The following is a 115343-nucleotide window of genomic DNA, read 5'->3' on the forward strand; positions in this document are numbered from 1 at the left end:
AGTGGACAGCCGTGATTATCGATCGCGATACCACCTACATCATGCTCGTCACGCTCAAAGGCAATGCCGTGTTTCATTTCGATTGCATCCAACACTTTATGTGCTTGCGCCATCACTTCTGGGCCGATGCCGTCGCCTGGTAAAACGGCAATTTTGTATGATTTGTCTGTCATGTTAATCCTTTAATTTTTATTAGCTTACTTGGCTTTTTGAAAGCGAAATAGGTGGGCATTGAGCTGCGGGGCCCAAGCGTCGATTAAACGGTGGCAAATTTCTTTTGTTTCATTTCTTCAATCTTGTCTGCACGGTGAATGCTATTGATGACGTGCAGCAATGCTTGGCCCGATGCTTCTACGATGTCAGTGGACACGCCGGTTCCGTGGTATTTACGCCCTTTGTAGTTGGCGATGATGTCTGCTTGACCAAGACCATCTTCACCTTCACCTTTTGCGGTTAGGTCAAATTTGTCTAGCACGATGTCATAACCTGTCACGCGGTAAATACATTGGTATAACGCATCAACTGGACCATTACCGACGGCGGCTTCACACATTTCTTCATCGCCGCATTGTATCTTGATGCTGGTGGTTGCCATTACGCTGCCAGATTGCACGCTCAGGTAACTCAATTTGTAGAAATCGTCCTCCTCGCGCAAATTGGAGAAGTGCATCAGTGCTTCTAGGTCGTAATCGAATACTTGGCCTTTGCGGTCTGCTAGTTTCAAAAAGTCTTCGTACAATGCGTCTAGGTTGTACTCTTCCTCTTTGTAGCCCATCGTATCCATATGGCTCTTCACGGCGGCACGGCCACTGCGGCTGGTTAGGTTAAGTGCTTGGTTTTTAAGGCCTATCGACTCTGGCGTCATGATTTCGTAGGTGTTCTTGTTCTTTAGCATGCCATCTTGGTGGATGCCCGAAGAGTGGCTGAATGCGTTCGCACCCACGATCGCTTTGTTGCTTTGGATTGGCATGTTACATAGTTGGCTCACTAGCTTACTGGTACGGTGAATTTCATCGTGCTTGATTCCAGTATGAACGCCTAAGAACTCTTGACGCGTTTTGATGATCATCGCGATCTCTTCCAGAGAGCAGTTGCCTGCACGCTCACCAATGCCGTTGATGGTGCCTTCTACCTGACGTGCACCTGCTTGTACAGCGGCGATAGAATTGGCAACAGACATACCTAAATCATCGTGACAGTGAACCGAGATGATGGCTTTGTCGATATTTGGGACGCGATTAAATAGCGTTTGAATGATGCCGCCAAACTCACTCGGTACGGTGTAGCCAACGGTATCAGGAATGTTGATGGTGCTTGCGCCTGCGTCGATAGCCGCTTCGACCATGCGACATAGGTTGTCGATTGGGGTGCGACCTGCGTCTTCACAAGAAAACTCCACGTCATCGGTATAGTTACGTGCGTGTTTTACGGCTTTCACGCCCATTTCTACCACATCGTCGTAGCTGCGGCGTAGCTTGTCTTGAACGTGAACGGTTGAAGTCGAGATGAAAGTGTGAATCCGGAACGCGTCAGCCACTTTTAGTGCTTGCGCAGCGGCATCGATGTCTTTTGCAACGGCACGAGAAAGTGCGCAGACTCGACTGTTCTTGATGTGCCTTGCAATGGTTTGTACTGATTCGAAATCTCCTGGAGAAGAGACTGGGAAGCCCGCTTCGATAACATCAACGCCGAGCCTTTCAAGCGCATAGGCAATCTGCAGTTTTTCTTTAACCGTTAAGCTTGCTGACAACGCTTGTTCGCCATCACGCAGTGTGGTGTCGAATATAATGACCTGATCGTTCATGTTTGCTTCCTTCATGATTTCTGCATTTTTGTGCAGGTTAATCGTTTACTTCCGGTATTTAGATATAAAAAAACCCGCATTTGCATGCGGGTTTCTAAGAACTTGGTGTGGTTATTTCTCTTCCACAACCTACCCGCGCGAATTGGTCACGATCAGGAGGAGGTTAAGCAGGATAGAAAAATGTGCTGACATAGTTGTTAAGCATTCCACAATATTAAGTTAACAAATTAGTACCGCACTCAATGGGGTACGTCAACCCTAAAGTCGATTTTTTGTTCATATCCGATGAGTCGATGCGTTTTTGGGCAGTGCTTTGTATTTGGGGGCTGTTGGTTATGGTTTCATATTGTGGGTAATGATTGTGTCAAAAGTGGGACTGTTTGCATAGCGTTGCTGTAGTAATGCGAGGCAAATATCGCTAATTTTAAGTGTTATCATAAATTTACTATTTGTAACTTTTTCAATTGGTTAACTTTTGCTTTTCTTTTCGATGGAGATCGAGTTATTCGCTTATTGAATGTCTATTAATGGCCATCCACTTCCAGAGATGGATGAGTGGCGAAGGCAGCTAGATAGCTACGACAATAAAGGATTGATTTGGCGTCAACGTTTGGATCAACGCTGGGACTTTGAAGATTGGCAAAGGGATGACTTATCTCTGTCATATCCGGAGGAGTATGCTTGCACTTTGACCCACTTAAAGCGGCGACCAAATTTAGGTTGCCGCTTTTTTGAGGAGAGGTCTTATCAGGATTTGCTCTTTATCGCAAAAGTGGTGAAAAGTTGCTCACTTCTGTGGCATTGGTAGATATAGTGTGGTGACTGATCTGTGAAACCGTGAAAGGAGTCATGTGTTGAAAAGAGGATATATTCATTCAGCCGTGTTTTTGGCGTGTTTGATGTTGTCGGGGTGCCAACTTTTAGTTCCTCATTCTCAAGTGGATGCAGTCACTCCGATGGCTGCGAAGAATCACGTACAAAGTGTGCAGTTGATCGATCAGCAAATGGATCGCTACTTGAACCAAGATGGCAGGGAGTTATTCTTGAGCCAAGTTATGGTCGCGTTGGAATCAGACAGTCGCACTAAGTTTAAAGGTAAAGATCCTGAGACCTTTTCTTGGTGGAAGATTCGTGTCAAACCCAAACAATGGAAAAGTGCGGAAATCACTAGCCTTGTGGACGTTGGTGTCGATATCTCTCATTCATTTGAGTTTATGGATGTCACTTACCGCTCAAAAACTACGCTTAATTTTCTTGCCAAGCCAAGTTTAACAGCACAAGTGCTTGGAACCCTGAGCAAAGATGAAGCGTTTAATGTTATTGCGAAGGTTGAAGGTGAACCTTGGTTATTGGCAGAGCAAAATGGGGCGATTAAAGGTTATGTTCATGAAGAATACGTACGTAGCCATGTCGTCAACCGAGATATTCTTTCGATTAAGCCTAACCCATTATTGGCCAGTAGTGCGAAAAGCATGGACGCCCAAACGGTGAATGAAATTTTCGGTCGCTATACATGTCGTGATTTAAGTTATGAATTAACCAAAGATGATGATATTGCCACGGCTTCGTTTAGAGCCTGCCGCAAGCAGAGAAAAATCTGGTATATCGATGTGCCGATGATAGGTACGAATCAACCTTAGCATTATGGCTTCCCTCCTTTGCCCCTGATGCATCATGTCAACGGGGCTATTTCTACCTTTGCTTAACTCATATCCTCCATATTCTTTCACTCATTATTCTTGATGGTATCCCGTTATCCATTCACCACGTTACCGTTATGCCGTTGCTTTGGCTCGCATACTTCGTGAACGATTTTTAATTCAGCACCACGGGTTCTTCAAATCGTTGCTTCGCTAGCAAACCAAGTCAATCTGGTTAAATCAAGCATCTCGAGGTGACTTGAGTAAATGTGAGCGATAAAGGCAATGACACTGCTAATATCCGCAAAATAGTAGTGATGCTCGCTGATATATTTTGGCTTAAGAAGAGTAAGGCTGAGCGTGTCAGATATTCTAATATGGCCAAATTGAGTCTGAGTTATTCATCGTGACCCTTGGTTTTAGTTTGGAATGATAGCTCTAATGAATGGGTTGGCGGAGGGTTAATGCAACTCATTGGTATGCTAAATGTATTATCAGAAATGCCTAAAATGACGTTTTATAGTTTTTTATGTTTTTGCTAAGGGTTTGATTTTAGTTAATTAAATACCTAACTTGCTAAAATTTAGTGATTAAATCTCAATCTAGTTGCGAAACCTTGACTGATTCGTTGATAGTACGGTTCAAGTCGGAAGTATCCGAAATATAAATATAATGAAAATTGGGTTTTCTATTTCTCACTAATGAGTGAATTCTCGCGGCCGTAATTGGCGTGAGAAAACGTTCTATTCGTTATGAACTCATTGAACCAAATTGATGATTACAAAAGAGGCGCACTCCATGTTAGAAAAAAAAGACGCGATGAGCGCAATTGCTAGCTACCGTATGGAAAGCACATTGCGTGGTGTTGATTTAAACTTACTGACCGTATTTGATGCTGTGATGCAAGAACAAAATATCACTCGTGCAGCACACAACCTAGGCATGTCACAACCTGCAGTAAGTAACGCGGTTGCGCGTCTAAAGGTCATGTTCAATGATGAGCTATTCATGCGTCAGGGGCGTGGCATCCAACCCACTCAACGAGCGCGCCAATTGTTTGGTCCGGTTCGTCAAGCGCTGCAATTGATCCGCAATGAGCTGCCAAGTTCAGTATTCCAAGCAGAATCATCAACTCGTCTATTTAAACTGGCGATTTGTAGCCCATGTGATATGCGCTTCGCACCAAAGATCATGGAGAACGTCCATGAGCAAGCACCAAACGTTCAACTTCACTTAGACGCGGAATTTGACCGTCTTTTGTCTGAGCGTATGCGCTATCAAGAAATCGACTTCGTTATCGATTATGCCCGCTTTGATGATCAAGGTTTCTCCAGTACAGAAATCTTTAAAGATGAATTGGTTGTGATTGCTTCTAAAACCCATCCTCGCATTCAAGCAGGGGTATCTGCAGAGCAGTTAATTAATGAGAAGCACGCGAAACTATCACGCGTACACGGCCAGCGTAGCTTTTCAGAGCAAGCGTACCGTGAGTTGGATTGCCAAGCTGCGTATGAAGGTTCAAGCCTAAGTAATCTACTTTACGTCGTAAGCCAGTCTGAGCTGGTGACCATTGCACCTCGTTGGATGGCAGAAAATACAATTAACAGCGACCAACTCCAAATCTTAGACTTCCCATTTGAAAACAAAGAAATCAGTGGCTACCTAAGCTGGCATGAATCGAGTGAGAAAGACAAAGGTCATATCTGGCTTCGTGATCTACTCATGATCACGTGTGGTGAAGTCGTCGCATTGAAATAAGTTTTATCATCGTCTGAACAACTGGTCAGATTGGATTTGTAATCATCAATTTTTACAATTCCTTGGCCCCGAGAGATGCCAGTCTTTAGGGGTCTTTTTATTTTGTCTAATTAGTATGCGAAACAGCAGCTTAAGTTGTTCAAATTTTCGGCCGTTTAGGGCGTGCTAAACTCTTATTAGTGATAGTCGTCTCTTAATAATAATAAGTTTGATAATGGTCAGTTGCGTTTTTAAGCTCCGAGGTTACACTTGTGCGCTCAATTAGCTTACAACTGTAAGCCAAAAGGTAATGTAAAGAAATGGCCAAGTTAGATTTTCATATTGTTAAACGTATTCGTGAACAAATTGCGAAAGGTAGTACTCGTGTTGCACTCAAACATAAAGTGGGTGACACATGGGAAGGTATTACTTGGGAGCAATTTGGTCAGCAAGTGGATGCTTTATCGCTTGCACTTTTGGCTCAGGGATTGGGAGTCCAAGATAAGGTCGGCATTTTCTCAAACAACATGCCACAATGGACCATCGCTGATTTCGCTGCGCTGCAATTGCGCGGTGTAACAGTACCTATTTACCCAACTAATACGGCGGCACAGTCTGCATACATTATCGATAACGCTGATGTAAAAGTGCTGTTCGTTGGTGAGCAGCCACAATTTGATGCCGCCGTCAGCATCTTCGAAGAGTGTAAGCAGCTTGAGTTAATTGTCGCGATGTCTGACGACATTGAACTTGGTGAGCATAGTTTTGCTATGACTTGGAATGACTTCATCACTCAAGGCGATGAAAGCCAGCAAGCGGAGCTAGAAACTCGCTTAGACCAAGCTCGAGAAGAAGACTTACTGACGCTTATCTACACCTCTGGCACAACAGGCCAACCGAAAGGTGTGATGCTAGATTACGCTAACATCTCAGCGCAACTGGAAGGGCATGACCAACGTTTGAGCCTGACTGAAGATGATGTGTCGCTGTGTTTCTTACCGCTATCACACGTATTTGAGCGTGCGTGGACTTTCTACGTACTCTACAAGGGCGGCACAAATTGCTACCTACAAGATACCATGCAAGTGCGTGATGCATTGAGCGAAGTGCGTCCAACTGTCATGAGTGCGGTGCCTCGTTTCTACGAGAAGATCTTCTCAGCGATTCATGAAAAAGTATCACGAGCACCATTCCATCGTAAGATTATGTTCACTTGGGCGGTGAACATGGGCGCGAAGATGGCTGCGTGTCATCAAGAAAATCGTAAGCCATCGCTAGCATTGCGCAAGTCGTACGCATTGGCAGATAAACTGGTTCTGAGCAAGTTACGTGCGCTACTAGGCGGCCGTATTAACTTTATGCCATGTGGCGGTGCGAAACTGGACGAGACGATTGGTCGCTTCTTCCATGCGATTGGTATCAACGTGAAGCTTGGCTATGGTATGACAGAAACCACAGCAACGGTGTCATGTTGGGATGACCAATGTTTTGATCCTAGCTCTATCGGTATGGCAATGCCGGGGGCTCAAGTTAAGATCGGTGAGAACAACGAGATCTTAGTGCGTGGCCCAATGGTGATGCGCGGTTACTATAAGATGCCAGAAGAAACGGAGAAGACATTTGATGAACATGGCTTCTTGAAAACGGGTGATGCGGGTTATATCGACGAGAATGGTAACCTCTTCATTACTGACCGTATTAAAGAGCTGATGAAAACGTCTAACGGCAAATATATTGCGCCACAAGTGGTTGAAGGCGCGATTGGTAAAGATCACTTTATTGAGCAAATTGCGGTGATTGCAGATACTCGTAAGTTCGTATCTGCGCTGATCGTACCGTGTTTTGACTCTCTAGAAGAGTACGCTAAAGAGCTCAATATTGCTTACCATGACCGTGTAGAATTGATTAAGAACCATCAAGTGGTCGAAATGCTTGAAAAGCGCGTCAATGACCTACAAAAAGAGCTCGCTAAATTTGAACAAGTTAAGAAGTTCAAACTATTACCGAAAGCTTTCTCGATGGATGATGGTGAATTGACTCCAACACAAAAATTGCGTCGTAAGGTCATTAATGACAAATACCAAGACGAAATCGAAGAAATGTACAATGATAAGTCAGATAAAAAGTAACTTACGCTGACTTAGATTTCTGATTGATGAAATTATCCCCAGTTGCCTGATATTGTGCGGCTGGGGGTTTTTTATAATGGCCTTTTCCTTTTCTTCCCATACCTTCCTGATGTAAACGCACTCAAAATAAATATTTTAGTAAAATTATCTGCTTTATTTATTTTGTTTATATCTGTATTGCTCTAAATCCATCTCTCTTTATAGCGTGCATCCCTGTCTTTATTCTGCTTTGCAGCATCTTGTTCAAAATTCGATCTCTATCGTGTTAGACCCAATGATAATAAAACGTTACATTTGTTGTGTTAACCTGTGATTTGTTATGACAAGCACAGAGCATAGCTGAAAACGTGGAAGTATTTCGATTAGGCTACGAATAAGACCTAGACTATGTAAAACCAGACCGATCCGTTGGCCTTACGGTGGGGAGACTGGTAAGGAGAGCAATTATGACAGTAATGTTGTCAGGGGCAGAGATGGTGGTGCAATCTCTGATAGAAGAGAATGTAGAACAGATCTTTGGGTATCCTGGTGGTTCTGTACTGGATATTTACGATGCATTGCATGCCAAGACTGATCAAATCAAACACGTATTAGTAAGACATGAACAAGCCGCGACTCACATGGCGGATGGTTATGCTCGAGCAACGGGTAAGCCGGGTGTGGTACTGGTATGTTCGGGACCAGGTGCGACCAATACCATCACGGGTATTGCAACTGCGTATATGGACTCGATCCCAATGATCGTCATATCAGGTAACGTGCCAAACAACCTAATTGGTAATGATGCTTTCCAAGAGTGCGACATCGTGGGTGTCTCTCGTCCGGTAGTAAAGCACAGTTTTTTAGTTAAGAAAGCTGAAGACATTCCTGAGACAATCAAAAAAGCCTTTTATATTTCGACCACTGGCCGACCAGGTCCGGTTGTGATTGATTTGCCAAAAGACATATTGAATCCTCAAATCAAGCTTCCTTACGAGTATCCTGAAAGCATCTCAATGCGCTCGTACAAACCAACCACGTCCGGTCACAAAGGACAAATCAAAAAGGCACTGAAAGCACTGCTTGAAGCCAAAAAACCAGTACTTTACGTAGGTGGCGGTGCGGTTATTTCTGGTGCGCATGAGCATATTCAAGAGTTGTCTGAACAATTGAATCTCCCCGTCGTCAGTACCTTAATGGGGTTAGGTGCCTTCCCAGGTACACACAATAACGCGTTGGGTATGCTTGGCATGCACGGTACCTACGAAGCGAATATGGCAATGCATGAAGCGGATCTGATCTTTGGCATTGGCGTACGCTTTGATGATCGTACGACCAACAACTTAGAAAAGTACTGTCCGAACGCTAAAGTGATGCACATCGATATTGATCCTTCATCTATTTCCAAGAACGTGAAAGTGGACTTACCGATCGTTGGTTCGGCCGAAAAAGTGTTGGAGACCATGGTTGGCCTGTTGAGTGAACAGGGCGATGGTAACGATGAACAAGCGCTAGCTGCGTGGTGGGAGGACATTCAAGGTTGGCAAAAACGAAATTGCCTAGCTTACGAAACCTCACCTGAGCGCATCAAACCACAACAAGTGATCGAAACATTGCACAAGCTCACTAATGGTGATGCTTATGTGGCGTCTGATGTTGGTCAGCACCAAATGTTTGCCGCGTTGTACTATCCATTCAATAAGCCACGCCGTTGGATCAACTCTGGTGGTCTAGGTACGATGGGCTTTGGCCTGCCTGCTGGTATGGGCGTTAAATTTGCCATGCCCGAAGAAGAAGTGGTGGTGGTGACTGGTGATGGCAGTATCCAGATGAACATTCAAGAACTGTCGACGGCAATGCAATACGACATTCCAGTGAAGATCATCAACTTGAACAACCGATTTTTAGGCATGGTAAAACAGTGGCAAGACATCATTTACCAAGGTCGTCACTCTAACTCATATATGAGTTCTGTTCCTGATTTTGCTGCAATTGCAGAAGCTTATGGTCACGTCGGTATTCGTATTGAGACGCCAGATCAGCTCGAAGCTGGTCTACAAAAAGCGTTAGATATGAAAGATCGCTTGGTGTTTGTTGATATCAACGTAGACGAAACCGAGCACGTATACCCAATGCAAATCAAAGGCGAGGGTATGGATAAGATGTGGCTAAGCAAAACGGAGAGAACGTAATATGAGACACATTATTTCTTTGTTAATGGAAAACCAACCAGGTGCTTTGTCTCGCGTGGTTGGCCTATTCTCCCAGCGCGGCTATAACATCGAGTCTCTAACGGTCTCTCCAACGGACGATGAAACGTTATCGCGGCTGAATATCACCACGACCTCAGATGAAATGCAGCTAGAGCAGATCCAGAAGCAATTGAATAAGCTGATAGATGTGTTGAAAGTGCAAGAGGTGACGGAATTTGATCATATTGAGCGTGAGCTTATGATGGTAAAGGTCAAAGCGAGTGGCTTTGCTCGTGCTGAAGTCAAACGCACTGCCGATATTTTCCGAGGCCAGATTGTCGATGTGACCGCTTCTCAGTATACCGTCCAACTAGCAGGGACGAGTGAGAAGCTTGATGCTTTTATTCAAGCAATCTCCGAAGTTACCGATGTGGTTGAAGTGGCGAGAAGTGGTGTGGTTGGCATTGCCCGTGGAGAGCGCTTTCTAAAGCCTTAGTGAAGTAAAATGTTATTGTAGAGAAGCCACCCTGAGAGGTGGCTTCTTTATGATCTTTGACTTTGTTTAGCAATATCGATCGCAGTCTCAATGCGCTGCATTGAATTGAGTAAGTGATTATCAAGCAGGCTTATTGCTTCTTCGCTGTTCTTTGCGAGTACCTGTTTCATGATCATCTCATGTTCCCCAATGTTGAACAGAACGTCACTTTCTGATTTCAACGTTGCCATGGCGAAGTAGTGGTAGCGCTTGATCTGATTAATTAAATCACGGAAGAACTCGAACATGTTCTTTGAATCTGTGCCTTCAAGTAGAGATATATGGAACTGAAGGTGACGCTCTTCCCACTCTTTCCAGCAGAACGTTTCATTAAAGCTCAAATGCGATAGTTTGTGATATGACGTCAGTGCATCTAATTCCCAGTCTTCATTTCCAGCTAAAATGGCCTTTTTAAGTAATACCGAAGAGACAACACGAAGGCTTTCATAAAGGTCGTTTAGTTCTTCTTTACATACTGGAGCAACCCAGCAGTCTTTTTGCGGTTCAAGTTTTACGTACTTACTCCAAGAAAGTTGCACCAATGCTTCGCGAATTGGTGACGCACCGACATTGTATTTCTCTTTCAGTTCAGCAACCACAAGCTTTTGACCAGGTTTGAATTCCCCAGCTAGGATGTCCTGACAGATCAGTTTTGATACTTTGTTGGTAAGGGTGGGACGAGACACAAGCAACCTCATTGAATTTTTTATCGTGTCGATAATTAAACAGTACGTAGTTCTGTCTCGTTTTATAATGCATCGTACTGATTATGAGGGCAAGGTAATATAAAAAAAGAGGGCCGAAGCCCTCTCTTTATTTAACTAATGATCAAATCATTCAGTCTTATAGAACGTGTACAGACGCCGTGTTCGTTGTGCCTGAAGCTACTAGAGCACCAGAAACCATAACGACGATATCGCCTTTGTTGCCTAGACCAGATTCTAGTGCTAGCTCTTTACCCGCTACGTAGAATGCGTCAGTGCTATCGATAGAATCAACAACTACTGGTGTAACACCTTTAGTAAGAACTAGCTGTGCAGCCGTTTTAGTGTTAGTTGTTAGTGCTAGGATATTTGCAGTTGGGAAGTACTTACGTACTGAACGTGCAGATTTACCACCTTCCGTTGCAACAACGATTAGTGGAGCAGCCAGTTTCTCAGCTGTGTCTACCGCACCTTTACATACTGCTTCAGTGATACGTAGACGTGGGCTATCTAGACGAGAGCCAAGCTCAGCTTTTAGTACAGAGTCTGTACGTTTAGCGATTTGAGCCATGATTGTTACTGCTTCTACAGGGTACTTACCTTTCGCCGTTTCACCAGAAAGCATTACCGCGTCAGTACCGTCCATTACTGCGTTCGCTACGTCGCCAGCTTCCGCACGTGTTGGGCGTGGGTTGTTGATCATAGAATCAAGCATTTGAGTTGCAGTGATAACCATCTTACGAGCACGGTTACACTTCTCGATCATCATTTTCTGAGCGAAGATTACTTCTTCAGCTGGGATTTCAACACCTAGGTCGCCACGAGCAACCATGATGCCGTCAGAAAGCTCTAGGATCTCGTCGAAGTTATCAACACCTTCTTGGTTTTCGATCTTAGAGATGATGTGGATGTTCTCACCGCCGTTTGCAGCAAGTACTTCGCGGATTTCTTGAACGTCAGATGCTTTACGGATGAAAGAAGCAGCTACGAAATCAACGCCTTGCTCACAACCGAATTTAAGGTCGTTCTTATCTTTTTCAGATAGAGCAGGTAGGTTTACAGAAACGCCTGGTAGGTTAACACCTTTGTTTTCGCCTAGAGCACCGTTGTTAAGTACTTTACATTTAACTTCAGTTTCAGTTGTAGAGATAACTTCCATCTCGATTAGACCATCGTCTACTAGGATAGTGTTACCTGTGTTTAGGTCGTTAGCAAAACCAGCGTAAGTTACTGCAACTTTGTCTTTGTTACCTACAACTGAAATATCAGTTGTGAAAGTGAATTCTTGACCAGCTACTAGATCAACGTCGTTGCCGTCTTCTAGTTTGATAGTACGGATTTCTGGACCTTTAGTATCTAGAAGGATAGCTAGCTGTTTGCCTGTGTTCTTCATTACTTCACGGAAGTTCGCGATACGAGTGCCGTGCTCTGCGTAGTCACCGTGAGAGAAGTTAAGGCGCATAACATTCATGCCTGAGTTTACTAGTTCAGTTAGTTTCTCTACAGATTCGGTTTTAGGGCCAATCGTACATACGATTTTGGTCTTTTTCATGGAAGATACTCTCCGGTAAGTATAGTTACAATTTGAAAGTCGGTTATTTACTCTGAAGTTAGGGCGCACTTGATGACATTTAGTGCCTGCCATCTACCGATTTTCCGCCACATTATTGGAACTTCAGGTTCTGAAAGTCTTTCACCAAGTTTAGTCATTTTATGACTAAAAGTTCGGCGTTTTTGGTTACCTTTTTGTGACTAATACCGCTTTATATGCAGAAAGTTGCAAAAAAATAACCGTCATTTCTGTAATTTTTTTTCTTTTCGGTGGCGAATTCTACCACTGAATGAATCCAATATCACTGTTTAAGAATTGTCTTAGAACAAGGTTTCATCGAGAAATATTAATTTTTTGGATCGAAATAAATAGACTGAAAAATTTCGATTTGACTATAATAAGTTTCAAGTCGAAACTTTTAAGTAAAGCGTAAATGTCGAAACGAAACACTCAATTAAGAAGGCATGCCATTTCTAACTTGGTAAATGAGCTTGGGGAAGTCAGTGTTGATGAACTAGCACAAAAGTTTGAAACCTCAGAAGTCACGATTAGAAAGGACTTAGCGTCTTTAGAGAAAAATGGACAACTTTTGCGCCGTTATGGTGGCGCTATCGCCATTCCAACAGAAGTGATTCATGAAGAAATGAGCCCTAATGTTTCGATTCGAAAGTTAAGTCTAGCAAAAGCAGCCGCAGCACTGATTCGCGACCATAACCGAATTGTCATCGACAGTGGTAGCACGACGGCCGCGCTGATCCAGCAATTGAATGACAAACGTGGTCTAGTGGTGATGACGAATTCTCTGCATGTGGCGAACGCGCTCAATGAATTAGAGAGTGAACCCACTCTGTTGATGACTGGCGGTACCTGGGATACGCACTCGGAGTCCTTCCAAGGAAAAGTGGCAGAGTCAGTATTACGCGCTTACGACTTTGATCAGTTGTTTATCGGTGCGGATGGCATCGACTTGGATCGAGGCACAACCACTTTTAATGAATTGCTTGGCTTAAGCAAAGTGATGGCCGAAGTGTCACGTGAAGTTATCGTCATGATTGAGTCTGAGAAAGTGGGGCGTAAGATCCCAAATCTCGAACTTGCTTGGCACCAAATCGATGTTCTGGTGACCGATACTGAGTTACAACCAGAGCATAAGACACAGATAGAACAACATGGCGTGAAGGTTATTTGCGCCTAAAAACAGAGTCCTATTTCACTTCCCTTTGAGTACAGGCCTTTGCTTGCTGCCTCTATTTAAACCATGGTCAGGGAAGAACAAAACTACAAACGGAGAGAAACACATGTGTGGAATCGTAGGTGCAGTGGCACAACGAGATGTCGCTGAAATTTTGGTTGAGGGTCTACGCCGTCTGGAATACCGCGGTTATGACTCTGCGGGTGTGGCGATTGTCGATAGCGAAACCAACCTAACTCGTATCCGTCGTTTAGGTAAAGTTCAAGAGTTAACCGATGCCGTAGACGCTGCGGAAGTGATGGGTGGCACAGGCATCGCACATACACGTTGGGCAACCCACGGAGAGCCTTCCGAAGTTAATGCTCACCCACACATGTCTGGTGATATCACAGTGGTTCACAATGGCATCATTGAAAATCATGAAGCGTTGCGAGAACTGCTTCGTTCACGTGGTTACGTGTTTGAATCTCAAACCGATACAGAAGTGATTGCCCATATGGTGGAATGGGAGCTTCGTACATCGGAAACCTTACTTGAAGCAGTGCAAAAAACGGTGAAGCAACTGGAAGGTGCTTACGGTACGGTCGCATTGGATCGTAAAGATCCTACCCGTATCGTCGTGGCTCGCTCTGGCAGCCCAATCGTAATCGGCTTCGGTGTTGGCGAAAACTTCCTCGCTTCCGATCAGCTTGCGCTACTGAACGTAACTCGCCGCTTTATGTACCTAGAAGAAGGTGACGTAGCCGAAATTACTCGTCGCGAAGTATCGGTTTACGATGCGACGGGCGAGCGTGTAGAGCGTGAGGTCACGGAATCCAATGCAGAGCATGATGCGGGTGACAAAGGCCAATACCGTCACTTCATGCAAAAAGAGATCTACGAACAACCAACGGCATTAATCAACACGATGGAAGGGCGTATCACAGCAGATTCAGTCGTGACAGAAGCGATTGGCGTGAATGCGGCAGAAATCCTGAGTAAAGTAGAGCACGTACAGATCGTTGCATGTGGTACATCTTACAACGCTGGTATGACAGCACGTTACTGGTTTGAAGATATTGCAGGTGTTAGCTGTGACGTAGAAATTGCCTCTGAATTCCGTTACCGAAAGTTTGTGACGCGCCCAAATAGCCTATTGATCACGCTTTCTCAATCGGGTGAAACAGCCGATACACTGGCAGCACTTCGCCTAGCGAAAGAGAAAGGCTACCTGGCGGCAATGACTATCTGTAACGTGGCAGGGTCTTCTTTGGTGCGTGAATCGGACTTCGCCTTCATGACCCGTGCCGGGGTAGAAATCGGTGTGGCTTCAACCAAAGCCTTTACAACTCAGCTTACTGCATTGCTGATGCTAGTAACGGCACTTGGTAAGCAACATAACCGCATCAGTAAGGAGAAAGAAAAAGAGATCGTCGAAGCATTACATGCACTACCGAAGCAAATCAATGCGGCGCTATCTTTCGAGAAAGAAATTGAAGAACTAGCGACGGATTTTGCGGACAAGCACCATACATTGTTTCTCGGTCGTGGTGAGTTCTACCCAATCGCGATGGAAGCGTCTCTAAAACTGAAAGAGATTTCTTACATCCACGCAGAAGCCTACGCCGCAGGAGAGCTAAAACACGGCCCTCTCGCACTGATTGATGCAGATATGCCAGTTATTGTGGTTGCACCAAGCAATGACCTGTTGGAGAAGCTAAAATCGAACGTGGAAGAAGTTCGCGCTCGTGGTGGTTTACTGTACGTATTTGCTGATGCTGACGCAGGTTTTGAAGGTGATGAAACCATGAAGATCATTACCATGCCTCACGTTAGCGAAATCACAGCTGCGATTTACTACACCATTCCAATGCAGTTACTGTCTTACTATGTCGCGCTGATCAAAGGTACCGACGTAGACCAACCTCGTAACCTAGCGAAAGCGGTAACGGTGGAATAAATCTGCCTGACAAGCCAAATCCGAACTGGTACGGCAGCATATCGGTTGACTCAATCCCCCCACTTGAGTCAAGCAATAAAGGCAGACGTTGGCGCTGCCTTTTTCTTTTAGACGCTATGATGGCCGGACATTATTCTCTGCCACCTTTCCATGCTACCGACAAGAGTCTCTTCACTTAATTACATGTATTGGTTGAACGTGTTTGTTATCTGTATTTAACCTTCTATCCTTAATAATTGAAATTGAAATTGAAATTGAAATTGTCAGCTGCTAGCTGCTAATGGACTTTGTCATAGACAATTAGGTGAATTTACGGTGAAAGAAGGTCAGTCGAAAGTTCTTCGAAATATCTTGTTGGTTTGCACGCTTGTCGCTGTGCTTGCTGGGGGCGGTTACTGGTATATCTTGCATCAAGATCAATACCCATCAACCAATGATGCCTATGTTCATGCCAATATCGTTTATATCTCGCCACAAATATCAGGAAAAGTGCTCCGAACGAACGTAGAGGACTATCAGTATGTCACCAAAGGTATGCTGCTTGTGCAAGTCGACCCGATGCTCTTTCAAGCAAGGTTGGATGAAGCCCAGGCCGCTTATCAAATGGCGATTCAAAGTAATGAAGCAAAAAACGATGCCATATTGGCAGCGAGTGCAAATGTACGTAGCGCTGTGGCTCAGCTCGCTGATGCTCAATCAAGCTACCATCGGGTGAAAGATTTGGTCGGAAAACAACTGCTGCCAGCACAGCAGCTAGATGATGAAAGAGCGAAACTATCCTCGGCAGAGCAAAATGTGGCGGCGGCTCGAGCGAATATGGCTGAGCTAGTAAAATCTCAAGGAGCAAAAGGAACCGCCGCTCCTGAGGTGAAAAAGGCGGCGGCGGCGTTAAGCCAGGCAACACTCTCTCTTTCCTATACCAATATCTTTGCCCCTTTCGATGGTCACCTCGGAAAGGTCAGTATCCATCCTGGAAGTATTATTGCAGCAGGGCAAGCCTTGATGCCGTTGGTCGTGAATAATACATTTTGGGTAGAAGCAAACTATAAGGAAACGCACTTAAATCGCATACAGGTTGGTATGCCAGCACAGATTGTTTTGGATCTTTACCCTGATGTTGAGTTTTCTGGGACAGTAAAAGCGATATCTCCAGCGAGTGGATCTTCTTTCTCTCTTCTTCCTCCGGAAAACGCAACGGGTAATTGGGTAAAAGTGCCACAGAGATTCCCGCTTTTGATTCACTTGGAAAAGCAAAATCCACATCCTGATAAGCCTTTGCGAGTTGGCGCGAGTGCCGAAGTAACGATTAATACCGTATCCAAGCCCCCTAAACCGTAGCGCTAAGGATGCGTAATGGAAGCGACGAAAAACACCACGCCTTCGATTGAACTCTCTGAACAACAGCGAACGATTGTTACGATAGCTGTCATGTTATCCGCGATCATGGTTCTGCTTGATATGACGATTGCGAATGTTGCATTACCCAATATGATGGGGGCATTGAGTGCGACATCAGATGAAGTCACATGGGTACTCACCTCTTACTCAATGGCTGAAGCCATCTTTATCCCGTTAGCGAGTTTTCTGTCATTAAAATTTGGCGTTCGTAAGCTCCTTCTAATTTCTGTGATTGGTTTCATCGTGGCATCGGCGCTTTGTGGTCAATCGGATTCTATGGCCGAGATGGTGACATTCAGAATTATGCAAGGCGCATTTGGTGCTTCTGTTATCCCACTGTCCCAGTCGACAATGATTCAAATTTATCCAGAAAGCCAACGCGGTAAAGCCATGGCGTTGTTTAGTGTGGGCATTTTACTCGGACCAATTTTAGGTCCTGCACTGGGCGGCGTGATAACACAACACATGGATTGGCGTTGGATATTTTATGTCAATGTCCCCATCGGAATGATTTGCGTCGCTTTGCTATTCTTTTTTGTTAAATTGGACGGGCGTGGGCAGACTAGTATCGATTGGCCAATGGTGTTTTCAATGGCACTTGGCATTGGGCTGCTGCAAATGGTGTTAGACCGGGGGAATCAAGAGAATTGGTTTGCCTCAAATATGATTCTTTTTGCTTCGATAATCAGCGCTATCGCCATCATTTATTTCGTTGCACGATCTTTTATCACCAAGGGGGAAATTGCCCCAATGTGGTTGCTAAAAGATCGTAACTTAGCGCTGTCTTGCCTGATTATGGCGGCGTTTTCGATGGGGATGTTTGGTATTACGCAGTTAAAGCCGATGATGTTGCAAGAGTTACTCAACTATCCAACAGAGATGACTGGATTTGTGATGGCTCCGAGTGGCATCACATCAGCGATTGTTTTGATCGCCATTGCTCGATTTATGGATACATTGGACGCGCGTTTACTGATATTCATTGGGCTAGTTTTAAACATTATTAGTGTCTATTTGCTCACTCAGTATTCTATGGGGATTGATCTTTACTGGGTATTATTGCCGAGTATCATTCAAGGTGCAGGGATGGGCTTGGTATTCGCGCCACTAAGCCAACTTGCTTATGCGACTCTGTCGCCTAAGGATAGTGTGGGCGGGGCTGTGGTGTTCAACCTCTGCCGAACGATAGGGAGCTCGTTTGGTATCTCCATCGTCAATACTTACTTTAGCCAAACACAGCAACGAGAGTGGCACGCTCTTGGTGAAGGGATCACAAGGACAAATCCTGTCGTTCAGCAATTGGCAGAAGCGCAAGGGGAGGCGGTAACTGATCCCAACTTCTTAATCAATATACAATCTCTATTGCACCAACAATCGACATTACTGGCGTTTATTTATACATTTGGTTTCATTTTGGTCGTGTATATTGTGATCATCCCACTTTTAACCTTGTTCAAGACCAGAAAAGTGACATCTTGAGCAGGTAAGTTAGCACTTATGCACTGAGGATGAATTCGTATTTTTCGTATTGGCTATCTTTCTTTTTGGCGTAAGTTGAGCTCATTTACTAATTTACGGATGAGTAGAGTGACTTACAAACATGACATCAGAGAATTTTTAAGATTAGCAATTCTCGTTTCTAATTAATGTGTTACACGCCCGGTCAGCACAGGTGATAGGCGTGATGCTCGTGTTGAAAAATGTAAGTTTTTAAACATCTTCTAAGATTAACTTTTCAAAGAAAACGCCAGTAGTCCATACTGTCGCTCTCTTTTCCCAACCTTGCATCACACTTACCGTTGTTCACGTCCCAAGAGAGGCTGGTTCATCAGGGGGAGCGGGCGGAAACCTCAGCCCATTTCTATCCCTGAATGGACTTCACCTCTGTCGGCGTATTATTTCTTTCACGGTACATTTTTTTCCACAAATAAAACCCATAGACTGCGCCAATTCCATACTGAAGCCAATTGATCGCTCCAGAGAGATCGCCAACCAGTGAGGCAGGTGTCAAGTCGGAATTAAATAACTCCTCAATAAATAGCACAACGCCAATGTTGCACAATATCCAAAACCACCATTGCTCAACATACCGTTTGGATGTCAAAAACATCGCCGTAACCGTCAACACAGTTGTCAATGAATCCATACCAATACTTGGATCGGGCGCTATCAATTTGCCACCAAAAATAGCCTGAATGATTTGCGGTAAGTAATTGAGAAATACATAGTACCCCCCCCAAAATACCAAGATGCTGATAAGAGTGAACAGCCAATCTTTGGCAGAAAATACCTTAATCTCTATCTGGTTATTTTTGCTCTTCGCCATGCTTTTTTTCCACGCGAATAATCCATATATTTGTATCGGTAGCAGTAAGAAAAGGTTTTGGATAACTTGCCCGTACAGATCACTGGTGTACGCTATCCACGCATAAGTAATGGTATTTATAAGTATAAACGTATAGACGATCACCTCACCTCGCGCTTGATATATCGAGGTAAGTACCCCCGATAAGGCACAAACTAAACCAATGATGGCTGTGAATGAAAATAGTTCCTTGACCGTGCCGCCGATGAAAAGTGGACTGAAAAACGAAAAGAGACTACCAAGAGCAAAAATGATCACAAACCATTTTTGAAATAAGGTTAAATCGGTCCAAAACCGTACACGACTAGCAACCATAAACGCTCCTTCTTATTACTGATGCCGCCAGTATTCCCCAAAACGACATATCACACGCAATCGTGGCCAATCATCGCTTCTCGATGATTATCTCAGTGTTAATTGTGGCAAAAATTGATGATGTGGGTGTCAAAAAATTAGGCCTTGTGATGAATGAACAAATGATGCTTAGGAGAGATTCCTTATCTGACTCGCGCTATTTTTTGAGTCGGTGGAGAAAGTGGTACATCATAACCCCCTCTAATTTTTCTCGAACTCATCTTACTTTATTCTAAATAAGGTAACAAAATCATAAGCCTATGTTCTCAACAGCTAAGTTCACTTAAAGACTTAGACCAATGACCAAGTCTGGTTATAAAACTGACCACCCATGATCCCAAAGCTAATGAAGCTGACCGTTCAGGGGAAAACAGCATTCTAATGACCAATTACCCTGATATGGTAATTGTCATCATCCTTGAGCATTCCGTTCTGTCCCTGTGTTACTCGCTGAATCTCATGGCTCTATGGTCAGTTAGCATCATTTAGGAATCTAAATTATCTATATATTAATAACTTGAACCTAAGGGAACGGATGTTTGTTATATTTTTGTTGGTTCAGGCGGTGAGTTTTTCTGTGGTCCGGCTTTCTGTCGCTCTATTACTTGCAGTGGCTTAATGAGACTAGACCGCCAATTAGGGAGCTAGCAGGTACTTAGGGCTTGAGCTTTTATTTCGGGCTACCGGGTATCGATTTGATCCAATAATCCCCATTAGCAATGAGTTCCTTGCTATCAGTTTAGACCTGATTTACTTCCACAATTCTGAGAATGGCTCGTGACAATTTTGGCTGCTCGTAGAGGAATACGAGCTGTTCCTGGCGCCTTACCTCAATGGCACGACGTTGGGGGCGTATGACTTCCCGCTCTTTCACACGATGTACAATGTCTTTGAGAAGGGGCAACCGATGAGCGAGTTAGACCATCCGTACTCGGTCGGGCAGACATTGGCATACGATCGGGCGATTACCTTTGCCATTACCCATGATATCCCCAACAACGATGTCTTCCTTGATCAGGTTATGGATGAGGCTCATGAGATTTACGCCCATTGCTACATCTTGGAACACAATCTGCACTGGGTTCTTGATACCTCGTTCCACGAAGACGACTGTCAGATCTACCGTGAGAACGCAGCTGAGGGCTTAGCCACCATTCGGCACATGGCTTTGAATATGCTGCGGCAGGAAAAGGACAAGAAAGCCACCATCCGGCGTAAGCAGAATATCGCGGCAATGAATACCACTTACCTTGAAAAGGTATTGGTTGCGGGGCTGCAAGCACATCAGATTGAAAATTGAGCATTCACGCCCTCACCCTGTCTCGTAAGTAGGCTTCGAACTGGTATCTTTGTCCTTCGATCAACTGCTTGTAACTCATGGTAATTACTTCTATTTGTTTGACGACGATAGAGTACCACCGACAGGCAGTTGATCTCTTCTCACCGTTTAACCATGAATGGTGCACTTATTATCTGAATTCGGGCTCTCGTTTTAAATGGTTGCACATCAATAAAAGCTTATCTACCTTTAATATAAATGAACGAGTATGGTTCTTTATCAAGGGGGTTAGCATGGTAAAAGTTAGGTTATCTCAAGCGATAGTCGCCGGCTTTTGGGCAACAGTTGCCCTATCAGCTATGATGCTCGTTAAGCAGATGATGGGGATCATGCTCGACGTCAACCCTGTTATGGACTTGGCATTACTTTATGCCAATGCTACTAATTCTACTCCTAATGTATTAATTGGCTGGTTGATGCACTTTGTATTAGGAACCTTGATATGGGGCATAGCTTACGCCTTGTTATCACCACATTTTCCAGGCGGCCATCTAATCCGTGGTTTAATATTCGGTGTGCTCGCATGGTTGGCTATGATGCTAATATTTATGCCTTATGTAGGACACGGATTTTTTGCAATGGGATACCACGAGGGCTTTATGCCGGCCATGGCCACGCTGATGCTTCACCTGGTTTACGGGGCAGTCCTCGGGAAGGTCTATGGGCACCTGACAGCTGAATCGGCTAAATAAACAAACTGTGGGCAAAATGGACGCTGCGATCCAACTGAACTTCATCATCGGTGGTGGCATGGCAGGACGTCATTTGGCAACTGATCTCGGGCTCGTCTGCTACACTTTAAAAGCATATGCTAGAACAATGAGTTAAAGCGCTAAGGTAGTTCCACGGTAGTCCAGAGGGCTAAAAACGAAAAAAGCCTGACAGCGAAAACGCTCTCAGGCCTTATGGAATATGGTGGCCCTCCCAGATTTGAATTTGGGGCTTAAGGCTTTGTTTTTATTCTTTGCGGTTTTTGTTGTTTGTTACTATCGGTGTTACATAAATAAAAAGTCACTCAATCAATCAGCATTAACATAGCAAGTGATCCCATCGTCGCTATCAATTTCTATATTGCCTCCGCATCGAGGACAAGGTTCACCGTACGTCCATTTGAGGATGTTTGTGGTTCGACACTCTGGACATTCATCAAGTGTTTCTAATTCGTCGCGCAAGGGAAGATGCGAGACTACTTGATCAAATAATGTCTCACAGGTTGAGCAATAGAATGTCTGGGTAGGGCCACTCATCATGGCACTTTCTCCACCAGCAACGGTTGCTTTAAGGTCGCAAGTGGAGCATTTATATGGTCGTAGAGTCGCCATGCTGTTTTCCATCAATGCTTTGTACTTGGAGTTTAGCTACTAAGACAAATATTGCTCAAACTTAACTTTCTATGGGTTAACCACAGTGGCTTAAGTTTAGGTTGTTTGTCTACATCGAATCATTTTTGGACATTATGATTGAGGCAAACTGCCAGACTTAATGAAGCCTTGGATGTAAAGTGGCAGCTCGGAACACTCAAAATCTGAAAAAAGTAGCACATGCGTAGCACAGTGGTTGAAAAGCAAAAGGCCTGAGAACAAATTAATGCTCTCAGGCCTTTCTGTATATGGTGGCCCTCCCAGACTTGAATTTGTGTCTTAAGGTTTTGTTTTTATTGTCTTTAATCTTTTCGGTTTTTGTTGTTTGTTACTATCGGTGTTACATAAACAAAAAGTCACCCAATCAATCAGCGTTAACATAGCAAGTGATCCCATCGTCGTTATCAATTTCTATATTGCCTCCGCATCTAGGACAAGGCTCACCGTACGTCCATTTGAGGATGTTTGTGGATCGACACTCTGGACATTCATCAAGTGTTTCTAATTCGTAGGGCAAGGGAAGATGCGAGACTACTTGATTAAATAATGTCTCACAGGTTGAGCAATAGAATGTTTGGGTAGGGCCACTCATCATGGCACTTTCTCCACCAGCAACGGTTGCTTCAAGGTCGCAAGTGGAGCATTTATATGGTCGTAGAGTCGCCATGTTTTTTTCCGTCAATGCTTTGTACTTGGAGTTTAGCTACTAAGACAAATATTGCTCAAACTTAACTTTCTATGGATTAACCCAATTGGTTTAAGTTTAGGTTGTTTATCTACATCGAATCATTTTTGGACATTATGATTTAGGCAAACTGTCAGACTTAATAAAACCTTGGATGTAAAGTGACGGATCGTGTTCTAGCTAATCCAACTTTAGTTGCGTTACATAACGAAAAACTACGCGCATATCTCCAGAACAAAAAACTAATACAAAACCAACCATAATAATTTGGTTAAAGCGATGATAGCTCCGTGTCATGAATTAAGGCGACGGACAACTTTCCAGCTAATTGAATTGCTGACTTTGTAAATGGCGCATTGCTAACCACTATTGCTTCATTAGCTTCATAAAATGACATGCCTGTGTATGCTTCTTGTACCGCTTTGTTACCAACAGGATGACTGAACCTTTTACATTGAACTGCTACGCATCGAGCATTTTTCTTAGCTAGCAAATCTATCCCCTGATCTCCCGTTGTAGGGGTACGAGATACTTTCCATCCAGCCGCTTCAAGAATATCAGAGCAATGTACCTCATACTCTACTCCGGACAGTTGATTAACATCTACCAAATCTACGTCAACAGGTAATTCATTAATTGCCGCAACAATCAAATTATCCACTAGCTCGACCAAGAGTTCTTTAACCTTTTCCTCTTCCAGCTCCGTCCCATCATAGGCATCTGAAGGTACGGTGATTTCCAGAAATTTATTGATTTCCCTGATCCAATCATGAGCAATTATCTCACCATAGTCTCCCGTTCGTACTAAGGTGCGTCTCTTGCGAATTAGCACTTCTTGATGAGCTAATACGGCCTCTCCCACATGATTTATAAGTGCTTCACGATTTTGTTCAGCTTCATCAATATCTGTATACTCATTACCATATTTTAATTCAAATGCAGTGATGCAAAATATTATAAAACCCGTTTCTATACCGAGTATCACCCAAAAAGATACATCCGTTATAATCCAAAGCAAGAGGCTTATCACGATAGAAGATAACGCAAGCCCGATAGCTAGGTAATGGGCTACTTCAGCCCTTTTTGTCTGATAGATAACTTTATTCATTTAGTCCCCTTACCTCTATACTCATTATTCAGAATATCGATTCACCTTGACTTCTTAGGGTGTAAACGTAACCGAATGGTGTGCGTGTGTATGCATATTTAATTATAAAGTCTAGGCATATTAATGGGATGTAACAACGTTTTGTGCCAAATAATAGATATCTTTAAGCTAGAAATATACCCACAGTAATGTTCACTGTTATAAGAGGGATATTGAAAGCTAGAGTTAGTGATTCTTGGGTGCATATTTGTCCAACCATTCTTCAACGCTGTCACAAACTGCTGGCACAATAATGACACCATTTTGCTCATCTGGGTTTTCTATTTTTTCTGATCCGTTTAGTGGCGTGTTTTCTGACAGGCCGAGCAACCGTTGGCGCTGAAGATTATTCCGGTGAAGACGGTCAATCGCTTTTAAATCCCCTTCGAGAACTAAAGGCCATAACACTTGGTGAATCGCTTCTAGCCTCATTAGTTCAGTCATTGCCAGTTCTTCACTATTGGCTTTGATCCTCTCTAGCCCATGACTCATTGCTGTCTTTACCGTTTTGAAAGCAGCGGCTTCGGTTATATCTAGTTCTTCAGCAATAGATTTATAGGTATGTCCAGCTAATCGTAACTGAACTGCTTTTTCACGACGTTGTTGTGCAATCAACGTTCTAGCGTTTGTTTTGCCCATTGTCAGTTCCCTTTCTTATCTTGTATGTATGGCTATATATAAAGGTGTTTTTTTTCGATACACGGACAATTTGAAATAAGGTAAGAGGGGTTTGCTTTTAACTTACTGTAAATAAAGGTATTGTCTCGAACTGTGCCTTTTTGGCTTTGTATTGAATCAATACTTAAAGCTAAATGCTGTGTATTGATTTGATACCGTTAAATTCGGTTCCGTGTATTAAATCAGATCTTAAATAATGTTAGATTTGGTTCGCTCCAACAGCTTTTCTGTCCCGGATTGCTTTGCCAGTTGAATCAATTGATAGGCATCAATTGGTAAGTGTTGCAATGGTTTGTCAGTTCGCTCATCCACACGTTGCCAGTTGATGGCGTATAAACTGCAAACTCCTTTTCCTCGACAAATACCTCCTTCAAAGGTACGGGTGATAATATTGGCATCCAACAATTGTTGTATTGCTCTCTGATTGCTATTTGGCGAGTTGTACCCTCGACGTTTCAGGTCGTCTCTCGTTAGGCTGAGATAGCCGTTGTTGCGGCCGTTATATTGTCCCGCTAGCTCGATTAAAAGGGATTTTGCCAGAGTGGAAAGATCGACGAATGATTGACTCTCTACTAGCCAAATGGGGATTCCAGCAAACCAACCTTTGTTCTTACGATTCCTGCTCATGTTTCTCTCGTCATTAGCTCCGAGCTCAAAACCATCAATTAGGTGATAAGCGATTGACTTCAAATATGTGATGAAAGGAAAAGCTCTATTAGGAGGCGCCGAACTTTTACTTATTTAGAAGGGTTAGTTAAATTTGCTTAGAAATCTCTCAGTATCAAAAGCTGAGAGAGATGATTTCCCACGTTTTTTCCTTAACTGATTGAGTAAAGTGATAACCTTTTCGGCTTCGTGTAGGTTGGAGATCCAGTACCTTTTGAAGTTGGCTTTGTAGCCAAGTAAGCTAACAAAGGGGTCAACTTTATCCGAGAGGTGGATATTGTATGTGTTACGTAGCTTGCTCACATCATCTCTTAGACAAGATGACCAAAACCTATTGGCTCTGTCCATATCGTTCGCGTGAGCTTTGCTATTGATCAATACATCAATTGTACGTAAGCCAAAGGTTCCCGCCTCGAGGAATGCGATCAAGCATTTTTCTAACTTAGTTATGGACTTGGAATATTGAAGATTAGTTTCCATTACCAACCTCCAGATCTCTTTCCGCCACTCGTTGAACTTGCCATTCCTCAAGTTCTGACTTGAGCCAAGCTACAGAACGTCCGCCAAGTTGAATGGGTTTTGGGAATGTGCCAGCTTTAATTTGGGCATATATCCAAGTTTTGCTTTTACCTGTGAAGCTTTCCACTTCGGGTCTGAGTACGAATCGGTTCTCTAATTTCATGTGTATTTCATCCTTGTGTTAGGTTGTCCTGTATAGGATGAAATCAGATTAAATGGTTCGAGGGAGACTTTCATGGAAGTTAGCTATCTTCTTAAGAAGTTAGCTAACTTCTTAAATTTTAACTTATTAAGTGCTTATTTTTTCCTTCCACCTACTTAGCGTTTCTAGACCAATAAATGGGGGAGTGATGCCATTCTCCCAAAAAGCTTCGTATATTTTTTTTTGTAAATGTTCTTCGCTGCTGTGTATGTCTTCGGATGTAATGTCAGGTAAAAGCTCTAATAAGCTGAAAAATGATCGAGCACGCTTACCATCCGTTCTTTGTTTTTTTAATTCTTCTGTGGGGTTATCTAAGAGTCGATAGTCAGTAGAGAAATATAAGAACTGAGCCTTCTTTTGATCTAAGGGGACTTGTCTTTGGTGATCTGAGTCTTTGTGAATAAATTTAATGAACAGATCGAAATGTTCGCTTTCTTTCCATTTGTTTAGGTTATCTGGTTCAAATGGAACATGCTTACTTTCTTGAAGGGGGTATTCACTTTCTAACTTTTTGTAAAGGTGGGTACTACTTTTACAAAAGTTTTCATCTTTAAGTGAAGGTAATAGGGACATTATGGCGAAAATCATGGAAGTTATTGAAATTTCAGACTGTACATTTTGTTTCTCGGTTGCATGGTATGCAGTAACTTTTGTTGTTACCGTTTTATAAGGAGCGTTTAGTCGTAAAGTATGTACCTCCAACATATTAAGTATTTTTTCTACTTCGGCATGCTCTAAAACATACTCTAGCTGGGAGAATTGATCTGTCAGACAACTAAATCTCAGTTCACTTTCTAGAGGTTGAATAAAAGCACTATCCTCATAAAGCAGAGAGCTAACTTTCCATAGACCGTAAACTTTTGCCATTCGTCCGTTAAAAGCTTTTAGTTTCCTCTGCATTTCAAAGGATAGATCTGTATTATCTTCAAATATGATGTCAGTCTTATCAGGTAGTATGCTTACTAAGAAGTCTCTTTCTCCATCTAGGTATTCGAAGTAAGAACAATCCTTTGTAACTAAGATCACGGGTGTAGCGTGACAAGCAACAGATGGCCAAAGAGCTCCCTCACTAATCCAATGTTCAATATCAGATTTTGTAATATTGAAGTCTGAAAAAATTTTAACTAGATCATCAATATAGTAGTAGTCTCGTTTGGGGATATTGATCTGTGGTTTAAGCTGAGGAGTGTTAATTTTCATTTATTGCACTACCTGTAGGTTCTTCATTCCTGTTACTGATAGATTTCCATAACTCGATTGCTCTATATGATTGCTCCACCAATCCATTAGCTTTCGTCTACGCTCCAAATATTCAGCTCGGTTATATGCCCGTCTCACTTCGTTACGATCTACGTGAGCGAGAGCGGCTTCAATGACATCTGGATCGAATCCTTGTTCGTTAAGCGTTGTGGAGGCCAGTGCCCTCAAACCGTGTGAAACGAGTTCTCCTGCAAAACCCATCCGCTTCAGTGCCATATTTGCAGTTTGACTATTTGCGTGCTTGGTGGGGCTTCTATGGCTGGGGAAAACGTATTCTCGGTGACCGCTAATTGGTTTCATCACTTCGAGTAGTTCGAGCATTTGCTTGGTGAGCGGGATTGTGTGGGGGCGCAGCATTTTCATTCTTTCTGCTGGAATGATCCAAACTTTGTTATTTAAATCAATGTGCTTCCATTCAGTTGTCGCAGCCTCAATCGGGCGTGTCATAGTATGCAGCTGCCATTCAATTAAACATCGAGTAGTGCGGGATATATTGGCTTGGTTAAGCTTGATCATAAGTTCACTTAACCTATCGGGCGGTAACGTAGCCATATTCTTCCGCTTAGCTGGTGGAAACATCTTCGTGACATCGGTGAGGTAATTTACTTCGATCACTCCACTTGCCACACCCAGCCTCATTACTTCATTGATACTTCTGCAAAGTCGTTTGACTGTTTCTAAGTTGCCATTGGCTTTTACAGGTTCGAGCAACTTGATCACTGTTTTGGGTTTGATCGCTTCTAGGGGAACATTTTTGAGATAGGGAAGAACGTGCTTTTCTAGTGAGCGAAATGCTTTCTCTGCGGTCTCTAACTTTACTTGTTGTCGTTTGAGTTGATGCCACTTATCAGCCATTGCACCAAACGTGCTCTCTAAAGCGTCTTTCTTAAGTTGCTCCTGCTCGTCCTTATGGGCTTTAGGGTCGATGCTTTGGGCAAGTAGCTCTTGGGCACTCAGTCTTTTGCAGCGAGCTTCTGCAAGTGAAACCATGGGGTAGGAGCCGAATCCCATGTTGGCTCTTTTCTTAGTAAACGGGCGAGAGTAATTAAAAATCCACCGTTTAGAGCCTGAAGGTTTAATACGCAGAAATAATCCATCACCATCAGCCAAGTTGTATTCTTTTTCTTTTGGTTTAGCGGATTTGATTTGGGTTGCAGTTAGCGGAGGTACCTTTCTGCTCATAGCTCTCACCTTATTTTTGTGAAAGATTGATAGGGAGCATCCGGTATTACATGAAGTTTTAGTAACACCACTTGCTCAATTTTGGCTTAGTGTTACTAACAGTGTTACTAAAAAGTGCGGATTTTACAAACCTAATGAGAACCAATGAGGATAAATGAGATCTCATAACATTTTGATTGCAAATGCGTTCAGGCAATAAAAAAGACCGCAGAGGAACTCTACGGTCTTGAATATGGTGGCCCCTCCCAGACTTGAACTGGGGACCAATCGATTATGAGTCGACTGCTCTAACCACTGAGCTAAGGGGCCTTGTTAGGTCAACGATTATAGGGGAAGCGTTGCAAGGTGTCTAGCCACAAGGTAGGGCAATTGCGCTTAGTTTTTATTCACTTAGCACTGCAAATAATAAAAAAGGTGACCTAAGGTCACCTTTTTGATGCAAATTACTGCGATTACTCGTCTAGGAAGCTGCGCAGAGTCTCTGAACGGCTTGGGTGACGCAGTTTACGTAGTGCTTTCGCTTCGATCTGACGGATACGTTCGCGAGTAACGTCGAACTGCTTACCCACTTCTTCTAGAGTGTGGTCAGTGTTCATGTCGATACCAAAGCGCATACGAAGAACTTTTGCTTCACGTGGCGTTAGGCCTGCAAGTACGTCTTTTGTTGCCATTTTCAGGCTTGTCGCCGTTGCGGAGTCTAGCGGCAGTTCTAGTGTCGTATCTTCGATGAAATCACCTAGATGCGAATCTTCGTCGTCACCGATTGGTGTCTCCATTGAGATTGGCTCTTTAGCGATTTTCAGTACTTTACGAATTTTGTCTTCTGGCATTTGCATACGCTCTGCCAGTTCTTCCGGTAGCGGTTCACGGCCCATCTCTTGTAGCATTTGACGAGAGATACGGTTTAGTTTGTTGATCGTTTCGATCATGTGTACCGGAATACGAATCGTACGTGCTTGGTCCGCGATTGAACGAGTGATTGCCTGACGGATCCACCACGTTGCGTAAGTCGAGAACTTGTAGCCACGACGGTATTCGAACTTATCTACCGCTTTCATCAGACCGATGTTACCTTCCTGGATCAGATCCAAGAACTGTAGACCACGGTTGGTGTATTTCTTAGCGATAGAAATTACCAGACGTAAGTTCGCTTCAACCATCTCTTTCTTCGCACGGCGAGCTTTCGCTTCACCGATAGACATACGACGGCTGATGTCTTTGATACTTTGTACTGTTAGAGACGTTTCCTCTTCAATCATCCTTAGTTTGGTGATTGAACGGCGGAGATCTTCTTCACTACGCTTGATCTTCTCAGCGTATGGCTTATCTGATGCTAACACTTCATCTAACCAAGCTTGGTTTGATTCGTTGCCAGTAAATAGCGCGATGAACGATTTCTTCGGCATTTTGCCGTATTCAACCGCCGCTTTCATGATCAAACGTTCTTGAGTACGAACGCGATCCATAGCGGTACGCAGTTCATTCACAAGGTGATCGAACTGTTTTGGTGTTAGACGGAATTCTTTGAATACGTCTAGCATCAATTCGTTAGCAACGGTCGCTTTCGGGCTGTCATAGCCGTGTTCGTTAATTGCTAGCTGAAGGCTTTGGTACGTGCTGCGTAGCTGGTTGAATTTCTCAAGCGCTAACTCTGGGTCAATACCAACATCTTCTTCAGATTCGCCTTCTGAATCGTCGTCGCCATCCTCATCTTCATCGACATCTCCGTCGTCTTCATCTTCTAGTTGAGATTCAGACAGTTCAGAGCCGATGTGCGTTGCCGTTGGCGCAGTTGTATCTTCTGCGTCAGGATCAACAAATCCAGAGATTAGGTCAGTAAGACGCAGTTCTTCTGCTTGAACTTTATCAAACTGTTCAAGAATGTATGGGATAGTGCCAGGGTATTCCGCAACAGACGATTGAACTTGGTTAATACCTTCTTCAATACGTTTTGCGATATCGATTTCGCCTTCGCGTGTTAGTAGTTCTACAGTACCCATTTCACGCATGTACATGCGAACTGGGTCTGTTGTACGACCAATTTCACTTTCTACGCTAGAAAGTGCAGCAGCAGCAGCTTCAGCTGCATCTTCATCGGTAATATTTGTGTCATCGTTCAGTGCGAGATCATCAGCATCAGGAGCAGTTTCTACTACCTTGATACCCATATCGTTGATCATCTGAATGATATCTTCTACCTGTTCTGAATCTACGATTTCAGCAGGTAGGTGGTCATTTACTTCGGCGTAGGTCAGATAGCCTTGTTCCTTGCCTTTAATAACAAGTGACTTTAGCTGTGACTGCGGATTTTGATCCATAGACGGTATCCAACTTCGTAATCTGGTGAAGGAATCAGTATGCGAAATGCAAACCACTTACTATAACAAATTAAATTGTTGCTGACTAATTAATCAGGGTTACGCTTTCAAGTCTCTCATGATTAAATCTTGAAGCTCCCTTTTTTCTTCGGTTGATAAACCGACACTTCTTGCTTTGGCCTGCAGGTTTTCAATTTGTTTTTCTACACACTGGGCAATAATTTTGTCCAGTGAGTCAAAAAATATTTCTTCTTGATTGTCTTCATCGAGGGGAATATCCCAGCTCGCAAGACGAGACAGAAGGGTCTCATTCTGGTTGTTACGCCAATGCTCTAATAATTGGCCTGTATTGATATGGGGATGCGCCTGACATTTATCAAGTACATCAACAAATAAACTTAGACCTGGTATGGATAACTCTCTAACGGTAGAGAGATCCGGTACCATTTGAGCATAGCTCGGATTTTGAATAAGTAGAGCGATAACCTCGCGCATTGGAGTACGTTTAATCTCCTTGTGCGGTTGAGGTCGAGATTCACTGCTCTTTCTACGTGATTGACGCAGGTTGTTGTCAAAGCCCGTACGCTCATCAAGCAGTTTTTCAAGTAACTCCTGAAAGTATGGGTCAGGAATTTTGTCTATCAAGGCACTGGCGTAAGCTCGCAGTGCTGATTTCCCCTCATGGTTACCCAGATTGATTTGGTGCAGTTCAATCAGGTTATCAAATAGGTAGCTTGATAGCGGGGTTGCTTGCTCAATCTGTTGTTCAAATGCCGCTTTGCCATATTTACGAACATAGCTGTCCGGGTCTTCACCGTCAGGCAAGAATAAGAACTTCAGAGTGTTGCCTGTTTTTAGGTACTGAAGTGCGTTCTCCAATGCGCGCCAAGCGGCTTCTTTACCGGCGCGGTCACCATCGTAACAACAGACAACGGTGTTGGTTTGACGAAACAGCAGTTGAACGTGGTCGCCAGTAGTGGAGGTACCCAGCGAGGCGACAGAGTAATCTATGCCATATTGCGCAAGTGCTACAACATCCATATACCCTTCAACCACCAAGATTCGTGGTGGCTCACGATATGCCTGTAATACTTCATAAAGGCCGTAAAGTTCTTTGCCTTTATGAAAGATTGGCGTTTCTGGTGAGTTAAGGTATTTCGGTGTGCCATCGCCAAGTACGCGACCACCAAAACCAATCACTCGGCCACGACGATCGCGAATAGGAAACATAATACGGCCACGGAAGCGGTCGTAACGGTTGCCTTTATCGTTTTCAATCAACATGCCGCCAGTGACGAGCATGTCCTGATTGTCTTTTTGTTGGCCGAAGTTTTTACGTACCAAGTCCCATTCATCAGCGACGTAGCCGATGCCAAATTTCTGCACTATTTCACCAGACAGTCCGCGATCTTTTAGGTACTCAATGGCCACTTTGCTGGCTGGCTGTTTGAGTTGATTGCGATAAAACTGAGCAATACTGCCCATTAAATCGTAAAGACTGCGTTTTTCACTGCTGCTGGCTTGTGGGCCGGAATTCGATGGGCCGCTACCACCGCTGCGTTGTTCACGTGGTACATCCAAACCAAGATAAGAGGCCAGTTCTTCAATGGCTTCGACAAAGTCTAAACGTTCGAACTCCATGATGAAGTCGATGGCATTACCGTGCACGCCACAGCCAAAGCAGTGATAAAACTGTTTCTCTTGGCTTACGCTGAATGAAGGGGTCTTTTCGTTATGGAAAGGGCAACAAGCGCCGTAGTTTTTGCCTTTTTTCTTAAGTTTTACGCGTGCGTCGATGATATCGACAATATCAAGCCGAGCTAGGAGGTCATCAATAAAACTACGTGGGATGTGTCCAGCCATAAAACCTAACAAAAAAAGAAAACAGTGAGCAGAGAGATGGAACCAGCTTGAGAATGGCTGATTGTCTTCCATTCATCCAGATACAAACAAGCCGTGCGCTCCAAAGGATAGCACGGCTTGCTGCAATTGGGTGGGGTGTTAAGCTAATTTAGCGCGAACTAAACCGCTCACTTTACCCATATCTGTACGCCCTTGAATTTGCGGTTTCAGAACGCCCATTACTTTGCCCATGTCTTGCATGCCAGCTGCGCCAGATTCAGCGATTGCATTCTCGATAAGAGTTGCAACTTCTTCATCGGTCAGTGGTTGAGGCATAAAGTCCTCAAGAACGGTAATTTCTGCTTGTTCCGCATCAGCAAGATCTTGACGACCCGCTGCTTCAAATTGCGTGACAGAGTCGCGACGTTGTTTAACCATTTTGGTCAACACAGCAATAATGTCGTCATCGTTCAGAGTAATCTGTTCGTCAACTTCACGTTGCTTAATTGCTGATAGGGCTAAACGAATAGTACCAAGGCGCAATTTGTCCTTGGCTTTCATCGCTAATTTTTGCTCTTCTTTGAGTTGATCAATCAGAGCCATAACTAAATTCCTACCGGAGCTCAGTTATTAGTACAGGCGAACGCGACGAGCGTTTTCGCGAGCTAGCTTCTTAGCGTGACGCTTTTGAGCTGCTGCTTTAGCGCGTTTGCGAACTGTAGTTGGTTTTTCGTAGTGCTCACGACGACGCACTTCAGAAAGGATACCTGCTTTTTCGCAAGAGCGCTTGAAACGACGTAGTGCAACGTCGAACGGTTCGTTTTCACGTACTTTAACTACTGGCATATGCCTTTCACCTCAGGGGTTATTCGTTAACGCTGGCATTCAATGGACCAAATCACAAATGTTTGATCACTTACCAGCTTGATCAAAAATGGTGCGGAATTTTAATCCGATCACTACAGCTTTGTAAAGTGTTTTATCGCTTATTGTCTGTACAAAATTTGTTTGAAGTGGAAAGGCAGGGTAATATGACGCTCAAATTTCCCCTAGACAGAAAACATACTGAGAAAACCATGCGCATTATCGGTATTGAAACCTCTTGTGACGAGACGGGCATCGCGATTTATGACGATGAGAATGGTCTGTTGTCACACAAGTTGTATAGCCAAGTAAAGCTACATGCAGATTACGGTGGCGTTGTGCCGGAACTGGCTTCACGTGACCACGTTAAGAAAACGATTCCTCTTATTAAAGAAGCGCTAAAGGAGGCCAATCTAACCCCGAAAGACATTGATGGTGTGGCGTACACCGCTGGTCCAGGTTTAGTCGGTGCTCTGTTGGTTGGCGCGACCATTGGTCGTAGTATCGCTTACGCTTGGGGAGTGCCAGCGGTGCCGGTTCACCATATGGAAGGCCATTTGCTTGCTCCTATGCTAGAAGACAATCCACCGCCATTTCCATTTGTGGCGGTATTGGTGTCGGGTGGCCACTCTATGATGGTGGAAGTAAAGGGCATTGGGGAATACAAAATCCTCGGCGAGTCGATTGATGATGCAGCAGGTGAAGCTTTCGATAAAACTGCGAAGCTGATGGGCTTGGATTACCCTGGTGGACCGTTGCTATCCAAGCTGGCAGAAAAGGGCACGCCGGGTCGCTTTAAGTTCCCACGCCCAATGACGAACGTACCCGGTTTGGATATGAGTTTCTCTGGCTTGAAGACCTTTACTGCGAATACCATCGCGGCAAATGGTGATGACGAGCAAACACGCGCGGATATCGCGTTAGCATTCGAAGAAGCGGTATGTGCAACGCTGGCAATCAAGTGTAAGCGTGCACTAGAGCAAACAGGCATGAAGCGTATCGTGATTGCTGGTGGTGTCAGTGCGAATCGTCGTCTGCGCGCAGAGCTTGAGAAGCTAGCGAAGAAAATCGGTGGTGAAGTGTATTACCCACGCACTGAATTCTGTACCGACAACGGGGCGATGATCGCTTATGCTGGCATGCAGCGTTTGAAGAATGGTGAAGTGGCTGATATGTCTGTAGAGGCGCGTCCTCGCTGGCCAATCGACCAACTAACGCCTATTGCGTAACGGCGATTAAAGTGAATGGTTAATGCGAAAGGTCTCTGAAATAAGAGGCCTTTTGTTTATGTTTCTTTGGAACATGATTTTGGTGATGGAACGGTTCATACCAAAAGAAAATGGAAATATGCATGAATAAATTTGAAATTGAAGGTCAGCAACTTGCTTATTTAGATATCGGCGAAGGTCCGGTGCTGTTGTTTGGTCACAGTTATTTGTGGGATAGCCAAATGTGGGCGCCTCAAATTGAAGTATTAAGTCAATCTTATCGTTGTATCGTGCCGGACTTATGGGCGCATGGCGAATCAGAAGCCGCCCCAGTGTCAACCCACTCTTTGGTGGATTACGCTCAGCATATGTTAGCGTTGATGGATCATCTCGAGATCGAACAGTTCTCTGTTGTTGGGTTATCTGTTGGTGGAATGTGGGGCGCAGAGTTGACATCACAAGCGCCGCAACGAGTGAAGTCATTGGTACTGATGGATACGTTTATCGGCCTTGAGCCGGAAGTGGCGCATAAGAAGTATTTCGCCATGCTGGATACCATCAGTCAAGTTCAGGCAGTTCCTGCGCCTATCGTGGATGCTGTGGTGCCTCTGTTTTTTGCCAATGATGCGGAGCAAACCAACCCTGAGATGGTATTGTCGTTCAAACAAAGCCTTGAAAATCTGAAAGGTGAGCGTGCGGTTGAAGTTGCTCGCATTGGTCGAATGGTGTTTGGTCGCCGTGATGTGATAGAAGACTCTGAAATGTTTGCTTTGCCAACCTTAATTGCGGTAGGTCGTGAAGATAAACCACGCCCGGTATTTGAGTCTTACTTGATGAGTGACTGCATCACTGGCAGTAAGTTAGTAGAAATTCCGCAAGCGGGCCACATTAGTGCGTTAGAGCAGCCAGAATTTGTGAATCAGATGCTATTGGACTTCCTAAATCAAGTACATGCTTAATTTCACCCTATGCATTTAACGCTTTAAATAAAGCTCGGCATTACGCCGAGTTTTTTTCTGCCAACTTCTTCTCACCGATTTTAGGCTCTTCACCAGACAACAATCGGCGTATGTTTTGGTGATGCTTAAACACAATCAAACAGCACAGCATGGCGACAGGCAATGTGTATTGTGGTTTGAACATCCAAGCGTAAAAAGGGGTCACCAACACCGTGACTAAGGCTGCGAGGGAAGAGTAGCGGAACAAAATGGCCACAGATAGCCAAGTGAGCATCACAAGGCCGGTTAGATCTAAACCGATAGGTGCGATCGCGCCCAATGCGGTCGCGACGCCTTTACCACCTTTAAAATGGAAGAAAATCGGATACATATGGCCTAAGCAGGCGGCAATGGCAATAACGCCAAGGATAATTGGGTCGATACCCAAGAAGTAACCACTCCAAACAGGAATGGTGCCTTTGAGCATATCGCACAGCAATACAGACACCGCAGCGCCTTTACTACCAATGCGCAAGACATTCGTGGCTCCTGGGTTATTGGAGCCGACTTTGCGTGGGTCTGGCAGTTTTAGTAAACGACAGATCAAAACCGCACTGGAGATCGAACCCAGCAAATAGGCAGCCATTGTCATTATCAGTGCCAGTGCGTCCATAGAAGTCCTTGATGGATTGGAAATTAATGCTCAGTTCCCGCGTAGTTGCTATCATAGCGCGAATCGGTGATGAGCAAAATCACTCTCTGCGATAGAGCTTGCATAATAGTCGTTCTTGTATATAAAGAGTCGTCGCAGTTTATACCCAAGTAACTTTTTATTTCTAAGTGTTTTGCTCACGAGCACTTAGGTTGCTTCGGTATAGAATATTACGATCAAATTACCCTTATCGGGTATCCGACCTCTGGGATTAAAGGACATAAGATGGCCCTAGATAAAGTATTTATTGAGCAGTTAGAAGTGATCACCACGATTGGTGTGTACGATTGGGAACAGCAAATTAAGCAAAAATTAGTACTAGATATCGAAATGGCACACGATAATAAGCCCGCGGGTAAAAGTGATGACGTTCAAGATGCGCTTGATTACTCACAAGTGAGCCAAGCGGTACTCAATCATATTGAAAATGGTCGTTTCTTATTGGTAGAGCGCGTTGCAGAAGAAGTCGCAGAGTTGATCATGCAACGTTTTTGTGTGCCTTGGGTAAAAATTCGTTTAGCGAAACCTGGCGCGGTACCTCAAGCACGCGCCGTTGGCGTGGTGATTGAACGAGGTCAGGCATGGTAAAAGCTTATATCGGCGTTGGTACCAATATAGATAGAGAGCAGCATTCGCTTGCCGCTTATCAAGAGTTACAGCAGCTTGGAACGAATCTCCACATATCGCCGATATATGAATGCGAGCCAGTTGGCTTTAGCAGTCAGAATTTTTATAACTTCGTGATCAGTTTTTCCACGGAGTTATCACTCGACGTGTTAAGTGACCGCTTACGCGAGATTGAGTTTAAGTGGGGACGCGAGAAAAATGCGCAAAAGTATCAGGATCGAACCTTAGATCTCGATATCGTTTTGTTTGGTGATTGTATTTCGCAGCAAAAACCTGAGCTGCCTCGCAGTGATATATTCAAATATCCTTTTATCACAAAGCCCTTGTATGATCTGGAACCTTATTTGGTGATCCCCGGAGATGGGCGCACTGTTGCCGATATCTGGCAGGCGATGCAGCCTACAGGAACGCTCAGACCAGTTTCTTTTTCACTTTAATTTTGAGTTATTTACATGAGTTACTTTGAAGCTTTTATCTTGGCTCTGATTCAGGGGCTGACAGAGTTTTTGCCAATATCCAGCTCTGCGCACTTGATCCTGCCTTCCGCTATTTTGGGTTGGGAAGATCAAGGTTTGGCGTTTGATGTTGCCGTTCACGTCGGTACCTTGATGGCAGTAGTGATCTATTTCCGCCAGGAAGTGATCACGCTATTTCAAGCGCTGTTTGCATCGATCTTTAAAGGCGATCGCAGTAAAGAAGCCAAACTTGCATGGATGATCGTGATCGCGACGATCCCGGCGTGTGTGTTTGGCTTGTTGATGAAAGACATCATCGAGGTTTACCTGCGCAGCGCGTATGTGATCGCGACCACAACCATCATTTTTGGTTTACTGCTTTGGTGGGTGGACAAGAACGCAGAGCTAGTAGCGGATGAGTACCAAACGGGTTGGAAGAAAGCGTTATTTATTGGTATAGCACAAGCGTTGGCGATGATACCGGGTACTTCTCGTTCAGGAGCTACCATTACCGCAGCACTTTACCTAGGCTTTACTCGTGAAGCGGCAGCACGTTTCTCATTTCTAATGTCGATCCCAATCATCACTTTGGCTGGTGGTTACTTGGGTATGAAGCTAGTGACCAGTGGTGAACCTGTGCATGTTGGCTTCTTGCTGACGGGTATCGTGACTTCATTTATTAGTGCCTACATCTGTATCCACTTTTTCTTGAAGATGATTTCACGCATGGGCATGACGCCATTTGTGATTTACCGTCTGATTCTAGGTTTTGGTTTGTTTGCAATCTTACTGAGTGCATAACCAACCGATCTATCAAGAATCCCGGATGAATTGAAAATGCCCACTCAGCTGAGTGGGCATTTTGGAGTCACTTATGTGGGGTGGATTCGGGATTATTTAGTGCAACGTTGACCGCTTCAATACGACGTTTTTCCTGTTCGTCACGGATTGCCGGGCCTTTGAACCCATCCTGGATAATGGCCTGAACATTAATAGATACCGCTGCTTGATAGGCACGCATAAATAACGCCGCTTGCGGGTAAGATTCACCTTCCAACCCTTTACGGCCTGCGTGGTCGGCTTGGCAGCAAATCAAGATGTCTTGCAAGCGTTCGGGCTTTCGCCACACATCAAATTTGTTAAGGATCTTGATGATAGTTTGTGGTTTGAGTTCGGTGGCGCGGTGGATATTGGAGTGTTGTTCGCACACCATTAAAGCGAGATCGCGAAACTCATTTGGCACGCGAACTCGTTCACATAGTCGCTTAATTAACGTTAAGCCGGTATGGCAATGCATCTTATGACTTGGCCATTCGCTTTTCGGTGTGACACCTTTACCTAAGTCATGCACTTGCGCTGCAAAGCGAACCGGCAGTGAATGGCTTAGTTTTGCTGCTTGCTCTGCGACCATTAAGGTGTGAACGCCAGTATCAATCTCAGGGTGCCACTTTTTAGGCTGAGGTACACCAAATAGAGCATCGATTTCTGGTAAAACAACGGCTAAAGCGCCGCAGTTTCTGAGTACAGACAGAAACACATCGGGACGAGGCGTTGAGAGTGATTTGTACCACTCTTGCCACACACGTTCAGCGGTGAGTGTACTCAGTTCACCAGAGCTCGTCATCTCCTCCATCAGTTGCATTGTTTCTTCCGCGACGGTAAAGCCTAGGTCTGACAATTTAGCTGCAAAGCGAGCAACTCGCAGAACGCGCAACGGATCTTCGATAAATGCATCGGAGACATGACGCAGTACTTTTGCGGTGAGATCTCGTTGACCACCGTATGGGTCATACAGTTTGCCGTCGTCATCCATCGCCATCGCATTAATGGTGAGATCGCGACGGATAAGGTCTTCTTCGAGTGTCACATTTTGATCAAAGAAGCATTCAAATCCCGTGTAACCAGCACCAGATTTTCTTTCGGTTCGTGCAAGTGCGTGCTCTTCTTTATTTTTAGGGTGAAGGAATACAGGAAAATCTTTACCAACGGCCGTGTACCCCTGGGCAAGCATGATCTCTGGTGTCGCACCAACCACTACCCAATCTTTGTCATAGCTGTTAATTCCGAGTAACTGATCTCGGACGGCGCCACCTACTAAATAAACTTGCACGAATTACCTCTTAATTTATCGATATGACGTTGGACATTGTAGCAAGCAATGGTACTTTTCTTTACTCCTAAGAGCAGATGCGCTGTGGTTTCGCCCATATCTGACTCTATGCGACCGTTTTTTAGCTGGAGATCCTAATGTATAAGGACTTTTTCGGGTTTGTTGAACTGCCATTTTCGATCGTTCCAAACTCGCGTTATCTGTACCTGAGCCAACGCCATAAAGAGGCCATTACGCATCTTCAGGCGGGGTTAGGCGATGGTGGTGGTTTTGCCATGCTGACAGGCGAAGTCGGGACAGGTAAAACGACGGTCGCAAAAGCGATGTTGGCGAACTTAGATGAAAACACCAAAGCGGGCTTGATTCTCAACCCTACATTTTCTAGCCGTGATCTACTAGAAGCCATCTGTGATGAGTTTAACGTAGCGTATCCACAAGATGCGACATTAAAGCAGCTTAACCAAACGATTCATGGCCACCTGCTGGACAATCACAAGTTCGGCAGGCAAACCCTGTTGGTCATTGACGAAGCTCAGCACTTGGCTGCGGATGTGTTAGAGCAGTTACGTCTGCTGACCAATCTAGAAACGGACACCAGCAAACTACTCAAAGTGCTACTGGTGGGTCAGCCAGAGCTACAACGTTTACTGCAAACCACTCAGCTGCGTCAGCTTGCGCAACGTATTACCGGACGTTACCACTTACTACCGCTGGATGAGAAGGAAACAGTAGATTACATTACTTTCCGTCTGCATACAGCCGGTGGTGACAAGCAACTGTTTGACCGCAGTTCAACCAAATTGATAGCGAAGTACAGCCACGGCATTCCACGCCTTATCAATCTGATTTGTGATAAGTCGCTGAATATGAGTTATTACAAAGGCAATGTGGTGGTCGATAAGCAGACGGTGCATCAAGCTTGTGAAGAAGTGATGCAGTTTCAAGCGGATATTTACCAACAAGATAAACCCGTTCAGAGTTTCGAATGGCCAATGTGGGGATCGGTGGCCGTTGGCATATTGGCCGCGTTGGGCATTGGGTGGGGAGTAACGCAGCAGGTGTCACTTAAATTGCCTTTGGCGACTAAGCCCGTCGAAGTTGCTCAAGTGGTCCAGCTCATAGCCTCCCCAATGGTGAATGAACAATTGACGAATGAGCAGCGCGATACTTTGTTGGAGCAGGCACAATCGAGTTTAGTGGTAAACGAACTTTATAAACTATGGGGTTATCAGGCTTCGGTGCGTGATAACTTATGTTTGTCAGAGCCGCAATCGACCATGCGCTGTGAACGAAAAATGGCGACTTGGGCGCACTTAGTCCAACAGAATCGCCCTGTGATTCTAGAGCTTAACTACCAAGGCCAAGTTGGCTACGTCATTTTGTATGCGATTGGTGATAACAAAGTCGAAGTACTCAATGGCAGCCAACGTCTACGTTTGCCAGTTTCATGGCTTAAACCGTTGTGGCAAGGCAATATCATTGAGTTATGGCAAGCGCCACTTAAAGAGACATTACGTTTGGATATGCAGGGTCCAGCCATTGAAGTATTAGATGAACTGTTAGCCCAAGCCGTTAATGAACAGCCGCTGGAGTCCGATATTTTTGATCGCGCTTTAAAAGAGCGCGTCGAACTGTTTCAACGTTGGCAAGGCATTGCGGTTGATGGCATTGCAGGTCAGCGTACATTAGAACGCTTACAACAGAGCATACAGCCCAACGCACCAGTGTTAGAGAAAATCCGCGGGGAGGAAGCATAATGCCGATGATGAAACATGTAGGGCTCTTCCTGTTACCTGTCAGTTTAACCGCAGTTGGCGTAGCCTGGTATCTGGATTTATTTGCTCAGGCATCGCCAGAACCAGTTAGGGTGACGCAAGCTACCCCTGTGGTTGAAACCGCGCCAGTGGTCGTAAAGCAGACGTTTGAAAGTTTAAGTTATCCAGAAACGCCAATGCTTGCTCATTTGCCACGCGAATGGCCAACGGCAGAGCTACCAAGCGATATGGGCACTTTTAACGACGCACAATACACCAGTCATGAAACCGTACCAGGCGAGTTGGCTCTGTTAGAACGCCCTCATCAGGCAGGGAAAAATGCGTTGGATCAGGATGCGTTGGATCTATCGCTTGATGATCTTGACCTTTCCTCGTTAGCTCCAGATTTGGCGTTAAAAGTCGAAAATGCATTGGCCAATACAGAGCAACCAGATAGCGCCTCTGTCCAAGTGAACGATTTAGAACGTAACGCGCAGCAATGGTATGGACGTTTGCCTGCACTAAACCTGCAAACCCATATGTACGCCAGTGATATCAAGCGCCGCTGGGTGAAAATCAACAACGTAGAGTATCTTCAGGGTGATGTCGTTGATGGGCAAGTAACATTGAAAGAGATTCGGCCACAAGCGGTGATTGTCGAGTTCCAAGGTGAGCAGATTCGAATCCCAGCACTCTATGAGTGGAAAGGGTAATCTCGTTACTTGAATCGCAAATAGCAAAAAGCCAGTCGAATATCGACTGGCTTTTTTATTCAATCAGCGTTGGTGATTATGCCCAACCTGCTGGCGATTTTTTTCTACGTGGAATGAGAAGAGGAAGAATCAAACCAAACAGAAGGCCAAGGCCTGCCACACCACCACCGTAAGTGAAGTACTTCAGCAGCATGTCATCTTTTTGCGTGTCTAGCTTAGCGCGGAGTTCGCGGTTTTCTGTTTCAACAGATGTTAGCTGGTCGCTGATCTCTGAGTATTTCTTCTCTAGATCAGAAATTTGTTGGCTGCGCGTTTCTAGTGAGGTGACGAGACCCGCTTTTTCTGTGTCTGAGTTATGGCGTGCGTTTGCCAGTTGCTCTTTCACTTCTTTCAGTTCTTTCTCTACGCGAGGAAGACGAATCGCCATGCTCTCTTGGTTAGTAACAAACTTGCTTTGAACCCAGCCTGTACGACCACGAGCGTCACGAACTTGTGTGTATCCCGTGTCTTTGTTTGTTTGGAGAAGTTGTACTTTTGTGCCTGCGTTAACACTGCCCATAATACGGTAAGTGTTGTTTGGACCAGAGTGCATAAAAGTGAATAGGTCATCAGAAATGTAACGGTCTGCCGCTAGTGCTGCTGGCGCCGCTAGCAAAGTAAACAAAACTGTGATGAATAGTTTTTTCACAATAAATCCCTTAACGATTTTCTTGGATACAGCTTTGGCACCGATTGGAGCCGGAAATAGACGAATATTATGCAGTTTCAAACTGCGGTGCAACAAAGAAGGGAGGCAAAGCCTCCCTTTCTGCGCGTTTGAGTCAATAATGACAAAGCGCTTACATTGTATTGACGTAGAGCTTTTACACCAAAGCAGTCTTACGCGAACATCGCTTGGATGCCGTAGAAGAACACAACCGCCAATAGCGCACCTGCTGGCAGTGTCACAATCCAAGATGCTACGATGTTACGTACCACGCCTAGGTTAAGTGCTGCAATACCGCGAGCAAAACCAACACCTAGAACTGCACCAACAAGGGTTTGTGTGGTAGAGATAGGTAGACCAGTACCTGACGCGAGAACTACCGTACATGCAGTTGCTAGCTGAGCGGCAAAACCACGGCTTGGTGTCAGTTCAGTGATACCGGTGCCAACCGTTGCCATTACTTTGTGACCAAGTGTTGCTAGACCAACGACGATACCGAAACCACCTAGAGGAAGAATCCACCATGCGATGGTGCTTTTCGCTGTGACTTCACCCATGTGTTCAACAGTCGAAACAACCGCAGACAGTGGACCGATCGCGTTAGCTACGTCGTTTGAGCCGTGAGCAAATGCCATCGCACACGCTGTGATAACCATCAGTACGCTGAAAATGCTTTCTACGCCAGCAAAACCGTGGTCTTCTTCGCGGTTAGCAAATTTCTTCTGAATGTAGAAGTAACCACCGGCCATTACCACTGCAGATACGATAGCTGCCCACATCCACGCTTCGCCATTGGTTAGGTGCAGGCCAACGTGCTTTAGACCTTTCTTGATCGTTACCAGTGCAATCACCATGGTAGTGATGAACATGTAAACTGGTACGAAACGTTTCGCGTTGATCAGCGGGTTTTCAGTATCAAAGATCAGGCGCTGTGCACTGACGAAAATGAGGTAAGCAAAGAAGCCTGAAATAACAGGTGTAATGATCCAGCTACCAACAATCCCTTGAACGCTGCTCCAGTCAACGGCTTCTGTACCGACAGACACACACGCAAAACCGATGATTGCACCGATGATTGAGTGAGTGGTAGATACAGGCCAGCCCATGTAAGAAGCAAGCAATAGCCACGTACCAGCAGCAAGAAGCGCTGACATCATACCGTAGACAAGAATGTCTGGTTGGCTAGCAAATAGAGATGTTTCGATAACACCTTTACGGATAGTGTCGGTTACTTCACCACCTGCAAGATATGCACCCGCAAATTCGAAGATCATCGCAATGATGATCGCTTGTTTTACGGTTAGCGCTTTTGAGCCGACTGATGTACCCATCGCATTAGCAACGTCATTCGCGCCAATACCAATTGCCATCATGAAACCAAAAATCGCTGCAACAATAATCAGGACAGTGCCGTAGTTCGCAAGGATATCCATCGTAGTACCTAGTTGTTTTATAACAAGCGGAGCAAAATTTTACGCGCATCAGTCCATAAGACGGTGAAAATAATCATCGTCCATCTGACAGGCGTTAGTCGTGCTCTTCGTTATGTCGTTAACTTATGTTTTAAGATCGAGATAGCATGACTTCCAAACGAGCACCTACGCGCTGCGCTTGGTCGGCAATACCACCTACCCATTCAAGAATCTTGTACAAGAACATGACATCAATAGGGTTCAATTCAGATTCAATCGCCATCAATTGTTGGCGCAGTTCAATCTGCATTGTATCGGTGTCATCTTCAATTTCGTCCAACTGATGAATCATTTCAGCAACGAGCGTTACTTCGCGGCCTTTGAAGCCGGTCTCTAGCAGTTCATCAAGTTCATTAATTACTTTTTGCGCCTGGTTAGCAGCATCAAGACAACGTTGAACGTAAGCGAGGAAGTTTGGTTGGAGAGTCTCAGGAATGACAAGCTGACGACCATACACACGGCCAGCAATGTCTTTTGCCAAGTTAGCAAGTTTGTCCTGCTGAGTCAGAAGCTCAAGCATGTCAGTACGGTCTACTGGCAGGAACAAACCGCGAGGCAGTTTTAGACGGATCTCACGCTTTAGCACGTCCGCTTCTTTCTCTAGATGAGAAATTTGAGCACGGATTTCAGATGCTTTTTCCCAGTCACCTTTTGAAGAGACTTCAAAAAATTTAACTAGGTGTGAACAACATTCGTTGACACACACAACGTGGCGTTGCAAAGGCTTAATAGGGGACTTTGCAAATAACCCCATAATTGTATTTACTGGCATGGTCATTCAACCTAATAGCTATAACCTTAAAAAAACATACACCATTTCTTGGCGAAATGTTGAACGGATGGCTATAAAGGCGCGCATGGTAACGCATAAAATGGCTCTTTAAAACTGTTTTAGATCATCATTCCGTTGATATTTCTTTCTTGCCGAGTGGGAAATTAGGCAATATCCTGTTTCTATCTGCTTTGAAAGGTATAGCTATGGAAACCGAGATAGAACTGAAGTTTTTTGTTTCTCCTGAATTTTCAGAAACTTTAAGAAACAAAATTTCTGAAACAAAAGTTCTTCAGCACAGTTGTCGTGACTTGGGTAACACTTATTTTGATACGGCTGATAAATGGCTACGAAAGCACGACATTGGTTTAAGAATTCGTCGCTTTGATGATGTGTTTGTTCAAACAGTAAAAACCACTGGGCGCGTTGTTGCTGGCCTTCATCAAAGACCAGAATACAACGCTGAGCACACGAGTAATAAGCCAGAGCTCACACTTCACCCATTTGATATTTGGCCAGTGGGGAAAGACGTTGCGACGTTACAATCTGAGCTTAGCCCTCTCTTTTCTACCAACTTTACTCGTGAACAGTGGTTGATTGGTATGCCTGATGGTAGCCAAATTGAAGTGGCTTTTGACCAAGGTGCAGTGATCGCCCAAGGTGAAGACGGAGAAGAGAAGCAAGATTCTATCTGCGAAGTCGAGCTAGAACTAAAATCGGGTCAAACTGATGCGCTATTTACCCTAGCTCGCAGCCTATGTGAGACGGGAGGAATGCGCTTAGGTAACTTGAGCAAAGCGGCTAAAGGTTATCGTCTTGCCTCCGGTTACTCAGGAGACGAGGTTAAACCACTGGCTTTAGTCAACACCAGCACGACGGACACGGTAGAATATTGCCTCATTAACTCATTAGAGCATGCTCTATCGCATTGGCATTACCACGAGCAAATTTATACTGAGCGCGATTGCGTTGAGGCATTGCGTGAAATCGCGAATGCAATCCGTTTTATTCGTCAAACGTTGACGATCTTTTCCAGTATAGTGCCACGCCGTGCCAGTGCAATCTTACGCCAGGAGCTCAAGTGGTTGGAAGAAGAGCTTGTGTGGTTAGATGAACATGCCCATTTGGAAGAGCTGTTAGATGATAAAGGAAATGTGCTGCGAAAATTGGATGCACGTAAGTTCCTTGTCTCTGAATTGACCGCTCAACTTGAAGAGTTACCGAGCCGTGAAGAAGTGCTGACGTTATTGAGTTCCGCACGTTATACCGGATTGTTGCTTGATTTAAGCCGTTGGATCTTAACCCGTGGTTGGCAGCCATTCTTGGACGAAAAAGCGCGCGAGAAAATGTCGAGTAACATCCAGCCATTTTCGGTGGCGCAGCTGGACCGCACGTGGGCAGAGCTGATAGAGGCTTTTCCTTCTGAGCGTGAGCTATCAGCACAAGACTATGTGGATCAGCGTTATCGTTTATTGCGTAACCTCTATACGGGGATTGGTTTTGCGAGCTTGTATGACGCTGAAGAGCGTAATAGCTTTCGTTTACCTTGGGCGGATTTAGTCCATGGTATTGATGATCTACTGATGCTTAATCACTTGTTGCCATTGGTTGGTATGCTTGAGGGGGAAGAGCAAGAGCAGTTAGAGCGCTGGCTAACCCGCCAAGAGCGCTCCATCTTGCATGCGATGGATCAAACGCGCGCCATCAGTGTTGAAGTTGAGCCGTATTGGCAAGAGTAATGATAAATAAAAGAGAATAGGTCCTTTGGGGCCTATTTTTTTGTCTGTTGTTTTTGCTCTTGCAGCGCCTGTTCGATGCTTTGCAGTCGATTTAAGATCTGTTCCTGCTTATCAAGAACCGCTTCCAATGCCTTCTCTTTGTTCTTCAAGCGGTGATCTTGCTGCTCAGTCTGTGCAGTGAGAATTGAAGTAATTAAACCCGAAATCATACCAAAGATGCCGACACCACATATGATGATCAGCACTGCGAGCAGTTTACCTGCCGTCGTGATGGGATAATGGTCGCCGTAACCGACCGTTGAAATCGTCACAAATGCCCACCACAAGGCATCGGCACCAGTCTGAATGTTCGCCTCTGGGTTTTTCCCTTCGATAAACAGCATGGCGCTGGAGCCAAGCGTAATCAACACCACCATCAGTAACAAGATGGAAGCCAGAGTGGTTTCTCTGCGGTTGCGCTTTAACTGGATAAGGATATGTTTGGAAGAGCGTAGCATCAGTATCACACGTAAAATATGAAACAGGCGAGCGAAGCGCAAAGGCTCAACCATTGGGATGCTCGCGACAAAATCGATCCAGTGATGTCTCAAAAACTGCCTGCGATCTGTGGCTCGGATCAAATCAATGCTGATCTGCAGTATAAAAATGCTACAGATTATAAAATCTAGACCGATAAGAACTTGACGGGTTTCGTGATCAATTGGGAAAAACAATAGGCCAGAGATCACAAATAGTGCCATAAAAGACAATATTAGTGATAGCAGCCCCATCGGTTTTGTGCTGTTTTTGATATCATTGTTTTTCATACGAAGCTCAAAATAAATCGCGTAATGAAAGCTAAGCGCGAAGGTAAGTATAAGTAATATAAAGACTCGGTGGAGAACTGACAATGGAAAAGCTGGCATTTAAGCCGTGGGAAAGGGTGATATCCGACATCAAACTCGTACCTAAAATGGTCATGTTGATGGTCTTCAGTACGATCTTGATTGTGTCGAAACAATTATGGGACGCGAATACTTTTTATAATGCCCTTCTTGCCGCAACCCAGAATGAGCAAGTGGCTCAACAACACTACGATGCTTACCTAACTCAAGTCGCCTGGCAAACGGCGATATTAATTGCTGTGTTTGTGGTTTTGTTACTCGCAGCGGCACGAGTGATGCTGCGCCAAACTCAATACTTGAGTGATGCGATTAAACTGATGGCGAGTAAAGATCTCTCGGTTTCATTCGGCATGGACTGTAAAGATGAATACGGTGATGTGGCTCGTGAACTAGAGAAAACGCGTCGTCAATTGCATGATGTGATTCAGTTACAAGTCCATGCTTCTGATGAGTTAGCCACGTTAACAGAAGTGATGACACTAAGCATGTCAGAAACGAAAGAGTCGGCTCAAGATGAGTTTAACGAGATAGACCAGTTGGCTACCGCCATGAGTGAGATGTCTTCTACGGTTCAGACGGTAGCGGAACACGCTCAAGTCGCTTCTTCTCTGACGGAGCAAGCCTCGACTCAAGCGGTGACTGGACAGAAATTCTTGCAAAGAACGATGTCTAAGATGAGCGAACTCTCTTCCGATATCTCTTCCTCTGCGAATGCCGTTAATCAAGTTGAAGAGCGTGTTGAAGCGATTGGTAGTGTCGTTGGTACGATTCAAGGTATTTCTGAACAAACCAATTTACTCGCGTTGAATGCCGCGATTGAAGCGGCCCGAGCAGGAGAAGCAGGACGTGGCTTTGCCGTGGTAGCGGATGAAGTTCGTAACCTAGCGCAGCGCACTCAGCAAGCCACCATTGAAATTCAAGAGATGATCTCTCAATTGCAAACCAGTGCAGAATCGGCTGTTGAGTTGATGGAGAAAAGTGTCGTGGAAGCGGCAGAAGGCGTTGAGTTGGTGTCGAATGCTGGCACGGAGCTCGATGGCATCGTTGGACAGGTGACTCAAATTAACGACATGAACTTCCAAATCGCAACCGCATCGGGCCAGCAAAGCAGCGTGGCAGAAGAGATGAGCCAGAACTTAACCAATGTTCGTGAGCTTGTCGAAGCCTCTGTTGTGGTGATGACTGAGTTACTTGAAACCTCTGAAATGATGCAAAACAATGCGGGTGAGCTAGATAGGAAGATTAAATCTTTCCAAGTCTAAGCCTGACAACCATTGATTAAACGCCCACAAACCTTTTGTGGGCGTTTTTATTTACCCTAACTCTGGTATAAATAGAGGGGGCTTTCAAACAAGGAAGAAAAATGCAACTGCCTTCGTCACTGATTTCTGTTGCCGATTCAGCGCTTCAATATGCAGAACAAGCGGGATACACCCAGCAATGGCCAACCGAAATTGCTGAGCAATTTCATTTCGTCTCTGGTTTAAGTAAGTTCATCACGGAGACGGTTCATCGAGATGAGAAGCTTGCCCAAGCGTTGCCAACCATGTTGGCCGAAAACAGTCGACTACACGCTTATCGAGCGCATCTCGCTGCATTATTAGCCGAGTGCCAAGATGAAATGTCAGGACACCGCGTGCTGCGCCAATTTCGTAATCGTGAAATGGTCTATATCGCATGGAAAGATTTCACCCACACTTGGACGTTAGAAGAATCATTGAGTCATCTGTCCCAATTAGCAGAAGCGATGATTTTCGAAACCTACCAATGGCAATACAAGATCTGCTGTAACGAGTGGGGCACGCCAACCAATGCCGAAGGTGAAGCGCAACCGATGCTGATCATCGGCATGGGTAAGCTCGGTGGTGGAGAGCTGAACTTCTCTTCTGATATCGATCTGATTTTCACTTACCCAGAAAACGGTGAAACTCAAGGTGCACGACGCAGTATTGCCAATGCGCAGTTCTTCACTCGTTTGGGACAACGCATTATTAAGGCACTCGATCAGCAAACCTTTGATGGCTTCTGCTATCGCGTTGATATGCGTTTACGCCCATTTGGTGAGAGTGGTCCATTGGTGATGAGCTACGCGGCGTTGGAAGACTACTACCAGGAACAAGGCCGGGACTGGGAGCGCTATGCGATGATCAAAGCGCGTGTCATGGGCTGCGAAATGTACCCGCAATACCAAGAACTACGCCAAATGTTGCGTCCATTTGTGTTCCGCCGCTACATCGACTTTAGTGCGATCCAATCGTTGCGCCGTATGAAGTCGATGATCAGCAGTGAAGTGCGCCGTCGAGGATTAAATAACAATATTAAGTTGGGGGCGGGCGGCATTCGCGAGATCGAGTTTATCGCCCAAGTATTCCAACTGATTCGTGGTGGCCGCGAACCCTCATTGCGAGGGCGTGGTTTGTTAGAAACGCTGCGGGCAATTGGTGAATTAGGTCTGCTAACAAAAGTGGAAGTCGAACATCTAAAGTTGGCCTATAAGTATTTACGGCAGTTAGAAAACCTGTTGCAAGCGATGGCGGATAAACAAACCCAAACCTTACCCGATAGTGAGGATGAACGCTTGAAGTTAGCGATAGCGATGCGTTTTGCTCATTGGGACGATTTAGCGGCTCAAACCCAACAGCATATGGCCAATGTGCACCATGTGTTTGAATCTTTGATTGGTGATGACGAAGAGGACGAAACCGAAGCAGTTGCGCGCCATTTTCATGAGTTATGGGACATGGCGACGAAGCAAGACGTGATTGAGCTTGTTCTGCAACAAGACATTAAAGTTGAGAGGTCCGAAGAACTCGCCAAGATCATCATGCAGTTCAAAGCCGATCTGGCGAAGAAAACCTTAGGGCCACGTGGTCGTGAAGTACTGACGAAGCTAATGCCGAAAGTGTTCTCTGCGGTATTTGCACACCCGGATGCGCAGTTTGGTTTGCCACGCGTATTGCATTTACTGCATAACATTTGCACTAGAACCACCTATTTAGAGTTGCTGGATGAACATCCTGCGGCGCTGGTTCAGCTCGTGCGCTTGTGTACCGCAAGTCCGATGATTTCTGAACAGTTGTCTCGATACCCGATCTTGCTTGATGAGCTGATTGATCCGCAACATTTGTATAATCCTATCCCGCTCGATAGTTACCGGACGGAGTTACGTGATTTTCTTGCTCGTATTCCTGAAGATGATATGGAGCAGCAGATGGAAGCACTGCGTCAGTTCAAGCAAATCTGCATCTTGCGCATTGCTGCCGCAGACATTGCGGGAGTGTTACCCGTAATGAAAGTGAGTGACCACTTAACCTACCTCGCAGAGGCTATTGTCGAAGCAGTAGTAAGCCAAGCATGGCTACAAGTATCGGAAAAATATGGAGAGCCAACACACGTCAAAGATCGTGAAGGCAAAGGCTTTGCAGTGATTGGTTATGGCAAAGTGGGGGGCTGGGAACTGGGTTACAACTCCGATCTCGATATTGTGTTCATGCACGATTGCCCAGTAAATGTGTACACCGATGGCAAGAAAGAAATTGATGGGCGTCAGTTCTACCTTCGCCTAGCGCAGCGCATCATCCATATTTTCTCTACCCGCACCGCATCAGGTATTTTATACGAAGTGGACACTCGATTACGTCCCTCTGGCGCTTCAGGTTTGCTGGTTAGCCCAACCGATGCGTTTGATGATTACCAGCATCAAGATGCGTGGACGTGGGAGCACCAAGCGTTAGTGCGCGCTCGCATGATTTATGGTGATGACCCGCTAGCAATCGCTTTCCACAACACTCGTCACGATGTTCTCTGCAAAGAACGAGAGCAAGAGACACTGAAGAAAGCGGTAGTGGAGATGCGTGAAAAAATGCGTGACCATCTTGGTGGAAAAAAAGCGGGACGTTTTATGCTCAAGCAAGATCAAGGTGGCATTACGGATATTGAGTTTCTCGCCCAATACTTGGTCCTTAACTACAGTCACACTAAGCCGAAGTTAACGCGTTGGTGCGACAATGTGCGTGTCTTTGAGACCTTGATTGGTCAAGGCGTGATGGACGAAGATCAAGCGATGCAACTCACACGTGCCTATACATCAATGCGTGACGAAATTCATCGACGTAATTTGCTTAACTTGGACGCGGACGTCGCTGAAGATAAGTTTGTTGCAGAAAGAGAGTGGGTGAAGCAAGCTTGGAATCAATGGCTTGCCTAAGTACAAGGTTCTGCCTAGATAAGGGCTGTGTTAAACTCACCATGATTTAATTTTTGGAGACCAATAATGAAACCAATTCTACCTGATTACAGCAGCGCTGGTGTGCTCATCATCGGTGATGTCATGCTAGATCGTTACTGGTATGGCCCAACGGGACGAATCTCTCCTGAAGCGCCTGTGCCTGTTGTAAAAGTAGAAAACAATGAAGAGCGCCCGGGTGGTGCTGCGAACGTCGCGATGAACATTGCCTCATTAGGTGGGCACGCTCACATTGTTGGTCTGACGGGCATGGATGAACCGGCGAAGGTACTAACGGAAACGCTAACGTCTTTAAAAGTAAAGTGTGACTTCGTCGCATTACCTGAATACCCAACTATCACCAAACTGCGTGTGATGAGCCGTGGTCAACAGTTGATCCGTTTAGATTTTGAAGACAAGTTTGAAAACACCGATCCTGAACCTGTGCTGTCACGCATGGAAATGGCGTTGCCTAACGTGCAGGCGGTGCTCCTGTCTGACTACGCAAAAGGCTCTTTAGAGCATGTTCAGGCTTATATCCAAAAAGCTCGCGCGGCGAACGTGCCAGTATTCATTGACCCGAAAGGTGTTGATTTTGAACGCTACCGTGGCGCCACGCTGCTGACACCAAACATGAAAGAGTTTGAAGATGTGGTCGGTAAAGTGAAGTCGGAACAAGACCTGGAAGAAAAAGCCCTTGCGCTGGTTGAAGAGTTTGACTTTGAAGCTTTGTTGGTCACACGCAGTGAAAACGGCATGACATTGATTCGTCGTGGTCAGAAGCCATTCCACCTGCCAACACAAGCAAAAGAAGTGTACGACGTGACAGGTGCAGGCGATACGGTGATTTCTGTATTAGCATCGTCAGTCGCTGCGGGTAAATCCTTTGAAGAAGCGTGTGCACTCGCAAATGCTGCTGCTGGCGTCGTGGTGGGCAAACTTGGTACCTCAACGCTGTCTGAGATTGAATTGGCAGAAGCGGTTCACGGTAGCCAAGACACCGATTTTGGTGTGATTTCGGAACAAGCATTGATTGACGCGGTGAAGAAAGCGCGCGCGAAAGGTGAGAAAGTGGTCATGACCAATGGTTGCTTCGACATTCTTCATGCGGGGCACGTTTCCTACCTAAATCATGCTGCCCAGCTCGGTGACCGTCTGATTGTTGCGGTGAATACGGATGAGTCTGTTAAGCGTTTGAAAGGTCCGGGCCGTCCTGTAAACCCGACGGATCGCCGTATGGCGGTATTGGCTGGACTTGGTGCAGTGGACTGGGTGGTTCCATTCAGTGAAGATACGCCACAGCGTCTGATTTCCGAAGTACTGCCAAGCTTGCTTGTAAAAGGTGGCGACTACAAACCAGAAGAGATCGCTGGTGGTAAAGAAGTGGTTGCTGCTGGTGGTGAAGTGCGCGTCTTGAACTTTGAAGACGGCTGCTCAACTAGTGAAATCATCAATGCGATTAAAGGTGGTAAAGGGTAAGTTTTTTCTCGCTAACCTAATGAGTAAAGGTCGCTTTTGAGTGACCTTTTCTTTTTTGTGGCGCTGAACTAGAAACGAACGCGATGTGATCCTCCCCCCCTTTTTAAGGGGGGAGTTAGAGGGGGTTAATGTCCGAAGAGCGGCCCCCTCCCTAACCCTCCCCTTAGAAAGGAGAGGGAACAAACTTTGAACCCAGTGATAATTAAAGCGTAAAAAACGCCAGCGAGAAAACTTACCGGCATTTGTTCATTTCAACCTGATGTTTAGCTTGCTGGCTTTAGGCCTGCGTCAATATCGAGTATATCTTGCTCGCTCAGTGTCCCCACCGCTTGGCGTAGTTGCAGAACGCTTAAGATGTAGTTGTAACGTGCATCAGACAGGTTTTTGTTTGCATTGTACAGACTTTGAGTTGAATCTAGTACGTCAACGATAGTACGTGTACCCACATCAAAGCCGGCTTCTGTTGCTTCTAAAGCGGCTTTAGCAGAAATAACCGTTTGTTCGTAAGCTTTTAGCGCACCAATCGAGGCGTTGATGTTGTTATTCTGTGCACGAACATTGGAGACGACACTGCGGTATTCTTTTTCTAGATTTTCACTCGCAGAGACGTAATTGAATTCAGCCTGTTTTGTCAAAGAGGTGATTTTGCCACCAGTGTATAGCGGGACAGCAAGATTGAGGCCTACATTGAAATTATTGGTCGTACCATCACTGTCGTCACTTTGAGAAATATCAGCATAATTGTAGCCACCATCTAGCGATAGCGTCGGCAGGTGACCAGAACTTGCAAGTGCGATGTTTTCGCGTGCAATATCTTGTGCTATGCGTGTTGATAAAAGGCTTAAGTTTTTGCTTTTCGCTTCATCGATCAGCGCATTGATAGGGGTGTTCGAAGGGCTAGCTGAGAAGCGTTTAGTATCAAGCTGATCCAGTGTTTTTGGTTCTTGTCCTGTAATTTCACGAATGGCTTCATAACTATTGAGTAGATCATTTTGAGCTAGAATTTCATTTGCTAATACAGAATCATACTGCGCTTGTGCGTCATAAACGTCAGTGATTGCTGATAGACCGACTTCAAAGCGCTGTTTAGTCTGCTCTAACTGGCGGCCAACTGCGGCTTTTTCCGCACGTACAAAGCCAAGGTTATCTTGAGCACGCAGTACTTCGAAATACGCTTGTGATACACGAAGGATTAAACCTTGTTGGGTCGCCGCGTATGACGCGTCGGCCTCGCGTGCCGTTTTTTCTGCGATATCAAGGGTTATCCAAGACGTACGGTTGTAAAGCTCTTGAGATAAACCGACACCAGCAGACAATGTGTTTTTGTCATTAGAGCGATTATTTCTGACACTATCTAAATCGGTATCTCCGCGAGTTAAATTATATCCCGCCGTTAGATTGATTTGTGGTAACAGGGCACTGCGGCTAGATGTGATAGCTTCAAATGCCGCATCACGTTGTGCAGCAGCACTAAGCAGTTGTGGGTCATTTTGTTTGGCTAAGTCATAGATCTCAGTAAGAGAGTCAGCCCATGCAGACGTGCTCATGCTACCTAGCGCTGCACTAATAAATAGTGGAAGCAGTTTTTTCATTTTCCATTCCCGCGGTCAATAGATTGTTTAATTCTCAGTAGTTTAACTCAATTTGAGCGATATTTACTCTAAACATTGCACTTTTTTACACATAACCATCCAGCTGTACGATAAGCATTTAATGAATAGGTTTAAAATAATTTATAACTATTGTACAAAAAGTTGAGCCAAGTCCTTTGAGCATGCGAATAAGAATGAGTAAACTACAAGATTCACTCTGAGAGGTGTTCGATGCAACAATGTGACAAGCAACAGAACGAGTTTACCCCACAAGATGTGGATATAATCTCAAAGGAAACCGTCTTTAAAGGCTTCTTTAAAATGGTGAAATACCGTTTTAAGCATAGATTATTTGCTGGTGGTTGGAGCGGTATTGTTGAGCGAGAAATGTTCGAACGTGGGCATGCGGCAGCGATGCTACCGTATGACCCGGTGACGGATCAGGTTGTGATCATTGAACAGATTCGCGTAGGGGCATTAGAGCATCATTCCCCATGGCAGTTGGAAATTGTGGCTGGCATGATTGATCGTGAAGAATCAGCTGAAGACGTCATTCGTCGTGAAGCGGAAGAAGAAGCGGGTATACAAGTGAAGCGGATTGCTGCGGTAACCTCTTATTACCCTTCTTCTGGTGGCTGCTCTGAAAAACTAGATGTTTTTGTCGGCGAGGTCGATGCATCTAAAGCGCATGGCATTCATGGTTTAGACTATGAAGATGAAGACATTCGAGTCCATGTGATCAGTCGCGAAAAAGCGTATCAATGGGTGAAAAGTGGAAAATTTGAAAATGGTGCATCTATCATTGCTTTGCAATGGTTGCAATTAAACCACCAAGAATTGAAAACACAGTGGGGATAAGCCCCATCAATGGAGAGTAAGTAATGGTGCAAGTGGCGGATAAACAGCGATATCATGTCGACTTAGCGGGTCTGATGAGAACATATGAGACTAACTATGCTAAGCTCAACGCGCTGCTGCCTGCTTGTGCCGAAGTGGGTGATGTTCGTTGCTATCAGGCTGCAAACATGGTTTATCAACTGACCGTGAATGAAATCACAAAATACACCACGGTTGTTGAGATATGTCAGAGTGATGACACACCAGTATTTCCTTTACCGAAGATGTCTGTCAGGCTTTATCACGATGCGAGAGTCGCTGAAGTCTGCTCGAGTGGAGATTTCTCTCGCATAAAAGCTAAATATGATTATCCCAATGATCAGCTGATGCAAAAAGATGAAAAGCATCAACTTAATACCTTCCTTGGCGAATGGCTGACGTTTTGTTTACGAAGTGGTATCAGTAGGACACCGCTTGCTTTCAATTAATCATCACGCCTTCACGGGAAAAATAATAAAAAACAATATAGTGGACGAGTTAGGTTTTCATTTTGCAATCATCGAGTGACAGCATCAAACTACTACAAATTACGGATACTCATCTGTTTGCCGCAGACGAGGGAAGCTTGCTGAGCGTAAGAACCGCCGATAGTTTTACCTCCGTGGTACAAGAAGTTCAACACCGTCAGGTGCCGTTTGACTATATTTTGGCAACAGGTGACATTTCTCAAGATCATAGTGCAGAGTCCTATCAGCGTTTTGCTGAGGGAATTGCTCCGCTAGAAAAAGACTGTTTCTGGCTGCCGGGCAATCATGACTACAAACCCAATATGGGCAGCATACTGCCTTCTTTGCAAATACAATCGGTAGAACATCGACTTCTGGGGGAATGCTGGCAGTTGGTTCTATTGGATTCACAAGTCGTGGGTGTACCACACGGTCGTTTGAGCGACCAGCAATTGTCGCTACTAGAAGAAAAGCTAACTGAAAATCCGCAGCGGTACACTTTGGTGCTATTGCATCATCATCCACTTTTGGTTGGCAGTGCTTGGCTTGATCAACATACGCTTAAAGACGCGGAAGCATTTTGGCAAATTGTTGAAAGGTTTGAGAATGTGAAAGGCATTTTGTGTGGCCATGTTCACCAAGATATGAATGTTCTCCATAATGGCATTCGAGTGATGGCAACGCCTTCGACTTGTGTGCAGTTCAAACCAAACTCCGATGATTTTGCGCTTGATGTACAATCACCAGGATGGCGTGAGTTAGAGCTGCATCGCAATGGTGAGATAACCACGCAAGTCAGTCGCTTAGCAGATGGCTTGTTCTTGCCTGACTTTGCTTCCAACGGATACTAATCAACTATCATGCCCGAACCTTATGTTCGGGCTTGCTTTTCGTGTGAGGCTTTTATGAGTAAACCCTCGTTATTATTGTACATCCATGGTTTCAATAGTTCGCCGCTCTCAATGAAGGCAAACATCATGAAAGCATTCTGTGAGCAACATCGCCCAGATATCAAGGTCATTATTCCTCAGTTACCGTGTTTTCCTCAGCAAGCCGCTTTGTGTTTATTAGAGATCATTGATCGACATAAACAAGACTACAGCATCGGTGTCGTTGGCAGCTCATTGGGCGGTTATATGTCGACATGGCTGAACGCTAAGTTTGGTTTTCGCGCAGTGGTAGTTAACCCGGCAGTTAAGCCATATGAGCTTTTATTAGATTACTTAGGTGATCAAACCAACCCATATACGCACGAAAGCTATACACTTGAAGCACATCATATTGACGAATTAAAAGCTCTTGATGTACAAAGCATCGCGTCACCTCAATCTTTCTGGTTGTTACAACAAACAGAGGATGAAGTGTTGGACTATCGCCAAGCAGTAGAAAAGTTTGCTGATGCTAAGCAAACGGTAGAAGAAGGCGGTGATCACAGTTTTGTTGGATTTGAACGCTATCCTGCGCAAATCATTGAATTCCTAAAACTGTAAATTGAAGAGGCGATGGGCATAGGCTCATAGTTTTTATTGATATATCCAAGCGTTTCTTGACATAGACGGCATGCTTTCCGACTATGTTTTGCCGAAAAGATCTTAAGGGTATGAAGCCCTGACTACTTTGTTATGCACGAATTTATCGATGGGTAAGTATGCAGACGGAGTAGTTTTTTCGTTTCTCGAGTAGGGCTTACCAGTGGGTGAGGCTCGGGTTACAAGTAAACTTTGAGAACAATTCCGTATTATGACTGAACAATATAATGCTGGTGCCATTGAAGTACTAAATGGCTTGGAGCCAGTACGTCGCCGACCAGGGATGTATACGGATACAGCGCGCCCAAACCACTTGGGCCAAGAAGTTATCGATAACAGTGTCGATGAAGCGCTAGCCGGACATGCCTCAAAAGTACAAGTCATCTTACATGCGGACCAATCACTAGAAGTGATCGATGATGGTCGCGGCATGCCAGTTGATATCCACCCAGAAGAGAAAGTATCAGGCGTTGAACTGATCCTATGTAAGCTTCATGCTGGTGGTAAATTTTCCAATAAGAATTACCAATTCTCTGGTGGTCTGCATGGCGTTGGTATTTCGGTAGTAAATGCGCTGTCTAAGCGTGTTGAAGTGACCGTTCGCCGTGATGGTCAGGTATATGACATCGCTTTTGAACATGGTGACAAGGTTTCTGACCTCACCGTAACGGGGACGTGTGGCCGTCGTAACCGTGGTACGAGTGTGCATTTCTGGCCAGATGCAAAGTATTTTGATTCAGCGAACTTCTCTGTGACTCGCTTGGTGAACAACCTACGAGCGAAAGCGGTGTTGTGTCCTGGTCTAGAAATTACCTTCACGGATAAAGTGAACGGCAAAGACTACAAGTGGTTTTATGAGGATGGTTTAAAAGACTATCTGGCAGAAGGCGTTAAAGGCTACCCAGTCATGCCTGAAGAGCCTTTTACTGGTGAGTTTTCAGCAGAGACTGAAGCGGCAAACTGGGCGGTAATTTGGCAGCCTGAAGGCGGTGAGATGATCACCGAAAGCTACGTTAACCTGATTCCAACCGCGCAAGGTGGCACGCACGTTAATGGTCTGCGTCAAGGCCTACTTGATGCGATGCGTGAGTTCTGTGAATTCCGCAATCTGCTTCCTCGTGGCGTGAAGCTAACCGGTGATGACGTTTTCGACCGCTGTTCATACGTTCTGTCGGTTAAGATCCAAGATCCTCAATTTGCTGGTCAGACCAAAGAGCGTCTCTCTTCTCGTCAAACCGCAGCATTTGTTTCTGGTGTGGTAAAAGACGCTTTCAGCCTATGGTTGAACGAGAAGCCACAACTGGCAGAGCAGCTGGCTGAAGTCTGTATTGCTAACGCACACCGTCGTATGCGCGCGAGCAAAAAAGTCGTACGTAAGAAAGTCGCGTCAGGCCCAGCACTGCCAGGTAAGTTGACTGACTGTTCGGTACAAGACTTAAATCGTACTGAAATCTTCTTTGTAGAGGGTGACTCGGCGGGCGGCAGTGCAAAACAAGCGCGTGACCGTGAATTCCAAGCGGTGATGCCACTACGCGGTAAGATCCTGAATACGTGGGAAGTATCTGCAGACCAAGTGCTTGCTTCCCAAGAAGTGCATGATATCTCTGTTGCATTGGGTATTGATCCTGATAACGACAATCTCGATGGTCTACGTTACGGTAAAGTGTGTATCCTTGCCGATGCGGACTCGGACGGTCTGCACATCGCAACACTGTTATGCGCACTGTTCACGCGTCACTTCCGTGCTCTTGTTGAGGCGGGTCATATCTATGTGGCAATGCCACCTCTGTATCGTATCGACTGTGGTAAAGAAGTGTTCTATGCCCTAGATGATGACGAAAAAGATGGTGTCCTTGAGCGATTATCGAAGAAGAAAGCCAAAATCAACGTACAGCGATTTAAAGGTCTGGGTGAGATGAACCCACTTCAGCTGCGTGAAACAACCATGGATCCAAACACACGTCGTTTAGTTCAGTTAACCATTGATGACGCTGATGCGACTATGGAGATGATGGACATGCTGCTTGGTAAGAAACGAGCAGATGATCGCCGTGCTTGGCTTCAAAATAACGGCGATATGGCAGAGGTTTAACGGATGTCTACAGAAATTACCTACGATGGCGTTGAACAATTGCCGATGCGCAAGTTCACCGAAGACGCTTATCTGAACTACTCGATGTACGTCATTATGGATCGTGCATTGCCATACATTGGCGATGGTTTGAAACCGGTTCAACGACGCATCATTTACGCGATGTCGGAGCTGGGTCTATCGGCATCAGCAAAATACAAAAAATCCGCGCGTACCGTTGGTGACGTACTGGGTAAATACCACCCGCACGGTGACTCAGCGTGTTACGAAGCAATGGTATTAATGGCACAGCCGTTCTCTTACCGTTATCCTCTGGTAGACGGTCAGGGCAACTGGGGTGCGCCGGACGACCCGAAATCGTTCGCGGCAATGCGTTATACCGAAGCAAAACTGTCTAAGTTTGCTGAAGTACTGCTAGGTGAGTTAGGCCAAGGTACGGTGGAATGGCAACCAAACTTTGATGGCACGATGAAAGAGCCACAAATGTTGCCTGCACGTTTGCCTCATATCCTGTTGAATGGTGTCACGGGTATTGCGGTTGGTATGGCGACAGATATCCCACCTCACAACGTTCGTGAAGTGGCAGAGGCAACGATTCACCTTATCGACAATCCGAAAGCGGAATTGTCTGATGTGATGGAGTATGTAAAAGGTCCTGACTACCCAACGGAAGCTGAGATCACGTCGCCTAAAGCAGAGATTGAGAAGATCTACCGTAACGGTCGCGGTAGCATTAAAATGCGCGCAGTATGGCATAAAGAAGGTGCCGATATTGTCATCACTTCTCTGCCTCACCAAGTATCGGGTGCGAAACTGCTTGAGCAAATCGCCAACCAAATGCGTGCGAAGAAACTGCCGATGGTTGACGATCTTCGCGATGAATCGGATCATGAAAACCCAACTCGCATCGTGGTGGTACCAAAATCAAACCGCGTCGATTGCGACTTGTTGATGAACCACTTGTTCGCATCAACGGATCTTGAGCGCAGCTACCGAGTTAACTTGAACATGATTGGTCTCGACAATCGTCCCCAAGTTAAAGGCCTGGTACAGATCTTGTCAGAGTGGATTGAATTCCGTCGCACAACGGTACGTCGCCGCTTACAGTACCGCCTAGATAAAGTAATGGCTCGTCTACACATCTTGGAAGGTTTGTTGATTGCTTACCTAAACCTAGATGAAGTGATTGAAATCATTCGGACAGAAGACGATCCCAAAGCAGTACTGATGGCTCGTTTCGGGATTACCGATATTCAAGCGGATGCGATTTTAGATACCAAACTTCGTCACTTAGCAAAACTTGAAGAGATGAAGATCCGTGGTGAGCAAGACGAGCTAGAGAAAGAACGTGAGAAGCTAGAGCAACTACTGGGTTCAGAGCGTCGTCTAAATACACTACTGAAGAAAGAAATCAAAGCAGATGCTGAGAAATACGGTGATGACCGCCGCTCTCCAATGGTTGAACGTGCAGAAGCAAAAGCGCTGACTGAGCGTGATCTAGTACCAAGTGAGCCAATTACGGTTGTGCTTTCAGAGAAAGGCTGGATTCGTCACGCGAAAGGTCATGATGTGGATGCAGAAGGCCTAAGCTACAAGTCTGGTGATAAATACCTAGCGCATGCGCGTGGTAAGAGTAACCAGCAAGCAGTGTTCTTTGGCAGTGATGGCCGAAGCTACTCACTTGAATCGCATTCATTGCCGTCTGCGCGAAGCCAAGGTGAGCCAATTACTGGTCGCTTGAATATCACTGCTGGCAGCAGCATTCGTCAAGTGTTCATGGGTGAAGAAGAGCAGTTATGGCTGGTGGGGTCTGACGCAGGTTACGGTTTTGTTTGTAAAGGCTCTGATTTGTTGTCGAAGAACCGCAGTGGTAAAGCATTAGTCACTCTACCTGCTAACTCAGAAATCATGACACCGAAGACAATTGAAGACTTGGATTCGGATGAAATCTTAGCGATCACTAACCAAGGGCGTATGTTGCTGTTCCCAATTAAGGACCTGCCGCAATTGGCGAAAGGCAAGGGGAACAAGATCATTAACATTCCTGCCGCAAAAGCGAAAGAGCGTGAAGAAGTATTGTCGCATTTGATGGCGTTGCCACAGGGCGCTTCTCTGACTCTGTATGCAGGGAAACGCAAGCTAGGGCTGAAACCTGCTGATCTGGATAACTTCCGTGGTGAGCGCGGTCGCCGAGGCGGCTTATTACCAAGAGGTTTACAGCGCGTAACGCAAGTTGAAGTTGAACTGGGTACATCTCAGAAAGCAGAAGAACCTAACGAAAGCGAATAATGCGAACAAATAAAAATCCCAGCCAATGGCTGGGTTTTTTTTATGCTTCTTGCTTGTCTTCGGCGATGGTGACTTTTAGATTTATCTTTTTGCCTTTGCGGATAATACCGACATCGACAGTCGTCCCGGGACGTAAGTCAGTAACAATATCCATGACGCTTTGGCGTCCCTGAACTTTGGTACCGTTAATGCTAATAATGATGTCTTGTGGCTCAAAGCCTGCGGTGCTTGCTGGGCCGTTTGGATCAATGCCGAGCACGATGATGCCACCAATATGTTCATTACCAAGTAAGCGAGCCGTTACTGCATTGATATCCTGCCCATCAATGCCAATATAGCCACGAATGACTCGGCCATCGGCAATGATCTTCTGCATGATCTTATTCGCCAATGGGGCTGGAATCGCAAAAGAAATACCATAAGTTTCTAAGTCAGTCGCTTGTTGGAAAGAGGCCGTGTTGATGCCAACCAACTCCCCTTGAGTATTCACTAAGGCTCCCCCTGAGTTACCTTCATTGATAGCGGCATCGGTTTGGATAAAGGCTTGGCGACCATCACTAATTGATGAACGGCCTGTCGCAGAGATAATACCGAAGGTGGTAGTTTGACCTAAGTTATATGGATTGCCGATAGCCAGTACCACATCACCAACTTGAGGTTTGTATTCCGGGTTGAGTGGAATGACCGGAAGATTCGACCCTTCTACACGCAAGATGGCAATATCGGTTCTCTTATCTGTACCAACTAACTGTGCAGCCGCAACGCGACCATCTTGCAGTGCGACGACAATTTGATCAGCTTGAGCGACAACATGGTAGTTCGTGATGATGTAGCCTTTTTCGCTGACGATCACGCCAGAGCCTAGACCTTGCGTCGATAGCTTACTGCGATCATTTTCCACGTACTTACGGCTGTAGATATTAACCACGGCCGGAGCGGCTTTTCTTACTGCCTGGTTAAAAGAGACTTCAAGTGAAGCGATATTGTGAGGCTTCGGATCGACGAGATCGGCAGGAATGAGGTTGCTACGCAGTGATGGAACGGCGAGTAACACAATAATGGCCGTTGCTAAGCCTAAAAAGACAGAACGTAACAAAAAGCTAAGCATATCCTCTCCATGCATAGATGCCTAAAATGGCATAGAAAAATGAAGGATAGCATTACATTGATGAATAACAAAAGAGCAGCATGATTCCATACTGCTCTTTAGAGAGGTGATTCAAATGATCAACGTACGACTTGGTAGATAGTTTGATCGCCTCGTTGGATATTTAGAGCTAATACCCCTTTGTAATTTTCAGCAATTGCTCGTAGGTCAGCTAAGTTCTTAACGCGTTTGCGATTTACACCAATTATGATGTCCCCTTGCTCGAGTTGGAACTGTGCCGCCGGAGAGTTCGCTTCCACACTGGTGATTTTAACCCCTTGTATCGGATCGCTAGAGGTTGTATTACCTAACACCGCGCCTTTTAGACCTTCATGCAAGTTTTCTGCTTTGGCTTTCACCGTGTTTGACTTGCCGAGCGTGACGTCAAAGTTCTTGCTCTTTCCATCACGAATTACGCCAAGCGTAATCTCTTTACCAGCACCTAAGGTTGCCACCTTTGCTCGTAGTTCGGAGAAGGTATTGATGGATTTTCCGTTGATTGAAACAATCACATCCCCGGCTTGTAGACCCGCTTTAGCGGCGGCACTGTCAGGTACCACTTGGCTAACGAAAGCGCCTTTGCTTGATTCATAGCCCAGCGCTTTTGCGAGCTCTGAGGTCATTTCGCCCCCTTGAACACCTAGCATGCCGCGTTTCACTTCGCCAAATTCAAGGATTTGCTCGGTGAGGCTTTTCATCATATTGGATGGAATCGCGAAGCCAATACCGACATTACCGCCATTCGGGCCTAGGATCGCTGTGTTAATACCGATCAGTTCGCCATTGAGGTTAACCAAAGCGCCGCCAGAGTTACCGCTGTTGATAGCCGCATCCGTTTGAATGAAGTTTTCAAAGTTCTCGACATTCAAGCCGCTGCGCCCAAGCGCTGAAACAATACCAGATGTTACCGTTTGGCCTAAACCGAATGGATTACCGATAGCCACTGTAAAATCCCCTACACGCAGTTGATCAGAATCGGCAACATGAATCTGAGTAAGGTTTTTGGCTTTTTCGAGTTTTAGTAGCGCAATGTCAGACATTTCATCACCGCCAACCAGTTTAGCATCGTACTCACGGCCGTCATGGAGGCGTACCCGAATATCATCCGCGCCTTTAATGACATGATAGTTGGTTACGATCTGACCTTTCTTCGCATCAATGATGACACCTGAGCCTAAACCACGGAAAGGGCGTTCTTGAGTTTGTTCTACCGGAAAGTCCGGACCAAAGAAAAATTGAAATTGGTCTGGAATTCGGCGGGATTGCACTTGATTACCTTCCACTGCAATGCTCACAACCGCCGGGGTCACTTTTTCTAGCATTGGGGCAAGGCTAGGCAACTGCTGGCCATCAACACTGAATGGAAGAGCTGCAGAAGCGGAAATAGGGGTGATGATTGCACTTAAGCTCAAAGAGAGAACGGTTAGTGCAAGCAAAGGTTTTTTCATCCAATTACTCCTCTAGATAACGGGTCTGCCAAAAAGAAATATTCGAGTTTGTCGCTGTCGAATTCTAAGCTGCATAAAAACAGCCTGAGAGTCTATGCGGCCTATTTTTATATAGGGGCGGTTCGAATAATCACAAGGTAAAGGCAGTTCACTGCAAGTTAGAGATGAGTTATTTCTGAAAAGTTCAAATAGGGTCAATACAAATTGATAAAAAAGTCTCTGTATTGACCCTAAGGAAGGCAGGCATCGTTATGATGCTTTAGCGGTAATGACTTCAGGCGCTTTGATGATTTCTTTTTCTTGAACCTTCAACAGCCCTGTTGCGCCATTAGCGTAATCTTTTGGTTGCTTATTGGCATCAGGCTGATCTTCTTCAATTTGTTCCGAAGACATCGCCGCTTTTTTATCGAATGGGTTATCTTGTTCAGGCAAGTTAGGCAGAAGCTCTGAAGAGGTCTTTGCCATATGCTGGTACAGCTTGGTGTAATCTTTACCTAGGGTATCTAGCATCTCTGCTGTTTGTGCAAAATGATCGACCAGCTCTTGGCGTTGCTGTTCTAATTCAAATTTGGCAGCTTCCAGCTCCTTTTGTACAGACTTTTGTTTTTTGTATTCTGGTGTGGTTAGTCGACTAATGATGACGCCTACGATGGTACCGACCAGCAAACCCACAATGGCATAAATCCAAGGCATAACTGCTCCTTACAGTTGTTTTAACAAGTCTATTACTACTTAGTTACATGCAGTGCTTGACCATGTTACTATGGCTTGCACAGTCGATAAAGAAAATTAGCGGTATGTTTTCGGGGACTGATAACTACTTCTCTCTTATCTCAAAACTGACCCTGAGGTGACAATTTGCACCGTCCCTCTGATATGACCCAATGCGATGACACCATTAGAACGATATAAAAAAGACATAGCAGACCATGGATTCCAGCGTGATGATGCCCAATATAATGCGGTTGTTGCTTTAGATAAGCTCTATCATGCGATATCGGATTATCAGTCTGCACCGATTCCTCAGCTTAGCACTTGGCAGAAACTTCTTGGAAAAAAATCTGAGTTACCCGAACCACCCAAGGGATTGTACTTTTGGGGAGGTGTAGGGCGGGGCAAAACTTATCTCATGGATGCCTTTTTTGATGCTTTGCCAACCGAAAGAAAGATGAGGGTGCATTTTCACCGTTTTATGTATCGAGTTCATGATGAGCTCAGGCGTTTAGGGGATGTTGAGAACCCCTTGTCGAAAGTAGCGGAGCAATTTAAGAAAGAAGCTGATGTAGTTTGCTTTGATGAGTTTTTCGTTTCTGATATTACGGATGCGATGATTTTGGCCACGTTATTGCGAGAGATGTTTAAGCGACAAATGATCTTGGTCGCAACGTCCAATATCGAACCGCAATACTTGTATCGTAATGGCCTGCAACGAGCTCGTTTTCTTCCAGCCATTGCCATGATCCAAGAGCGTTGTGACGTGCTCAATGTAGACAGTGGGGTGGATTATCGTCTTCGTACTTTAGAGCAAGCTGAAATTTATCATTATCCTTTGGATGAGCAGGCATCGATTAACCTTAAGAAGTATTACCACCAGTTGGTTGGTGAGAGAAAAGTGGCAAGCAACGTGATTGAGGTTAATCATCGTGAAGTTGCGGTTATTGAAGTAAGTGATGGCGTATTGCATGCCTCTTTTGAGCAACTTTGCCAAACTGCACGAAGCCAGAACGACTACATTGAACTCTCGCGTATCTACCATACGGTCTTATTGGCGGATGTGAAACAGATGGATCGCAAGATTGATGATGCGGCAAGACGCTTTATCTCTCTTGTCGATGAGTTCTATGAGCGTAACGTAACATTGATTATCTCAGCAGAGGTCCCGATGACATTGCTTTATGGGGAAGGGCAGTTAGAGTTCGAGTTTAAGCGTTGTCAGTCTCGATTAACCGAGATGCAGAGTCTTGAGTACTTAAGTCGAGAGCATTTAGCTTAAAAAAGTTAAGAAAAAAATAGTGATTGAGCGCAAAAAAAGGTGATTTTTTCTTCGCTCTTCTCTATAATCCTGCAACCCACCGTTACTGCAGACCTGATTATCGAAGTTACTTCGACATAATAGGTCGAGAGTACCAACGACTCGAAGGGGTGATGACTGGGCTCTTAGACAGTGTGGGAGCACTCTACGGTGTTCCTTAAAGTTTAAATTTTAATTAACGGGTTATTATTAGCATGAAAACTTTCGTTGCTAAACCAGAAACTGTAAAACGCGACTGGTACGTTGTAGACGCTGAAGGTAAAACTCTTGGCCGTCTAGCAAGTGAAATTGCATCTCGCCTACGTGGCAAACACAAAGCTGAATACACTCCACACGTTGACACAGGTGATTACATCATCGTTATCAACGCGGAGAAAGTTACTGTAACTGGTAATAAAGCTAAAGGTAAGATTTACTACCGTCACACTGAATTCCCAGGTGGCCTAAAGTCAATCAGCTTCGAGAAACTGATTGATCGTAAGCCAGAGATGGCTCTTGAGCTAGCAGTTAAAGGTATGCTACCACGTGGTCCTCTAGGCCGTGCTATGTACCGTAAGCTGAAAGTTTACGCTGGCGCTGAGCACAACCATGTTGCTCAACAACCTCAAGTACTAGACATCTAATCGGGGATTTCGAAAATGGCAGAGAATCAATACTACGGCACTGGCCGTCGCAAAAGCTCAGCTGCACGTGTTTTCATCAAACCAGGCAGCGGCAACATCGTAATCAACAAGCGTAGCCTTGATGAGTACTTCGGTCGTCCAACTTCTCGCATGGTTGTTAAACAACCTCTTGAGCTAGTTGAACTAACTGAGAAACTAGACCTATACGTTACTGTTAAAGGTGGCGGTATTTCTGGTCAAGCTGGTGCTATCCGTCACGGTATCACTCGTGCTCTTATGGAATATGATGAGTCTCTACGTCCTACTCTACGTGCAGCTGGTTACGTTACTCGTGACGCTCGTTGCGTTGAACGTAAGAAAGTTGGTCTACGTAAAGCACGTCGTCGTCCACAGTTCTCTAAGCGTTAATTTCCACTTATTGGAAATTATGCTGTTCCAGGCTTGTTCTGGAAACTGTGCATCAAAGCTCGGCTATATGCCGAGCTTTTTGTTTTTTGTGTTCAAAACACCCTTATCTTATTACACTCATGTGTAGTACTGTCTATTTAATGTTCTCGTAACATTTATTGGGCTAATTACCGTATTTTTCTTATTTGGCGTGCTACATAGGTCATGGCGACAAACAAGGCTCTTTCTGCGTATATTTGCTATTTCTTCCGACCTAATTTCTTGAAAACAACCCAAATAAAAGGCGTGTTCTGGCTTTTTGGAATGTTATTCCTCTCGCTTTCTTGTTTCAAATCACATCTATTTTTTAGAATTTTACTGCTTTTGTGACGGCGTGGGCGATTTGCCTCACAATTGTTACGAAAAGGTAGCTTTATCTTGTCAAAAAGTAGGGTTTTCTTTATCATTTCCCCCCAATAATTAGAACTAAATTCATTATTTGTTAGCCATGCTCTTATAAGCGGAATAATAACGATCCAAAGGGAGCAAATGGGAGAATGTTTGGATGAGCAACGCGCCTTTAAATAACGGTCGCAGGCGTTTTCTAACCGCTACAACGGCAGTTGTTGGTGGCTTAGGGGCAGCTGCCGTCGCCGTTCCTTTTATCAAATCATGGAATCCGAGTGCCAAAGCAAAAGCGGCGGGTGCACCGGTGGAAGTGGATATCAGTAAAATTGAAGCCGGTCAGATGGTCCGTGTTGAGTGGCAGGGGAAACCTGTATGGGTAGTTCGCCGTACTCAAGAAGTGGTCGATAACCTTAAGAACATTGATGGCCAGCTTCGCGATCCACAATCAGAAATGGAACAACAGCCAGTTTATGCTCAGAACGAGTACCGCTCGATTAAGCCTGAGTATTTTGTGGCCGTTGGCTTTTGTACTCACTTAGGTTGTTCTCCAACCTATCTACCTGATACGTTCGCAGAACAAGTTCAAGGCGTTAAGTCTGGCTTCTTTTGTCCTTGTCATGGTTCAAAGTTTGATATGGCTGGCCGAGTGTTCCAGGGTGTACCTGCACCACTGAACCTTGTGGTTCCTAAGCACATGTATTTGAGTGACACGAAGCTCATTATCGGTGTTGATGAGGGAGACGCATAATGCAAGCACTATTAGACTGGGTTGAAAAACGACTTCCGGCAATGAATGCTTATAAAAAGCATTTGTCTGAATACCCAATGCCAAAGAACTTTAACTTTTGGTACCTTTTTGGTTCTTTGGCAATGTTGGTACTGGTTAACCAAATTCTTACAGGTATTTGGCTGACGATGAACTATGTTCCTTCTGGTGAAGGTGCGTTTGCTTCTATCGAATACATCATGCGTGACGTTGAGTACGGTTGGTTACTGCGTTACATGCACTCGACTGGCGCGTCAGCGTTTTTCGTTGTTGTTTACTTACATATGTTCCGTGGTTTGATTTACGGTTCATACCAAAAGCCTCGGGAGCTATTGTGGATCTTCGGTATGTTGATCTTCTTGGTTCTAATGGCAGAAGCCTTCATGGGTTACCTGCTACCATGGGGTCAGATGTCATACTGGGGTGCTCAGGTAATCATTTCGTTGTTTGGAGCGATTCCAGTGATTGGTGATGACCTGACGCTTTGGATCCGTGGTGACTACATCATCTCTGGTGCAACACTGAACCGTTTCTTTGCACTGCACGTGATCGCACTACCTATTGTTCTGCTACTTCTTGTTGTACTGCACGTATTGGCTCTGCACGAAGTGGGCTCAAACAACCCTGATGGTATCGAGACTAAACTACCAAAAGGCTCAATGGGTGATGATTACAAAACGCAATTCAAGTTCCATGAGTACTACTCGAATAAGTACGACATCATTGATTCGATTCCTTTCCACCCATACGGTACGGTGAAGGACTTGGTGGGTGTGGCTGGTTTCTTATTCTTCTTCTGTTACGTGTTGTTCTTTAACCCAGAAATGGGTGGGTACTTCCTTGAGCCGCCTAACTTTGAAGCTGCAAACCCACTGAAGACACCTGAGCACATCGCTCCAGTATGGTACTTCACGCCGTTCTACGCAATTTTGCGTGCGGTTCCTGACAAACTATTGGGTGTCATCCTAATGGGGGCGTCAATTGCCGTACTGTTTGTTCTCCCTTGGCTGGATCGCTGTAAAGTACGTTCGTACCGTTACCGTAGTAAAATCCACCTATTAAATATTGTTCAGTTCACTATCGCCTTTATCGCTCTGGGCATTTTGGGGGCACTACCGGCAACGCCGCTGTACACGATTCTGTCTCAGATCTTTAGCTTGTGTTACTTCATGTTCTTTGTTCTGCTGTTTTTCTACAGCAAAAATGAAGCAACCAAACCTTTACCAGAGAGGGTGACATTCAAATGAAGAAGTGGATTGTAATTCTATTTGCTATGTTGCCATCTCTCGCGATGGCAGCGGGGGCCAGCGTGCCGCTAGACAAAGCGAACGTTGACCTATCGGATAAAGCCTCGCTGCAAAACGGTGCGAAGTTATTCATGAACTACTGTTTTGCTTGTCACTCAACGCAATACCAGCGTTACGAGCGTGTCGCGACAGACTTGGATATTCCCATTGACCTGATGAAGGAAAACCTAATTTTCGATCCTGAAGCGAAAGTGGGCGACCTGATGGTTAATGCGATGCCAGCAAAGCAAGCGGGTCAGTGGTTTGGTGCTCCGCCACCAGATCTGACGTTGGTTGCTCGTGTTCGTGGTGCGGATTGGCTCTATACGTACCTTCGTTCTTTCTACACCGATCCATCTCGTCCATTTGGCGTGAACAACTTGGTATTCCCAAGTGTTGGTATGCCACATGTGTTAGAAGAACTACAAGGTATTCCAACTCCGGTATACGGCACAAAAGTCGTCGACGGTGAAGAAGTTCAAGTGGTGGTTGGCATTGAAACCGATGGTACTGGTGAACTTAGCACTGGCGAATACGATAAAGCTGTCGGTGATTTGGTCAACTTCTTGGTTTACTCTGGTGACCCAGTTCAGCTAGAGCGTCATGCACTTGGTTGGTGGGTAATGGGCTTCTTGGTATTGCTGACGATTGTTGTTGTGATGCTTAAGAAAGAGTATTGGCGTGATGTGCATTAATTGTGCTATCATACCGTGCTAATTCCCAATTTTAATTGATGGATAATGGAGGCTTAGCCTCCATTATTTTTATTTGTAAGTGTACTGGAGGGCTCTATGGCTGTAGCTGCCAATAAACGTTCTGTGATGACTCTTTTCTCAAGTGCATCAGATTTGTATAGCCATCAGGTTCGCATCGTACTTGCTGAAAAAGGCGTAAGTGTAGAGGTCGAGCTTGTTGATGAAGCAAACCTTCCTGCTGAGCTTGTAGAGCTAAACCCATACAAGTCAGTGCCAACTCTTGTTGACCGTGAGCTTGCTCTTTACGATTCAAAAATCATCATGGAGTACTTGGACGAGCGTTTCCCTCATCCACCTCTAATGCCGGTTTACCCTGTTGCTCGTGGTAACAGTCGTTTGATGATGTACCGTATCGAACGCAACTGGTACTCACTGGCTGAAAAAGTAATGAAAGGCAATGCTGAAGAATCAGAAAAAGCGCGTACCAAACTACGTAATGATCTTCTGACTCTAGCGCCAATTTTTGCTGAATACGAATACTTCATGAGTGAAGAATTCAGCCTAATTGATTGTTACCTAGCACCACTATTGTGGCGTTTACCTCAACTAGGTATTGATCTTGTTGGTCCTGGCTCAAAAGAAATTAAGGTTTACATGAACCGCGTATTCGAACGCGACTCATTCCTGGCTTCTCTAACGGAAGCAGAACGTGAAATGCGCCTAGTTCGCTAAGCGACTCAGTAACACGTTATGGATATTGCAAAAATGACGGCTCGCCGCCCATATATGCTTCGTGCATTTTATGATTGGCTAGTAGACAACGACTTAACTCCCCACCTGGTTGTTGATGCAACCATGCCAGGTGTGCGCGTACCAGTGGAGTTTATTCAGGATGGTCAGATTATCTTGAATATTGCGCCACGTGCTGTAGGCCACTTAGAGTTGGGGAATGATGCGATTACGTTCCAGGCTCGCTTTAGTGGTCGTCCGCACTCTGTTATCGTGCCAGTGTATGCGGTTCAAGCTATCTACGCGCGTGAAAACGGCGCAGGCACTATGTTTGAGCCTGAAGAAGCGTATACGAACATCGAAGATGAAGCGATGGTTGAAGAAGAGCAAGCGTCGACATTTACGACAGTAAGTGATGAGCCTTCTGAAATGGTTGACTCGACATCGGATGAGGAGCAAGCGCCTCGCCCGAAAGGTAGACCAAGTTTACGAGTAATCAAATAACAAAAAAGCAGCGTGTAACGCTGCTTTTTTTGTTTGGTTAGACAGACACCGTCTGGATAGACTTACAGATTAGCTGTGCTGTTTTCTACAGACTCAGTCTCACCATATTGAAACCCCTTGATGACCTGTTTCACACCTGAAATATTACGTGCGATTTCTATTGCTCGTTCCCCCTGCGCAGGGGTGACATAACCAAAGAGGAAGACTTCACTGTCTTCCGTAATTACTTTAACTTTTATCCCATTAAGTTCACTATCGGTGAGTAGAGATGATTTTACTTTGGTGGTTATCCAGCTATCGTTGCTGATTTGGGTAACGGTTAATGGCTCTTTGAGCTTGATTTGGTTGTGAACATTTTTTACCCCTTCGACTTCTCTCGCTCTGCGTTCCAGTTCATTGTTCCACTCTTGTGTTGGGGCCTGACCCATTAACACAACCGTTCCGTTATAAGAACTGGCCACAACGCGAACTTTGCCTTTAAAAGGGGCTTTGTTACCAATGGCAGCAACCTCGAATTCGATATTGTTGTCTTGCCAGATTTGTTTGGTCGAACGAGTATCAGTGACAATGTTCGCTGTGGTGGCAGCACCAGCAATAAACAAACCAGCACAGCCACTCATGTTGAGTACGGCACACAAAATGACAAAACTACGTATCATAATTCTAACTCTTAATATCCATTATTCTTCGTGAGCAGGGAAAAGCACTTGGTCTATCAAATCACATAAACAGTGAAGCGTAACCATATGTACTTCATGAATACGTGCTGTGCGGTGAGATGGAATTCGAATCTCAACATCATGTTCACCTAATAAACCCGCCATCTCGCCACCGTCTTTGCCGGTTAACGCGATGATGGTCATATCACGCGTTACGGCGGCTTCCATTGCTTTGATGACGTTTTTGCTATTACCGCTAGTTGAGATGGCTAGCAGGATATCCCCTGGCTGGCCAAACGCACGCACTTGTTTTGAGAAAATCTCTTGGTAGTGGTAGTCGTTGGCTACGGCGGTTAGGGTGGTGTTATCTGCCGTCAGTGCCATCGCTGGTAAGCTAGGACGCTCGGTTTCAAATCGGTTTAAAAGGCATGAAACAAACTGCTGAGAGTTCGAGGCGCTCCCCCCGTTACCGCAACACAAGATTTTATTGCCATTGAGCAGGCTCGAAACCATGGCTTGAGCTGCATGAGTAATGGCATCTGGCAGCGCTTCGGCTGCCGCTATTTGAATTTGAATACTTTCTGTAAAACTGTCTTTAATGCTGTCTAGCATCACTTATCCTTCAGATATTGCATTTTGTATCCAGTTGATATCTCGACCATTATCATGAATGGCTATCACATCAAACCGATAATCTATATTTTGTGCAGCGCGTCTTTTCTGGCTAAGCCAAATCTGTGCGGTTTTGACCAGTTTACGCATTTTTGTACGGGTGACCATTTCTGCTGCTGAACCAAACTTATCGTTCTTGCGATATTTGACCTCAACAAAGACGATAGTTTCACCTTGTTGGAAGATTAAATCAATTTCTCCGACTTTAGTCAGAAAATTTTGATCAAGAAAGTGTAAGCCCTGGCGTTGCAAATATTGCTTCGCCAGGGTTTCATATTGATTGCCTATTTGTCGTTGACTAAAGAGCCCCACGCTCTGCCCAGCTTAGCTCGCGTTGCACAACACAGTTATTGTCGATACTGAGTGTACCGGTCTGGCCGTCAACGGTGTGACCTAGAACGACTTTCATTTTAGGAAGTTCGCCAATCAACTTGTACGCGTCCATCCCCAATGCCTCTAAGCGTTTTTCCATGTTGGATTGCTCAGACCAAAGCTCACTCATTTGTGCCGTGATGCTTGGGTCTGCTTGGATGAGAAGTGGGATGTCGCTGTAAGTGACGCCAGTGAGATCTTCATATGTCGTACCGCCACTGTTGCTCCGTGAGTTGGAGAACAATTTTGGTGGCTTAGCGTCAGGGTTGATCGCCACTTCAATAAACGGTTTTATCAACGTGAGCTCAGAGCTTTTTGCTACAATATAGACCGCATCGACATCGCGACGACTACGTGGTTGGCTTTCTAGTGGGATACCCATGAGAGATTGCATTTGAGCAATACGCTGCTGGCTCTCCTGTAGGCCGAACACCTCGTTGATGTTCTTTTGCAGTTGGCGTTTGTCACCAAAGTAGTTGGTGGCGACTTTGTTAGAACTATACTTGTCCCATTCTTGATTAAACGCATCCACAACACGCTGACCGTAACTGCCGCTTGGAGCTAGAATCATCGGGAATTTGTACCCCTGACTGAACAGGTATTTTGCTGCCTGCGCTACTTCTTGTTCCGGAGATAAAGCCAAGTAGCACATGTTGGTACCAGGTTGGACGTCTTCAGGAATGTTCAATGCAAGAGCAGGGATCGCCACGCCAGTCTCTGACCCATCCAGTGTTGATTGCAGCCGTTCGACGTTTTCTTTTTGCAAAGGACCGACAACAAAGTCGATGTTTTCGCTGATCAAACGCTGCTTAATTTGCTCAGCATTGTATGCGTGTGTATCGATAACGGTAAGCGTTGAACTTGGATCCCGATGAGTGTCATTCATCATCGCAAAGATAAAACCATCCCGAATAAGCTGAGCTTGCGGCGCAAATTTACCCGTTAACGGGAGCAATAGTGCGGTGTTGCTTGGCTTGACGATGTTCAAAGACAAGATATTTTGGATCTCAGCGGGCGTGTATACCGCTGCCGGGTGGGAGGGGTTTTCGCTCAACCAGCGCTCTAGAGTATTCTTGAGCTGAGGGATATTGCCTGATAAGGTTTTGGCGTAAATCGCCAGTTGTAGCCAGCCATCTAATACGTCTTCGTTTGGATCGGTATGAAGCGAGGTGAGCTCGTTTTCTGAGTAGCTGTTGAGATTCATCCAAATGCGGCTAGAGATGTCACGTTGCTCTGCTGATGAAGAGTATTGACCTAAGGCAACCAGTTCACGGTTAGCATCAAATGGCTGGTTTAAGTTTTGGTATGCTTCTGCGCGTAGTGAGTAGTAGTCTTTCCATTGCTCACTTGGCAGTTTCCACCAAGGTTTGAAGTTGAGTTGCTGCAGCAACTGTGAGTAATTGCCTTGTTTATGCTGCATTGTCGCGCGAGTCAGTTGCCACTCCGCCTGCTGAACTTCCGTCAATTGCTGACGAGCAAGACGTTTGATAAGCCGTTCCGCTTGGTCGAAGTCGTTAGCTTGAATCGCAGCCTTGGTTGCCATGATCAACCAGTCGTTTTGTAAGCTACCTTCGGTGCTATCCGCTTGAATCATGTAGTTCTGAACAGACTGGGTAGGCTCAAGTGTTATATCGACGCTGCCAGGCTGTCGAGGACCTGAAGAACAGGCGGCGAGCGTAATTGCCAGTGCAACAGGAGTGAGTAAGCGTGGTACACTGAGTCTCTTATGGTTCATCATTGCCGTGAGTTCTCTATAATTTTGTACAAAATTGTCTCTATATTAATCGTTGAAGTGATGGTAAACAAATGACAGATAAAAATAAGTTGCCGAATGAGGGGCCAACTCTCTACATCGTACCGACGCCAATCGGAAATTTAGCGGATATCACTCAACGTGCTATCGAAGTTCTGTCGAATGTGGACATCATTGCCGCTGAGGATACTCGACATACAGGCAAATTACTGTCTCACTTCAATATCCAAACCAAAACCTTTGCGTTACACGATCATAATGAGCAGCAAAAAGCACAGGTACTGGTTGAAAAGCTACTTTCAGGTCAGTCCATTGCACTGGTCTCTGACGCTGGTACGCCGCTAATCAGCGATCCAGGATACCATTTGGTGACAAAATGTCGTCAAGCGGGCGTAAGAGTTGTGCCGCTTCCCGGTGCATGTGCGGTTATCACCGCGTTAAGTGCATCTGGTTTGCCATCGGATCGCTTCAGCTTTGAAGGCTTTCTACCACCGAAAAGCAAAGGTCGTAAAGATAAGTTTCTTGAGATTGCTTCAGTTGAGCGCACTTGTATTTTTTATGAATCGCCACATCGTATTTTAGACTCTTTACAAGATATGTTAGACGTTCTTGGGCCAGATAGGGAAGTGGTATTAGCTCGAGAGTTGACGAAAACCTTTGAAACCATTCAGGGAATGCCACTTGGTGAGTTGATTGGGTGGGTAAAAAGTGACGGCAACCAGCAACGTGGTGAGATGGTGCTTTTGATCCATGGATATCGTGATTCTAGTGAAGAAACGCTACCGGATGAAGCGACTCGTACACTGGGTATTTTGACCAAGGAGTTGCCTCTTAAGAAAGCGGCGGCCTTAGCGGCGGAAATCTACAACCTAAAGAAAAACGCGCTATATAAGTGGGGGTTGGAACATTTAGGCTAACCTCATTGAGATAGTCAGTTTCATTTTGCAAAAAGGGTTGGTGTGAGAGCATCGGCCCTTTTTCTTTGGCTGTTCATTTGTATTTGTCTAAAATATCGCCAATTGATTCATTCATTTCATCATATCTGTGATCTCACTAGACTCTGAGTGGATAACTCTATACAATCCGCCCTTGGAGCTGACTGGGTAGTCGCTGCTTTGTTGATGTCCTTCGGGAGACTGACAAAGGGGAGGAAAGTCCGGGCTTCATAGAGCAAGGTGCCAGGTAACGCCTGGGGGGCGCAAGCCTACGACAAGTGCAGCAGAGAGAAGACCGCCGATGGCCCCTATTTTCGAGTAGTGGTGCACAGGTAAGGGTGAAAGGGTGCGGTAAGAGCGCACCGGACGACTAGTAATAGTTCGTAGCAGGGTAAACTCCACCTGAAGCAAGACCAAATAGGCCTCCACATTGCGTTGCTCGCGTAAGGAGGCGGGTAGGTTGCTCGAGCCAGTGAGTGATTGCTGGCCTAGACGAATGGCTACCGCCGCGCAAGCGGAACAGAACCCGGCTTATGTGTCGGCTCCACCTATTCGAGACCCATCACTACTTTGGTAGTGATGGGTTTTTTGCATTTTATTGACGCAAACCATGTCATTACCAATAAACTTGGCGCTGAATCACGTCTAACTTTAGACTTGTGGTGGCGATGATGTGGGAAATCAGTACACTAAAGAATCGCTTCAAGATCATTCAACGAGAAAGCTATGACCGAAACATTTCAACATATCTCAGTGTTATTAAATGAATCCATTGATGGCTTGGCTATCAAACCCGACGGTATCTATATCGATGGAACATTTGGCCGTGGCGGTCACAGTCGAACTATCTTGTCGAAATTAGGTGAAAATGGTCGACTGTACAGTATTGATCGTGACCCTCAAGCGATAGCTGAAGCGGGCAAGATTGATGATCCTCGTTTTACCATTATTCACGGACCATTCTCAGGAATGGCAAAGTACGCAGAAGAGTACGGTTTAGCCGGCAAAGTCGATGGGGTTCTTTTGGATCTTGGCGTGTCTTCACCTCAGCTAGACGATGCAGAGCGTGGCTTTAGCTTTATGAAAGATGGCCCGTTAGACATGCGTATGGATCCAACTTCTGGCATCCCTGTCTCTCAGTGGTTGATGGAAGCTGACCTTGATGACATCACTTGGGTGATTCGTGAGTTTGGTGAAGACAAACATGCACGTCGCATTGCTAAAGCCATCGTGGCATACCGTGAAAACGAAGAAAACGAGCCAATGGTTCGTACAGGTCAACTAGCAAAATTGATTTCAGATGCGGCACCAAAGAGCTTTAAAGAGAAAAAGCACCCGGCGACGCGTGCTTTCCAAGCATTCCGTATTTACATCAACAGTGAGCTAGAAGAAATTGATACGGCACTAAAAGGTGCGGCGAGCATTTTAGCGCCTGAAGGCCGCTTGTCAGTGATCAGTTTCCACTCATTGGAAGATCGCATGGTGAAACGCTTCATTCGTAAAGAGAGCAAAGGCCCTGAAGTGCCACACGGTATTCCAATGACGGAAGCGCAAATCCGTGCGCTTGGTAGTGCGAACATGAAAGCCGTTAGCAAAGCGATCAAACCCACTAAGCAAGAAATTGAGCTTAACCCTCGTTCGCGCAGCTCTGTGCTAAGAGTTGCTGAAAAGCTGTAATTGTTATGACGAAATCCACTCCCAATCTTGCTAAGTTGATTGCAATAGATCTGTTTACTGTCGGTCGCTGGTCACTTGTGCTGATGCTACTGATATTCGCATCTGCGATGGGAGTGGTGTTTGCGACTCATCACGCACGCCAAGCGATCACCGAGAAAGATCATACATTCGTTGAGCGTGAGCAGCTTGACAGTGAATGGCGCAATCTAATGTTAGAAGAAACCGCCCTCGCGGAACACAGTCGCGTCCAAGATCTTGCCAAAATCGATCTTGAGATGAAACGTCCCGATGGCGATAAAGAAGTGGTTATCACGCTAAAATGATGGGAAAGAAAGCCAAATCTAAACAAGGAAACCCGAGTACTTCTGCTGTGAAAGAAAAAATTGCAACGGAGAAGCCGCAAGTTAAAAATGAAGCGGTCAGTACAGAGCCTGAGGCATTTTTAATTCGTTGGCGTTTTCATTTGCTATTGTTTTTTGTCTTTTGTGCTTTCGCCCTACTTGTGGGGCGTGTGGCTTATATCCAAATTATCGAGCCTGATAATCTTATTAAGCAAGGCGATCTCCGTTCTATCCGTGTCAAGGCTATTCCGTCTGCTCGAGGTATTATCTCTGACCGCAATGGTGAGCCTTTGGCCGTCAGTGTCCCTGTGGAAGCCGTTTGGGCGGATCCGAAAACCATCTTTAAAGAAGGTGCGTTAGAGCAAACCCAAAGCTGGTATGCGCTAGCCGATGTACTTGGCCTCAATCGCCAAGGCTTAATTGACAAGATTAAACGCAACGAAAAGCGTCGTTTCATTTATCTTCAGCGCCAAGTCAGTCCTGCTATGGCCAAATATATTCGTGAGCTCAAATTGCCCGGCGTCGGTCTTAAGTCCGAATCTCGTCGTTATTACCCTGCAGGCGAAGTCAGTGCTCACCTAGTCGGCGTTACCGGTATTGATGGTCATGGTTTGGAAGGCGTTGAACGCAGTTACGATAAATGGCTAACGGGTGAGGCGGGCAAAAAGATCATTCGCAAAGACCGTTATGGCCGAGTGGTAGAGAACATCGCACTTGAGGAGAAGCAAGAAGGTAAGCCGCTTAAACTCACAGTGGACCAACGTTTACAAGCGATTGCGTATCGTGCAATCAAGCAGGCCGTTGCGGATCACCGGGCGACCTCCGGCTCTGCGGTGATGTTGGATGTTAAAACGGGCGCAGTGCTGGCGATGGTGAACGCGCCATCCTACAACCCGAATAACCGCAGCGACTGGCAAAGCTACAAAATGCGTAACCGGGTCATCACTGACTCAATGGAGCCGGGTTCGACGATTAAGCCATTTGTGATTCTGGCCGCCTTAGAAAATGGAGTGGCAGATGAAAACACCATTGTGGATACCGGTAATGGTATTCTTCAGCTTGGTGGTAGCCGCGTACGTGACGTCTCTAAAGTAGGCAAAGCGAGCCTAACTCAGATCCTGAAAAAGTCGAGTAATATCGGTGTGACCAAGTTGGCAATGCAAATGCCAGTTGAAGCGTTGTTGGGACTCTATAGTTCAGTGGGGTTGGGGGAGCTTTCAGGTTTAAATCTAGTCGGTGAAGTGACGGGCATTTTCCCTAGCCGTTCACGTTGGTCTCCAATCGAACGCGCCACCATTTCTTTTGGTTACGGTTTGTCGATCACACCAATTCAGCTTGCTCATGCTTACGCGACCTTAGGAAATCTGGGTAAATATGAGCCTGTGCATATGATTGAAAGTAATGATATGGGTATGTCGCGCCAAGTCGTAAGCCATGAATATGCTCGTCAGGTGCTTGATATGCTTGAAACGGTTACTCAAAAGGGCGGTTCAGCTCGAAGAGCAGCGGTGCCTGGTTATCGGGTAGGGGCAAAAACGGGTACTTCACGTAAAGCGAGTGCAGGTGGTTACAGTGATGAATACATTACTTATACGGCAGGCCTTGCTCCAGTCAGTGATCCACGTATTGCACTTGTTGTTATCGTCAACGAGCCGCAAGGCGATGATTACTACGGTGGCTCAGTAGCGTCCCCCGTTTTTTCTGAAATTATGAAAGGTGCGCTGCAAATCCTGAACGTTGCGCCAGATGAAAATAAATTCCAGCCGCATGCTAAGTAGTGTGCAGCAAAAAATGTTAAGAAAACCTGAGCTTAAGCTCGGAGAACAAATATGACCAAAGCCATCAGTATGGACGTATTGCTTTCCCCTTGGGTGGATTGCCCTAGCTTGTCGTCCGTCCTCGTCTCAGAACTAGAACTTGATAGTCGAAGAATTCAACCTGGTACAACATTTGTCGCCATTGTTGGCCACGTTGTGGATGGACGTAAGTTTATCCCAACAGCCATTCAGCAAGGCGCGAATGCGGTTATCGCTCAAGCCTGCGATGTAAAAACGCATGGTACGATTGAGATTATGGATGACGTACCCGTTATTTACCTCGATGCATTGGACAAATGCTTATCTCAAATCGCTAGTCAGTTGTATCACTATCCAAATATGGATCTGATTGGTGTCACTGGCACTAACGGTAAAACCACCATCACCCAATTGATTGCGCAGTGGATTGATTTAGTTGGTTCAAAAGCCGCTGTCATGGGCACGACGGGTAATGGTTTCCTTGATAACTTGCAAGAAGCCGCAAACACCACTGGCAATGCGGTTGAAATTCAAAAAACATTGTCTTCGCTCGCTGAGCAAAAAGCGCAATACACAGCGCTTGAAGTTTCTTCACACGGTTTGATTCAAGGTCGTGTGAAAGCGCTGTCGTTTGCCGCAGGCGTTTTTACGAACTTAAGCCGAGATCACCTTGACTACCACGGTACGATGGAAGAATACGCCAATGCAAAGTTAACCCTGTTTACTGAACATCAATGTGAACACGCGATCATCAATGTTGACGATGTAGTCGGTGCTGCGTGGGCGAAGCAATTAAGTAATGCACTTGCTGTGTCGTTGAAGCCCCATTGTGAGTTTGAGCAGGCTGTTTTTGCGAATCATATTGCTTACGCAGAGTCCGGCATTATGATTGAATTTGATGGCAAGTTCGGTTGCGGTACGCTTCATGCCCCTTTGATTGGTGAATTTAATGCGGCAAATTTGATGTTGGCGTTCACAACCTTGTTGAGTCTCAATTTTGACAAGCAAGCTTTACTGGCAACAGCAGGCCAATTGCAGCCAGTGCTTGGTCGGATGGAGCTGTTTCAAGCCGATGACCGCGCTAAAGTGGTTGTGGATTACGCTCATACGCCAGATGCACTAGAAAAAGCACTGCAAGCGCTGCGTGTGCATTGCCAAGGGCAGTTGTGGGCTATCTTTGGCTGTGGTGGTGACCGCGATGCAGGTAAACGTCCAATGATGGCAGAAATTGCTGAGCGTTTAGGCGATAAGGTGGTTCTGACCGACGATAACCCACGCAGTGAAGACCCTGTTCTTATCATGAAAGACATGCTAGCAGGGCTTGCTACACCTGCCGATGCGATTGTGCAGCATGATCGCTTTAAAGCACTTTCTTACGCTCTTGAGCATGCTTCTCCACAAGATATCATCCTGTTGGCTGGTAAAGGCCATGAGGATTACCAAATTCTAAATAGCGGAACCATTCATTACTCTGATCGAGAGTCCGCCATGCAACTATTGGGGCTTTCATCATGATTACCGTATCACTCTCTCAAATTGCTGACACCACTCGCGGTGAATTAATTGGTCATGATCTGACGATCGATTCTGTATCGACCGATACTCGCACTATTGAACAAGGTGCGCTGTTTGTTGCCTTAGTTGGCGAACGTTTTGATGCGCATGACTTTTGTCAGCAAGCGGTTGAGTTGGGTGCCGGTGCGCTACTGGTGCAAAAACGTTTAGAGATAAATGTGCCTCAAGTAGTCGTGGTCGACAGTAAAGTCGCAATGGGTGAGTTGGCTTCATGGGTTCATCAATCTTGTCAAACGCCAACGGTGGCGATCACCGGTAGTTGTGGCAAAACGACAGTGAAAGAGATGGTGGCCAGTATCCTACAGTTGAAAGGTAAAGTGCTGTTTACTGCGGGTAACTTCAACAATGATATTGGTGTACCGCTCACGCTACTGCGCTCACAGCAAGACGATGATTACGCGGTGATTGAGTTGGGGGCTAACCATATCGGTGAAATTGCTTATACAACGCAGTTGGTTAAACCAGATATCACCTTGGTAAACAACGTGGCAGCGGCACATCTCGAAGGTTTTGGCTCTATCGATGGCGTGAAGCAAGCTAAGGGTGAAATTTACCAAGGGCTTTCTGCTGGAGGGGTGGCGATTGTTAACCTCGATAGCAATGGTGAAGATAAATGGCAAACGGTGTTGGCAGATAAAAAAGTCATTACTTTCTCGCCAACGAACACCGATGCCGATTTTTATGCGTCTAACATCGTGATGAACACGGCGGGTGAAGCAAGCTTTAATCTACATATCGCAGCAGATTCACAAGAAATTGAACTGTCTCTGGGTATCATAGGTCAGCACAACGTGGCGAACGCGATTGCGGCTTCTATCATTGCGCTACAAATGGGAGCAACGTTAGAAGAGATTCGGACGGGCCTTAAGCACTTAAACAAGGTTAAAGGCCGTGTTGAGGTGGAAGATCTGAGCGATAAGATTAAGCTGATTGATGATAGCTACAACGCAAGCGTTCCAGCGATGAAGGCGGCGGTTGATTTGCTGGGGGCATTCCAAGGCCAACGTTGGTTGATTTTGGGTAATATGGCGGAATTGGGTGAGGAAAGTCTTGCACTTCATCGCCAAGTCGGGGAACATGCTGCCCCACAAAAATTTGAACATGTTCTCACGTATGGTGCAGACGCGAAGGTCATTAGTACACTTTGTGACGGCATCCATTTCGAGACCCATCAAGAAATGATTGACTACATCAAGCAGCATTTAGATCAAGCCGCTCCTGAGTGCCATACAATTTTGGTGAAAGGGGCAAACGGTGCTCGTATGTTTGAAGTCGCTGCTGCTTTGAAGGAGTATTATTAATGATTATTTGGCTTGCCGAGCTGCTACAGCCATACCTGTCTTTCTTCCGTTTGTTTGAATACTTGTCTTTTCGAGCAATATTAAGCGTACTGACTGCTCTAGGCCTGTCTCTTTGGATGGGGCCTATCATGATCAAGCGTCTTCAGATGCTACAGATTGGTCAGGTTGTCCGTAACGAAGGACCAGAATCTCACTTTAGCAAACGTGGCACCCCAACGATGGGCGGTATCATGATTTTAGCGGCAATCTCTATCACGATTCTGTTGTGGGCTGATTTGTCCAACCCTTACGTTTGGGCTGTGCTGGTTGTATTGCTTGGTTATGGCGCAGTTGGCTTTGTCGATGACTATCGCAAAGTGGTGCGTAAGAACACCGATGGTTTGATCGCGCGTTGGAAATACTTCTGGCAGTCATTGATTGCGTTTGTTGTCGCTTTTGCACTGTACGCCTATGGCAAAGATACGGCTGCAACTCAGCTAGTGGTGCCATTTTTTAAAGACATCATGCCGCAGCTTGGCTTGATGTACATTATTCTGACTTACTTTGTGATTGTTGGTACCAGTAACGCGGTAAACCTAACGGATGGTCTAGACGGCTTGGCAATCATGCCAACGGTGTTGGTTGCAGCTGGTTTTGCCGTCATTGCATGGGCGACGGGTAACGTTAACTTCTCTGAATACCTACATATACCATACCTACCGCACGCTTCTGAGCTGGTTGTTGTATGTACGGCAATCGTTGGTGCTGGTCTTGGTTTCTTGTGGTTCAATACCTACCCAGCACAAGTATTCATGGGTGATGTTGGCTCCCTAGGATTGGGTGGTGCTCTAGGGACCATTGCAGTTCTGGTTCGCCAAGAGTTGGTTTTGGTGATCATGGGTGGTGTATTTGTAATGGAAACGCTATCGGTTATCCTGCAGGTCGGTTCTTACAAATTGCGTGGTCAGCGTATTTTCCGCATGGCTCCTATCCATCACCACTACGAACTTAAAGGCTGGCCAGAACCTCGCGTCATTGTGCGCTTCTGGATTATTTCTATGGTTCTTGTTCTGATTGGTCTAGCGACACTGAAAGTGCGTTAATCGCACTTTCCAATAACTTTCTAAGAATAACAGATACTGTGATCAAATATGGAACGTTGGCAAAACATACATAAGGTCGTCGTTGTAGGGCTCGGTATTACCGGGCTCTCTGTCGTTAAACACCTAACAAAAACACAGCCGCAACTGGCGGTTAAAGTCATCGATACGCGTGCTAACCCACCGGGTGCTGAGCAATTACCTGAACAGGTAGAGTTGCACAGTGGTGGTTGGAATACCGAATGGTTAGCTGAAGCCGACTTGGTAGTGACCAACCCAGGCATTGCCTTAGCTACGCCAGAAATCCAAACAATAGTTGCGAAAAGCACGCCTGTTATTGGCGATATTGAGTTGTTTGCTTGGGCAGTAACGAAACCCGTTATCGCGATCACTGGCTCTAATGGCAAAAGCACGGTCACTGACTTAACGGGCGTGATGGCGAAAGCCGCTGGACTAACCGTTGGCGTTGGCGGCAATATTGGAGTGCCAGCTTTAGATTTGCTAGAGCAAGACGCGGATTTGTACGTGCTTGAGTTATCGAGTTTCCAACTAGAAACGACGTCGAGCCTTAAGCTTAAAGCCGCCGCGTTTCTAAACCTTTCTGAAGATCACATGGATCGCTATCAAGGCATGGCGGACTACCGACAAGCGAAGTTGCGTATTTTTGATAATGCCGAGCTAGCAGTCGTTAACCGTGATGACCAAGAAACCTACCCTGATAGTGACATGCCGTTGATGACGTTTGGCACTGATGAGCGAGCTTATGGTTTGGAATCAGATGCCGGTCGCACTTGGTTGCTTGATCACGGCCAGCGTGTGATTGCTAGCGATGAGCTCAAACTGGTCGGTAAGCACAACTTGGCGAATGCCTTGGTCGTGCTCGCTTTACTCAAGGCCGCTGGTATTGACTATCACAAAGCGTTACATGCACTGAAAACTTACACGGGTTTGACGCATCGATGCCAGGTGGTTGCGGATAATCGTGGCGTAAAATGGGTGAATGATTCCAAAGCAACTAATATTGCTAGCACGATGGCCGCACTTTCCGGACTAGAATCGAAGGGCAAACTGTATTTGTTGGTTGGTGGGGTTGGTAAAGGCGCAGATTTTTCGCCGTTAAAGCCTATCTTCACTACGTTGAATCTGCAACTTTGCTGCTTTGGTACCGATGGTGATGCCTTTATGCCACTGCACGAATCGGCAACTCGTTTTGACAGCATGGAAGATGTGATTCAACAAATATCTTCGCAGTTAAAACCTGGCGATATGGTGATGCTCTCTCCGGCATGTGCTAGCTTTGATCAATTCGATAACTTTATGGCAAGGGGCGATGCCTTCGCTAATCTTGCTCAAAAATACGCATAATTAAAGGTCACACATTTCGTGGTTTTAGGTAACGTTAAACGCAGCATTGGCACTTGGCTTAAGCATCCAGCACCAGAGGCGCTCTTTGATCGTCAGTTGGTATGGATTGCGCTAGGTTTGATGTTAACTGGCTTGGTGATGGTGACCTCTGCATCGTTTCCCATCAGTTCTCGACTGACGGATCAGCCATTCCACTTTATGTTCCGTCACGCTCTATTCTTGGTCGTTGCCGTTTCAGCATCTTCGGTTGTCCTTTGTAAGCCCTTAGACTTTTGGTTTCGGAACTCTAAATACATCGTTGGGATATCGGTTGCACTGCTTGTCATTGTTTTAGTTGCAGGTAAGTCTGTTAATGGTGCTTCTCGGTGGATCCCCGTTGGACCAATTAATTTACAGCCGGCAGAGATTGCCAAGCTCTCTCTGTTTATGTTTATGTCTGGATACTTGGTTCGTAAACAGGATGAAGTTCGTCAGACATTCTTTGGTGGCTTCATTAAACCAATAATGGTTTTTACGGTATTTGCGGTATTACTCCTGCGTCAACCTGACTTAGGTACGGTTGTTGTGATGCTGGTGACCCTGTTTGGTATGTTATTTATCGCGGGGGCCAAGTTAACGCAGTTTTTGGCGTTAATGATTGCAGGGATAGTTGCTGTTGTAGGCTTAATTTTGATTGAGCCTTATCGTATGCGACGTGTCACGTCATTTCTTGACCCATGGGAAGACCCATTCGGCAGCGGCTATCAATTGACACAATCGTTGATGGCATTTGGCCGAGGTGAATGGTTTGGTCAAGGTCTGGGTAACTCGATTCAAAAATTGGAATATCTACCCGAAGCCCATACCGACTTTGTGTTCGCGGTGCTCGCAGAAGAACTCGGCTTTGCCGGCGTTGTATTGGTATTAATGCTGATCTTCAGTTTAGTGTTAAAAGCGGTTTATATCGGTAAGCGAGCCTTCGAAGCGGGCGAAATGTTTGGTGGTTATTTAGCATTTGGCATTGGTATTTGGTTTGCTTTCCAAACCTTAGTTAACGTTGGTGCGGCAGCAGGCATTGTGCCAACCAAGGGGCTCACCCTACCTCTGATCAGCTATGGTGGCTCAAGCCTATTAATCATGTCTATTGCAGTTGCCATATTGCTGCGTATCGATCACGAATGCCGTTTAAAGCGCGGTCAGAAAGAACAACAAGACGATGAAGAAAAATAAACGTTTGATGGTGATGGCCGGTGGTACTGGTGGTCACGTTTTCCCAGGCTTGGCCGTAGCGAAGCAGTTGCAACAGCAAGGTTGGGAGATTCGCTGGTTAGGTACCGCGGATAGAATGGAAGCGGATTTAGTGCCAAAACATGGCATTGAAATCGACTTTATCAAAGTAAAAGGTCTACGAGGTCAAGGCGTTAAACGTCTTCTTGCGGCACCATTTCAAATTGTTAATGCCATCATGCAGGCTCGTGCTCACATGAAACGTTGGCAGCCAGACGCTGTGCTTGGCATGGGCGGTTACGTGAGTGGCCCTGGTGGTATTGCGGCTTGGATGAGCGGAATTCCTGTTGTGCTGCATGAGCAAAATGCCGTCGCAGGTCTCACAAACCAATGGCTATCGAAAATCGCTAAGAAGGTGTTTCAAGCTTTCCCTGGCGCGTTTCCAAAAGCAGAAGTGGTTGGTAATCCAGTACGTGAAGACGTAACCCAGCTCGATGCTCCTGCTGCACGCATGCAAGAACGACAAGGTCCAATTCGTATTCTTGTGATGGGTGGTAGCCAAGGTGCACGCATTCTTAACCAAACGCTGCCAGAAGTGATGGCAAAATTGGGCGATGATTACTGTATTCGTCATCAAGCGGGTAAAGGTTCCGCGGAAGAAGTGAATGCGGCATACCAAGCGAATGGTGTGGCGAATGCAGAAGTAACAGAATTCATTGACGACGTAGCAGAAGCTTATGCATGGGCTGACCTTTTGGTTTGTCGTTCAGGAGCGTTAACCGTTTCTGAAGTATCAGCGGCGGGCGTGGGGGCTATCTTTGTTCCGTTTATGCATAAAGACCGTCAGCAAGCACTGAATGCAGACCACTTGGTGGATTGTGGTGCGGCGAAAATGATTGAACAACCAGATTTAACCGTTGAGTCACTGACTCAGCAGATCCAACAATTGGATCGACAAGCTTTACTTACAATGGCTGAGCAAGCGCGTGGCGCTGCAAAATTGAATGCTGACCGAGTTGTCGCACAAGCCATTGTTGCTTTGACCGAAAAGCGTTAACGAATTATTGAGAATAGAATTGATGACAATCCAACATACACAAGACTTAGCTCAAATTCGCGCAATGGTGCCAGAGATGCGCCGCGTGAAATCCATCCACTTCATCGGTATTGGTGGTGCGGGCATGAGCGGCATTGCAGAAGTACTGTTGAACGAAGGCTACCAAATCACAGGTTCTGACCTATCAGAAAACCCTGTGACCGAGCGTTTAGTATCAAAAGGTGCAACGGTATTTATTGGCCATCAAGCCAGCAATGTTGAGAATGCCAGTGTTGTTGTGGTTTCAACCGCGATTAACGAAGAAAATCCAGAAGTGATGGCGGCGCGTGAATTGCGTATTCCTATCGTCCGCCGCGCAGAAATGCTGGCTGAGTTGATGCGTTTCCGTCATGGTATTGCTGTTGCGGGTACGCACGGCAAAACAACGACTACGGCACTTGTAACGCAAATCTATTCTGAAGCAGGCCTTGATCCAACGTTCGTTAACGGCGGGCTGGTGAAGAGCGCTGGCACGAATGCACGTCTAGGTTCAAGCCGTATTCTGATTGCTGAAGCAGATGAGAGCGATGCGTCATTCTTGCACCTGCAACCCATGGTGAGCATTGTCACCAATATTGAAGCGGATCATATGGATACTTATGGAGGTGACTTCGAAACATTGAAGCAAACCTTCATCGACTTTTTGCACAACCTACCATTTTACGGCCAAGCGATTGTGTGTATCGACGATCCAGTCATTCGTGAGTTGATTCCACGTATCAGCCGTCAGGTGATCACTTACGGTTTCTCAGAAGATGCAGACGTACGCATTGAAAACTACCGTCAAGAAGGTCAGCAAGGTAAGTTCACCGTGGTTCGTGAAGGTCATGCGAATCTAGACATTACATTGAATATTCCAGGTCGCCACAATGCACTGAATGCTTCGGCAGCGATTGCGGTAGCCACAGAAGATGACATCAGTGATGAAGCCATTCTTAAAGCGATGGCTGGTACTGAGGGGACTGGGCGCCGTTTTGACCACCTTGGGGAGTTCGATACCGGTAATGGTCTAGCTATGTTGGTGGATGACTATGGTCATCACCCAACAGAAGTAGGTGTAACGATTGATGCCGCACGTAGTGGTTGGCAAAATAAGCGTTTGGTGATGATTTTTCAGCCGCATCGCTACAGTCGAACGCGTGATCTTTACGATGATTTTGCCAATGTACTTGAGCAGGTTGATGTATTGATCATGTTGGATGTCTATGCGGCAGGAGAGAAACCCATTGCTGGCGCTGATGGTCGTGCGCTATGTCGCACAATTCGCAGTCGTGGCAAGGTAGATCCCATTTTTGTTCCTGAAATTGAACAACTACCATCAGTTTTGGCTAATGTTATACAAGACGGCGACTTGATCTTGACTCAAGGGGCGGGCGATGTTGGTAAAGTAGCGAAGCAACTGGCTGTTCTTGAGCTGAATGTTAATAAGATGCTCGGTTAACAGCGATGATTGATACAAAGCACAGATAAAGACCTAGATCTCGATTTTGTATCAAGAACGTTGTGATTTATCACTATCAGTGTTTGATAGTTTACAAGAGCTCAGTATAATCCCAAGGTTAAAGTCAATGCTTTTATTAGTGTGTAATAACACGATAAAAAGCACAGGACAAAAATCAGGAAACGAAGACGTTGTTGAATATTGCACTGAATGAAGAGCGGCTTAACACGGAGAATCACCGTGGTCGCCAAGAGAAGATCTTGGGTGCGCTATTTTTCGTTATCGTGATGACAATAATTAGTTCTGTTTTGTACTCAGCGATCAGTTGGATGTGGGATGACCAAAGGTTACCTCTTTCCAAAATCGTACTTCAGGGAAAGCTGGAGTATGTCACAGCAGACGATGTTCAAGCAGCGTTTGGCAGTATTGATCACATTGGAACCTTCATGTCACAAGACATTGATGTGTTGCAACAAAGTGTAGAGGCCCTTCCTTGGGTAGCCCATGCGGCTATTCGAAAGCAGTGGCCAGACACGGTAAAAGTATTTTTGACAGAACATCACCCCGTCGCCATTTGGAATGGCATCGAACTGTTGGACAACAATGGTTTGGTATTTGAAGGGGATGTCGGCCTACTAAAGGAAGAGAAAGTTAAGCTATATGGACCCACTGCAACCGGGCCGGAAGTCTTGCAAACCTATCGTGAACTTCGACCTAAATTTCAGCAGCTGGGTCTTGCAATATCGTCTCTAGTATTAAACGAGCGACGAGCTTGGCAAATCATCCTTGATAACGGTATTCGACTAGAGCTCGGTAAAGAATCTTTGGATGAGCGAATAGAGCGTTTTTTCTCACTCTATCATAAGCTTGGAAGCGACACGCAAAGAATCAGTTATATCGATCTTAGGTACGATACGGGAGCCGCGGTTGGTTGGTTTCCTGAACATGAGTTAGAACAAGAGAGTACAGATGACTAAGGTCGCCGATGACAACATTATTGTTGGTCTTGATATAGGCACTGCAACCGTTTCAGCTCTAGTGGGTGAGATTCTACCAGATGGCCAAATAAACATTATTGGTTCAGGTAGCAGCCCTTCACGCGGCATGGATAAAGGCGGCGTGAATGATTTGGAGTCGGTTGTTAAATCAGTACAACGCGCGATTGATCAAGCAGAGCTAATGGCCGAATGCCAAATTAGCCGTGTATTCATTTCGTTGTCTGGTAAGCATATCGCAAGCCGAATTGAAAAAGGCATGGGCACCATATCTGATGAGGAAGTGTCTCAAGAAGATATGGATCGCGCTATCCATACCGCAAAATCGATTAAAATCGGTGATGAACAGCGAATCCTACATGTGATTCCGCAAGAGTTCACCATCGACTATCAAGAAGGGATTAAAAACCCACTTGGTTTATCTGGAGTGAGGATGGAGGTTAGCGTCCATTTGATCTCCTGCCATAATGATATGGCACGCAATATTATTAAGGCGGTAGAACGCTGCGGCCTTAAAGTGGAGCAACTTGTTTTTTCTGGGCTTGCTGCAAGTAATGCGGTAATCACCGAGGATGAAAGAGAGCTTGGGGTTTGTGTGGTTGATATTGGCGCTGGAACAATGGATGTATCCATTTGGACTGGTGGCGCATTACGTCACACTGAAGTGTTTTCTTACGCAGGAAATGCTGTCACTAGCGATATTGCTTTTGCTTTTGGTACACCAGTGAGTGATGCCGAAGAAATAAAAGTAAAATATGGCTGTGCCTTGAGTGAACTAGTCAGCAAGGATGACACGGTTAACGTACCAAGTGTCGGTGGACGACCTTCACGCAGTCTGCAGCGTCAGACTTTGTCAGAAGTGATTGAGCCGCGATACTCAGAGCTTATGGGACTGGTTAACCAAACTATCGACTCAGTACAAGCAAAATTGCGCGAAGAAGGCATTAAGCACCATCTTGCCGCAGGTGTTGTTCTTACCGGCGGTGCTGCGCAGATTGACGGAGTGGTAGAGTGTGCGGAGCGCGTATTCCGCAATCAAGTAAGGGTCGGCAAACCGCTCGAAGTCAGCGGCTTAACTGATTATGTAAAAGAGCCGTACCATTCTACGGCAGTTGGATTACTTTATTACGCAAGAGATATGCAGTCTAGTGACGATAGCGATTATAATGAACCTAAGCGTTCTTCCGCATCTGTGACTAACTTTTTCGGTAAATTGCGTAATTGGATAAGAAATGAGTTTTAACCTGAGTTGCAGGATAAACGGAGACAACACATGTTTGAACCGATGATGGAAATGTCTGACGATGCAGTAATTAAGGTCGTTGGAGTTGGTGGTGGCGGTGGTAACGCCGTTGAACACATGGTGCGTGAATCCATCGAAGGAGTGGAATTCATCAGCGTCAACACTGATGCGCAAGCACTTCGTAAGACAAGCGTTGGTAATGTCATTCAAATCGGCGGTGATATCACTAAAGGTCTGGGGGCAGGTGCGAATCCACAGGTCGGCCGTGAGGCTGCTCTCGAAGATAGAGACAGAATTAAAGATTCCCTAACTGGCGCCGACATGGTGTTTATCGCCGCAGGTATGGGTGGCGGTACAGGTACAGGCGCTGCACCTGTTATTGCTGAAGTGGCTAAAGAGCTTGGCATTCTAACGGTAGCGGTAGTAACGAAACCGTTCAGCTTTGAAGGCAAGAAGCGTTTGGCATTCGCTGAGCAAGGTATTGATGAGCTGTCTAAGCATGTTGATTCTTTGATCACGATTCCAAACGAGAAGCTACTTAAAGTTCTTGGTCGTGGTGTAACGCTATTAGAAGCTTTTGCAAGTGCGAATGATGTTCTTAAGAACGCGGTTCAAGGTATTGCAGAGCTCATCACTCGTCCCGGCATGATCAACGTCGACTTCGCAGACGTACGTACTGTGATGTCTGAAATGGGTCACGCAATGATGGGTAGTGGCATCGCGAAAGGCGAAGATCGTGCAGAAGAAGCAGCGGAGATGGCAATTTCTAGCCCACTTCTGGAAGATATCGATCTAGCGGGCGCTCGTGGTGTCCTTGTTAACATCACTGCAGGTCTTGATATGCGTCTTGATGAGTTTGAGACAGTGGGTAACACAGTGAAAGCATTCGCATCTGACAATGCCACCGTGGTTATCGGTACTTCTCTAGACCCAGACATGACTGACGAAATCCGTGTAACAGTGGTTGCTACGGGTATCGGCAATGAGAAAAAGCCAGACATCACATTAGTTGCTGGTGGTAAAGCGAAAGTTGCACCAACGCCTGCTCCGCAACAACAAGCGGTGCTACCACAAGTTGAGGAAAAACCGGCACAAGTTTTGCAGACTCAAGTGCAAGAGAAACCGCAGGTAACTCCTCAGCCAACAAACACTGTTTCTTCTTCTGTATCTGTGGGTCAAAGCTCTGCAGCACCGAAACAAGAGAAAGAGAGTGGTTATTTAGATATCCCAGCATTTTTGCGTCGTCAGGCTGACTAATCTTTAATCCATAAATTTGACAGAGTTCAAAATTATGGTAGCATTCACGGTCGACGTTACAGGCGGCCGTGTTTTGTAGCATTTTTTAGAGAGGCAAGCAGATGATCAGACAAAGAACTCTGAAAGAAATAGTGAAAACAACTGGTGTGGGTCTCCACTCTGGTCGTAAAGTGACACTTACTCTGCGCCCAGCTGCTGCAAATACAGGCATTATTTACCGTCGTACAGATGTAAATCCACCTGTAGATTTTCCAGCTGATCCGGCATCTGTTCGTGACACTATGTTATGTACAGCATTGGTTAACGACGAAGGTATTCGCATTTCAACGGTTGAACACTTGAATGCAGCACTTGCTGGTATGGGTATCGACAATATTATTGTTGAAGTTGACGCACCTGAAATTCCAATTATGGATGGTAGCGCAAGCCCGTTCGTATATCTGCTGCAACAAGCTGGTGTCGAAACGCAAAATGCGCCAAAGCGTTTTATCCGTATTAAGAAACCAGTTCGTTTTGAAGACGGCGATAAATGGGCTGAATTTGTACCATTTAACGGCTTCCGTATGGACTTTGAAATTGACTTTAACCACCCTGCGATCGAGTCAGACGAGCAACGTCTTCTGTTTGATTTCTCATCTCAAGGTTTCGTTCGTGAGATTTCTCGTGCGCGTACGTTTGGTTTCATGCGTGATATCGAATACCTACAATCTCAGAACCTAGTTCTGGGTGGTAGCTTTGATAACGCAATCGTACTGGATGATTACCGTATTCTTAACGAAGAAGGCCTACGCTTTGAGAATGAGTTCGTAACACACAAAGTATTGGACGCGATTGGTGACCTTTACATGTGTGGTCATGCCATCATCGGCGAATTCCGAGCGTACAAATCAGGTCATGGTTTGAACAACCAACTTCTACGTGCCGTTCTTGCTGATCAAGAAGCATGGGAATGGACAACATTTGAAGAAGAAGCGGGTTCACCGGTTGCTTTTGCAGAACCAAACATGGTTCTAGCATAATACTAAATGCGCAGACGTAAATAGATTAAGAAAGCCAGGCAATGCCTGGCTTTTTGCTATCTGTAAATAAGTCGTTTAAAAAACGCTCATTTGTTGCTCTTCTTTTCTGCCATGTCAGCGAGACGCTTTAAACGCTCTTTAATTTTAGGCGGAGCGATATCTGCAATGATCATTAATGAGTTAGCCGCCGCTTCAGTGAGAGGTGGGCGTTTTGGCCGATCATCATGTTCAAAGCGATTTCGGTACAAAGAAGGGTTAATTCTCACCTCAACACTCATGAGTTTGGCGTAGCCTTGTGTACGCAGTTTATTGAGGATCATTAAACGATCGTAATCGACCTTCATTTTGATCGCTGCACTAGAGACATCAATCAACAAGTGGCCATTGCGAATATTTGCTACTCGGCAATGATCGGCGGTGCCTTTCGGTAAGATCGATTGTAGAGCTTGGTTTAGCTGTAAGATCTCTCCAGCATGCTGTTGAATCTGCTTAAACTGAGATTCAGCAATAAGATCGTCTGTAGCTGTTGGGCGATGATCACGCATAGGCAAAATCTAATTTTGTTGAGATATTGGTATTCTAGAGCAGCTTTCCATCTAGGTATAGTTTACATTATTGTCTTTATTACCCAATTGCCCTCGAAATTAACGCAAAAAGAGGTGCTTTTTAGGTAGAAATACACGCTAAGTATATCAAGATGATGATAATTGTACTGAGAATATCGATTTCGAATCTCAATGTATGAGCAAATACTGGCTAATCCGTCACCACTTTGATTAAAAACTTCAGAGTGCTTCAAACAAATACGTCTATTAATGGTTGTATGGATGAAAAATCCTTACACTAAGCCACATTGTTTCAAAATTTGGCCTTGAAATGCGGATGTTTGAACTCAATATCTTTGTTAAATGATTTATCTCAGTATTCTTAGTTCAAAATTGGCAGAGACTGAAGGCATTACGAGTAGATCGGGAACGGTCTGATTAAAGAGAGATTCACGAAAAATGATAACTAAGCTACTGACAAAAGTGATTGGCAGTCGCAACGACCGAACACTGCGCCGCCTTAGAAAAATTGTAAAAGAGATCAATAACTACGAACCAACATTTGAAGCTCTATCTGATGAAGAGCTAAAAGCGAAAACTGTTGAGTTCCGTGAGCGCCTAGAGCAAGGCGAAACTCTTGATAAGCTACTTCCAGAAGCTTTTGCTACGGTTCGTGAAGCATCTAAGCGTGTTTACGGTATGCGCCACTTCGACGTACAGCTAATCGGTGGTATGGTTCTGAACGGTGGCCAAATCGCGGAAATGCGTACTGGTGAAGGTAAAACTCTAACTGCAACTCTTCCTGCTTACCTCAACGCACTACCAGGTAAAGGCGTGCACGTTGTTACGGTGAACGACTACCTTGCAACGCGTGACGCAGAGACAAACCGTCCTCTGTTTGAATTCTTAGGTATGACCGTTGGCATCAACGTGCCAAACATGCCTCCTCAGGCAAAGAAAGAAGCTTACCAAGCCGATATTCTTTACGGAACCAACAATGAGTTTGGTTTTGACTACCTTCGTGACAACATGGCTTTCCGTAATGAAGATCGTGTTCAGCGTGAGCGTTTCTTTGCCGTTGTCGATGAAGTGGACTCAATTCTTATCGATGAAGCTCGTACTCCTTTAATTATCTCTGGTCCAGCAGAAGACAGTTCAGATCTATACACACGTATTAACCTACTTATTCCGCAGCTTCAGAAACAAGATAAAGAAGACTCAGAAGAGTATCGTGGTGACGGTCACTACACTGTGGATGAGAAGTCTAAGCAAGTATACCTGACTGAAACAGGCCAAGAATTTGTCGAAGAACTGATGGTGAAAAATGGCTTGATGGAAGAGGGTGACACACTTTACTCTCCAACGAACATCAGCCTACTGCACCACGTGAACGCAGCACTTCGTGCACACGTATTGTTCGAGCGTAACGTAGACTACATCGTCAATGACGACGGTGAAGTGGTTATTGTTGATGAACACACGGGGCGTACGATGCCAGGCCGTCGTTGGTCTGAAGGTCTTCACCAAGCGGTTGAAGCGAAAGAAGGCGTTAAGATTCAAAACGAAAACCAAACACTGGCATCGATCACATTCCAGAACTACTTCCGTTTATACGAAAAACTGTCAGGTATGACAGGTACAGCGGATACCGAAGCATTCGAATTCCAATCGATCTACGGTCTAGAAACGGTGGTTATTCCAACTAACAAACCGATGGTCCGTAACGATATGCCAGATGTGGTGTACCGTACTGAAGCAGAGAAATTTGCGGCAATCATCGAAGATATTAAAGAGCGCGTAGAAAAAGGTCAGCCGTCTCTTGTTGGTACGGTTTCTATCGAGAAATCAGAGCTATTGTCTAACGCACTGAAGAAAGCGAAGATTAAGCACAACGTACTGAACGCGAAATTCCACGAGCGTGAAGCGGAAATTGTTGCAGAAGCAGGTACGCCAGGTGCGGTCACCATCGCAACGAACATGGCGGGTCGTGGTACAGATATCGTGTTAGGTGGTAGCTGGCAAGCAAAAGTGGAAGCACTGCAAGATCCAACTAAAGAACAAATTGATGCGATTAAAGCTGAGTGGAAGCAAGTTCACGATCAAGTGCTAGAGTCTGGTGGTCTACACATCATTGGTACTGAGCGTCACGAATCTCGTCGTATCGATAACCAGCTACGTGGTCGTTCTGGTCGTCAAGGTGATGCGGGCTCATCTCGTTTCTACCTATCAATGGAAGATTCACTACTACGTATCTTCACATCAGATCGTATGGCTAGTCTTATCCAAAGTGGTATGGAAGAAGGCGAAGCGATTGAATCTAAGATGTTGTCTCGTTCAATTGAAAAAGCACAGCGTAAAGTGGAAGGACGTAACTTCGATATTCGTAAACAGCTTCTTGAATACGATGACGTGGCGAACGATCAACGTAAAGTGGTCTATGAACTTCGTGATGAGTTGATGAGTATTGATGACATCAGCGAGATGATCGAACAAAACCGCGAAGACGTTATGACCGCTATCATTGATGAGTACATCCCGCCACAGTCTTTAGAAGATATGTGGGACGTGGAAGGTCTTCAAGAACGTTTGAAAGCGGACTTCGATCTTGATGCGCCGATTAAGCAATGGCTTGAAGAAGATGACAAACTGTATGAAGAAGCACTGCGTGAAAAGATCATTAATCTAGCGGTTGAAGTATACAAAGTGAAAGAAGAAGTCGTAGGCGCTCAAGTTCTGCGTAACTTTGAAAAATCGGTCATGCTTCAAACACTGGATACGCTATGGAAAGAGCACCTAGCGGCGATGGATCATCTTCGTCAAGGTATTCATCTACGTGGCTATGCACAAAAGAACCCGAAACAAGAGTACAAGCGCGAGTCGTTTGAATTGTTTGAAGGCCTACTAGAAGCGCTGAAAACCGATGTGATTACGGTATTGTCTCGAGTTCGCGTTCAGCAGCAAGAAGAAGTTGAGCGTATGGAAGAGCAACGTCGTGCGCAAGCTGAAGAAGCCGCTCGTCGTGCGCAAGCTCAACATGCAGCGGCACAAAATCCACTTGTGGAAGATGAAGCTGCTGCGGAGGGTTCAAACCAACCAATGGTTCGTGATGAGCGTAAAGTGGGACGTAATGAGCCTTGTCCATGTGGCAGTGGTAAGAAGTACAAACAGTGTCACGGTCAAATTAACTAATTGAGTTTGATTATGTATTAAAAAGAGTCGCTTAGGCGGCTCTTTTTGTATCGATAGATCTAGGGATAAACCCATGAAAAGAATTCACATTGTTGCAGCGATCATTTTCAACCAAGAAAGGTCGCAAATTTTTATTACTAAGCGTCCCGATGATAAGCACAAAGGTGGCTTTTGGGAGTTCCCCGGCGGTAAAGTTGAGCAAGGTGAAAGTGTTGAGTTAGCGATGGCTCGTGAACTGGAAGAAGAGATCGGCATTACGATCACCGAGCAATCTCTGTTTGAACACCTTGAATATGATTACCCAGATAAGTCATTGAAATTTGATTTTATTTCTGTAACGCAGTTTGATGGTCAACCTTATGGAAAAGAAGGGCAGCAAGGTCGTTGGGTTGAAATAGGCGCATTATCAAACTATGCCTTCCCAGAAGCGAACGTACCGATTCTGGAGCGAGTGATTAAAGAGTTTTCTTAACTCACAGCGAACTGTCTTGTGGTTAACACGGGATATTGTTAGTTTAAAAAGATTCAGTGAAACGAAAGAGAACGAGAGTAAGCCTCGTTATCCAGAGAAGGAGAGAAAGCGCAATGGTTCGTATTGCAATCGCAGGTGCTGCAGGCCGTATGGGTCGTAACCTAGTTAAAGCATCACACCTAAATCCAGAAGCATCCGTTACTGCGGGATCTGAACGTCCTGAGTCTTCATTAGTTGGTGTCGATGTGGGTGAGCTTTGTGGGGAAGGTAAAATTGATGTCTTCTTGACCGATGATCTTGCTAAGGAAATCGACAACTTTGATGTGATCATCGATTTTACCTCTCCAGTCAGCACGTTAGCTAACCTTGAACTGTGTAAACAGCATGGTAAGAGCATTGTGATTGGCACAACAGGCTTTAGTGAAGCAGAGCGAGCATTGATTGAGGACGCGGCAAAGCAAGTCCCTGTTGTTATGGCTCCTAACTATTCTGTTGGCGTGAATCTTGTCTTCAAGCTACTAGAAAAAGCCGCCCAAGTAATGGGTGACTACTGTGATATTGAGATTGTAGAAGCGCATCACCGTCATAAAGTTGATGCCCCATCTGGTACTGCGATTGGTATGGGCGAAGCGATTGCAGGTGCGATGGGCAATAAGTTAAGCGATGTTGCCGTTTACGCTCGTGAAGGTATCACAGGTGAACGTACCAAAGACGAGATCGGTTTTGCGACGATTCGTGCTGGTGATATCGTGGGGGAACACACGGCAATGTTTGCTGATATTGGTGAGCGTGTCGAAATCACTCACAAAGCGACCGATCGTATGACTTTCGCAAACGGAGCAGTAAAAGCAGCCGTGTGGTTAAATGCTAAGCCATCAGGTTTTTATAGCATGACCGATGTGTTGAGCTTAAATGAGCTTTAAGTACATAATCATTCACCGGCGCAAGCCGGTTTTTTTATGTTTATCGAAAATGATGTAAAAAAATCTAGTAAGATTTTTGGCCTTTTTGGGGTAGGTTAAGTGTAATTTATGTGGCTTTTGTGGTTGTTTTTGCTTGAAGCGCCTAAAAGTTTGGTTTGTTTTTTTGGTGATGAACGTTTGCGTGATGATCACATAAATTTTTGTGAACTGTAATATGTTCAATTTTGTAAAATCTATAAAAGTGTCATCATGCTAGGTCTAATTTTAGATAAAACTTATTTTTTTAAGGCTCTTTGCTTGAAAATGGATTTACCTGCTAGAAAGCAATGATTTATTTTTCGAACGGTATTGACACTTTCTAAGTCCATCCTTAGAATACCGCCAATTTGTCAAAAATACCTGTTTATGTAGATATTCAAGGTAAAGGAAGGCAGGTTTGCAACTTAATTTATTTTTTATGCATTTTTATTCTGGAGGTTGTCTTGGGTAAATTAGCACTGTTAGTCCTAGAAGATGGGACAGTGTTCCGCGGTGTGTCCATTGGAGCAGATGGTATTTCCGTTGGTGAAGTTGTTTTTAATACCTCGATGACGGGGTACCAAGAAATTCTCACTGATCCTTCCTATTCTCAACAAATCGTTACTCTTACTTATCCTCACATTGGCAATACCGGAACCAATTCCGAAGACGAAGAATCCTCTTCAATCCACGCTCAAGGCCTTGTGATTCGCGATCTCCCTCTTATCGCTTCTAACTTCCGTAATGAACAATCCCTTTCTGATTACCTTAAGTCGCAAAACATTGTCGGCATTGCAGATATCGACACGCGTAAGCTGACTCGTATCCTACGTGAGAAAGGTGCGCAAAACGGTTGTATCGTTGCGGGCTCTTCTATAGACGAAGCCCTAGCATTAGCGAAAGCGAAAGAATTCCCTGGCTTGAAAGGAATGGATCTTGCGAAAGAGGTTACAACAAAAGAAGCGTATCAATGGAAACAAGGTTCGTGGACGCTCGAGGGTGGACTTCCTGAAGCGCAAGACGACAGCGAGTTGCCATATCACGTTGTTGCCTACGATTTCGGCGCAAAGCGTAACATCCTGCGTATGTTGGTGGATCGCGGCTGCCGCTTAACGGTTGTGCCTGCTGAAACTTCAGCAGAAGAGGTGCTGGCTCTAAATCCTGATGGCGTTTTCTTATCAAACGGCCCAGGTGACCCAGAACCATGTACTTACGCTATTGAGGCGACCAAAGTATTTCTAGAGAAAAATTTACCAATCTTTGGTATCTGTCTTGGCCACCAAATTCTTGCGTTAGCATCAGGTGCTAAGACGGTGAAGATGAAGTTTGGCCACCATGGTGCGAACCACCCAGTAAAAGATTTGGATCGTAATGTTGTAATGATTACGTCTCAAAACCACGGTTTTGCAGCAGACGAAGCAACACTACCTGAAAATCTACGCGCGACTCACGTATCGCTATTTGACGGCTCTCTGCAGGGTATTCACCGTACAGACAAGCCAGCATTCAGCTTCCAAGGTCACCCAGAAGCGAGCCCAGGTCCAGAAGACGCGGCACCGCTATTTGACCACTTTATCGAACTAATCAAAAAACACAGCGCTTAATTCGGAGTAGTAGATAATGCCAAAACGTACTGACATTCAAAGTATTCTTATTCTTGGTGCTGGTCCGATTGTAATCGGTCAGGCATGTGAGTTTGACTACTCTGGCGCACAAGCGTGTAAAGCTCTGCGTGAAGAGGGTTACCGAGTTATTCTGGTGAACTCTAACCCTGCAACCATTATGACTGACCCAGATATGGCCGATGCGACTTACATCGAACCAATCCAATGGGAAGTGGTGCGTAAGATCATCGAAAAAGAACGCCCAGACGCAGTACTACCAACAATGGGTGGCCAAACGGCACTGAACTGTGCGCTTGATCTAGAAAAACACGGTGTTCTTGCGGAGTTCGGCGTCGAGATGATTGGTGCAACCGCAGACGCGATCGACAAAGCGGAAGACCGTTCTCGTTTCGATAAAGCGATGAAGTCTATCGGCCTTGAGTGTCCACGAGCAGATACTGCAAAAACCATGGAAGAGGCATACAAAGTTCTCGATATGGTTGGCTTCCCATGTATCATTCGTCCATCTTTCACCATGGGTGGTACTGGCGGTGGTATTGCGTACAACAAAGAAGAATTTGAAGAAATCTGTCGTCGTGGTCTAGACCTTTCTCCTACCAATGAACTTCTTATTGATGAGTCACTTATCGGTTGGAAAGAGTACGAGATGGAAGTGGTTCGCGACAAAGCAGACAACTGTATCATCGTATGTGCGATTGAAAACTTTGACCCAATGGGTATCCACACAGGTGACTCCATCACGGTTGCTCCAGCTCAAACGCTGACAGACAAAGAATACCAACTAATGCGTAACGCTTCTCTAGCGGTACTGCGTGAAATCGGTGTTGAAACGGGTGGTTCAAACGTACAGTTTGGTATCAATCCGAAAGATGGTCGCATGGTTATCATTGAGATGAACCCACGTGTATCTCGTTCTTCTGCGCTAGCATCGAAAGCAACAGGTTTCCCTATCGCGAAAGTGGCAGCGAAACTGGCGGTTGGTTTCACGTTAGATGAGTTAATGAATGACATCACTGGTGGCGCAACTCCAGCATCATTCGAGCCAACCATCGACTACGTAGTCACTAAAATTCCTCGTTTTAACTTCGAGAAATTTGCCGGTGCTAACGACCGCCTGACTACTCAGATGAAGTCAGTTGGTGAGGTAATGGCAATCGGTCGTAACCAGCAAGAATCTCTACAAAAAGCGCTACGCGGCCTAGAAGTGGGCGCGACTGGCTTTGATGAGATGGTCGACCTAGACGCACCAGACGCATTGACGAAAATTCGTCATGAACTGAAAGAAGCAGGCGCAGAGCGTATTTGGTACATCGCAGATGCATTCCGTGCGGGTATGTCAGTTGATGGCGTATTCAACCTAACGCAAATCGACCGCTGGTTCCTAGTTCAAATAGAAGACATCGTTAAGCTTGAGCAAGATCTTAAAGCGAAAGGCTTTGCTGGTTTGAACAAAGAAGAGCTTAACAAGCTGAAGCGTAAAGGTTTTGCGGATGCGCGCCTATCTAAGATTCTAGGTGTTGCGGAAAGTGAAATCCGTCGCCTACGTGACCAGTACGACATCCACCCAGTTTACAAGCGCGTAGATACGTGTGCGGCTGAGTTCTCATCTGATACGGCTTACATGTACTCATCTTACGATGATGAGTGTGAAGCGAACCCAACAGACAAAGAGAAGATCATGATTCTAGGCGGCGGTCCAAACCGTATCGGCCAAGGTATTGAATTTGATTACTGTTGTGTACACGCATCACTAGCACTACGTGAAGATGGCTACGAAACCATCATGGTTAACTGTAACCCTGAGACCGTTTCAACAGACTACGACACGTCTGACCGTCTGTACTTCGAACCAGTAACACTGGAAGACGTACTAGCAATCGCTCGTGTTGAAAAGCCAAAAGGCGTTATCGTTCAATACGGTGGTCAAACACCACTTAAACTGGCTCGCGCACTTGAAGCGGCTGGCGTGCCAATCATCGGTACGAGCCCAGATGCCATCGACCGTGCAGAAGACCGTGAGCGTTTCCAAGTTGCGGTTGACCGTCTAGGTCTTCTACAGCCAGAAAACGCAACAGTAACCACGATGGAGCAAGCGGTAGAGAAATCTCGTGAAATCGGTTACCCACTGGTTGTGCGTCCTTCTTACGTACTGGGCGGTCGTGCGATGGAAATCGTATACGATGAGCAAGACCTACGTCGTTACTTCAACGAAGCTGTTAGCGTATCAAACGAATCTCCAGTACTACTAGATAGCTTCCTAGATGACGCAGTTGAAGTGGATATTGATGCTATCTGTGACGGTGAGCGAGTGGTTATCGGCGGTATCATGGAGCACATCGAGCAAGCGGGTGTTCACTCAGGTGACTCGGCATGTTCTCTTCCTGCATACACGCTAAGCCAAGAAATCCAAGACGTCATGCGTGAGCAAGTTGAAAAACTAGCGTTCGAGTTGGGTGTTCGTGGTCTGATGAACACGCAGTTCGCGGTGAAGAACAACCAAGTATACCTAATCGAGGTTAACCCTCGTGCAGCGCGTACGGTACCGTTCGTATCGAAAGCAACGGGTGCACCAATCGCTAAGATTGCTGCTCGTGTCATGGCGGGTCAATCTCTAGAGTCTCAGGGCTTTACGAAAGAAATCATCCCACCATACTACTCTGTAAAAGAAGTGGTACTGCCATTCAACAAGTTCCCGGGTGTTGACCCACTGTTGGGCCCAGAAATGCGCTCTACTGGTGAAGTTATGGGGGTTGGTGCAACGTTTGCGGAAGCTTATGCGAAAGCAGAGCTTGGCTGTGGAAATGTGTACCCAGAAGGTGGCCGTGCACTACTGTCTGTTCGCGAAGGCGACAAAGAACGTGTTGTTGACCTTGCATCAAAGCTATCTAAGCTTGGTTACCAGCTAGATGCAACACACGGTACAGCAGTCATTCTTGGCGAAGCGGGCATTAATCCACGTCTAGTAAACAAAGTACACGAAGGTCGTCCTCACATTCTTGACCGTATCAAGAACAATGAGTACACCTACATCGTGAACACTGCCGCTGGTCGTCAAGCGATTGAAGATTCTAAAGTTCTACGTCGCGGTGCACTAGCAGAGAAAGTGAACTACACGACAACGCTAAACGCTGCATTCGCAACTTGTATGTCACACACAGCAGATGCGAAGAGCACAGTGACTTCGGTTCAAGAGCTGCACGCAAAAGTGAAAGCGAGCCTAGAAGCGTAATAGATAAAAATCAGTAAGCCCGAAAAATAGGGCTTATATGACAACCTCATTGCCCGCTCATCTGAGCGGGCTTTTTTGATCTCATGAGAATTAATGAAAATCTAGAATAGGTTAGTGTCTTGAGTTTCCTTTTTCTCGTTTGTGAGGCGGTGTTATCGTTGCCTTCTTTTCGTTACACATTTTTACCAGGACGCATAAGTGGAAATCACTTTTGAGATTTTAATTGGATTGTTTTTTGTCGCATCAGTCGCTGGATTTATTGATGCTATGGCTGGTGGCGGCGGTCTATTGACTCTACCTGCTCTGCTGGCGGCGGGGCTAAGCCCAACTCAGGCGCTGGCGACCAACAAGCTACAAAGTTCATTCGGCAGTTTTTCAGCCAGTTGGTACTTTGTTCGTAATGGTATCGTTAGCTTGAAAGAGATGCGCCTTGCCATTTTATGTACTTTTATTGGCTCAGCCATTGGTGCTGAAGCGGTGCAGTATATTGATGCAGGAATATTAACTAGCCTTATTCCAGTATTGCTGATCGCGATTTCACTCTACTTCTTATTTGCTTCAAACTCGAAAGCCGCAGGCGGAGATCGGAAGCTTTCTGAAGCTATGTTTGCGTTATGCGTTGGTGGTGGCGTTGGCTTCTATGATGGCTTTTTTGGCCCAGGAACGGGGTCTATTTTTGCACTTTGTTTTGTTGCGCTTGGTCATTTCTCGTTAGTCGATGCAACTGCCCGAACTAAAATACTGAACTTTACCTCAAACATTGCGGCGCTGCTGTTTTTTATTCTGGCTGGTTTGCCAGTATTGGAAATCGGTTTCACCATGGCTATAGGGGGCTTTATTGGTGCTCAGCTAGGTGCCAAAGTCGTGGTGACTAAAGGCCAAAAGTGGATTCGACCTCTAGTAATTACCATGTCTATGCTGATGGCGATGAAACTTCTTTGGCAACAACATCAGCAATGGCTTCTATCACTGTTTTAACTCGTTCGCTGCGATACGCATTATGGCGTAAGCAGATGTGAATCGGGCGAATCAGCGGTGCTAGCTCGTCAAATGCATAGCAATACTCAGGTGCAATGTTTAAAGTTTTTACTATCGATTTGGGGATTAAAGCTGGTGCCATTCCACCCAGAGCCAACTGTGCGGCAGCAGTGTATGAGTCCATCTCCATTAAAGGCTGAATGTCGTGTTTGGACAACACAGCTTGCTGGTAAGTATTGGCTGGATTATTCAAATCATTGGTGAGAATCGTCTTTGGCATTTCAGTGAGCTTATGTTTACTGATGATAGAGAAAGGCTCATCCGCTAGATGAAAACTCATCAAACCATGATGTGGAGGTAAGTAGCCCGCGCAAAATCCCAGCGTGGCTTTGCCTGATTTAACGTTTTCAACGATTCGTGGCGTATGGTTGGTTGAAATTCTGAGGTAAGGATCTTGGGTCAAGCGCTCTTCCATGATCAAGCTGAGGTAACCTGCAACTAACGTTTCTGAGCAATCCATTCGAATCAACGATGTATCTTCGAGTTCTTGTTGATCGTGAATTTGACCACGTAATTCGTTAAAGGTTGGTTCAATGATACTGATCAGTGCAACAGCATCAGAGGTTAGCTTAATGTGGCGTCCACAGGGCTCAATCAGTTTCTTACCGAGCTTTTTTTCTAGATTCGCAATGCGTTTGCTCACGGCTGATTGGCTGATGTAGAGCTGACTGCCAGTGCGACTCATGGTTTTTTCTTTGCTCAGTACTAATAGCGTTTCAATGCCTTCCAGTAACATTATCTATCCATGAAAATGGGGAATAGTCACACCAATATAACCAAGCTTTCGGTCAGATGCTAATCGTGTGTTGAGAAATAAAAAGAGCCGATTTTTAGGTCGACTCTTCTCGAGAAACTTGCGATGCTGATTACTTATCGATTGATGGCAAAGGTTGGCAGTGACAAGTGCCAGCGAATTGCGCCCAGACGGATCATCAGCGTTGATATCACCCCAGCGAGTAAGGCTACAGAATGATCGTAACCCATACTTAATGCTGTGGTATGGAAAATGCCACCAATGATACAAGCCGTTGCGTAGACTTCACTTCTCAAGACCATAGGGACTTCACGAGCTAGCACGTCTCGAATGATGCCCCCGCCACAGCCGGTAATTACGCCCATGATCACTGCAACCATGCCTGATGCGTTATAGGCGAGAGCTTTCTCTACACCGATACCAACAAACACCGCCAAACCAATCGCATCACATACAGGAAGTACCCACCAAGGTAGGCGTTTAGGACGACGAACCAGAACCATAGTCAGTAAACAGGTGATGAAAATGACCCAAAGATAGGTGGTGTCAGTGATCCAGAATACCGGGGTTGCACCGAGCGCCATATCGCGAATGGTGCCACCGCCAATTGCGGTGACGCTACCGAGTACGATCACTCCGAAAGGGTCCATCTTTAATCGGCCTGCGAGTAAAACACCAGAAACCGCAAAGACAGCAGTACCGAATAAATCGATCATATAAAGCAGCATGGAGTCCATGTTACTTAGTACCTTTTAAACAAATTGTGGGGAACAGAAATAGGGTGGAAATTTTACGGGATTTCCAATGAAAACGTTAGCGTTTTTGCCGCACGCTTTCAAAGTGTTCACACACCTCTGTGATCGCGTTTAAGGTTCTTGGGGTCGGGCGGTTGATCAAATCGGCATTCAGAGACCAAACATGGCCATTTTTAAGCGCGGGGATGTCGTTTTTCCAGGCAACCCACTTACCATCATCACTCATTGCATGGCGAGAAGTGAACAGCACTTCAGGCTGGCGAGTCATCACTTGCTCGATGCTGACTTGCGGGTAAGGAGCAATGCCTTTGGCAAAGATATTCTCACCACCACAGAAGGTGAAAACTTCACTTGGCCAATTATTGCCCGCAACGGTGATGATCGGCTTTTCACTCAACTGATAGAAGTAGCGGACTTTCTCTTCGGTATTGTACTTTTCTTTTAACGCTTTCAGTTGTGCACGAAAATTTGCGGCGGTCTTTTGTCCTACTTCCGGTCTTTCACTGTACTGGCTGAGCTGTTCAATATTTTTGGCAATATCTTCTAGCGTCCCCGTTGTTGAAGAGTAAATAGGGATGCCAAATTGTTTGAGCTTCTCAAGTTCTTTGGCAGGATTCCCTGCAGGCCAAGCGATAACCAAATCGGGCTGAAGAGCAATGATGCGTTCAAGTTTGATACCTTGGTAGTTTGATACTCTTTCTAGGCCTTTAGCTTGCTCTGGGTAGTCACTCATCTCACTGACCGCTATCAGTTTGTCTCCAAGACCTGCGGCATAGGCGATTTCCGTTGCGTGTGGCGCCAGACTGATGACGCGTTGAGCGGGTTCATTGGCAAAAGAAGCGGCAGAGAAGAAAAGAGGAAGAGCAAAGCAAAGTTTGTTCATCATAGTCCTTGATAAATGAGTCCGAGGATAAGGCTTTGGATAACGATCCAAGCCAAAATACGCCATACAATGAGGGTTTGGATTTGTGCCAAATGAATAGCAGATGGTGCGATACGACCACCAATTTTTGCTCGTTCAGCTCTTTGACCTTGGTACAGTGCTGGGCCGCCAAGTGACAATTGAAGCTTGTTACCAATCGAGCACAACAACCAAGCTGGTCCTGGAAGCGGCCAAGATTTCGCTTGTTGAAGCATGGAGGTGGAAACACTTGATAGGTTTTTCCCCATGCTAATGAACATGGCAAATAAGCGTAAAGGAACAATCTCCAATCCAGCCGTTAGCTGAATAGCAGGCTTACCAAAAGGTGAATACTGGCGGCGACTTGGGGACCAAGCGCGAGCGAGCTCTGCCGTTAGGCGATACATTAATGCGCCAATTCCACCAGTAAATCCATACCAGAACAACACGCACACAACGTTACGCCCGTACCCCATGATGATGGTCTCTGCACCTGCTTTACCAATCCCTAAGAGCGATAAGCTGTCTGTATCGCGGTTAAGGTAAGTCTTGAGTAGTGCTCGGCACTGCACTTTGTTCTCATTCGACATTGCAGTGACGAGTTGTTTAGCAAGTGATTCGTTGTTTCGCCAGTCAAGAGCAATAAGCAGTAATGCCAGCTCAAATAAGGGCGCTTGCCAAACTAAGGGCTTCATCGCGAGCAGTAATATCAAACAGGGTACAAGCATAAGAAGCAGTGCGAGCCCGCCAGAGAGAACGCTTTGTGAGTAGTTGTGGTTGTTATTAACTTTATTCGCCAGTTGTTCTGCGAATTTATGCCACAAAGTTACGGGATGCGCAGCGTGTGGAATGGGGATTAATAAGTGGAATAGTAATGCGCCCCACATGACGAGGAGCGCACCGTTGGCATAGATCTGTTGAAAGGTTTCTTCCATGAAATCTGAGAGACTTACTTAGTCAGTTCCAGCATTTTGAACACCATTTCTGAAGAGCTTTTCGCTGCTAGCGGTAGGAATTCTTCGAAGCTCATTGGTGATTCTTTGTCTGCTACGTCAGAGATAGCGCGAACAACAACAAACGGTGTGTTGAATTGATGGCAAGTTTGAGCGATAGCAGATGCTTCCATCTCTACTGCGATAACAGATGGGAAGTGTTTACGAATGAACTCTTGGCGTTCTGCAGTGCAAACAAACGCATCACCAGTACAGATAAGACCACGAACTGCGTGAGTGTTTTCCATTTGAGCCAGTGCTTTTTCCGCAAGATCCATTAGCTTCTCATCTGCTTTGAATGCTGCTGGTTGGCCTGCCATTTGACCCATTTCGTAACCAAACGCAGTTACGTCTGCATCGTGGTGACGAACTTCTGTTGAGATAACAACGTCGCCTAAGTTTAGGCTTGAGTCAAAACCACCCGCTGAACCGGTGTTGATCACTACATCTGGTTGGTATTCATCAAGAAGAATAGTGGTGCCAACAGCTGCCGCTACTTTACCGATGCCAGACTGAAGCAGTACCACATCTACGTCGTTAATTTGACCAGAGAAAAACGTACAACCTGCTTTGTTTACGGTTTGGCAGTTTGTCATAGCTTCTTTCAGGATGGTGACTTCTTGTTCCATCGCACCGATGATACCAACTTTCATAACACTCTCTTTGGGTAAAATTTGTAAGTTGGCGAGAGTATACCACTCTGCACCAAGATGTGGTGCTATTTGATTAATTTGGCCGTGGTTAGCAGAGAACGCAATTGGTCTGCGCGTTTGCGATTGACGCCAAAGTCTGAATAGCCGACACGAGATTCGGAACGAACAATGAGCTGGTCGCCTTCGATCTTAAGCTCTAAATCGTCCACAAAGCGCATGATTTTAGATGTGCATTCAATACGTAGGTAATTGCCTTCTTTGAGGGCTGTCTTCGCCCCCGGCAGCTCAAGCGCCACTTGCTCAATCGCATCGATGTTCGCTGAATCAGTTAGGGTAAATGGCGTTAGATTATATTCTTCACGCGTGTCTTGGGTGGAAACGCAGTTTGGTTTGTCACCACAAGGTGATTGAGAACGATCTGTCATGGTTGTGACTCCTTGGCTACAAGCGGTTAAGCCGAGCAAAGTGATGGAAAGGAGAGCGACTTTTTTCATTATTCTATTCCTTATATTAGGAATTTAATTATATGTAATAAAAGAAAAAAGGATCCAACAATAGGATCCTTTTTGAGATGTTAGGTGTGATTAAACTTCGAGGTAATCGAGAATGCCTTCCGCCGCTTTTCGACCTTCATCAATTGCAGTCACGACCAGATCAGAGCCTCGTACCGCATCACCGCCAGCGAAGATCTTTTCGTTGCTGGTCTGGAATTGGAACGCTTGTTTTGCAGGGGCTTTGATACGACCCCACTGATCCAAATCGACATCAAACGGTGCTAACCAGTCCATTTTGTGTGGTTGGAAACCAAATGCCATGATCACGATGTCTGCCGGTAGAACGTGCTCGCTGCCTTCGACGGGCTCTGGACGGCGGCGACCTGCTTCATCAGGTTCGCCAAGTGCGGTTTTCACCACTTTGACACCCGAGACTTTGCCTGAAGCATCCACTTCAATCCCCAAGGGCTGCAGGTTGAACATGAACTTTACGCCTTCTTCTTTGGCATTTTTCACCTCGCGGCGAGAGCCTGGCATGTTGGCTTCATCACGACGGTAAGCACATATAACATTTGATGCGCCTTGGCGGATAGAGGTACGAACACAGTCCATTGCGGTATCACCACCACCCAATACCACGACGCGCTGTTTCGCCATGTCGATAAATGGCTGGTCGTGTTCTAAGCCCATCACTTTGTAAGTATTGGAAATCAAGAATGGCAGAGCATCGTAAACGCCCGGCGCGCCCTCATTTTCTAATCCAGCACGCATGTACTGGTAAGTACCAACCCCCAAAAAGACGGCATCGTACTTATCAAGCAGCTCTTGCATGTACACATCTTTGCCTACTTCGACATTCATACGGAACTCTACGCCCATCTCGGTAAAGACGCGGCGACGGTTTTCCATCACGCCTTTTTCAAGCTTGAATGAAGGAATACCGAAGGTCAGTAGACCTCCAATTTCAGGATAGCGGTCAAATACGACAGGTTTCACGCCATTGCGCACAAGTATATCGGCGGCGGCCAAGCCTGCTGGCCCTGCACCAATGATGGCAACCTTTTTATCGGTCCATTCCACTTTGGACATGTCAGGCTTCCAGCCCATTTCGAACGCTTTGTCGGTAATGTATTTTTCAATGTTACCGATGGTGACAGCGCCAAAGTCATCATTGAGGGTGCAAGAGCCTTCACACAGACGATCTTGCGGACAAACTCGACCACAAACCTCTGGCAAGCTGTTGGTTTGGTGTGACAGCTCAACGGCTTCAAGGATACGACCTTCATTGGCAAGTTTTAGCCATTGAGGGATGTAGTTGTGGACTGGGCACTTCCACTCACAATATGGGTTACCACAATCCAAGCAGCGATCCGCTTGCGCGGTCGCTTGTTGCTTGGTAAACGGTTCATAGATTTCAACGAACTCGATCTTACGAATTTTGATGGGTTTCTTCGCAGGATCAACGCGCTGGACATCGATAAATTGGTAAACGTTCTGGCTCATGATTCAAACATCCTCCATGATTACTGGGCTTGAACGCGCAGTTCTGCGGCGCTACGACTTTGGTGACCAAGCAGGGTGCGTAAGTCTGCTGCTTGTGGTTTCACCAAGTAGAACTTTGGAATCCATTCATCAAAGTTCGCCAAGATATCTTCTGCGTAGCTTGAGCCGGTTTCTTCAAGATGCTCAGCAATCAGACCACGTAAGTGCTCTTGGTGGATGTAGAGATCCGACAGAGAAATTGCTTCAATTGATTCGCTGTTCACGCGACCTTGGAAGTCTTGGTTCTCATCCAATACGTAAGCAAAACCGCCAGTCATGCCCGCACCAAAGTTGACGCCTGTCGCGCCAAGAATGGCGATGATACCGCCGGTCATGTATTCACAGGCGTTATCGCCTGCACCTTCAATGACGGCAATCGTGCCTGAGTTACGCACGCCGAAACGCTCACCTGCTTTACCTGCTGCGAACAGTTTGCCGCCCGTTGCGCCATACAAGCAGGTGTTACCAATGATGGTCGCTTCATTACACTTAAACGCCGTGCCAAGGTGAGGCTTGATCACGACCTTACCACCAGCCATGCCTTTGCCGACGTAGTCGTTCGCATCACCAGTGAGGTAAAGCTCTACGCCACCCGCGTTCCAAACACCAAAGGATTGCCCTGCGGTTCCATCTAGGTACAACTTGATTGGCGTTGCCGCCATGCCTTGGTTGCCGTAACGCTGAGCAATTTCACCCGATAGGCGAGCGCCGACAGAACGGTCGGTGTTGATCACGTTGTAAAAGAAGCTTGCTGATTGACGTTTCTCAACTGCTTGCAATGCGTCTTCAACGATCTTCTGGTTTAGCTCCGCTTTATCAAATGGTTTGTTTGGCTGTGTCCAGTAAAGGGGATGTCCCTCTGGAGAGACTGGCGCTTCGAGAATATTGGAGAGATCCAACTTTGATTGTTTCGCTGTCAGACCTTCAACGGTTTCCAACAAATCCGTACGACCAATCAAGTCAGTCAGTTTTTCAGCCCCAAGTTCCGCGAGCAATCCACGCACTTCGTCCGCCAGACCAATGAAGTAGTTCATTACCATTTCCGGTAGACCTTTGAAGTACTCTTTACGCAGTGTCTCGTCTTGAGTTGCAACTCCAGTTGCACAGTTGTTGAGGTGACAAATACGTAGGAACTTACAACCCATTGCCACCATTGGCGCAGTACCAAAACCGAAGCTTTCTGCACCTAGAATTGCCGCTTTAACCACGTCTAGGCCGGTCTTTAGACCACCATCTACTTGCAGGCGGATCTTATGGCGCAGACCATTAGCAACCAGTGCTTGTTGTGTCTCCGCCAGTCCCAACTCCCAAGGGCTACCAGCGTATTTCACTGAAGTTAGCGGACTTGCTGCGGTACCACCGTCGTAGCCGGAGATGGTAATGAGATCAGCGTAAGCTTTCGCTACCCCCGTTGCGATGGTGCCAACGCCTGGCTCAGAGACTAACTTCACTGAAACTAGCGCATTGGGGTTGACTTGTTTCAGGTCGAAGATCAGTTGGGCTAAATCTTCAATAGAATAAATATCGTGGTGCGGAGGAGGGGAGATCAGAGTAACCCCTTGTACCGAATAACGCAGCTTAGCGATTTCGGCTGTGACTTTGTGTCCTGGCAGCTGGCCACCTTCTCCCGGTTTCGCACCCTGTGCAATCTTGATTTGCAGTACGTCCGCATTAGTTAGGTAATGAGGCGTTACACCAAATCGACCTGAAGCAATTTGTTTGATGCGCGAATTACGCTCAGTACCGAAGCGACGAGGATCTTCACCGCCTTCACCCGAGTTAGAGTAACCACCAAGGCGGTTCATCGCTGTTGCAAGCGCTTCGTGCGCTTCTGGGCTAAGTGCGCCAATCGACATTGCTGCCGAGTCAAAGCGTTTGAACAGTTCAGTGCTTGGCTCGATTTGCTCAAGTGGTAGCGGTGAATCTGATTTTTTCAGCGACATTAAGTCACGCAGCATGGCAACAGGACGTTGGTTTACCTGTTTAGCAAAGCTCTGATAATCGTTGCTTTCACCTGATTTCACTGCGGTTTGCAGTGTGCCGACCACATCTGGGTTGTATGCGTGATATTCGCCACCGTGGACGTATTTCAGTAAACCGCCATGCTCGATGGCTTTACGTTTCGCCCAAGCTTTACGGGAAAGGTTGTACAAGTCTTGTTGGAAGTCGTCGAAGTTCGCGCCCTCAATGCGAGTGGTTACGCCTTTAAAGCATAAGTCGACCACTTCTTGGCTCAAACCAACGGCTTCAAACAGTTGTGAGCAGCGGTAAGAGGCGATGGTCGAGATACCCATTTTCGACATGATCTTGTACAGACCTTTGTTGATGCCTTGTTGATAGTTTTGCATCACATCGCGATAGTATTTTTCTAGTGCTTTATCATCAATCAGTTTACCTAGCGTTTCATACGCAAGGTATGGATAAACCGCAGTGGCACCAAAGCCAAGCAAGACCGCAAATTGGTGTGGGTCACGTGCTGTGGCGGTCTCAACAACAATGTTGGCATCACAACGTAGGTTCGCATCGATCAGGCGAGTTTGAACCGCACCGACCGCCATTGCTGCAGGAATTGGCAGTTTGCCTTTGACCAACGCGCGATCCGAAAGCACCACTAGTACCGTGCCTTCACGGACGACTTGTTCTGCTTGATCACACAGTTCATCAATGGCTTGTTTTAGATTTTTCTGCTGTGGATCATAGTTGATATCGAGAATGGTATTACGGTAGTGATCGTCACCAAGCTCGAGTAACTGTTGCATGTCGGAATAAAGCAACACTGGCGAATCGAAGGTCACTCGATATGCGTGACCATCGGTTTCACAGAAGACGTTCATCTCCTGACCGATGCTAGTCGCCAGTGACATTACGTGTTTCTCACGCAGAGGATCGATTGGCGGGTTGGTTACCTGGGCGAACTTCTGGCGGAAGTAATCAGTTACCAAGCGCTCTTTAGAAGACAGAACGGCGATTGGGGTGTCATCACCCATAGAGCCGACCGCTTCTTGGCCCATATCACCAAGGACACGCAGTACTTGATCGACTTCTTCATTGCTCATGGCGAATTGCTTTTGATAAGTCTTAAGCAAATCTTCATCAAAGCTGCGCTCGCCCACTTGATCTTCAGGTAGCTGAGCAAAAGGTGTGAGCTTATGAACGTTGTTCTCCATCCATTTGCGATAAGGGTGACGAGATTTCAGATCGTTATCGATCTCGCGAGACTGCCAAAGTTTACCTTTACGGGTGTCTATAACCAGTAGTTCACCCGGACCAACGCGTCCTTTCTCGGCAACTTCATCGGGAGCGTAATCCCAAATCCCCACCTCAGATGCTAGGGTGATCAACTTGTCTTTGGTAATCACATAACGAGCAGGACGCAGACCATTTCTATCGAGGTTACAGGCAGCGTAACGGCCATCGGATAGTACGATACCTGCCGGGCCATCCCATGGTTCCATGTGTTTGGAGTTGAAGTCGTAGAACGCTCGCAGATCCGGATCCATGTCTGGGTGATTTTGCCATGCTGGTGGCACAAGCATGCGCATGGCACGGAATATATCCATGCCGCCAGCTAAAAAGAGGTCTAGCATATTATCGAGGCTGGAAGAATCTGAACCTGTCTCGTTAACAAATGGTGCTGCCGTTTGTAGATCTGGCAACAGTGGTGATGAGAACTTGTAAGCACGTGCTCGCGCCCATTGGCGGTTACCTTCAATGGTGTTGATCTCACCATTGTGAGCAAGGTAACGAAACGGCTGAGCCAGTGGCCAACGTGGCTGAGTATTGGTTGAAAAACGCTGGTGGAACAGGCAGATAGCGGATTCCATGCGTAGATCAGCAAGATCAAGATAGAAGCGTGGTAAGTCTGCAGGCATACACAAACCTTTGTACACCAAAACCTGTGTAGACAGGCTACAGATGTAAAAATCTGGATCTTCTGTGATTTGTTTCTCGATGCGACGGCGTGCGATATAGAGGCGACGTTCAATGTCACGCTCGCGCCAACCTGCCGGTGCAGAGATAAAGACTTGCTGAATATTTGGAAGCGAATCAGCGGCAATAGGCCCGAGGACTTCTGAGTTGGTTGGAACCTTACGCCAGCCTGCAATGGTTAAGGTTTCTTGGGCGAGCTCTTTATTGACGATGTTTTTAGCGAGCTGAGCTTTCACCGGATCTTGGTTGAAGAA

At 45.7% G+C, this 115343-nt stretch carries 94 protein-coding genes, 1 tRNA gene, 1 other RNA gene and 1 pseudogene (2 of these 97 cut by a window edge); 58 read left to right on the plus strand and 39 right to left on the minus strand.

Annotated elements, in window-relative coordinates; all coding sequences use genetic code 11:
• Window positions 1-173, minus strand: the 5' portion of a protein-coding gene (leuB, locus tag AK966_RS09495) for a 3-isopropylmalate dehydrogenase (RefSeq protein ID WP_119464030.1). It extends 919 nt beyond the left edge of the window; the window shows 173 of its 1092 coding nt (coding positions 1-173); the start codon lies at window positions 171-173; its stop codon lies beyond the left edge, outside the window.
• Between the two features lie 83 nt (window positions 174-256).
• Window positions 257-1804, minus strand: coding sequence for a 2-isopropylmalate synthase (gene leuA, locus AK966_RS09500; RefSeq protein WP_099079927.1), 1548 nt, complete (start codon window positions 1802-1804; stop codon window positions 257-259).
• A gap of 899 nt (window positions 1805-2703) precedes the next feature.
• Between leuA and AK966_RS09515 the strand changes: the two genes are divergently transcribed.
• The 5 genes from AK966_RS09515 to ilvN all read left to right on the plus strand — a co-directional run bounded on the left by AK966_RS09515 (window position 2704) and on the right by ilvN (window position 9977).
• Entirely contained in the window at window positions 2704-3444 is a 741-nt protein-coding gene (locus tag AK966_RS09515; protein ID WP_119464031.1) for an SH3 domain-containing protein, read from the plus strand.
• Between the two features lie 798 nt (window positions 3445-4242).
• Window positions 4243-5202 carry a LysR family transcriptional regulator CalR gene (gene calR / locus AK966_RS09520; protein ID WP_119464090.1) on the plus strand — a complete coding sequence of 320 codons (960 nt, stop codon included), beginning with the start codon at window positions 4243-4245 and terminating at the stop codon, window positions 5200-5202.
• Window positions 5203-5501: 299 nt separating this feature from the next.
• The gene (locus AK966_RS09525) at window positions 5502-7310 is read left to right on the plus strand and encodes a long-chain fatty acid--CoA ligase (RefSeq protein ID WP_099079922.1); all 1809 of its coding nucleotides are present in this window, start codon (window positions 5502-5504) and stop codon (window positions 7308-7310) included.
• A 446-nt stretch (window positions 7311-7756) separates the two neighbouring features.
• The gene (locus AK966_RS09530) at window positions 7757-9481 is read left to right on the plus strand and encodes an acetolactate synthase 3 large subunit (RefSeq protein ID WP_099079921.1); all 1725 of its coding nucleotides are present in this window, start codon (window positions 7757-7759) and stop codon (window positions 9479-9481) included.
• 1 nt (window position 9482) lies between these two features.
• The gene (gene ilvN, locus AK966_RS09535; protein WP_099079920.1) at window positions 9483-9977 is read left to right on the plus strand and encodes an acetolactate synthase small subunit; all 495 of its coding nucleotides are present in this window, start codon (window positions 9483-9485) and stop codon (window positions 9975-9977) included.
• A gap of 47 nt (window positions 9978-10024) precedes the next feature.
• Here ilvN and AK966_RS09540 read toward each other — a convergent pair whose 3' ends face one another.
• Window positions 10025-10714, minus strand: coding sequence for a GntR family transcriptional regulator (locus AK966_RS09540; protein WP_119464032.1), 690 nt, complete (start codon window positions 10712-10714; stop codon window positions 10025-10027).
• A 145-nt stretch (window positions 10715-10859) separates the two neighbouring features.
• Window positions 10860-12272: a pyruvate kinase PykF gene (gene pykF / locus AK966_RS09545; protein WP_099079918.1), complete on the minus strand. Its 1413-nt coding sequence runs from the start codon at window positions 12270-12272 to the stop codon at window positions 10860-10862.
• A gap of 433 nt (window positions 12273-12705) precedes the next feature.
• Between pykF and AK966_RS09550 the strand changes: the two genes are divergently transcribed.
• The 4 genes from AK966_RS09550 (at window position 12706) to AK966_RS09565 (ending at window position 18280) form a co-directional block, all read left to right on the plus strand.
• Window positions 12706-13467: a DeoR/GlpR family DNA-binding transcription regulator gene (locus AK966_RS09550; protein ID WP_119464033.1), complete on the plus strand. Its 762-nt coding sequence runs from the start codon at window positions 12706-12708 to the stop codon at window positions 13465-13467.
• A gap of 103 nt (window positions 13468-13570) precedes the next feature.
• On the plus strand, window positions 13571-15403 hold the full coding sequence (gene glmS, locus AK966_RS09555) for a glutamine--fructose-6-phosphate transaminase (isomerizing) (RefSeq protein ID WP_099079916.1): 1833 nt from the start codon (window positions 13571-13573) through the stop codon (window positions 15401-15403).
• 315 nt (window positions 15404-15718) lie between these two features.
• The gene (locus AK966_RS09560) at window positions 15719-16741 is read left to right on the plus strand and encodes an HlyD family secretion protein (RefSeq protein ID WP_119464034.1); all 1023 of its coding nucleotides are present in this window, start codon (window positions 15719-15721) and stop codon (window positions 16739-16741) included.
• A 15-nt stretch (window positions 16742-16756) separates the two neighbouring features.
• A complete protein-coding gene (locus AK966_RS09565; RefSeq protein WP_099079914.1) occupies window positions 16757-18280 on the plus strand; it encodes a DHA2 family efflux MFS transporter permease subunit in 1524 nt (507 codons plus the stop codon).
• Window positions 18281-18662: 382 nt separating this feature from the next.
• On the opposite strand, the gene pnuC is transcribed toward AK966_RS09565, so the two are convergent.
• Window positions 18663-19481 (minus strand): nicotinamide riboside transporter PnuC, encoded by an 819-nt coding sequence (gene pnuC / locus AK966_RS09570; protein WP_119464035.1) that lies wholly within the window; start codon window positions 19479-19481, stop codon window positions 18663-18665.
• Window positions 19482-20583: 1102 nt separating this feature from the next.
• Between pnuC and AK966_RS20145 the strand changes: the two are divergent.
• Together AK966_RS20145 and AK966_RS09580 are read left to right on the plus strand one after the other, a co-directional pair.
• Window positions 20584-20820, plus strand: a pseudogene (locus AK966_RS20145) (transposase); the annotation flags it as partial.
• A 272-nt stretch (window positions 20821-21092) separates the two neighbouring features.
• Window positions 21093-21551 (plus strand): DUF6789 family protein, encoded by a 459-nt coding sequence (locus AK966_RS09580; protein WP_099079912.1) that lies wholly within the window; start codon window positions 21093-21095, stop codon window positions 21549-21551.
• 1625 nt (window positions 21552-23176) lie between these two features.
• Here AK966_RS09580 and AK966_RS09585 read toward each other — a convergent pair.
• The 11 genes from AK966_RS09585 to rpsU form a co-directional block, all read right to left on the minus strand.
• Window positions 23177-24013, minus strand: a complete 837-nt coding sequence (locus AK966_RS09585) for a restriction endonuclease (RefSeq protein ID WP_119464036.1) — start codon at window positions 24011-24013, stop codon at window positions 23177-23179.
• A gap of 225 nt (window positions 24014-24238) precedes the next feature.
• Window positions 24239-24691 carry a helix-turn-helix domain-containing protein gene (locus AK966_RS09590; RefSeq protein WP_119464037.1) on the minus strand — a complete coding sequence of 151 codons (453 nt, stop codon included), beginning with the start codon at window positions 24689-24691 and terminating at the stop codon, window positions 24239-24241.
• 228 nt (window positions 24692-24919) lie between these two features.
• Window positions 24920-25357 carry a hypothetical protein gene (locus tag AK966_RS09595; protein ID WP_147422377.1) on the minus strand — a complete coding sequence of 146 codons (438 nt, stop codon included), beginning with the start codon at window positions 25355-25357 and terminating at the stop codon, window positions 24920-24922.
• 508 nt (window positions 25358-25865) lie between these two features.
• Entirely contained in the window at window positions 25866-26078 is a 213-nt protein-coding gene (locus AK966_RS09605; protein WP_119464040.1) for an AlpA family transcriptional regulator, read from the minus strand.
• A gap of 126 nt (window positions 26079-26204) precedes the next feature.
• Complete coding sequence (locus AK966_RS09610; protein WP_119464041.1) at window positions 26205-27317, minus strand: hypothetical protein; 1113 nt, start codon at window positions 27315-27317, stop codon at window positions 26205-26207.
• Window positions 27318-28559, minus strand: coding sequence for an integrase domain-containing protein (locus AK966_RS09615; RefSeq protein ID WP_119464042.1), 1242 nt, complete (start codon window positions 28557-28559; stop codon window positions 27318-27320). It abuts the gene before it with no gap.
• A gap of 233 nt (window positions 28560-28792) precedes the next feature.
• Window positions 28793-28868: transfer RNA gene (locus AK966_RS09620), tRNA-Ile, on the minus strand.
• Between the two features lie 143 nt (window positions 28869-29011).
• A complete protein-coding gene (rpoD, locus tag AK966_RS09625; protein WP_119464043.1) occupies window positions 29012-30877 on the minus strand; it encodes an RNA polymerase sigma factor RpoD in 1866 nt (621 codons plus the stop codon).
• A 99-nt stretch (window positions 30878-30976) separates the two neighbouring features.
• Window positions 30977-32740 (minus strand): DNA primase, encoded by a 1764-nt coding sequence (gene dnaG, locus AK966_RS09630; RefSeq protein ID WP_119464091.1) that lies wholly within the window; start codon window positions 32738-32740, stop codon window positions 30977-30979.
• Between the two features lie 138 nt (window positions 32741-32878).
• Window positions 32879-33322, minus strand: coding sequence for a GatB/YqeY domain-containing protein (locus AK966_RS09635; RefSeq protein WP_099078820.1), 444 nt, complete (start codon window positions 33320-33322; stop codon window positions 32879-32881).
• Between the two features lie 27 nt (window positions 33323-33349).
• Window positions 33350-33565, minus strand: coding sequence for a 30S ribosomal protein S21 (gene rpsU, locus AK966_RS09640; RefSeq protein WP_001145625.1), 216 nt, complete (start codon window positions 33563-33565; stop codon window positions 33350-33352).
• Window positions 33566-33795: 230 nt separating this feature from the next.
• Here rpsU and tsaD point away from each other — a divergent pair, with 230 nt between their 5' ends.
• Window positions 33796-34812 carry a tRNA (adenosine(37)-N6)-threonylcarbamoyltransferase complex transferase subunit TsaD gene (tsaD, locus tag AK966_RS09645; protein ID WP_099078953.1) on the plus strand — a complete coding sequence of 339 codons (1017 nt, stop codon included), beginning with the start codon at window positions 33796-33798 and terminating at the stop codon, window positions 34810-34812.
• A 122-nt stretch (window positions 34813-34934) separates the two neighbouring features.
• The gene (locus AK966_RS09650) at window positions 34935-35750 is read left to right on the plus strand and encodes an alpha/beta fold hydrolase (RefSeq protein ID WP_099078821.1); all 816 of its coding nucleotides are present in this window, start codon (window positions 34935-34937) and stop codon (window positions 35748-35750) included.
• A gap of 40 nt (window positions 35751-35790) precedes the next feature.
• Here AK966_RS09650 and plsY read toward each other — a convergent pair whose 3' ends face one another.
• The gene (gene plsY, locus AK966_RS09655) at window positions 35791-36402 is read right to left on the minus strand and encodes a glycerol-3-phosphate 1-O-acyltransferase PlsY (protein ID WP_099078822.1); all 612 of its coding nucleotides are present in this window, start codon (window positions 36400-36402) and stop codon (window positions 35791-35793) included.
• 264 nt (window positions 36403-36666) lie between these two features.
• On the opposite strand from plsY, the gene folB reads away from it, so the two are divergent.
• The 3 genes from folB to AK966_RS09670 are packed head-to-tail and all read left to right on the plus strand — an operon-like array spanning window position 36667 to window position 38324.
• Complete coding sequence (gene folB / locus AK966_RS09660) at window positions 36667-37029, plus strand: bifunctional dihydroneopterin aldolase/7,8-dihydroneopterin epimerase (RefSeq protein WP_099078823.1); 363 nt, start codon at window positions 36667-36669, stop codon at window positions 37027-37029.
• Window positions 37023-37505, plus strand: coding sequence for a 2-amino-4-hydroxy-6-hydroxymethyldihydropteridine diphosphokinase (gene folK, locus AK966_RS09665; RefSeq protein ID WP_099078824.1), 483 nt, complete (start codon window positions 37023-37025; stop codon window positions 37503-37505). The genes folB and folK overlap by 7 nt, the downstream gene beginning before the upstream one ends.
• Window positions 37506-37520: 15 nt before the next feature.
• Window positions 37521-38324, plus strand: a complete 804-nt coding sequence (locus AK966_RS09670) for an undecaprenyl-diphosphate phosphatase (protein WP_099078825.1) — start codon at window positions 37521-37523, stop codon at window positions 38322-38324.
• Window positions 38325-38391: 67 nt separating this feature from the next.
• On the opposite strand, the gene AK966_RS09675 is transcribed toward AK966_RS09670, so the two are convergent.
• Window positions 38392-39633 (minus strand): multifunctional CCA addition/repair protein, encoded by a 1242-nt coding sequence (locus AK966_RS09675; RefSeq protein ID WP_119464044.1) that lies wholly within the window; start codon window positions 39631-39633, stop codon window positions 38392-38394.
• A gap of 137 nt (window positions 39634-39770) precedes the next feature.
• On the opposite strand from AK966_RS09675, the gene AK966_RS09680 reads away from it, so the two are divergent.
• Together AK966_RS09680 and AK966_RS09685 are read left to right on the plus strand one after the other, a co-directional pair.
• The gene (locus tag AK966_RS09680; RefSeq protein WP_119464045.1) at window positions 39771-41390 is read left to right on the plus strand and encodes an ExeA family protein; all 1620 of its coding nucleotides are present in this window, start codon (window positions 39771-39773) and stop codon (window positions 41388-41390) included.
• Entirely contained in the window at window positions 41390-42100 is a 711-nt protein-coding gene (locus AK966_RS09685) for a general secretion pathway protein GspB (RefSeq protein WP_119464046.1), read from the plus strand. The genes AK966_RS09680 and AK966_RS09685 overlap by 1 nt, the downstream gene beginning before the upstream one ends.
• Before the next feature lie 76 nt (window positions 42101-42176).
• On the opposite strand, the gene AK966_RS09690 is transcribed toward AK966_RS09685, so the two are convergent.
• The 3 genes from AK966_RS09690 to AK966_RS09700 form a co-directional block, all read right to left on the minus strand.
• On the minus strand, window positions 42177-42788 hold the full coding sequence (locus AK966_RS09690; RefSeq protein ID WP_099078954.1) for a TIGR04211 family SH3 domain-containing protein: 612 nt from the start codon (window positions 42786-42788) through the stop codon (window positions 42177-42179).
• Between the two features lie 191 nt (window positions 42789-42979).
• Window positions 42980-44239: an inorganic phosphate transporter gene (locus AK966_RS09695; protein WP_099078829.1), complete on the minus strand. Its 1260-nt coding sequence runs from the start codon at window positions 44237-44239 to the stop codon at window positions 42980-42982.
• Between the two features lie 130 nt (window positions 44240-44369).
• Entirely contained in the window at window positions 44370-45050 is a 681-nt protein-coding gene (locus tag AK966_RS09700; RefSeq protein WP_172438090.1) for a TIGR00153 family protein, read from the minus strand.
• 206 nt (window positions 45051-45256) lie between these two features.
• On the opposite strand from AK966_RS09700, the gene AK966_RS09705 reads away from it, so the two are divergent.
• The gene (locus AK966_RS09705; protein ID WP_119464047.1) at window positions 45257-46789 is read left to right on the plus strand and encodes an inorganic triphosphatase; all 1533 of its coding nucleotides are present in this window, start codon (window positions 45257-45259) and stop codon (window positions 46787-46789) included.
• Between the two features lie 32 nt (window positions 46790-46821).
• Here AK966_RS09705 and AK966_RS09710 read toward each other — a convergent pair whose 3' ends face one another.
• Window positions 46822-47595 (minus strand): ion transporter, encoded by a 774-nt coding sequence (locus AK966_RS09710; protein WP_409119917.1) that lies wholly within the window; start codon window positions 47593-47595, stop codon window positions 46822-46824.
• 83 nt (window positions 47596-47678) lie between these two features.
• On the opposite strand from AK966_RS09710, the gene AK966_RS09715 reads away from it, so the two are divergent.
• The 3 genes from AK966_RS09715 (at window position 47679) to hldE (ending at window position 53377) form a co-directional block, all read left to right on the plus strand.
• On the plus strand, window positions 47679-48935 hold the full coding sequence (locus AK966_RS09715) for a methyl-accepting chemotaxis protein (RefSeq protein WP_119464049.1): 1257 nt from the start codon (window positions 47679-47681) through the stop codon (window positions 48933-48935).
• A gap of 101 nt (window positions 48936-49036) precedes the next feature.
• The gene (gene glnE / locus AK966_RS09720; protein WP_119464050.1) at window positions 49037-51880 is read left to right on the plus strand and encodes a bifunctional [glutamate--ammonia ligase]-adenylyl-L-tyrosine phosphorylase/[glutamate--ammonia-ligase] adenylyltransferase; all 2844 of its coding nucleotides are present in this window, start codon (window positions 49037-49039) and stop codon (window positions 51878-51880) included.
• A 66-nt stretch (window positions 51881-51946) separates the two neighbouring features.
• A complete protein-coding gene (hldE, locus tag AK966_RS09725; RefSeq protein ID WP_099078835.1) occupies window positions 51947-53377 on the plus strand; it encodes a bifunctional D-glycero-beta-D-manno-heptose-7-phosphate kinase/D-glycero-beta-D-manno-heptose 1-phosphate adenylyltransferase HldE in 1431 nt (476 codons plus the stop codon).
• A gap of 263 nt (window positions 53378-53640) precedes the next feature.
• Here the strand turns inward: hldE and tolC are convergent, their stop codons facing one another.
• Window positions 53641-54969, minus strand: coding sequence for an outer membrane channel protein TolC (gene tolC / locus AK966_RS09730; RefSeq protein ID WP_119464051.1), 1329 nt, complete (start codon window positions 54967-54969; stop codon window positions 53641-53643).
• A 231-nt stretch (window positions 54970-55200) separates the two neighbouring features.
• Between tolC and nudF the strand changes: the two genes are divergently transcribed.
• The 6 genes from nudF (at window position 55201) to parC (ending at window position 62222) form a co-directional block, all read left to right on the plus strand.
• Window positions 55201-55827, plus strand: a complete 627-nt coding sequence (gene nudF / locus AK966_RS09735; RefSeq protein WP_099078837.1) for an ADP-ribose diphosphatase — start codon at window positions 55201-55203, stop codon at window positions 55825-55827.
• Window positions 55828-55850: 23 nt separating this feature from the next.
• Entirely contained in the window at window positions 55851-56294 is a 444-nt protein-coding gene (locus AK966_RS09740) for a DUF1249 family protein (RefSeq protein ID WP_099078838.1), read from the plus strand.
• 62 nt (window positions 56295-56356) lie between these two features.
• Window positions 56357-57163, plus strand: coding sequence for a 3',5'-cyclic-AMP phosphodiesterase (gene cpdA, locus AK966_RS09745; protein WP_119464052.1), 807 nt, complete (start codon window positions 56357-56359; stop codon window positions 57161-57163).
• Window positions 57164-57217: 54 nt separating this feature from the next.
• On the plus strand, window positions 57218-57802 hold the full coding sequence (gene yqiA / locus AK966_RS09750) for an esterase YqiA (protein ID WP_119464053.1): 585 nt from the start codon (window positions 57218-57220) through the stop codon (window positions 57800-57802).
• A gap of 250 nt (window positions 57803-58052) precedes the next feature.
• A complete protein-coding gene (parE, locus tag AK966_RS09755; protein WP_099078841.1) occupies window positions 58053-59933 on the plus strand; it encodes a DNA topoisomerase IV subunit B in 1881 nt (626 codons plus the stop codon).
• Between the two features lie 3 nt (window positions 59934-59936).
• Complete coding sequence (gene parC, locus AK966_RS09760) at window positions 59937-62222, plus strand: DNA topoisomerase IV subunit A (protein WP_099078842.1); 2286 nt, start codon at window positions 59937-59939, stop codon at window positions 62220-62222.
• A gap of 40 nt (window positions 62223-62262) precedes the next feature.
• Here the strand turns inward: parC and degS are convergent, their stop codons facing one another.
• From degS to zapG, 3 genes are all read right to left on the minus strand, one after another.
• Complete coding sequence (degS, locus tag AK966_RS09765) at window positions 62263-63330, minus strand: outer membrane-stress sensor serine endopeptidase DegS (RefSeq protein ID WP_099078843.1); 1068 nt, start codon at window positions 63328-63330, stop codon at window positions 62263-62265.
• Window positions 63331-63449: 119 nt separating this feature from the next.
• Window positions 63450-64817, minus strand: coding sequence for a Do family serine endopeptidase (locus tag AK966_RS09770; protein WP_119464054.1), 1368 nt, complete (start codon window positions 64815-64817; stop codon window positions 63450-63452).
• A 249-nt stretch (window positions 64818-65066) separates the two neighbouring features.
• Window positions 65067-65510 carry a Z-ring associated protein ZapG gene (zapG, locus tag AK966_RS09775; RefSeq protein WP_099078845.1) on the minus strand — a complete coding sequence of 148 codons (444 nt, stop codon included), beginning with the start codon at window positions 65508-65510 and terminating at the stop codon, window positions 65067-65069.
• A 196-nt stretch (window positions 65511-65706) separates the two neighbouring features.
• On the opposite strand from zapG, the gene zapE reads away from it, so the two are divergent.
• The 8 genes from zapE (at window position 65707) to sspB (ending at window position 72247) form a co-directional block, all read left to right on the plus strand.
• A complete protein-coding gene (zapE, locus tag AK966_RS09780; RefSeq protein WP_119464055.1) occupies window positions 65707-66810 on the plus strand; it encodes a cell division protein ZapE in 1104 nt (367 codons plus the stop codon).
• 233 nt (window positions 66811-67043) lie between these two features.
• Window positions 67044-67472 (plus strand): 50S ribosomal protein L13, encoded by a 429-nt coding sequence (gene rplM, locus AK966_RS09790; protein ID WP_099078848.1) that lies wholly within the window; start codon window positions 67044-67046, stop codon window positions 67470-67472.
• 15 nt (window positions 67473-67487) lie between these two features.
• Window positions 67488-67880 (plus strand): 30S ribosomal protein S9, encoded by a 393-nt coding sequence (gene rpsI / locus AK966_RS09795; protein WP_005436094.1) that lies wholly within the window; start codon window positions 67488-67490, stop codon window positions 67878-67880.
• Between the two features lie 544 nt (window positions 67881-68424).
• Window positions 68425-69015, plus strand: a complete 591-nt coding sequence (gene petA, locus AK966_RS09805) for a ubiquinol-cytochrome c reductase iron-sulfur subunit (RefSeq protein WP_099078850.1) — start codon at window positions 68425-68427, stop codon at window positions 69013-69015.
• Window positions 69015-70280 (plus strand): cytochrome bc complex cytochrome b subunit, encoded by a 1266-nt coding sequence (locus AK966_RS09810; RefSeq protein ID WP_099078851.1) that lies wholly within the window; start codon window positions 69015-69017, stop codon window positions 70278-70280. The genes petA and AK966_RS09810 overlap by 1 nt, the downstream gene beginning before the upstream one ends.
• On the plus strand, window positions 70277-71014 hold the full coding sequence (locus AK966_RS09815) for a cytochrome c1 (RefSeq protein ID WP_099078852.1): 738 nt from the start codon (window positions 70277-70279) through the stop codon (window positions 71012-71014). Before AK966_RS09810 ends, AK966_RS09815 begins: the two co-directional genes overlap by 4 nt.
• Window positions 71015-71110: 96 nt before the next feature.
• The gene (gene sspA, locus AK966_RS09820) at window positions 71111-71746 is read left to right on the plus strand and encodes a stringent starvation protein SspA (protein ID WP_005372897.1); all 636 of its coding nucleotides are present in this window, start codon (window positions 71111-71113) and stop codon (window positions 71744-71746) included.
• An 18-nt stretch (window positions 71747-71764) separates the two neighbouring features.
• Window positions 71765-72247: a ClpXP protease specificity-enhancing factor gene (gene sspB, locus AK966_RS09825; RefSeq protein WP_099078853.1), complete on the plus strand. Its 483-nt coding sequence runs from the start codon at window positions 71765-71767 to the stop codon at window positions 72245-72247.
• Window positions 72248-72309: 62 nt separating this feature from the next.
• Here the strand turns inward: sspB and AK966_RS09830 are convergent, their stop codons facing one another.
• The 4 genes from AK966_RS09830 to AK966_RS09845 are packed head-to-tail and all read right to left on the minus strand — an operon-like array spanning window position 72310 to window position 75688.
• Window positions 72310-72906: a BON domain-containing protein gene (locus AK966_RS09830; RefSeq protein WP_099078854.1), complete on the minus strand. Its 597-nt coding sequence runs from the start codon at window positions 72904-72906 to the stop codon at window positions 72310-72312.
• 21 nt (window positions 72907-72927) lie between these two features.
• Window positions 72928-73518, minus strand: a complete 591-nt coding sequence (locus AK966_RS09835; protein ID WP_099078855.1) for a phosphoheptose isomerase — start codon at window positions 73516-73518, stop codon at window positions 72928-72930.
• Between the two features lie 3 nt (window positions 73519-73521).
• A complete protein-coding gene (locus tag AK966_RS09840; protein ID WP_099078856.1) occupies window positions 73522-73890 on the minus strand; it encodes a YraN family protein in 369 nt (122 codons plus the stop codon).
• The gene (locus AK966_RS09845; RefSeq protein WP_099078857.1) at window positions 73877-75688 is read right to left on the minus strand and encodes a penicillin-binding protein activator; all 1812 of its coding nucleotides are present in this window, start codon (window positions 75686-75688) and stop codon (window positions 73877-73879) included. Before AK966_RS09845 ends, AK966_RS09840 begins: the two co-directional genes overlap by 14 nt.
• Before the next feature lie 68 nt (window positions 75689-75756).
• Between AK966_RS09845 and rsmI the strand changes: the two genes are divergently transcribed.
• The 16 genes from rsmI to lpxC all read left to right on the plus strand — a co-directional run bounded on the left by rsmI (window position 75757) and on the right by lpxC (window position 94029).
• Window positions 75757-76620, plus strand: a complete 864-nt coding sequence (gene rsmI / locus AK966_RS09850) for a 16S rRNA (cytidine(1402)-2'-O)-methyltransferase (protein WP_099078858.1) — start codon at window positions 75757-75759, stop codon at window positions 76618-76620.
• Window positions 76621-76794: 174 nt separating this feature from the next.
• An RNA gene (gene rnpB, locus AK966_RS09855) (RNase P RNA component class A) lies at window positions 76795-77188 on the plus strand.
• A 176-nt stretch (window positions 77189-77364) separates the two neighbouring features.
• Window positions 77365-78315, plus strand: coding sequence for a 16S rRNA (cytosine(1402)-N(4))-methyltransferase RsmH (rsmH, locus tag AK966_RS09865; RefSeq protein WP_119464056.1), 951 nt, complete (start codon window positions 77365-77367; stop codon window positions 78313-78315).
• Window positions 78316-78320: 5 nt separating this feature from the next.
• Window positions 78321-78638: a cell division protein FtsL gene (gene ftsL / locus AK966_RS09870; protein ID WP_099078860.1), complete on the plus strand. Its 318-nt coding sequence runs from the start codon at window positions 78321-78323 to the stop codon at window positions 78636-78638.
• On the plus strand, window positions 78635-80434 hold the full coding sequence (locus AK966_RS09875) for a penicillin-binding transpeptidase domain-containing protein (RefSeq protein WP_099078861.1): 1800 nt from the start codon (window positions 78635-78637) through the stop codon (window positions 80432-80434). Before ftsL ends, AK966_RS09875 begins: the two co-directional genes overlap by 4 nt.
• 51 nt (window positions 80435-80485) lie before the next feature.
• Entirely contained in the window at window positions 80486-81967 is a 1482-nt protein-coding gene (gene murE / locus AK966_RS09880; protein ID WP_119464057.1) for a UDP-N-acetylmuramoyl-L-alanyl-D-glutamate--2,6-diaminopimelate ligase, read from the plus strand.
• Window positions 81964-83328 (plus strand): UDP-N-acetylmuramoyl-tripeptide--D-alanyl-D-alanine ligase, encoded by a 1365-nt coding sequence (murF, locus tag AK966_RS09885; protein WP_119464058.1) that lies wholly within the window; start codon window positions 81964-81966, stop codon window positions 83326-83328. The genes murE and murF overlap by 4 nt, the downstream gene beginning before the upstream one ends.
• Window positions 83328-84410 (plus strand): phospho-N-acetylmuramoyl-pentapeptide-transferase, encoded by a 1083-nt coding sequence (gene mraY, locus AK966_RS09890; RefSeq protein ID WP_119464059.1) that lies wholly within the window; start codon window positions 83328-83330, stop codon window positions 84408-84410. Before murF ends, mraY begins: the two co-directional genes overlap by 1 nt.
• A gap of 48 nt (window positions 84411-84458) precedes the next feature.
• Window positions 84459-85772, plus strand: a complete 1314-nt coding sequence (gene murD, locus AK966_RS09895) for a UDP-N-acetylmuramoyl-L-alanine--D-glutamate ligase (RefSeq protein ID WP_119464060.1) — start codon at window positions 84459-84461, stop codon at window positions 85770-85772.
• A gap of 18 nt (window positions 85773-85790) precedes the next feature.
• Window positions 85791-86981 (plus strand): cell division protein FtsW, encoded by a 1191-nt coding sequence (gene ftsW / locus AK966_RS09900; protein WP_099078866.1) that lies wholly within the window; start codon window positions 85791-85793, stop codon window positions 86979-86981.
• Window positions 86968-88035, plus strand: a complete 1068-nt coding sequence (gene murG, locus AK966_RS09905; RefSeq protein ID WP_099078867.1) for an undecaprenyldiphospho-muramoylpentapeptide beta-N-acetylglucosaminyltransferase — start codon at window positions 86968-86970, stop codon at window positions 88033-88035. The genes ftsW and murG overlap by 14 nt, the downstream gene beginning before the upstream one ends.
• A 22-nt stretch (window positions 88036-88057) precedes the next feature.
• Entirely contained in the window at window positions 88058-89515 is a 1458-nt protein-coding gene (gene murC / locus AK966_RS09910; RefSeq protein WP_172438091.1) for a UDP-N-acetylmuramate--L-alanine ligase, read from the plus strand.
• 191 nt (window positions 89516-89706) lie between these two features.
• Window positions 89707-90492, plus strand: coding sequence for a cell division protein FtsQ/DivIB (locus AK966_RS09915; protein WP_119464061.1), 786 nt, complete (start codon window positions 89707-89709; stop codon window positions 90490-90492).
• A complete protein-coding gene (ftsA, locus tag AK966_RS09920; RefSeq protein ID WP_099078870.1) occupies window positions 90485-91753 on the plus strand; it encodes a cell division protein FtsA in 1269 nt (422 codons plus the stop codon). Before AK966_RS09915 ends, ftsA begins: the two co-directional genes overlap by 8 nt.
• Window positions 91754-91783: 30 nt before the next feature.
• Window positions 91784-93010: a cell division protein FtsZ gene (gene ftsZ / locus AK966_RS09925; protein WP_099078871.1), complete on the plus strand. Its 1227-nt coding sequence runs from the start codon at window positions 91784-91786 to the stop codon at window positions 93008-93010.
• Window positions 93011-93111: 101 nt separating this feature from the next.
• On the plus strand, window positions 93112-94029 hold the full coding sequence (gene lpxC, locus AK966_RS09930; RefSeq protein ID WP_099078872.1) for a UDP-3-O-acyl-N-acetylglucosamine deacetylase: 918 nt from the start codon (window positions 93112-93114) through the stop codon (window positions 94027-94029).
• 86 nt (window positions 94030-94115) lie between these two features.
• Here the strand turns inward: lpxC and AK966_RS09935 are convergent, their stop codons facing one another.
• Complete coding sequence (locus AK966_RS09935; RefSeq protein ID WP_099078873.1) at window positions 94116-94574, minus strand: DUF721 domain-containing protein; 459 nt, start codon at window positions 94572-94574, stop codon at window positions 94116-94118.
• Window positions 94575-95033: 459 nt separating this feature from the next.
• On the opposite strand from AK966_RS09935, the gene secA reads away from it, so the two are divergent.
• The 6 genes from secA (at window position 95034) to AK966_RS09965 (ending at window position 105008) form a co-directional block, all read left to right on the plus strand.
• A complete protein-coding gene (gene secA, locus AK966_RS09940; protein WP_119464062.1) occupies window positions 95034-97763 on the plus strand; it encodes a preprotein translocase subunit SecA in 2730 nt (909 codons plus the stop codon).
• Window positions 97764-97836: 73 nt separating this feature from the next.
• Window positions 97837-98235 carry an 8-oxo-dGTP diphosphatase MutT gene (gene mutT / locus AK966_RS09945; protein ID WP_099078875.1) on the plus strand — a complete coding sequence of 133 codons (399 nt, stop codon included), beginning with the start codon at window positions 97837-97839 and terminating at the stop codon, window positions 98233-98235.
• Between the two features lie 113 nt (window positions 98236-98348).
• Window positions 98349-99158, plus strand: a complete 810-nt coding sequence (gene dapB / locus AK966_RS09950) for a 4-hydroxy-tetrahydrodipicolinate reductase (RefSeq protein ID WP_119464063.1) — start codon at window positions 98349-98351, stop codon at window positions 99156-99158.
• 482 nt (window positions 99159-99640) lie between these two features.
• Window positions 99641-100780, plus strand: coding sequence for a glutamine-hydrolyzing carbamoyl-phosphate synthase small subunit (gene carA, locus AK966_RS09955; protein ID WP_099078877.1), 1140 nt, complete (start codon window positions 99641-99643; stop codon window positions 100778-100780).
• 16 nt (window positions 100781-100796) lie between these two features.
• Entirely contained in the window at window positions 100797-104030 is a 3234-nt protein-coding gene (carB, locus tag AK966_RS09960) for a carbamoyl-phosphate synthase large subunit (RefSeq protein ID WP_099078878.1), read from the plus strand.
• 198 nt (window positions 104031-104228) lie between these two features.
• Window positions 104229-105008: a TSUP family transporter gene (locus AK966_RS09965; protein WP_099078879.1), complete on the plus strand. Its 780-nt coding sequence runs from the start codon at window positions 104229-104231 to the stop codon at window positions 105006-105008.
• Here the strand turns inward: AK966_RS09965 and AK966_RS09970 are convergent.
• The 8 genes from AK966_RS09970 to gltB form a co-directional block, all read right to left on the minus strand.
• On the minus strand, window positions 104944-105804 hold the full coding sequence (locus AK966_RS09970) for a LysR family transcriptional regulator (protein WP_119464064.1): 861 nt from the start codon (window positions 105802-105804) through the stop codon (window positions 104944-104946). The two genes, AK966_RS09965 and AK966_RS09970, sit on opposite strands and share 65 nt — an antisense overlap.
• A 134-nt stretch (window positions 105805-105938) precedes the next feature.
• Window positions 105939-106559 (minus strand): TRIC cation channel family protein, encoded by a 621-nt coding sequence (locus AK966_RS09975; protein WP_119464065.1) that lies wholly within the window; start codon window positions 106557-106559, stop codon window positions 105939-105941.
• A gap of 76 nt (window positions 106560-106635) precedes the next feature.
• Window positions 106636-107460: a vitamin B12 ABC transporter substrate-binding protein BtuF gene (gene btuF, locus AK966_RS09980; RefSeq protein ID WP_182852646.1), complete on the minus strand. Its 825-nt coding sequence runs from the start codon at window positions 107458-107460 to the stop codon at window positions 106636-106638.
• Window positions 107460-108413, minus strand: coding sequence for a cobalamin biosynthesis family protein (locus tag AK966_RS09985; RefSeq protein WP_119464067.1), 954 nt, complete (start codon window positions 108411-108413; stop codon window positions 107460-107462). Before AK966_RS09985 ends, btuF begins: the two co-directional genes overlap by 1 nt.
• A 14-nt stretch (window positions 108414-108427) precedes the next feature.
• Window positions 108428-109123 carry a 5'-methylthioadenosine/S-adenosylhomocysteine nucleosidase gene (gene mtnN, locus AK966_RS09990; RefSeq protein ID WP_005447825.1) on the minus strand — a complete coding sequence of 232 codons (696 nt, stop codon included), beginning with the start codon at window positions 109121-109123 and terminating at the stop codon, window positions 108428-108430.
• Window positions 109124-109188: 65 nt separating this feature from the next.
• Window positions 109189-109617 (minus strand): DUF1499 domain-containing protein, encoded by a 429-nt coding sequence (locus AK966_RS09995; protein WP_099078884.1) that lies wholly within the window; start codon window positions 109615-109617, stop codon window positions 109189-109191.
• Window positions 109618-109707: 90 nt separating this feature from the next.
• On the minus strand, window positions 109708-111120 hold the full coding sequence (locus AK966_RS10000; protein WP_099078885.1) for an FAD-dependent oxidoreductase: 1413 nt from the start codon (window positions 111118-111120) through the stop codon (window positions 109708-109710).
• Between the two features lie 20 nt (window positions 111121-111140).
• Window positions 111141-115343, minus strand: partial view of a glutamate synthase large subunit gene (gene gltB, locus AK966_RS10005; protein WP_119464068.1) — the 3' portion only. The gene runs 261 nt beyond the window's last position; the window shows 4203 of its 4464 coding nt (coding positions 262-4464); the start codon falls outside the window, past its right edge; the stop codon is at window positions 111141-111143.

Origin of the sequence: Vibrio sp. PID23_8 (assembly GCF_003584965.1) — a bacterium.
Taxonomy (GTDB): Bacteria; Pseudomonadota; Gammaproteobacteria; order Enterobacterales; family Vibrionaceae; genus Vibrio.

What these genes read in the sequence shown, in the direction of transcription:
- lpxC (WP_099078872.1), top strand. Translation starts at nt 93,112, where the DNA reads ATGATCAGACAAAGAACTCTGAAAGAAATAGTGAAAACAACTGGTGTG.
- glnE (WP_119464050.1), top strand. Translation starts at nt 49,037, where the DNA reads ATGCAACTGCCTTCGTCACTGATTTCTGTTGCCGATTCAGCGCTTCAA.
- rsmH (WP_119464056.1), top strand. Translation starts at nt 77,365, where the DNA reads ATGACCGAAACATTTCAACATATCTCAGTGTTATTAAATGAATCCATT.
- AK966_RS09995 (WP_099078884.1), bottom strand. Translation starts at nt 109,617, where the DNA reads ATGAAAAAAGTCGCTCTCCTTTCCATCACTTTGCTCGGCTTAACCGCT.
- rpsI (WP_005436094.1), top strand. Translation starts at nt 67,488, where the DNA reads ATGGCAGAGAATCAATACTACGGCACTGGCCGTCGCAAAAGCTCAGCT.
- AK966_RS09715 (WP_119464049.1), top strand. Translation starts at nt 47,679, where the DNA reads ATGGAAAAGCTGGCATTTAAGCCGTGGGAAAGGGTGATATCCGACATC.
- AK966_RS09540 (WP_119464032.1), bottom strand. Translation starts at nt 10,714, where the DNA reads ATGAGGTTGCTTGTGTCTCGTCCCACCCTTACCAACAAAGTATCAAAA.
- pykF (WP_099079918.1), bottom strand. Translation starts at nt 12,272, where the DNA reads ATGAAAAAGACCAAAATCGTATGTACGATTGGCCCTAAAACCGAATCT.
- AK966_RS09740 (WP_099078838.1), top strand. Translation starts at nt 55,851, where the DNA reads ATGGTGCAAGTGGCGGATAAACAGCGATATCATGTCGACTTAGCGGGT.
- AK966_RS09935 (WP_099078873.1), bottom strand. Translation starts at nt 94,574, where the DNA reads ATGCGTGATCATCGCCCAACAGCTACAGACGATCTTATTGCTGAATCT.
- murC (WP_172438091.1), top strand. Translation starts at nt 88,058, where the DNA reads ATGACAATCCAACATACACAAGACTTAGCTCAAATTCGCGCAATGGTG.
- carB (WP_099078878.1), top strand. Translation starts at nt 100,797, where the DNA reads ATGCCAAAACGTACTGACATTCAAAGTATTCTTATTCTTGGTGCTGGT.
- AK966_RS09770 (WP_119464054.1), bottom strand. Translation starts at nt 64,817, where the DNA reads ATGAAAAAACCTTTGCTTGCACTAACCGTTCTCTCTTTGAGCTTAAGT.
- AK966_RS09590 (WP_119464037.1), bottom strand. Translation starts at nt 24,691, where the DNA reads ATGGGCAAAACAAACGCTAGAACGTTGATTGCACAACAACGTCGTGAA.
- AK966_RS09680 (WP_119464045.1), top strand. Translation starts at nt 39,771, where the DNA reads ATGTATAAGGACTTTTTCGGGTTTGTTGAACTGCCATTTTCGATCGTT.
- dnaG (WP_119464091.1), bottom strand. Translation starts at nt 32,740, where the DNA reads ATGGCTGGACACATCCCACGTAGTTTTATTGATGACCTCCTAGCTCGG.
- plsY (WP_099078822.1), bottom strand. Translation starts at nt 36,402, where the DNA reads ATGGACGCACTGGCACTGATAATGACAATGGCTGCCTATTTGCTGGGT.
- AK966_RS09530 (WP_099079921.1), top strand. Translation starts at nt 7,757, where the DNA reads ATGACAGTAATGTTGTCAGGGGCAGAGATGGTGGTGCAATCTCTGATA.
- tsaD (WP_099078953.1), top strand. Translation starts at nt 33,796, where the DNA reads ATGCGCATTATCGGTATTGAAACCTCTTGTGACGAGACGGGCATCGCG.
- ilvN (WP_099079920.1), top strand. Translation starts at nt 9,483, where the DNA reads ATGAGACACATTATTTCTTTGTTAATGGAAAACCAACCAGGTGCTTTG.
- AK966_RS09525 (WP_099079922.1), top strand. Translation starts at nt 5,502, where the DNA reads ATGGCCAAGTTAGATTTTCATATTGTTAAACGTATTCGTGAACAAATT.
- AK966_RS09830 (WP_099078854.1), bottom strand. Translation starts at nt 72,906, where the DNA reads ATGATACGTAGTTTTGTCATTTTGTGTGCCGTACTCAACATGAGTGGC.
- AK966_RS09610 (WP_119464041.1), bottom strand. Translation starts at nt 27,317, where the DNA reads ATGAAAATTAACACTCCTCAGCTTAAACCACAGATCAATATCCCCAAA.
- AK966_RS09970 (WP_119464064.1), bottom strand. Translation starts at nt 105,804, where the DNA reads ATGTTACTGGAAGGCATTGAAACGCTATTAGTACTGAGCAAAGAAAAA.
- AK966_RS09810 (WP_099078851.1), top strand. Translation starts at nt 69,015, where the DNA reads ATGCAAGCACTATTAGACTGGGTTGAAAAACGACTTCCGGCAATGAAT.
- hldE (WP_099078835.1), top strand. Translation starts at nt 51,947, where the DNA reads ATGAAACCAATTCTACCTGATTACAGCAGCGCTGGTGTGCTCATCATC.
- pnuC (WP_119464035.1), bottom strand. Translation starts at nt 19,481, where the DNA reads ATGGTTGCTAGTCGTGTACGGTTTTGGACCGATTTAACCTTATTTCAA.
- glmS (WP_099079916.1), top strand. Translation starts at nt 13,571, where the DNA reads ATGTGTGGAATCGTAGGTGCAGTGGCACAACGAGATGTCGCTGAAATT.
- murE (WP_119464057.1), top strand. Translation starts at nt 80,486, where the DNA reads ATGACCAAAGCCATCAGTATGGACGTATTGCTTTCCCCTTGGGTGGAT.
- folK (WP_099078824.1), top strand. Translation starts at nt 37,023, where the DNA reads ATGGTAAAAGCTTATATCGGCGTTGGTACCAATATAGATAGAGAGCAG.
- parC (WP_099078842.1), top strand. Translation starts at nt 59,937, where the DNA reads ATGTCTACAGAAATTACCTACGATGGCGTTGAACAATTGCCGATGCGC.
- yqiA (WP_119464053.1), top strand. Translation starts at nt 57,218, where the DNA reads ATGAGTAAACCCTCGTTATTATTGTACATCCATGGTTTCAATAGTTCG.
- btuF (WP_182852646.1), bottom strand. Translation starts at nt 107,460, where the DNA reads ATGAACAAACTTTGCTTTGCTCTTCCTCTTTTCTTCTCTGCCGCTTCT.
- AK966_RS09685 (WP_119464046.1), top strand. Translation starts at nt 41,390, where the DNA reads ATGCCGATGATGAAACATGTAGGGCTCTTCCTGTTACCTGTCAGTTTA.
- AK966_RS09580 (WP_099079912.1), top strand. Translation starts at nt 21,093, where the DNA reads ATGGTAAAAGTTAGGTTATCTCAAGCGATAGTCGCCGGCTTTTGGGCA.
- AK966_RS09585 (WP_119464036.1), bottom strand. Translation starts at nt 24,013, where the DNA reads ATGAATAAAGTTATCTATCAGACAAAAAGGGCTGAAGTAGCCCATTAC.
- murG (WP_099078867.1), top strand. Translation starts at nt 86,968, where the DNA reads ATGAAGAAAAATAAACGTTTGATGGTGATGGCCGGTGGTACTGGTGGT.
- sspA (WP_005372897.1), top strand. Translation starts at nt 71,111, where the DNA reads ATGGCTGTAGCTGCCAATAAACGTTCTGTGATGACTCTTTTCTCAAGT.
- ftsZ (WP_099078871.1), top strand. Translation starts at nt 91,784, where the DNA reads ATGTTTGAACCGATGATGGAAATGTCTGACGATGCAGTAATTAAGGTC.
- AK966_RS10000 (WP_099078885.1), bottom strand. Translation starts at nt 111,120, where the DNA reads ATGAGCCAGAACGTTTACCAATTTATCGATGTCCAGCGCGTTGATCCT.
- AK966_RS09985 (WP_119464067.1), bottom strand. Translation starts at nt 108,413, where the DNA reads ATGGAAGAAACCTTTCAACAGATCTATGCCAACGGTGCGCTCCTCGTC.
- parE (WP_099078841.1), top strand. Translation starts at nt 58,053, where the DNA reads ATGACTGAACAATATAATGCTGGTGCCATTGAAGTACTAAATGGCTTG.
- AK966_RS09815 (WP_099078852.1), top strand. Translation starts at nt 70,277, where the DNA reads ATGAAGAAGTGGATTGTAATTCTATTTGCTATGTTGCCATCTCTCGCG.
- AK966_RS09670 (WP_099078825.1), top strand. Translation starts at nt 37,521, where the DNA reads ATGAGTTACTTTGAAGCTTTTATCTTGGCTCTGATTCAGGGGCTGACA.
- mutT (WP_099078875.1), top strand. Translation starts at nt 97,837, where the DNA reads ATGAAAAGAATTCACATTGTTGCAGCGATCATTTTCAACCAAGAAAGG.
- rplM (WP_099078848.1), top strand. Translation starts at nt 67,044, where the DNA reads ATGAAAACTTTCGTTGCTAAACCAGAAACTGTAAAACGCGACTGGTAC.
- AK966_RS09845 (WP_099078857.1), bottom strand. Translation starts at nt 75,688, where the DNA reads ATGATGAACCATAAGAGACTCAGTGTACCACGCTTACTCACTCCTGTT.
- AK966_RS09615 (WP_119464042.1), bottom strand. Translation starts at nt 28,559, where the DNA reads ATGAGCAGAAAGGTACCTCCGCTAACTGCAACCCAAATCAAATCCGCT.
- zapG (WP_099078845.1), bottom strand. Translation starts at nt 65,510, where the DNA reads ATGCCTTGGATTTATGCCATTGTGGGTTTGCTGGTCGGTACCATCGTA.
- AK966_RS09835 (WP_099078855.1), bottom strand. Translation starts at nt 73,518, where the DNA reads ATGCTAGACAGCATTAAAGACAGTTTTACAGAAAGTATTCAAATTCAA.
- mtnN (WP_005447825.1), bottom strand. Translation starts at nt 109,123, where the DNA reads ATGAAAGTTGGTATCATCGGTGCGATGGAACAAGAAGTCACCATCCTG.
- rpsU (WP_001145625.1), bottom strand. Translation starts at nt 33,565, where the DNA reads ATGCCAGTAGTTAAAGTACGTGAAAACGAACCGTTCGACGTTGCACTA.
- secA (WP_119464062.1), top strand. Translation starts at nt 95,034, where the DNA reads ATGATAACTAAGCTACTGACAAAAGTGATTGGCAGTCGCAACGACCGA.
- AK966_RS09515 (WP_119464031.1), top strand. Translation starts at nt 2,704, where the DNA reads ATGTTGTCGGGGTGCCAACTTTTAGTTCCTCATTCTCAAGTGGATGCA.
- AK966_RS09635 (WP_099078820.1), bottom strand. Translation starts at nt 33,322, where the DNA reads ATGGCTCTGATTGATCAACTCAAAGAAGAGCAAAAATTAGCGATGAAA.
- sspB (WP_099078853.1), top strand. Translation starts at nt 71,765, where the DNA reads ATGGATATTGCAAAAATGACGGCTCGCCGCCCATATATGCTTCGTGCA.
- zapE (WP_119464055.1), top strand. Translation starts at nt 65,707, where the DNA reads ATGACACCATTAGAACGATATAAAAAAGACATAGCAGACCATGGATTC.
- ftsA (WP_099078870.1), top strand. Translation starts at nt 90,485, where the DNA reads ATGACTAAGGTCGCCGATGACAACATTATTGTTGGTCTTGATATAGGC.
- AK966_RS09605 (WP_119464040.1), bottom strand. Translation starts at nt 26,078, where the DNA reads ATGAAATTAGAGAACCGATTCGTACTCAGACCCGAAGTGGAAAGCTTC.
- AK966_RS09975 (WP_119464065.1), bottom strand. Translation starts at nt 106,559, where the DNA reads ATGGACTCCATGCTGCTTTATATGATCGATTTATTCGGTACTGCTGTC.
- murD (WP_119464060.1), top strand. Translation starts at nt 84,459, where the DNA reads ATGGAACGTTGGCAAAACATACATAAGGTCGTCGTTGTAGGGCTCGGT.
- calR (WP_119464090.1), top strand. Translation starts at nt 4,243, where the DNA reads ATGTTAGAAAAAAAAGACGCGATGAGCGCAATTGCTAGCTACCGTATG.
- AK966_RS09650 (WP_099078821.1), top strand. Translation starts at nt 34,935, where the DNA reads ATGAATAAATTTGAAATTGAAGGTCAGCAACTTGCTTATTTAGATATC.
- tolC (WP_119464051.1), bottom strand. Translation starts at nt 54,969, where the DNA reads ATGAAAAAACTGCTTCCACTATTTATTAGTGCAGCGCTAGGTAGCATG.
- petA (WP_099078850.1), top strand. Translation starts at nt 68,425, where the DNA reads ATGAGCAACGCGCCTTTAAATAACGGTCGCAGGCGTTTTCTAACCGCT.
- murF (WP_119464058.1), top strand. Translation starts at nt 81,964, where the DNA reads ATGATTACCGTATCACTCTCTCAAATTGCTGACACCACTCGCGGTGAA.
- AK966_RS09595 (WP_147422377.1), bottom strand. Translation starts at nt 25,357, where the DNA reads ATGAGCAGGAATCGTAAGAACAAAGGTTGGTTTGCTGGAATCCCCATT.
- mraY (WP_119464059.1), top strand. Translation starts at nt 83,328, where the DNA reads ATGATTATTTGGCTTGCCGAGCTGCTACAGCCATACCTGTCTTTCTTC.
- rpoD (WP_119464043.1), bottom strand. Translation starts at nt 30,877, where the DNA reads ATGGATCAAAATCCGCAGTCACAGCTAAAGTCACTTGTTATTAAAGGC.
- dapB (WP_119464063.1), top strand. Translation starts at nt 98,349, where the DNA reads ATGGTTCGTATTGCAATCGCAGGTGCTGCAGGCCGTATGGGTCGTAAC.
- rsmI (WP_099078858.1), top strand. Translation starts at nt 75,757, where the DNA reads ATGACAGATAAAAATAAGTTGCCGAATGAGGGGCCAACTCTCTACATC.
- leuA (WP_099079927.1), bottom strand. Translation starts at nt 1,804, where the DNA reads ATGAACGATCAGGTCATTATATTCGACACCACACTGCGTGATGGCGAA.
- AK966_RS09565 (WP_099079914.1), top strand. Translation starts at nt 16,757, where the DNA reads ATGGAAGCGACGAAAAACACCACGCCTTCGATTGAACTCTCTGAACAA.
- AK966_RS09710 (WP_409119917.1), bottom strand. Translation starts at nt 47,595, where the DNA reads ATGAAAAACAATGATATCAAAAACAGCACAAAACCGATGGGGCTGCTA.
- folB (WP_099078823.1), top strand. Translation starts at nt 36,667, where the DNA reads ATGGCCCTAGATAAAGTATTTATTGAGCAGTTAGAAGTGATCACCACG.
- AK966_RS09550 (WP_119464033.1), top strand. Translation starts at nt 12,706, where the DNA reads ATGTCGAAACGAAACACTCAATTAAGAAGGCATGCCATTTCTAACTTG.
- nudF (WP_099078837.1), top strand. Translation starts at nt 55,201, where the DNA reads ATGCAACAATGTGACAAGCAACAGAACGAGTTTACCCCACAAGATGTG.
- AK966_RS09695 (WP_099078829.1), bottom strand. Translation starts at nt 44,239, where the DNA reads ATGGATATCCTTGCGAACTACGGCACTGTCCTGATTATTGTTGCAGCG.
- degS (WP_099078843.1), bottom strand. Translation starts at nt 63,330, where the DNA reads ATGCTTAGCTTTTTGTTACGTTCTGTCTTTTTAGGCTTAGCAACGGCC.
- AK966_RS09700 (WP_172438090.1), bottom strand. Translation starts at nt 45,050, where the DNA reads ATGCCAGTAAATACAATTATGGGGTTATTTGCAAAGTCCCCTATTAAG.
- AK966_RS09875 (WP_099078861.1), top strand. Translation starts at nt 78,635, where the DNA reads ATGATGGGAAAGAAAGCCAAATCTAAACAAGGAAACCCGAGTACTTCT.
- ftsL (WP_099078860.1), top strand. Translation starts at nt 78,321, where the DNA reads ATGACGAAATCCACTCCCAATCTTGCTAAGTTGATTGCAATAGATCTG.
- AK966_RS09705 (WP_119464047.1), top strand. Translation starts at nt 45,257, where the DNA reads ATGGAAACCGAGATAGAACTGAAGTTTTTTGTTTCTCCTGAATTTTCA.